Origin of the sequence: Bifidobacterium sp. MSTE12 (assembly GCF_000513015.1) — a bacterium.
Lineage (GTDB): Bacteria > Actinomycetota > Actinomycetes > Actinomycetales > Bifidobacteriaceae > Bifidobacterium > Bifidobacterium dentium.
Genome location: NZ_AZYA01000011.1, coordinates 1 through 115,343 on the forward strand (window position 1 = coordinate 1; position 115,343 = coordinate 115,343).

Genomic DNA, 115,343 nt, shown 5'->3' on the forward strand with positions numbered 1-115,343 from the left:
CAATCGGGGCGCAGTTCATTTCCGCGTAACCCCCTTTTTTGAGTTCTACAGGGTTCTCAGGCGAGACCGGAGAGCCTGTTGATCAGCTCCGGGTCTCGGGTCGCACCCTTGTCGGCGGAGCGGGCGAAGGCCGCATAGGCCTTGAGCGCCTGGGACACCTTGCGATCGCGGTGCGCCACGTAGCCGTCTCCGGCTTCGATCTCGGCGCGACGCTGGGCCAGCTCATCATCGGTCAGCTCGACGTTCACAGTACGGTTCGGAATGTCGATGGTGATGATGTCACCGTTCTTGATCAGCGCGATCGGTCCCTTGTTCGCCGCTTCAGGCGCGATGTGGCCGATGGACAGGCCCGAGGAGCCGCCGGAATAACGACCGTCGGTCAGGAGGGCCACTTCCTTGCCGATGCCTTTGCCCTTGACGAAGGAAGTCGGATACAGCATCTCCTGCATGCCCGGTCCGCCCTTCGGACCCTCATAGCGAATCACCAGGGCCATGCCTGGCTTCAGCGTATCGTTGAGGATGACCTCGATGGCCTCCTCCTGGGATTCCACGACCAGAGCCGGTCCACGGAACGTCCAGATCTCCTTCGGCACGCCTGCGGTCTTGACCACACAGCCGTCGGGAGCGAGGTTGCCGCGCAACACGGCCAGGCCGCCTTCGGTGACCGCCGGATGGTCGATGTCATGGATGGCGCCGTTGACACGGTCGCGGTCGAGCGAATCGAACAGCGTGGTGTGCGTCCACGGATCGGGGGAGACGATGTGGCCCGGAGCGGCCTTGTACATCTGCTGCGCCTCCTCGGTGCAGGAGTCGCGCATGATGTCCCAATCGTTGAGCTTGTCTTCCAGAGTCTTGTAATCGACGGAATGCACGTCGCGGTGCAGCTTGCCCGCACGGTCGAGTTCGCCGAGGATGCCGGTGATGCCGCCTGCGCGGTGCACGTCGGAAATCTCCCATTCACCGGACGGCGAGGCCTTGCAGATGCACGGCACGGTATGCGAGATGCGTTCGATGTCGTCAAGGGTGAAGTCCACATCGGCGGACTGGGCCATGGCGAGGATGTGCAGCACGGTGTTGGTGGAACCGCCCATGGCCACGTCCATGGTCATGGCGTTCTCGAAGGCCTTCTTGGTGGCGATGGAACGCGGCAGCACGGTCTCATCGTCCTCGTCGTAGTACTGCTTGGCGATCTTGACGATCTGTTCGGCGGCGCGCTTGAACAGATCCTTGCGGTAGGAGTGGGAGGCGAGGATGGTGCCGTTGCCGGGAAGCGCCAGGCCGATGGCTTCGGTCAGGCAGTTCATCGAATTGGCGGTGAACATGCCGGCGCAGGAGCCGCAGGTCGGGCAGACGGTCTTCTCGTAGGCGAGCAGGGCCTCCTCGTCCAGATTGTCGTCGGCGGAGGCGTACATCACGTCGATCAGATCGGTGTTCTTCTTCACGGTGCCGTCGGGCAGTACGGTGGTACCGGCCTCCATCGGGCCGCCGGAGACGAATACGGTAGGGATGTTCAGGCGCAATGCGGCCATGAGCATGCCCGGCACGACCTTGTCGCAGTTCGGGATGCAGATCAGGGCGTCGGCGCAGTGCGCATTCACCTGGTATTCCACGGTGTCGGCGATGATATCGCGGCTCGGCAGGGAGTAAAGCATGCCGGTGTGACCCATGGCGATGCCGTCGTCGACGGCCATCGTGTTGAACTCACGGGGGATGCCGCCGGCCTCCTTGATGGCTTCGGAAATCAGTCGGCCGACCTTGTTCAGGTGCACATGGCCCGGCAGGAACTCGTCGAAGGAGTTGGCAATGGCGATGATCGGCTTGCCAAAGTCCTTGCCGTCCACGCCGGCGGCACGGTAGAGGGCGCGTGCGCCCGCGAATACTCGTCCATTCATCAGTTTTGCAGATCGCATTTCCATGCCTTCTATTGTGCTGGCCGAACGGGACACGCGTTTTGTCAAGAGTCACTATGTGGAATTTTCATAAGCGTTACATTCCCCGGACGGCAAGGCGGCTCCGAATGCCCTGTGTGGGGATTGCGTCCGTCCAGCTGCGCCTCTATACTTACGAGATTGGAAAAGAAGCTTCGCGCTTATCTGATGATTGGGAGATAATCAACTATGGCATTCGGCACTCAGCCAACCCCGACCGGACTTGCGGATCCGCCGATCGACGATCTGATGGAGCATGCGGACTCCAAGTACGCCTTGGCTATTTTCGCCGCCAAGCGTGCTCGCCAGATCAATTCCTACTTTACCCAGCTCAATGAGGGTCTGCTGCAGAACGTCGGCCCGCTGGTGGAGTACCAGAACCAGGAAAAGCCGTTGTCCATCGCGTTCCGCGAGATCAACGATGGTCTGCTGGAGGAGACCCTCGGCGAGGACGACCTGACCGAAGGCAACTGATTTCCAAGGAATCGCGCCTGATTTATTTTCTTTCGCCCCGATACCTGAACGGAGCGCATGAGATGATGGTTGCAAAACCATTGATTGCGTCCTGAGGGTTGGGGCGTTTTCTATATTCGCCATTCACGACAACAGACATCCGGGCGGAGTTGGGATGACCGCCCTAGGAAAGGAGCAGCCGGCATGGCTGAATTGAAGTTGATTTCCGCCGAATCGGTGACGGAAGGACATCCGGACAAGGTCTGCGATCAGATTTCCGATGCGATTCTCGACGATATGCTGCGTCAGGATCCGCAGTCGCATGTGGCCGTGGAAACCTGCGCTACCACCGGACAGTTCTTCGTGTTCGGCGAGGTGACCAGCGAGGGATATAGCGACATCCAGAACATCGTGCGTACCGTGGTCAGGAACATCGGTTACACCAGTTCCAGGGTCGGCCTCGATGCCGACTCCTGCGGCGTGATGGTCTCCCTGACCGAGCAGAGCTCCGAAATCAACCAAGGTGTGGCACGTCTCGACCGTGAGAAGGAGTCCGCGGCCTCCCGCGAAGAGCGCTATGAGGCGCAGGGAGCCGGCGACCAAGGCGTGATGTTCGGCTACGCCTGCGATGAGACCGACGTGCTCATGCCTTTGCCGATCTATCTGGCCCACCGCCTGGCCCATCGTCTGACCGAAGTGCGCAAGAGCGGTGAAGTGGCGCACCTGCGACCGGACGGCAAAACTCAGGTGACCATCGAATATGACGACGACGATCGTCCGGTCCGTCTCGATACCGTGCTGGTCTCCACGCAGCATGATCCCGAAGTGGATCAGGCTTGGCTCAAGGAACAGCTGACTGAACATGTGATTCGCCCGGTGCTTGACGACGTGCTTGCCGATCGCGTGACGCACGATGAATACCGTGTGCTGGTGAACCCGACCGGCTCGTTCGTACTTGGCGGTCCGGCCGCGGATGCGGGACTGACCGGACGCAAGATCATCGTCGACACCTATGGTGGCGCGGCGCACCACGGCGGCGGTGCCTTCTCCGGCAAGGATCCGAGCAAGGTGGATCGTTCCGCGGCCTATGCGGCCCGTTGGGTGGCCAAGAACATCGTGGCCGCAGGCCTTGCCCGCAAGGTCGAGGTGCAGGTGGCCTACGCCATCGGCGTGGCCGATCCGGTATCCATCAACGTGGAGACCTATGGTACCGAAATGGGAGTGACCCGCGAGCGGATTCAGCAGGCGGTACGCAAGGTATTCGATCTGCGTCCGGCCGCCATCATCGACGAACTTGACCTGAAACGCCCGATTTACGCCAAAACCGCCGCATATGGTCACTTCGGGCGCGCTGACGCCGACTTCACGTGGGAGATCGTCAACAAGGTCGATGACCTCAAGGCGGCGATCGCCGAGTAGGGCGAACGCCGAGAGTACGTATGTCAAACGGGTGGCTGCGTTACTCTTGGAATCATGACCTTTGAGGATGCCGAGCAGCTGGCGCTTGACGGGCTTGCCCCGCGCAAGCGGCGCAAACGCATGCCCGTAGCCAAAACGCCGGCTGCCGAGCATCCCGTGGCCCAAGTGGTGTTGGACGTGCAGGCCACGCATCTGGGACAGACCTTCGACTATTACGTCGAGGAGAAATATTCCGAGGTGGCCCGGCCCGGCGTGATGGTGCGCGTGCGATTCGGAGGCCAACGCGTCAATGGCATTATCTGGAATCGGACGGATGTCAGCGATACTCCGGCGTCCGCATTGCGTTTCATCGACCGTGTGGTCACCGACGGCGTGCTGGTTCCAAAGGCCATGCGCGAGGACATTACGTTGATCGCCGACGCTTTCGGGGGTACCCGCGCCAATATTCTGCGTCTTGCCGTGCCGCCGCGTGTGGCACGAGTGGAGCAGGAACAGCGACGAAGCGGATCCACGGCACGCGAGGGCAGGGCAAGGGCGGAATGTCTGCTCGCCGTGGAGCAGGAGCACTTCGACCAGCTGAAGGCCCGGTACGGTGGCGTCAACCTGCTGCGGGAGGCTCTGGAAGGCTCGCGTTTTCAATCCTTCGTATTCGACACCCTTCCGGGATTCGACCATTGGCGACGATGTGCGGCATGGATGGTGGCCGCCGCGCTTTCGCACAACAGACCGGCCGTGATCGTGCTGCCTACCATGCGCGAAATCAACGATATGATCGAAACCCTGCAATCCATCGGACTGCGTGTGTTCGCCCAAACCAACGCCTCCAGCGGCGGCTACGACGGTGACATGGCCGTGCTGAATGCGCAGATGCCGCCTGCGGAACGATATCGTGCCTATCTGGCTGCGAGCAGTGGACGGGTGTCATGCATCATCGGAACGCGGGCCGCCATGTATGCGCCGGTGGAAGGTCGTGCCCTGTTTCTGATCGTGGATGATGTGTGCTATCAGGATGCCGACGGCATGATGCCTTACGCCAATGCCAGAGGGGTATTGCGTCTGCGTGCCAAGGCCCATGGCGGAGTATTCGTGGCGATGGCGAATGCCCGAAGCGTGCAGAGCCAATGGGAAACCGATGCCACACATGTGGGGGAGACGCCGGTCAGCGGCTTCAGTACGCCGATTCATGCGCTTCCGGCGGTGACTAAAGAGGCGAGTCCGTGGATTCGCTGGCTCAACCGTGACGAGTTGGCGCGTGTCGCGGATCCGACCATCGGCGCCCGTGTGCCGCACACGGCCGTACGCGTGCTGTCCAAGGCACTGGAAAGCGGTCCGGTGCTGTTGTCCATTCCGCAGGATGGCATCACCGAGGCGCTGAGTTGCTCGCAATGCCACCGCCAGGCGCGATGTGCGCAATGCAGCGGGCCACTGGAACGCTTGCAGGACGGTTCGATTCGATGCCGTTGGTGTGGTGCCGCCACCGTGCAATGGTCGTGCCCGGCCTGCCATAACGAACGTATGCGCGTGGTGCGGGTCGGTGCGGCCGGTACTGCGCAGGAACTGGGCAAACTGTTCCGTGGCGTGCCGATCGTGATATCCACGCCAAGCCAGCCACGAGGCATTGTGCCGGACATTGCCTTTGCGCCGCAGCTGGTCATCGCCACCCCCGGCGCCGAACCTCGTGTGCGGGGGACCAGCCCGTACGAGTGCGAATATCGGGCGGTGGCGATTCTGGATGCCTGGACCAGCCTGTATGCATTCGGCATCGATGCGGGCGTGGATACGCTCACCGCCTGGATGCGTGCGGTGTCGCTGTGCGCGCCACGGGTCAGGGACGGACAGGCGTTGCTGCTTGGCGAGACCGATCCGGTGCTCGCCCAATCATTGATGTTGTGGAATTCACCGCGGTTGGCGCAGACCGAGCTTGAAGAGCGTGCGCAGACGGCCCTGCCCCCGGTGTTCGCGGCGGCATGCGTATGGGGTCGCCGAAGTGCGGTGAAAACGGCGCTGGAACGAATCGGCGCTCTGTCGGGCGGTGACTGGGCCACCATCGAAACCGTGGAAGGTGTCATGCCTTCGGTGCTGGGCCCCGTGCCGATTCCGCAGCCACGCACCATCGATACCCGTGAGCTGGAGGTGACCGCCGACCGGGTCAAGGCGATCGTGCGTGTGCCGCAAGGCAAACGTGCCGAACTGGCCCTGCGACTGCGCAACGCCAGCGCAAGGCATGTAGCCGCACGGGAGGCGGGCGAGCTTCGGTTCCAACTCGATCCGAAGGAACGCATCTAAGCATTCCAAAAGCGCCTTGTCGAAACCATTTGTGAAGGTCACGTCCTCTCGCCGTGAAACACTATGGAAGACCTGAAGGACTCCATCGAATATGAACGGAGGAACGCATGAAAGGCTGGCCTGGAGAGCCCGACATGGAATACGACGTGCTGATGGCCGACGGCGAGGCGGCCGCCAACGCGGGCAAGCCGATCACCGATGTGATCTTCGATTTCGGCAATGTGCTGATATATTGGGATCCGGCCGCGGTGATGACGCCGCGATACGACGATGAGCTCGTCGAGCGGTTCCTCGACAACGACATCTCGGGCTTCTACGACATCAACAACCTGCTGGACGGTGGCATGTCCAACGACGAAGGCGTGGCGCTGATGCGTAAGACCAGTGGCGACCAGTGGGCCGACATGCTGCAGTACTATCTTGACAACTTCGTCGATTCACTCACAGGCGTCGTGCCCGGCGCCCGTGTGCTGATCAACGATTTGAAGGCCGCTGGCATCGGCGTCTGGGGATTGAGCAATTGGCAGAAGGACCTGTTCCCGATTGCGCTGGAACACTACGATATCCTGCAGACGCTGAACGATCGCGTGGTTTCCGGCTACGTCGAGCTGCGCAAGCCGCACAAAGACATCTATGAGCATGCGCTGGACCGGTTCGGCATCAATGCCGCAGGTGCGATGTTCGTGGACGACAAGGCGATGAACATCGTCGGGGCGAACGAGGCCGGCATTCGTGGTGTGCGATTCAAGGATTCGCGTGCCCTGCGCAGGTTGCTAATCGCCAACGGCGTCGATATTCCCGCCGTACTGCAGGCGTGACGTTCGCGATCGTCGCGGCATCGATCCCGCGACGTCGATGATGGTTTGTGATTGAGATGTGGACAAGGAGTCTGATTCATGCTGAAAGTGCTTTTCGCCGGTTCTCCGGAAGTCGCCGTACCGTCGCTGAGGATGCTTGCCGAAGATACCGAGCATTTTGAGGTAGTGGCCGTACTCACCCGTCCGGACGCACCGACCGGCCGCGGACGCAAGCTCGTACCGAATCCGGTCAAGCAGGCCGCGCTGGAATTGGGATTGCCAGTCATCGAATCCGATCCGAGCGAAGAGACCTTCGTCAACGAACTCACGGCCACCGGCGCACAGGCCGCCGCCGTGGTGGCCTACGGCAAGATCCTCAAGCAGGAGGTCTTGGACGCCTTGCCCATGGGCTGGTACAACCTGCATTTCTCGCTGTTGCCGCAATGGCGTGGCGCCGCTCCGGTGCAGCGTTCCATCTGGGCAGGGGACACTTTGACCGGCGCCACGGTGTTCCGCATCGTCAGGAAGATGGATGCAGGCCCGATTCTGGCGCAATCCACCGTGGAAATCGGTGCGCACGAAACCTCCGGCGAACTGCTGAACCGTTTGGCTGAAGATGGCTCCCGATTGCTGGCCGCTTCGCTGCAGGCCTTGGCCGATGATCAGATCGCGCCGGTCGAACAGCCCGCAGGCGCCTATGAAATCGCCCAGAAGATCACCGTTGAGGATGCGCGCATTCGCTTCGACGTTCCTGCGTTCGCCGTCGACCGGCAGATTCGTGCCTGCACTCCGAATCCTGGCGCCTGGTGCGAACTGCATGCCAGCGCTGACGCCGAGCCGACCACCCTGCATGTGTTGCGTGCTCAGACGTCCGACATGGACAATCCGAATGTGCCCGCCACGCTCGAACCGGGACGAATCGTGGCAGGCAAGAAGCATGTGTGGATCGGCACCGCCACCCAGCCGTTGGAGCTGCTCGAAGTCAAGGCTCAGGGCAAAAAGGCCATGCGTGCCGCTGACTGGGCCCGTGGAGCCCGCCTCGACGGGACGGCTTTCTGTAGGTAACAGTCGGCTATGGCGTCCGCAGTGACGGACGGCATGCATTGACGACACGCTCCGGGCCGTTCGGGACAAGTCTTTACGGCTCTTTACGGCCTTACAGCGCATGCCAATCCGCCACCTGCCGTACGTGCGGATGCTACGTCATTCCGCAAGCCGCGCGGTTGCGACGGGTACGCGCAGCGGAGGGGCTATCTGAGAAAATCGAGGATCTTGATGAGATCACGTTCGTTCAGACGGTGCGGAGCCTCCTGCTGGACCTTCGGTTTGGCGCAGAATGCCACGCCCAATCCCGCCGCATGAATCATCGGCAGATCGTTGGCTCCGTCGCCCACGGCCACGGTTTGCGCCATGCTGACTCCCATTCGGCCGGCCCATGTGCGCAATGATTCCAGCTTGACGTCCTTGGTGACGATATCGCCAAGGACGCGGCCCGTCAGCCTGCCATCGGCGGTTTCGAGACGGTTCGCAATCCAGTAATCGATGTTTGCGTCGGATGCGAGACGATCCACGACTTCATGGAATCCTCCGGAGACGACGCCGACCTTCCAGCCATAGTCGTGCAACGCATCGATGAGGGCAAGCGCGCCGTTCGTGAAATGGACGGCATGGTAGACATCGTCGAACATCGAAATCGGCAAGTCCTTCAGCAATGCGACGCGGGCACGCAACGCATCGCGGAAATCCAATTCGCCGTTCATCGCACGGGCGGTGACGGATGCGATTCGATCACCGACGCCGGCGGCGACGCCGAGCTCGTCGATGACCTCTTCGTCAATCAACGTGGAATCCACATCCATTACCAGCAGTCCGGGGTGGGACAACGTGGGCACGGTGGCGGCATTCAGCGTTTCTTCTTCAAGCATGGTTTCGATTGTCGGAAAGCATTAGGACAATGGGTATTCTGGACGGTGAATCGAAGAAAGCGAGGGTCGGCATGGAACGGCAGGATGAGAGGTTGCGGTCCCTCAGTGAGGCCAATGACCGGCTGATGGCCAAGAACCATGCGTTGGCGAAGGCATTGACCCGTGCCACGCAAGAACTCACCAAGGCCAAGGTGCAACTGAATCAGTTGGCCGGGCCTCCCATGACTTTCGCCACCATGATACGCGTGCATGCGGCGAACACCGACGAACAGGGGGTGCAGCACGCCAGCGCCGAGGTGATTTCGGGCACGCGGCGCATGATCGTGCCGGTGGCGGCGAACGTACAGGCGTCGCGGCTGGAGGCGGGACGTACGGTGCTGCTCAACGAGAACATGGTGATAGTGGATCAGCATGACACCGACACCTTGGGTTCGGTACGCACCGTCAGACAGGTTCTTGACGACGGTCGTCTGCTGGTGGCTGACAGTGGAGGCAACGTCACGTTGGTACGCCGTGCCGGCACACTCGCCAAGGAGAACGTCAATACCGGCGATCGGGTGAGCGTGGATTCCTCCGTCCGCTTCGCGCTGACCCTGATTCCCGTCGAGGATGACGCCGATCTGGTGCTTGAGGAGACTCCGGACGTCACCTTCGACGACATCGGCGGTCTGGACGAACAGATCGAGCGCATCCGTGACGCCGTGCAGATGCCGTTCCTGCACCGTGAGCTGTTCGAACGCTATGATCTGAAACCGCCGAAAGGGGTGTTGCTGTACGGCCCGCCCGGCAACGGCAAGACGCTGATCGCCAAGGCCGTGGCAAACGCGCTTGCCGAAGGTTCCGGCGCGGGGTCGGGCGTGTTCCTTTCCGTGAAGGGGCCGGAGCTGCTCAACAAGTTCGTCGGTGAGTCGGAACGTCTGATTCGCATGATTTTCAGACGTGCGCGCGAACGCGCCGCCGACGGCAGGCCGGTCATCGTGTTCATCGACGAGATGGATTCGTTGCTGCGCACTCGCGGTTCCGGCGTGTCCTCCGACGTGGAAACCACCATCGTGCCGCAGTTCCTCTCCGAACTCGACGGTGTGGAAAGCCTTGACAATGTGATGGTGATCGGAGCCTCCAACCGCATCGATATGATCGATCCGGCCGTGTTGCGTCCGGGTCGACTGGATGTGAAAATCCGTGTGGAACGTCCGAAAGCGAAGCAGGCCGAGCAGATCATCCGCCACTATCTGACCGACGACCTGCCGCTCACGCCGGGCATCGAGGCGAAGGCCCTGACCAGCGTGCTCGTCGCCGACATCTATGCGGTCAGCGAGCATCGCCACTTATGCGACGTCTGCGACGAACACGGGCAGTGGTCGCCGGTCTATCTGGCCGACGTGGTTTCCGGAGCGGTATTGAAGAACGTTGTGGATCGCGCCAAGACAAAGGCCGTCAAAATCTCCATCGAATCGGCGGAGCCCGCGGCGATCGGCGTGAATCTGCTGGCGAAGGCCGTGCAGGAGGAATTCGAAGAGACCCGTGACGCCGTGCTGGACGCCGATCCGGTGCAGTGGAGTCGAATCAACGGATTCGAGGCCGGGCATGTGACACGCATCAGGCCGACGGCGCAATAACCGGATCGGATCGGCCGGTATAGGGCAGAGGAAAGGAATCGGGAGATGAGCGTTCGTCGAGTAATGGGAACCGAAACCGAGTATGCGGTTTCCAGTCGTGGGCAAGGCCGGTACAATCCGGTGCAGCTATCATTCGATGTGGTCGGCGCCGCCGCGGATGAACGCACGAAGCATATCCGCTGGGACTATCGGCAGGAAGATCCCGTCAACGACGCCCGCGGCACCCGTCTGGAACGCGCCTGCGCACATCCCGACCTGCTCACCGACGCGCCACAGCTCAACATCACCAACGTGATCGCAGCCAATGGCGGACGCATATATGTCGACCACGCGCATCCGGAATACTCCGCGCCGGAAACCACGGACCCCTTCGAGGCGGTGCTCTACGACCATGCCGGTGATCTGATCATGCAGCAGGCCGCGCAGAAGGCGAGCGGCATCACGGGCCGCGCCATCATGCTGCATCGCAACAACGTGGACGGCAAAGGCGCCAGTTGGGGCACGCATGAAAACTATATGATGCTGCGTGCGGTGCCGTTCGAGCATGTGACACGGCTGATGACCGCGCATTTCGTTTCGCGGCAGATCTATACAGGCTCCGGTCGCGTCGGCCTGGGGGAGCGCAGCGAGCGCGCCGGCTACCAGCTCAGCCAGCGCGCCGACTACTTCCACATGAAAGTGGGACTGCAGACCACCTTCGACCGGCCCATCATCAACACCCGTGACGAATCGCACAGTACCGATGCATACCGTCGATTGCACGTGATCGTGGGCGACGCCAACCGTATGGACGTGCCGCAGGCGCTGAAACTCGGCACCACCAGCATGCTGCTGTGGGTGCTCGAGCATGGCAGGAAGGCGGGACTCGATCTGGAGGCGATGATGGACGCGCTGGCGCTCGCCGATCCGGTGGAGGCCATGCATACCGTCTCGCACGACCTGACGTTGAATGCCGAACTGCCGTTGCGCAACGGCGGCATGACCACGGCATGGCAGATGCAGGTCACCTTGCGGAGCATGGTGTATGCGGCGGCCGCGATGGTCTACGGCAGCGACACGGCGGGAGAACCCGTCTGGCCGGACCGTTCCACGCGCAACATCATGGCGATGTGGGGTCAGGCGCTCGCCGACGTGGCTGCCATCCGCCATGCCGACGACGATCGGCGTCTGGCCATGCGCGAAGAGGCAGGCCGCATCGAATGGCTGCTCAAATGGCGGCTGCTGGAGAAACTGCGCCGTAAAACCGGTTCCGATTGGGCCGACCCACGTTTGGCCGCCGTCGATCTGAGATGGGCCGCGTTGGATTCCTCGGATTCGATATTCATGAAACTGACGCCCCAGATGGAGCGGCTGGTCGATGATGCGCAATTGAGGCGGGCAATCTCGGAACCGCCAAGCGATACGCGTGCCTGGCTGCGCGCGCAGATGATCCGGCGTTTTCCCGAACAGACGGTGGCCGCATCCTGGTCTCATCTGACCGTTCGCGGTGAGATGAGTGGTGATGAATCCGTGGAGAATGTCATGACGTCATTGGATATGTCGAACCCTTTGGACTTTGGCGAATCCCAATGTCTGCGAGCCTTCGAGGGGGCATCGGACGCGCAGACGGTCATGAACCGCTTACGCTGAACATCACGTCGGTCGCGTACTATTCGTGATGATGGTATAACCATGCCAGGCAACAGGAACACAGAAACAGGCCCTGATATCAGGAGAGAACATATCGGGCGCGCAGTATGACGAATGAAAAGGCATAATCTATGGAGTTGAGGCAAGCGGCCCTCGAAGTGGCCCGTATCCTGCAGGATGCAGGCAAACACGCATTGAACGATCAGACCAATCCGCGCGATATGAAAAGTCTTGAGCTGTCGGACGACCACCTGCATTTCACGTCGGATCTCGACAAGCGTCTCGCACAGTTCATCAGCAACCGCATCACCTATGTCGACGTATTCGATGGATTTTGGCAGTTCCGCCCCGAAGAATGCCATCCGGGGGAACGGTACTGGTGCGTCGGCGGCATCGACGGCGTGATCAATTTCGCCCACGACATGCCGGAGTGGGCCATCACCGTGACCTTGTTCGAATTTAACGAGCAGTGCTCCGCACAGCCGATTCTCGCGGTGGTGCATGCCCCGGCGTTGGGTTTGACGTATCTTGCCGTCCGTGGCTCCGGTGCCATTCGTATCCGTCGCACCCCGTTGGGCGACAAGCGCGAGAAGATCATCCCCTCCACCACACCGTCATTGGACGGGGCCGTGGTGAGTTTCGGCATGTCGTACGTGCCGGCGGAATCCAAGCGATCACTTGACGTGGTGGCGCGCATCGCCGGACGTCCGGCCGACATCAAGCGCGTGGGGCCGGTGTCGCTGGATCTGTGCAAGGTGGCTGACGGCACGTATGACGCCTATTTCGAGCCGCATCTGCATAAATGGGATGTTCCCGCCGTGTCGGCCGGTGCCATGATGGTCTGGGAGGCGCAAGGTCACCTGAGCCAATGGAATGGCGACGGCGTTCACTGGCGTCAGGAAAACGACGTGGTCGCCACCAACGGACTCATCAACGACGATTTACGTCAGTATTTGGTATAGCGCCATAGGGCCTGTCTCTCATGGCCTCATGTGTGGCGCAGTCGGCGCCGTTGCGATTGGTGCAATCGCTGGCGGATGCCGAACGTATCGAAAGGGAAAGCCATGCCTCAGGAATTCGAACAGATCCGATCCGCGGACCAGCCGTTGGACGGCGAGGAGAGCGCTCCGGTCGCCGGTGCGCGAACGGATGATACCTTGGATGCCTTGGATGCCGTGCTGGATGATATCGAATCCGTATTGGAAACCAACGCCGAAGAATATGTCGGCAGTTTTGTGCAAAAAGGCGGCGAGTGATGCCCCAGCTGCGCGACAGCGGCAATCATTCGACGGCCCCGCTTGACGGCAGGACCCGCGGTGAGGTCGACGCGTTCATCCGCATCTTCGGCATCGAAACCGAGTATGGAGTCAGCGTGACCGGAGCCGATGCGCCCTGTGATGCGGGGCAGACGGCCATGATGATGTTCCAGCCGATCGTGGCCCAGGCCAGATCGACGAACACTTACATCGAAAACGGTTCGAGACTCTATCTTGATGTTGGTTCGCATCCGGAATACGCCACGGCGGAAGCCCGGGATCCCATGGATGCGTTGGCGCTTGACGCGGCCGGCGAGCTGGTGATGCGCGATCTTGCCATGGACGCCCAGCACAGGTTGCGGGAAGGGCATGGCAGGCGTGCCATCGTGCATGTGTTCAAGAACAACGCCGATTCGGCCGGTCATTCCTTCGGTTGCCATGAAAATTACCTGGTGCGGCGTTTCGTGCCGTTGGAGGCCATCGAACATGAGTTGTTGCCATTCCTGATCACCCGGCAGATATTCACCGGTGCCGGTCGTGTGGGCGGACAAGGCTTCCAGATCACGCAACGTGCCGATTTTCTGGATGAGGCCGTGTCTTCGGCCACCACGCGCTCGCGCCCGATGGTGAACACGCGCGACGAACCACATGCCGATCCGGACGCGTTCCGTCGTCTGCATGTGATCATCGGCGATTCCAACCGGTCCCAGTGGGCTACGATGATGAAACTCGCCACCACGCATCTGGTGTTGTGCGTCATCGAACAGGCGGGGCGTGAGGGGCGTGAATCCGGATTCGCACGGTTCGCCTTCGCCGACCCCGGCGCGGCGAATCATGCCGTCAGTCGCGATGCGAGCGGCGTCGGTGCGGTCTTTGACATGGCCGATGGCGATGTGATTCGCGGTGGTGCGGTCGCCGTGCAGGAACGATATCTGGCGGCGGTGGAACGTTTCGTCGAAGATCATCCCGAAGTCGGGGCCTCGTTGCCTCGTACCGATGTACATGATGTGATCGCTCAATGGCATGAGGCGTTGGAAGCGTTTCGTTCCGGTGACGTCGACGCTTTGGCCGATAGGGTGGATTGGGTGTGCAAGAAGCGCTTGTTCGATGCCTTGCAGGCTCGTACCGGCCATCTTCCGGCAAGCAGACTCGAGCAGTTGGACATGGACTATCACGATGTGGCCAACGGTACCGTATATGCTTCGCTGTGCCGCCGTGGCGGCATGCGCACGTTGTTGGGGCGGGATGCGGCGGATCGTGCCGTCCACATGCCTCCTGACGATACCCGTGCGGCTTTACGGGGCAGATTCGTGCGGGAGGCGAAGGCGAAGGGTGCCCGGTATTCCTGTGATTGGACCAGACTCACGTTGATGTCGCCCCACCATTCGGAAATGGTGTTGCTTGATCCCTTCGATTTCGAGGAATCGGAGCGGTTCCGGCAGATGATGGATATGCTGGCCTGAGTTCAAGCCGGAGGGGGGTATGCGCCTGATCCGGCATCCTGACTGATGCGAGGAGGGAAGGTTCAGGCTTCGCCGCGGTATTTGGCCATCATCTGCGACTGCATCTGTTGGGCGCTTGGCGGCGTCCAGGTGATGGCATCGGCTCCGGCGTCGATGGTGGCGAGAATACGTTCCTCGGAGCCGCCTCCGGAAGCCAGGATCGGAATTTCCGGATGGTGCTCTCGAATGCTGGAGACCACCTGTGCGGTTCGTGCGCCCGCCGCGACGTTGATGATGGCGGCGCCTGCGATGATTTTGCATTCAGTGACTTCGTCATCTTCGGTAACGGTGGCGATGACCGGAATGTCGATCATGGACATGGTGGTTTCGATGGTTTCCGCCGGAGCGGGGGCGTTGATGACCACACCTGCTGCGCCCTGCATCTCCGCCACCATGGCCAATTCGGCCACACGCGGGCCGGTGGTGGTTCCACCGCCCACGCCTACGAACAACGGCATCTGGGCCACCGTCAGCAATGCCTGCGTGATCACCGGCTCCCCGGTGAACGGATACACCGCCAGAATGGCGTTGGCGTTGGTATTGCGAATGATCACTGCATCGGTGGTATAGGCGAAGGATTTGAGCGTATGCCCCTTCACCGTGATGCCGCCGCACCGTTGCGTGATGATTTCCGGCACGCGTGCGCTTGGAGAGGTCAACCGTCCTTCGACGATGGCGGTGCCATACGCGGTGCGGGACACATATGGCGTGGCGGAATGCTGTTCCACGGCGACATCCGCGCTTGGCGTGAACAACGAACGTTTGCTGATGGGGATAAGAGCCGGATCATTCGGCTCCGGAGTGCCTGTTTGATCGATGCTCATTCCTGTGCCTCCGTACCTGAACGATCGAGCATGAGAAACTCATGAATGGCCTTGCGTCGTTCGGTGATCTCCTCGTCCAGAAGTCTGGTATCGGTGTTGTCGATGATACGCTGCAGGTATTCGCTGAGAGTGGAAAGTTCATCGGGATTCAGGCAGTCGAACATGCGCAGGGCCGATTCGGTCTGCTCCTTGATGGGGCGCATGAGGGGTCTTCCGCGACGTGCCGCATCGACGTTTCTGACCGTTGCCGCCGCGCGACGTGCCGTTCTGGCCCTGGTCGCCTTGAGTTTGGAATGCAGCAGCAGGATGTTGAGCTCATGGAGCTGATTGATTATGATCTTCCTCTGGTCGGCCATGGCGGTTCCTGTCTATATGGACACGATGTCTAATATGTAAAGTCTATCTGGAAAATCAGGAAACGCAACCCGTCGCTGCAATGTCGTGAAACGACTGGGGCCCCGACCATCATGGTCGGGGCCCCAGTCGCCAATGAATCAGAGACTCACTTGGTGACGGCCTTCTTCAGCAGGGAACCGGCGGAGATACGAACACCGTAGGTTGCCGGGATCTCGATGGTCTCGCCGGTGCGCGGGTTGCGGCCGGTACGAGCGGCACGCTTGACGCGCTCGGCGGAGAACAGACCGGTCAGCTTCAGGCCTTCGCCGGACTGCATTGCCTCGACGAACACGTCCTGGAAAGCGTTCACAGCTGCCTCAGCCTGTGCCTTGGTCAGGTTGGACTTCTGAGCGATCTTCGAGACGAGATCAGACTTGTTGTATGCCATAAAGCATCCTTCTTGGGTCAGGGGACATCCTGATTACTCTGATGTCCACGTTCATTACGATATTAGCGCACCTTACCGCCGAAAACCGCATTCTATAAGGGTTTTGGCGAGATTTTTTAGAAAAACGGGCCAAAATGACCGGTCACGAACCGATTCTAAATCAGATTATGCCTGTCAAGCCACTTCATGGCCAACGCACCGACCGGGATCCGTAGCCAGTAGAAGGCAATTCGGTAGACGAGAGTAGCGGAGACGGCGATCGTGGAAGGAACCCCTACGGCGGTGAACGCCACGGACAAAGCCGCTTCGACCGCACCCAAGCCGCCCGGTGTCGGCACTGCGGAACCGAGCGTGTTCGCCAAGAGAAAAATAAAGGTCGTTTCCACGGGGTTCGTATGGTATCTGAATGCCAGCAACGCGGCCCAGAATCCCAAACCGGTACCGATATTGAGAATGAGTGCGCCCACGATGCCGAAAAGCAGTTCCTTCGGCCTGGTAAGCACATCCACCAGATTGCGCGCATACGACATGACGATCGGCAGATACTTGTCCGTGACCAGATGACGCACCGGCGGAATCGCCATGCCCGCAGACACGATCAGTGCAACGATGGCGATTACCATGATCAACGTATTGGTGGGAATCATGCCGGAAAGCGTGTTACGGCCGGTGAATACGCCGATGACCAACAGCAACACTATCGTAGTGGCGCCCTGCACCGCCCAGACGGCACTCATGATGGCGGTCGCCTTGGTATTGCGATAGCCGCTTTTGCGCAGGAACTGCAGATTGACGAATGCCGGACCTACGCCCGCGGGCATGGAAACCGCGGTGAATCCTGCGGCCATCTGCGAACACATCAGACCGATGGGATTGCGCTTGTCGGCATCCATGAATCCGCCCAGCGTCATGGCGGAACCGAACCAAGCCACGAACCCGAGAGCCACGCAGACCAACGCCATGGCGAGATTCGCCTCTTTGACGGCCTTGATCATCTCACCCGGCTGAACCTGCGTGAACACGACGTACACGGCCACTACCAGCAGTGCGATGGCGATGAACGAACGGAAACTGAATCTCGAAAGCGTGACCTTTTCCATGGAATCGGCCATTTCCTGCGGAGCGAGGGCGGAGATGCGGTCGCGAAGCCGCACCAGTAATTGCTTGTCCCATCCAGGCAGGGCGCGAGTGGCGGCAGGGGCGGCGGCCTTCTGCACGAACGGGGCCAGATCGATGAGCCGATCGTCGCCCCATGTCCGACGGGCGCAGGCCATGGCACGATCCACGCCATTCAGCGCGCTCAGCACAATCAGCAGCTGCACCTTGTCGAGCGCGAAATTTGGCGCACTGCTGCCATAGTCGCCATTCTGCCAGCCGGCGATCACCGGAGTGCCGTCCTCCATGCGCGAAAGCGTGTTCGGCGTGATGCGACGGTGGGTAAAGCCATGGCGGTGGGCCTTGTCCAGATACGCCATGAACTGTTCCATGTCACTGTCGCTCATGGTATTGAGATTGCATTCCAAAGGCATGCGGCCGGAACGGAACACCAGAATCGAGGATTCGCCGTTGTCGGCCACGCCATAGACCCCCGGCGCGACGAGACCGGCGTTATGCAGTCCCAGCAACATGGCGTAATGATGATGGATGGCGTCGATGGAGGAACGGTCCCGGCGCATGGACACGCCGGTCAGCCGAATCCATTGCCACAGCTGATTGAGATATCCGGCGACATGCACCTGATTGTCGAGCACGGATACGATGAAACGGTCGCCGTTGGCGTCAACGGCATCGTAGATGCGGGAGTTTTCGATGAGATCGTCATCGAGAATGGCCTGCAGCATGCCCGAATCGGCACCGGAATCGAGACGGCGTGACAGGGAAGCGACATCGATGCCGATGGAACGCAACGACTGCACCACCTGCGAACCCCATGCTCCGTTGGTCTGCGTACCGATGGCGAAACGAATCAGCATGCCGATGATACGGCCGACCGCGAACGAGACCAGCACTCCGGCTACGGAATTCCACGACAGCACCACCAACAGCACCGCCACGGTATAGAGGACGTTCCATCCCCATTTCACGGCGGATCGTGTGCGTCTTGGGCCCGCGGCGGTAAGGAACGCGGCCATGGCCGCATAGAAATCAGGAAGCAGACCGGTGCCGGTAACCGTGCCGTTGGAAAACAGGGAGGCGATCAGCAGCGTATTGCGAGTGCCGGTAATCAGTGCAGACACGCCCCAGACAGCGGAGAATCCAAGAATCAACGCGATGGCCGAGGTCACGCTCTGCAGCCACTCCTTGGCAATCAGCAGCTGCAGCAGTACGCTGACGGCAATGAACACGATGGCCAGTTGCTGCAGCAGGGAAGCCGGCACGTCCATAAGCCAGCTTACCGCGTGACTGGCCGAGCGCACGTCCGACTCGACGCCGGAGGCCGTGCCATGCAGGTAGATCGAGAACAGGATGACCACTACTGCGATGATCAATGCGAATCCGGCGTGCAACAGATCTGCGAAATCCCGGCTACGACGCGGCGGAATATCATCGATGCGCACTTCATGCTTGCTGGCGGCGGGGGCGTGAGACACTATGACATGCTCCATACATACGGTTAGACAAAGACGGTGACTGCTGCCGTCATCGCTTTCGATGATACAACTTGGGGCGGCTGCGGGGGAAACGCAACCGCCCCAAGAGGCTTATGACCGTACGTGAACCGGATCAGCGGGCGAAATCGACCAGTCGAGAGGCCACACCGGTATACGTGGCCGGAGTCAGTGCCTTCAGACGTGCCGCAGTGGCCTCGTCGAAGGACTGCTCGTCGATGAACCTCTCGACGGCATCCTGGGAGATTTCATGGCCGCGCATCAGTTCCTTGACTTTCTCATAGGGCTTGTCCATGCCCGGCAGGCCGGCCAGCTCGCAGGCGCGCATGGCGGTCTGGATCGGCTCGCCCAGCACTTCCCAGTTGGCGTCAAGCTCGGCCTGGATGGCGATGTCGTTCGGATGGATGGAATTCAGTCCGCCCATCAGATTGTTCAGTGCCAGTACGGAGTAACCCAGGGCCGAACCGATGTTGCGCTGCGTGGTGGAGTCGGTCAGATCGCGCTGCCAGCGGGATTCGACCAGTGTGGCGGACAGGGTGTCGAGCAGCGAGCAGGAGATCTCCAGATTGGCCTCGGCGTTCTCGAAGCGGATCGGATTGACCTTATGGGGCATGGTGGAGGAGCCTGTGGCACCCTTGACCGGGACCTGGGCAAACACGCCACGGGAGATGTACATCCACACGTCCACGCACAGATTGTGCAGGATACGGTTGGTGTGGCTGATGGTACTGTACAGCTCAGCCTGCCAGTCGTGGGATTCGATCTGCGTAGTCAGCGGATTCCAGGTCAGGCCCATGCGGTTGGTCACGAACTCGCGGGACACGGCAACCCAATCCACATCCGGGCAGGCCGCCAGATGGGCTCCGAACGTACCGGTCGCACCATTGATCTTGCCGAGGTATTCCTGATTCCTGACCTTGTTGAGCTGACGGCTCAGGCGGTACACGTACACCGCAAGTTCCTTGCCCAACGTGGTCGGTGTGGCCGGCTGGCCGTGGGTCAGCGACAGCATGGCCTTGTCACGGTATTCCTCGGCCTTTTCCGCCAGATGGTCGACGATGGCCTGCGCGCCCGGCAGCCATACGTTCTCGATACCGTTTTTCACGCAACGGGCAATGGACAGGTTGTTGATGTCCTCGGACGTGCAGGCGAAATGCACCAAGGTCTTGAGTTCGGTGAGCTGCGTCTCGTGACCGAGTGTTTCTGCCGCCTTGTCGAGCTGATCGTCGATGTAATACTCGACGGCCTTCACGTCATGGTGGGTCACGGCCTCATGGGCGGCATGCTGGGCGATGCCTTCGGCGCCGAAATCCTCCGGAATGGCGCGCAAAAACGCCTGCTCCTCATCGGTAAGCGGCTTGATACCGGGAACGATGGTCTTGAAACCGTTGCCTTCGAAACCATTGGCAAGCAGAATCATCCATTCGACTTCCACGCGCATGCGCTCGCGGTTGAGCGCAGGTTCGCTCAGATACTCGACGAGGGGGGCGGTCTGCTGATGATAGCGGCCATCGAGGGGGGTCAGGGCAATTGCAGGGGAGATGTCAGTAAGATTCATGTTGTACAGCATACTTTTAGCCGTAAACGAGATTCCGTCGGTGTCCGCTCGCCGGTTGCCGATGACACGCCCGCGAGGAGCTCACTTGCTCATGCGGCCTTGCCAGTAGGTGACTTCCTCCAGATCGCCGTCGATGACGTTGCGGAAATGCCGTTCGTGGTTTTCCAGGGCGGCCGATCCCATATCGGAGGCATTCCGATAGGCTGCCTGATGGTATTTGAGCCAATGGGTGATTTCCTTGGAGTCGGGCGCATCCTGCACTTCGGTACCGGTGAAGAGAGAGCCGTCGTCAGAGGTCTGGCTGACCGTGCCCCGTACGGTGAGCCAGTGTTCGGTATTCGGATTGACCGCGCCGTCCAAGGCTGCGACCAGTTCGTCATCCATTTCCACGCTGGTGACCCATGTGCTTTCGGGAATCGGATGGTTGGCCACGGGGGAACCGGCGGTCACCACATGTTCGATGCCGTATGCATCCTTGAGGTCCGAAGCAAGCGTGGCCGCAACGATGCCGCCTTGGGAATGACCGATCATCGCCACCGGTTCGTCCGGACCGATGCCTGCCCGTTCCATGGCTTCGGCCACCATGCGGGCACTATCGGCCTGCATGCGTTGCTGGGAATCCGAACTCATGAGTTCCACGTTCTGCGGCCATCCGAACGGCGAATCCGGTTTGCCGTCGGTTCCGGGAATCGTGACCAGCCAGGCGTTGGATCCATCTTTTCTGCGGTATTTGGAAATGGCTATGGTGCCGTAGTCCAAGCCGCTGCCAAGATCGATTGTGCCGAGGCGTTCTTCGGCAAGCCGCCGCAGATCCTCCATGGAATCGGCCACACTGTGCGATTCGCGCACCACGGTGGCATTGGCATGCACTTGGGTGACGCTGAGCTCATTGCCTTGAATGAGGTCATATCCGGGTGCCGTGACCTTGGCGATGCGCTTGGCCGCGATATTGACCTCATCGGTATGGAAGAGCCCGCGCAATCCGCCGAGACCTGCAATGACGGAACCGGCGCCGCTCATCATTCCTTCCTGCGCCCAATCCAGCGAATCCAATGCATGGATTCCATTGGGGTCGCCTTCTTTCGCCGAGCCAAAGACAAAGCCTCCGAGCGAAAGGAGGCCGGCCGCTGCAAGCGACTCCTTCGGGAATGTGGTAACCGTGGCCTGGAGCAATTCATTGAGTATGCGCCGGTTGCGGTCATCCGCCTGGGCATACAGGGAGTGCGCCCTGATGACCAAATCGGCGAGCCATGTGAGTTTTTCCGCCATGACGTTACAGGCGCTTGCATGTTCGGCGCAACGTTTGATGATTCGATCGTAGGGGAACGATATATGGTCGTCCCCGTTGCAGATGATGCCGTTTCCGCCGAGCGCTGCGGCGAAGGGCGTGCCGTAACGCTGGGCTTGAAGCTGCAGTACCGTTGCATTCCATGTGTTCGACATGACCGCATATGTTCGGGAAGCGTCCGACAGGGCGGTGGCGACGCCAAGATATTGGTTGTAGTCGGCAGTCGAATACCTGCGACCTCCGCTGATGGTGGATGTGACCTGCCAACTCATGCCGCACCTACCGACCACAGCGTACGTGAAGTGGTTCGCAACGCTTCCTTCAGGGTGGTGGATAGGCGATGCAGTTCCGTAAGCTGACTACGGAAGGATTCTGCTGCGGTACCGTTCCAATCCGTCAACTCGCTGCGTGCAAGCGTGGACTCAAGCTGGTCGAGGCCTGCGCTGCATGATCTGATTCGCATATCGACAAGATTCTGACTGATCCGTATGCCGGCGCGGCACCGGCATGTTGTACCGGGCAGAGCGACGGACCCCATCGGCAACAGAGGATTCGCGACCGTGCCGGATGCGCTGTATGCAAGTGATGTGTTCATGGTGTCATTGAACACGTATGCACGATGAGGAGTGCAGGAAAAATGGGGTCGGTGGTCGAAGGACGCGCAAAAAACACGATGCCGGCGTGTCATCGTTGAAAAGACAACGGAAACGCGCCGGCAATGCGGTGGATAAGTCAATTCCGACCGGATTCCGTCACCATGGTTTGGTCTGGGTCGAAGATGAATCCGAATCCTGGTTGGCGGCCGAACCCTTGGATGATTCATCACTCGAATCAGGCGATGTGGATTGCGTGTTCTGCTGAAGGAGTTCCTCCACCTTCTTGCGTTGTTCCTCGGTCAGGTTGCCGCCGCTTTGCTGTTTGTCCGTATCGTTCTGCGAGGACTCGTTCTGGACGTTTGTGTCGGAATTCTGAGAATTGCTCGTTGCCTTGATTGTTTTGAGCGTGCGTTTGGTCAATTGCTCGGATACCGCACTGTTATGCTTGATCGCCTCACGCAGCTGCGGCAGCAGCAGCGCCCCGGCGGAAGCGGCATCCCGGAATTGCGCGTCCGTTTGCTGTTGTTGCGCGTTCAGTTTGTCGAGGTCGGGAGTCTGCGACTGACTGGTCTTGATGTTTTCAATCAGACTTTGCGTGGCCTGATTGTACTGGTTTGCGGCCACGAGATTCACGACGGCCAGCGCCGCGACGGCGACCAACGCCACGGCGATGATGATCAGTGCGACGCGTACCGGCAATGAGGCGCGCGCCTTACGCGGGGATGATGCATTCATAGCAACCTCCTTGATGACGCCAGCCATGCGCCGAGCTCACAGGATAACAAGAATGCCACCGCAATCGCGAATGGCCAGACCAAGGGAGTGACACGTGTTCGCTGCTTGGCGGTCTGCGAGATGCGCCATTGGCTCGAGGCTTCTTTCGACATGCCGGAACTCATGGTGTTCGAGGCGTTCAGTTGCAGGGCGGTACCGCTGAGCTCATCGGCGATGGTCTTCATGGTATCCGCATTCATGCGGGATATGCCCGGCTGGCCGGTTTCCGGATCGGTGACCCATTGCTGATCGGTTTCGCCCACGCCATCGACCGTGACGGGAATCTGGCCTCCTTGTTCGCTACCGACCGCCACGGTGAACGCATCGTTGAGATATCGTCGCAGTGAGGAGAAGGTGCGTCGGGTTTTCGAGGAGGTCTGTTCGCCATCGGAGATTAGATACATCACGATGGCATCATCGGGATGTTGCTCATGAATTGACTTGCAGGTCAACAACAGCTGATCGATCGGAACGTCAAGCGTGGAGCCGGATGAAACGGAGGTCGCCTCCGGGGCGAGGGTGTCGGCCCAATTGTCAATCGCCTTGGAATCAGGGGTCAATGGAACATCCAACGTACCGCTGGCGCCGAAACGCACCGCGGCGAAACTGGAATTCGGGTACAGGCCGGTGATGTCCTTCACCGCCTGCTTGGCCACATCCAATCGGGTTTGCAGCTCGTCGGAACCATATTGCGCATCCTTGACCGCCATGGAGCCGGTCACGTCGACGGCGATCACCACATCGGTGGCGTTGATCGCACGGTTATGCGTGGACGATACGATGCTGGGCGTCAGGATCATGACCGCAACCAGCAGGCAGATCAGGGTACGTCGCGTGCAGGCCCATACGGTTTCGTCGTTGTCGGCGCGCCGCCTTATGTGCAGCACGACCTCGATTATGGCGGCCGCCAGCATGACGGCGGCCAATACGCCGCCCGCCGGCCATCCCAGCGCCGGTGAGAAAGTCAGATCGTTCATCGTCTCAACCTCCATGCGAGCGCCAGCCAGATGATCGTCAATACGGCCAGGGCCAACGTCCACCAGCCGGGAGCGTCGACGAGTGAGGCCTTGCTGTTCGCCGCATTCTCATGGCTTCGGCGTGAATCGATCTGTTTGACCAGTTCGGCCACGGATGAGCCGCCGGATTGCGTCAGGAACACACCTCCGTGCGCTTCGATTTCGGATTTGAATGCGGAGGTCGTCTCGTCGCCTTCGCTTTGCTTCGGCCCGGAGAACAGGCCGTCCACGGTGATTTTCGCCTCGGAGGTCAGTTGCAGGGCCTCATTCAGGGTGTAGATGGGCGTTCCGGACACGACGTTGTCGGTGGCCAGCACGATGGAGGCCGCACGCTGACGGGCCGCATTGTCCGCATTGGCCTGACCATAAGCGAAACCGGGCAGCATCGCGGCGCAGCTGACCACACCGTCGCCTATCAGCGACGTGGCTTCCTTGCGGTTCTGCGTTCCCTCCAGCCAATCGGAGATCTTCTGGTAGTCGCTGTCCTTCATCTTATCGATATCGTCCTGTGATTCGACGCCCTTGAGGATCGTGCTGGCCTCGGCAAGCTGCTTGGAAACCAGCTCATAGTCGTCGGTCAACGGGAACACGGTCCGCGATGTCGAATTGAAGATGCTCAGACCAATGCGTTCGCCTTTGAAATTGCTTACCAGCTTGCGGTAGGTATCGATGACCTCGCGATCGTAGGGAAGCGTGGAACCGGATACGTCAAGGCACAGCACGATGTCACGGCTGCCGGCGCGTTCCTCACCCTCGTCGACCTGGCTCGGTCTGGCGACCAGGGCTACGGAAACGACCAAGGACAGCGTCAGCAGCACTGCTGCCAGGCGAGACAACGTGCGCCACAGGCGGAAAAGGCGGGAGGCCGTTTCCGTGTTGAGATCGTCATCCAAGCTGAACGAACGAGCGGCGTCGGTGTCATGCCTCTGCGCATGCGAGGCCACCAACATCAAGACGGCGATGACGGCGATGGCGCCGATGACGCCTGCGACGGCGGCCCAAGGCCAATGCCATGACAGTTCCATCTACCGCCACCTTTCCACAAGATTGGCCACCCATTCCCCGGCCTGTTCCACCGTTGCCTCACGTGCGATGCCGTTGTTCGCGGCATCGGCGAATTCGGGCGGATACAACGCCTCGATGGTTTGACGAAGCAACGTGATGCCCTCCTGATTACCGGTGGTGCGCGGAGCGGCGTCGATGTCGGCGAGCGTGCGGTTGCGGATGTCGACGCCGGTGACGGTCGAAACGTAGTCCCGGGACAAGGCCGCCAGCTCGGCAAACGCGTCCTCACGGCTGATTTCGTCCCTATCATGACGGGTCACGATGTCATCGATCCGTTGTCTCCACAGCGCCCTGTCCGTCAATTCGTCATGCCGACCGCGAGGTTGCCGACGTGCGGCTTTTCGGCCCGGACGGGACAGCCATATGGCCGCGGCCACCGTCATCGCGGCCAGAACCAAGCAGATGACCAGCGTCACGATCAGCGGCATCTGCAGGTCGATCAGGCCCAACGGCTTCAAGTCGGTTTCGGACAAATGGAGCGTCATGACTTCCCTCCCGACGATAGGCGTGCGGGGGAGCGTAGCGGGTTATGCGAAGACCCGGCCAAGGCCATGGAAACCATGTGCACGAATTCGCCGAACATGCGCTCGCTGGATCCGGCATGAATCACCGTGGACCCGCAACGATTCAACTCCCGGCGCACGGCCGCGGCGAGATACCCGCGATGCGTACGCACCTCCTGCGCCGTTGTGCGGTTGCGCAGGAATGCGGGGACACGGCGAGGGCCGTTGCCGTCGAAGACATGCGTGAAACGTCCATATTCGAACGGGTTGATGGTGGCTACGTCGATAAGCACCATGGGATGCGTACGCGCAATGCGTCTTATGGCTTCGATATGGCGCTCCTGTAGGGCGTGCTCATCGGTGGCAAGCACCACCAGCGCTTCGCGGTCACGAATGCGACGCGCGTATTCCAGCAGCGCGTCGATATTGCGCGGATTGGACCAATCACGTTCCAATGCCTGATCCAACGTCTGTTCGAATTGTGCGAAGCCCCCGTTGAAAGGTATCCGCGTGATCGAAGCGGAGTCGCCGAAGACCACGGATACTTCGTCGCCACGACGCAGACTCAACGCGGCGAACATGCACAGCGCATTGGCTGCGACCTGATACGCCTGTTCGCCCGAAGGGCAAGTGCCGGTCATCTCCTGGCCGACATCCAGCAACAGCCATGCACGGGAAGTCGACGGACGTTCCCTGAGCACCACCATTGGGCGGCCGACGCGGGCGCTGGTCTTCCAATCGATCTGTCGAGCCTCGTCGCCGGCCTCGTAGACGCGGATGTCCATCACATCATCCGATCCGAAGCGTTTGTTCGAGGCGTGGGCACCCTCCAGCACGCCCAGCGCCTTGCGAACGGTAGGCAGGCTCAACGTGGTTCCGAGGGCTTCGATCTTTCTTCGGATCGGATTGTCGGAACGGTTCTGATCGATCATGGAACGGGAACCGCCTGCACGATCGAATCGACGACCTGATCGCTGTTCACACCGTCGGCCAGAGCCTCGAACGTAAGAATGATGCGATGGCGAAGTACCTCGTGGGCGAAGGCCTTGACATCTTCCGGCACCACATAGTCGCGACCTTGCAACAGCGCATTGGCCTGGCCGATGCGGGTCAGGGCAATGGAAGCGCGCGGCGAGGCGCCGAGGCGTACCAACGAGGACAGTCCCTGCACCGGATGCGATCCTGCGCCGCGGGAGGTCGCCGCGATATCGACGGCATACTGCATGATCGCGTCGGACACATGTACGCGACGGGCGCATGAACGCAGGAACTCCGCGTCGCTGATGGAAATGACCTCGGAGGTGATGGCCCTCGGATCGAAGGTGTCGGAACCGCGACGAGTGAGCATGGCGAGCATGCGCTGCTCCTCCTGAGCGCTCGGATAGGTCATGACGGCCTTCATCATGAAACGATCCATCTGGGCTTCGGGAAGATTGAACGTGCCTTCCTCCTCGATGGGGTTCTGCGTGGCGATGACCATGAACGGCTTCGGCAGCGCGATACGCTGGCCGCCGATGGTAGTGGCGCCTTCGGCCATGGCTTCCAGCATGGCCGACTGGGTTTTCGCGTTGGAACGGTTGATTTCGTCCAGCAGTACGAAATTCGCGTGAATCGGACCGATCTGCGTGGCGAATCGTTGTGTGGAGAAATCAAACACCTGCGTGCCGATCAGATCGGATGGCATCAGATCCGGCGTGCACTGTACGCGCTTGAACGTACCCGACACGGAGGTGGCCAAGGTCTGAGCAGCCGTGGTCTTGGCAAGACCCGGCACCGATTCGATGAGAATATGGCCGCCGGCCACCAGCGTGGTGATCAGGGATTCGCGCAGATTCTCCTGGCCGACCAGGGTCTGGGCGAATCGGGCGCGAATCTGCGAACCCAACTTTTTCGCGCGGTTGATGTCTTCTGCGGATAGTGCGACTGTGGTCGGTGCAGTCGGGGCCGGAACCGGCGCCGACTGGGGAACCTGCGGTTTTGGAGGGAATAAAGCCATGCCATCTACTGTAACTGGTTAAGCTGACGGCAAAGACCAATCGACAGGCGAGGATCCCATCGAAGTCAGCGCCGCGTTGGCGCGAGAGAACGGCTTCGAGCCGAAGAATCCATAACGTGCCGACATCGGACTTGGATGGGGAGATTTGATGATGAAGGCATTCGTGAGCAACGGCTCCAACGTCTGCGCATTGCGACCCCAGAGTATGGCGACGAGGGGCTTGGGGGTGCCGTCCGCGTTCGTCCTCGCGTTCAACGCGCGGATCGCCGCTTCGGTGACGGGCTCCCAACCTTTGCCCTGGTGGCTGTTCGGATGGCCGACCCCCACGGTCAGGCACCTGTTGAGCAGCATGACGCCCTGCCCGGTCCACGGTGTCAGGTCGCCGTTGGCCGGCATGGGCAGGCCAAGGTCGTCGGTCAGCTCCTTATAGATGTTGGTGAGGCTTCGGGGAATCGGCCTGACATCGGGGGCCACGCAGAAACTCAGGCCGACCGGATGGCCCGGGGTGGGGTAGGGATCCTGACCGACGATCAGCACCTTGATGTCGTCGAACGGAATGGTGAATGCACGCAGAATGTTCTTGCTGGCGGGCAGGTAGGGGCGGCCTGCGGCGATCTCTCCCCTGAGGAAATCGCCCATGCGATGCACCTGCGGCTCCACATCGGACAGCGCCGTGGCCCAACCGGGCTCGATAAGTTCGGATAACGGCTTGATATGAGCTTGAGTCATGGGTATTACTGTACGACCCATGGTACGACCTTGTACGCCTATGTCGTGCGTGCATGGCTGGGGCACGCGACGCGAATTGGCCGCTGACTGCAGTGGTCAGTACACTTTCAGTGTAAGTGTGCGAGAAATGAGGTCGTAAGATGGCTCAACAGGACAAGGAAACCTATGATTCCTATGCCAAGGATGCATTCGACAATCCCCCGGCGGGGCCGATGGGCGTCCACCGGGGTGCGCGATCGGTCGCATCCCGTGCCATGCCGTACGTCATAGTGGTCGTGGTGGCATTGCTCGCCGGTCTGCTGTTCTGGGGAATCTATTCCGGTGAAATCGGCAAGTTGAAGATGCCGTGGTCATCGTCGCAGGCAAGCTCGTCACAGACCGCATCCACCAAGAAGACGGCTACGGCCGAAGCGCAGTCCAGTGATACGGCCACCGCCACGCAGACTCCGGACGCCACGGGGGAGGCGAGCGATACGGCGTCACCGACCGAGTCCGCGACGCCGGAGCAGATCGTGAACAAGGACACCCAGATCCGTGTGATCAATGCCACGAACGTCACCGGTTACGCACAAAGCAAGGCGAACGAGCTGACCAACGCCGGATATACGAGTGTGACCCCCAGCAACCCGACCGGTACGGTTCCCACGCAGACCGTGGTCTGGTACCAGAACGAAACCGACAAGGCAACCGCCGAAGATGTCGCCCAGACGCTGGGAATCACCAATGTCGAGCAGAGTGACGGATTAGTCACCCCGATTGTGGTGGTGCTGCTGAACTGAGAGCGCGTCACGAAAAACGCCGGGACCCCTGTCCGTATCGGGCAGGGGTCCCGGCGTTGGAAGAATACCGGAATCGCAGGGCTATGCCGTGGCGTCGAAGGGGCCGGTGTTCTTGCCGATAGCGCAAAGCACGCACCTCGGTTTGGCACTCGAGGCCCGAGAGTGCTAATCTGCACAATTAGCACTCGAGGAGTGAGAGTGATAACTGGCAGCTGACGGCCGGCATCACGGACTCGTCTCCGACAGTGGGAACAATACCGTGTAGCCATATGTGGAGGAACAATGGCAAAGATCATTGCATACGACGACGAAGCGCGTCAGGGAATGCTCGCGGGCCTCGACAAGCTCGCCGACACCGTCAAGGTCACCCTTGGCCCGAAGGGCCGCAACGTGGTTCTGGACAAGACCTACGGCGCCCCGACCATCACCAACGACGGCGTTTCCATCGCCAAGGAAATCGACCTTGATGACCCGTACGAGCGCATCGGCGCCGAGCTGGTCAAGGAAGTCGCCAAGAAGACCGACGATGTCGCTGGCGACGGCACCACCACCGCCACCGTGCTGGCCCAGTCTTTGGTGCATGAAGGCCTGAAGAACGTCACCGCCGGCTCCAACCCGATCGCCCTGCGTCGTGGTATCGAGAAGGCTTCCGAGGCCATCGTCAAGGAGCTCGTCGCAGCTGCCAAGGACGTCGAGACCAAGGATCAGATCGCTGCCACCGCAACGATCTCCGCCGCGGATCCGGAAGTCGGCGAGAAGATCGCCGAAGCGCTGGACAAGGTCGGCCAGGATGGCGTCGTGACCGTCGAGGACAACAACCGCTTCGGCCTGGATCTTGACTTCACCGAAGGCATGCGTTTCGACAAGGGCTACATCGCCCCGTACTTCGTGACCAACGCCGAGGACCAGACCGCGGTGCTCGAAGACCCGTACATCCTCCTGACCTCCGGCAAGCTGAGCTCCCAGCAGGATGTCGTGCATGTGGCCGAGCTGGTCATGAAGACCGGCAAGCCGCTGATGATCATCGCCGAGGACGTTGACGGCGAGGCTCTGCCGACCCTGATCCTGAACACCATCCGTGGCACGTTCAAGTCCTGCGCCGTCAAGGCTCCGGGCTTCGGCGACCGCCGTAAGGCCATGCTGCAGGACATGGCCATCCTGACCGGCGCACAGGTCGTGTCCGACGAGCTGGGCCTGAAGCTCGACTCCATCGACATGTCCGTGCTCGGCACCGCCAAGAAGATCATCGTCTCCAAGGACGAGACCACCATCGTGTCCGGTGGCGGCTCCAAGGAGGACGTGGCAGCCCGCGTGGCTCAGATCCGCGCCGAAATCGCCAACACCGACTCCGACTACGATCGTGAAAAGCTGCAGGAGCGCTTGGCCAAGCTGGCCGGTGGCGTCGCGGTCATCAAGGTGGGTGCTGCCACCGAGGTCGAGGCCAAGGAACGCAAGCACCGCATCGAGGATGCCGTGCGCAACGCCAAGGCCGCCATCGAGGAAGGCCTGTTGCCGGGCGGCGGTGTCGCTCTGGTCCAGGCTGCCGCCAAGGCCCAGAAGGACGTTCAGCTCGAAGGCGACGAAGCCACTGGCGCCGCAATCGTGTTCCGCGCCATCGAGGCCCCGATCAAGCAGATCGCCGAGAACGCCGGCCTGTCCGGTGACGTGGTGATCGACAAGGTTCGCTCCCTGCCCGACGGTCAGGGTCTGAACGCCGCCACCAACGAATACGAGGATCTACTGGCCGCCGGCGTCACCGACCCGGTCAAGGTCACCCGTTCCGCCCTGCAGAACGCAGCCTCCATCGCAGGCCTGTTCCTGACCACCGAAGCTGTGGTGGCCAACAAGCCGGAACCGCCGGCAGCCGCTCCGGCCGCTGGCGCCGACATGGGCTACTGATCGGCCTGATATAACCGATCGGTCCGATCGCTGACTGAGCGAACAGACATTACGGGAACCCGTCTTTCCTTTGGGAGGAGACGGGTTCCTTGCGTTTGCCGGCCATGCGGGGTGATGCCACCACTTACTGATGCCACCACTACTGTGCGAATAGGCGGGACGCCTGCATTTCCGTGTCCGCGTACAGCGAGGAGGCCTGCATGAGCGCATGTTGAATGGATTCCAAGGACCGTTCCATCTGCTGCTGCGCCGCACGCCATTGTTCGGCCACGGCATTGAACTGTGTGGCCGCGCCGCCCCTCCAGACGCTCTGCAGGTTGTTGAGATTGCCGTACATGCCCTGTACCGCTTGTCGAATCGATTGGATCGAGGCGCTCACTGCGGCGCTGGATGACTGTATCTGTTCCGAATCGACCTGAAACTGTGGCATGGTGTGTTCCTTTCATCGTTGAATGTGTGCATATCAGCCGTTCGCTTACTGATTGGCGTATCCGAACGGTAAGGTGGAGCGTATGGCAAAAGTGAGTGGAACCAATGCACAATCGAAGGCTGTGGTCGGAGGATGGTCCCAAACCGGATGCATCGGCGTGTCGCGTCAGTATGCCCAAGGCGAACATCGCTGGATTCACGCGCTTTTCATACTGTTGGCAGCCATGTTGTGCTGCTGTATGACGTTGTGCATAACTCCCGTCGGATGGGCCGATGATACGCAGACGAACGATACGCAGACCGGCATCACCGCGACGGATAACATCACCGATACTGAAAACCTGCTTGGATCGAATGTGTCCGAAATCACCGACGCCATCAAGAACACCGAAAAGGAGACCGGGGTCACCGTTCGGCTGCTGTACCTGTCGACGTTCAATACGGGCAAGAAGAAGCCATCCCAGTGGGCGAGCGATTTGCTGGAATCCCTGAAGCCCCAACCGAATACCGTGCTGCTCGCCGTGGCCGCGAACGACGGTAACCTAGTGGTGGCGGTATCGTCGAACTCCGACGAATGGCTGAAGAAGAAGTCCACGGTGGACGCGCTGTCGGATGCCGCGCAGAAGCCGCTGATGGAGTCCACGCCCGATTGGTCGAAATCGGCCACGGCGATGATGGATCAGATCGTACTGGCCAAAAAGACGTCCACGTCATCGAACATCACCATGATCGGCGTAGGCATCATGGGAGCCGTTCTGGTGCTGTTGGTCGTCATCATCGTAGTGTTCCACATCTATCGTAAGAAACATCCGAAGCGGCGCAGGAAGAGGCGCGGCAGCCATCGCAAGACCAAAGGCGGCGAATTCGAGACGTATCGTGAGGTCGAGGAGAAGACGGAGCCGGCAAAGGCGTGGAATCCGCAATCTTCAACGGAAGACCCAGATATCGTTCAGGAAACGTCCAGCGAATCGAGTGAAGCTTGAAGGCATGAGTAAGCCTATTGAAGCATCAATTGTCGTTGTCGATGACGAACCATCCATTCGCGAGTTGCTGGTGGCCTCGCTGCATTTCGCGGGATTCGAGGTGAATACCGCGGCCTCCGGTTCCGAGGCCATCGAGGTCATCGAAAAAACGCAACCCGATTTGATCGTGCTGGATGTGATGCTTCCGGATATCGATGGTTTCACGGTGACCCGACGCATTCGTCAGGAAGGCATCGCCACACCGGTGCTGTATTTGACGGCACGCGATGACACCCAAGACAAGGTCATGGGCCTGACCGTCGGCGGCGACGATTACGTGACCAAACCTTTCAGCCTGGAGGAAGTGGTGGCGCGCATCCGCGCCATTCTGCGCCGTACCCAGGAACAGGTGGAGGACGATCCGATCATCCGGGTCGGCGATCTGGAGATCAACGAGGATTCGCATGACGTATCCCGTGCCGGCCAGCCGATCGATCTGAGCCCCACCGAATACAAACTGCTCCGTTACCTGATGGACAACGAAGGCAGGGTGCTTTCCAAGGCGCAGATTCTTGACCATGTGTGGCAGTACGACTGGGGCGGCGACGCAGCAATCGTGGAATCCTACATCTCCTATCTACGTAAGAAGGTCGACGGCATCGTGGTCGAGGACGCCGACGGCGAAGAGCATAAGGTGACCCCGCTCATCGAAACCAAACGTGGCATCGGCTACATGATTCGCGCACCCAAGAACTGAGACGATCCGATCGATGAGCCGGGACACCAAGCGAACACAACCTGACGATGCAGGCGTTCAGGGCGGGCCTGCGGCGCAGGCCGCATCTCAAACGTCGCCAGCCCGTCGCCCATCGTTGTTTCGACGTATCGGCAGACGGGTCGATGCGATTCCTCTGAGCACGAAACTGGTCACCTGCATCATCGTGCTGCTGACCATCGGTACCATCGGCATCTCGTTCTCCATCCGAACGCTGGTCGGCAACTACCTGCTGCAGAAAACCGATACGCAGCTGATCAACCAGGCGCAGCTGGTGTTCAACAATATGGATTCGCTGGGCGATACCACCGACAGCGAGAACAGCAGGAACAGCCTGATGAACACCTACTACGTGGAGGTGCGCACCAGTGACAGCAAAATCACCGGAACCGGGTTGGTGCCGGTGCTCAAAGACGGAGTGGTTTCCGAACCGAGCCTGCCGGCGGACGGCAGCAGCGACGGCGTGACGCTGGGGCAGCCTTTCACCACTCAGGCCGTGGTCCATGTCACCGGTAACCATGCGCCGGATCATTCCACCATGCAGGCGGCCCAATCGCCGTGGCGTGTCGTAGCCCTGCCATGGAGCGAGCGAGGCAAGGACGGCCAGGTTAAAAACAGCGGCATCGTGTATATCGGCCTGTCGTTGAGTGACCAGATCGATACCACGAATACGCTGACCAGGTACTGCGCGATGGTAGGTATCGCCGTTGTGCTGCTCGGCGCGATTCTAGGCACCATCGTGGTGCAGAGCACACTCACTCCGCTCAAGCGCATCGAGAAGACGGCGGCGAAAATCGCGGCCGGCGACCTGAGTCAGCGTGTTCCGGATATGCCGGAAAACACCGAGGTCGGCTCGCTGTCGGTGTCGCTCAACACCATGCTGACCCGTATCGAGGAGAGCTTCCATGCACAGGCGGAGACAACGGAGAAGATGAAGCAGTTCGTCTCCGACGCCAGTCATGAGCTGCGTACGCCGTTGGCCGCCATTCATGGCTATGCGGAACTCTATAAGATGCAACGCGATATGCCGGGGGCGCTTGAACGCGCCGACGAATCCATCGAACATATCGAAGCCTCCAGTGCGCGTATGACGGTGCTGGTGGAGGATCTGCTGTCCTTGGCACGACTCGACGAAGGCCGCGGTATCGACATCACGCAGCAGGTTCCGCTCACTTCGGTGGTGCGCGATGCGGCCGATGATCTGCACGCGCTTGATCCGGACCGTGGCATCCGCTGCGGCCTGATAGCGATCAAGCCTGGAACCGATCTGGAGCACCCGTCCGACTTCACCTTCCAGGATGGTGACATGCCGGCGATCACGTTGACCGGTGACGCCTCAAGACTGCGCCAGGTGGTCACCAACATCGTGGGCAACATCCACCGGTACACGCCGGCCGATTCGCCGGTGGAGATCTCCATGGGCGTGCTGCCGGCATCGATCAGCCCGGAATCGTTGTCGCGCATGCCCGCCAACGAACGGTCCATGCATCATCTGGTCGAGGCCATCGAAGTGGGCCAATCCATGCAGGTGGGCATGAACTATGCCATCGTACGATTCTCCGATCACGGTCCGGGCGTACCGCCTGAGGCCCGATCGAAGATCTTCGAACGTTTCTATACCGCCGATCCCTCCCGCGCACGGCAGAAGGGCGGTACCGGACTCGGCATGGCCATCGCGCAATCGGTGGTCAAAGCGCATCATGGTTTCATTTGCGCATCCGGTAGTGAAGGGGGAGGCCTGACGTTGACGGTGGTACTGCCGGTCGCGCCGGTCGAGCCACGACCCGTGCCGGAAGCGGAAACACGCAAGGCGGACAAGAAGGGCCGGAAAACGAAGAAATAGAGGCCGACTGGCGCGAACAATGGCGGGTGCGATCATATTCCCGTCTTCTGCGAAGGGCCGGCATTGGTCATCATCCCACCTCTTGCGCTAGACTATATCCTTGGTTTGCAATAGGCGGATGACGAGCATCCGCAAGCAGGTATGTGAAAAGTAGTGAGGTGACAATGCCTAGCGGACGCGTTCGTTGGTTTGATACGAACAAAGGCTATGGATTCATTCAGAACGAGCAGGGCGCCGATGTGTTTCTGCCCGCCGTTGCGTTGCCCGAAGGCGTGAAGACGCTGCGTAAGGGCGCGAAGGTCGAATACTCCGTAATCGAAGGGCGTAGGGGACCTCAGGCGATGAACGTGACATTGGTCGCATCGGCCCCGTCACTGGTCAAGGCCACCCGACCGAAGCCGGATGACATGGCCGCCATCGTCGAGGATTTGATCAAGTTGCTGGATTCCGCAGGGAACCAGTTGCGTCGACATCGCTACCCTTCGCCGGCCGAAAGCAAGAAGCTGGCCACGCTGATGCGTGCCGTTGCCGATAATTTCGACGTACAGGACTGATTTATGCCCGATACCACTTTGGATCCCCAGGCGATCGCCAAGGCGGTGGCCATCGAAGTCGCCGACGAGGACAATCAGGTCGGTGACTTCGTCGAAGCCATCGACCTAGGTGATGACGTCACCGATTTTCGTTTCGAGACGCGTGTGCGCGGCTATGAAGGCTGGCAGTGGTCGGTGACGCTGTACCACGACGTGGAACTCGATCATTGGACGGTCAACGAATCATCGTTGGTGCCGACGGATAGGGCATTGCGCCCGCCGGCATGGATTCCCTGGAAGGACCGCCTCGAACCCACCGATCTGGCGGTGACCGATTCCATCGGCACCGAGCCGGATGATCCTCGCCTGGAAGAGGGCTTTCGTGCGACGGACGCCGGTGAAGGCGCTCCGGCCGAGACGCCCGAGATGTCTGAAACGTCTGAGACATCCAAGGAGGATGTCGAAGATGCGGTTGAGGAATTCGAACTGTCCCGCAGGCATGTGTTGACGCCCTTGGGGCGTGCACAGACCGCCAAGCGCTGGTATGAGGGGCCGCGTGGCCCGAAGTCGCTGTCCACCAAGACGGCTGACGGCAATCCTTGTTCCACCTGCGGTTTCTTCATTCCCCTGAAAGGTGAGCTGAATCTACTGTTCGGCGTGTGCGCCAACAAGTGGAGTCCCGATGACGGTCGCGTGGTGTCAGTCGACCATGGATGCGGCGAGCATTCCGAAATCGAGCCGCCGGAGCCGTCGCATCTGTGGGTGCAATCCAAGCCGGCCTTCGACGACCTGCATATCGACATCATCGCCCAAGCTCCGCGTGAGGAACGCGGTTCCGTCGAACTGATCGAACAACTGGAAGGCGAGGAGCCCAATCCGAACGATGAGGAGGAGGCTTCGGAAGAAGACATCGAAGCCAACACCATCGATGACAACGAGGCATCGCAGGAGGACGTGCAGGAACATGCCGAACCTGCGGACAGCCCTGAGGTGGAGACCACGCTCGATCTGAGTGAAGACGAAGAGACCGAGAAGTCCTCCGATGATGAGGAGCCCGCTGAAACCGGGGAACAGCCCGTGAAACAAGAGGCTGGGGGAACCGGGGATTCCGCCGGACCGGAGGAATCCCCCGAGTCGACGGAATCGGAGAAGCCATCCGAGACGGAGTCCGCGGAACCGACTGAACAGTAACGCCTTCCTCACGTTACTGTAGACAATCGAAGCGAGTCAAGGAATCCTGATGCCCGTGTGATGCCGGTGTCGGTTGGATTCCCTGATTCGCTTCGATCATTTACGCTTCAATCGTTCACCATGACGAATGTGCATCGTTCAGTGCACGACGGTGACGGTGCAATCTGCGAAATTCACGATCTGCTTGGATACCGAGCCGAGGAAATGCGCATCCATGCCGGACAGTCCACGTGACCCAACCACCAGATGGCGGGCGAAGCGCGAGGCCGCGATAAGGCCTTTCGCGGCGGAAATGTGGAAGGCATGCGATTCGATGTCGAAATCATCGGGAATGTCTCGCGCGGGAATCTCAATGGAATCGATCATCTCGTCCAACAGATGCTCGGCTCGCTCCTGACCGACCGAAATCGGTGCGACGGCGTTTTCATATCCTTCGATCACGCCGAGATCCTTCAACTGCCAACAGAACATAACCTGCAACGGCGCGTGATGAATGGACGCCAGCTCAATGGCGAACTGCAACGCGTGCTTCGACGTTTCCGAGCCGTCCACCCCGACCACGATCGGACGTTGGTTCTTCGGCAGCGGCGATCCGGGCATGTCGAAACGCACCTCCCGATCGCCGGGGGTCAGCGCATTGGCGATGGCATCTTGCACGCTGGCCTCCTCATCATCGAGAATGCGCACCACGGTGACCGGAACCTTCGCCTCCTCGGCCAGCGATGCCGACAATGAGCCCAAAAACCATCGGGCCACGCGACCGAGCGACCGGCGGCCCACTACGATTTGTTGCGCGTCCTTGCCGATTTCCAACAGGGCCGCGGTGCCGGAAGCCCTTACGGAAGTGAGTTTGACACGGTCCTCATTGATGGCCATGCCGGAACTGGCCTGCGCCACCCAGTCCCGCAGACGTTTCGCGATGCCATGACGCATGGCCGCCCACTGCTCTTCGGAATCCGGTTCCGAACCCATATCCCACGAATGCGTCCAGCCATATACCGCATTGACCCGCTGGCCGGTGAGGGATGCCTCCTGCAGTGCCCAGCGCAACGCGGCGAAGGATTCGTCGGAACCGTCGACACCGACTACGATGTCACGTTGACGAATGTCCGTGTCAACGCCGGCTTCGGTGGTTTGTAGGGTGGTGTCGCTACTCATGATGACCTCCTTGGTCGTTGCCCTATACCAAGCATATCGGTTTGGTTGCGTCGAGAGCGCAAATTCACATGCGCGTGGGAATAAACGTCATCGTGAATCGGTAGAGTGTTGAAGGACTAATAAGAGTGGAAGGACAAGCATGTTCGAACGGTTTACAGACCGTGCCCGGCGCGTGATCGTGCTGGCTCAGGAAGAAGCTCGTACCCTCCAGCACAACTACATCGGTACCGAGCATCTGCTGCTCGGCCTGATTCGTGAGGGTGAGGGCGTCGCCGCGAAGGCGCTGGCCTCGAAGGGTGTGTCGTTGGACGATACCCGCAAGCAGGTCGAAGAGATGATCGGTAAGGGGAATGCGTCGCCGAACGGCCACATTCCTTTTACTCCGCATGCCAGGCAGGTGTTGGAGCTGTCGTTGCGTGAAGCGTTGCAGCTGGGGCACAGCTATATCGGTACCGAGCACATCCTGCTCGGCCTGATTCATGAGGGCGAAGGCGTCGGTACCCAGGTGCTGATCAAGATGGATGTCAATCTCGGCGAGCTGCGCAGTGCGACCATCGATCTGATCCGTGGCAATTCAGGCGGTAGCCAGGGTGAAGGCAAGGGCGATCTCGCCAATGCCGGCGGCGTGCAGGATAGGCGGAACCAGAGCGGTTCGGCCATTCTCGACCAGTTCGGTCGCAATCTGACCGCCGAAGCCGCTTCGGGTAAGCTCGACCCGGTGATCGGTCGTTCGAGCGAGATCGAACGCGTAATGGTGGTGCTGAGCCGGCGTACCAAGAACAATCCGGTGCTGATCGGTGAGCCGGGCGTCGGCAAGACCGCCGTGGTCGAGGGTTTGGCCCAGAAGATCAACGCCGGCGATGTGCCGGAGACGTTGAAAGGCAAGCAGGTCTATTCCCTGGACTTGGGTTCCATGGTGGCAGGTTCCCGCTATCGTGGCGATTTCGAGGAACGCCTGAAGAAGGTCTTGAAAGAGATCAAGACCCGTGGTGACATCGTGCTGTTCATCGACGAGATTCATACCATCGTTGGCGCAGGTTCCGCGGATGGTGCCTTGGGCGCTTCCGACATGCTTAAGCCCATGCTGGCTCGCGGCGAACTGCAGACCATCGGCGCCACCACCACCGACGAGTACCGCAAGTACATCGAAAAGGATGCGGCGCTGGAACGCCGTTTCCAGCCGATTCAGGTGCATGAGCCGACCATCGCCGAAACCATCGAGATCCTGAAGGGTCTGCGTGAACGCTACGAGAATCACCATCATGTGACGATCACCGATGGCGCGCTGCAATCCGCAGCGGAGTTGTCTTCGCGTTACATTCAGGACCGTCATCTGCCCGATAAGGCCATCGATCTGATCGATGAGGCCGGTGCGCGCCTGCGTATCCGCCGTCTGACCGCCCCGCCGGAGCTCAAGGAGCTTGATGCGAAGGTGGCCAAGCTGGCCGAAGAGAAGGATCAGGCCATCAAGGACCAGGACTTCGAGAAGGCGGCCGAGCTGCGCGACAGGCAGGAGAAGCTGGAAGCTGAGCGCAAGGAGAAGGAATCGTCCTGGCGTGAAGGCGAATCCGACGTGAAGATGGTCGTGGACGAGGATGTGATTGCCGAAGTGATCTCGCAGACCACTGGCATTCCGGTGTTCAAGCTCACTCAGGCTGAGTCCAAGAAGCTCATGAGCATGGAATCCGAGTTGCACAAGCGCATCATCGGTCAGGACGAGGCCGTGTCGGCGCTGTCCCGCTCCATCCGACGTGCGCGTGTGGGCCTGAAGGACCCGAAGCGCCCGTCCGGTTCATTCATCTTCGCCGGCCCGACCGGTGTGGGCAAGACCGAGCTGGCCAAGACGCTGGCGGAGTTCCTGTTCGATGATGAGGACGCGCTGATCCGCGTGGATATGTCGGAGTTCTCCGAAAAGTACGCCGCATCGCGTCTGTTCGGCGCCCCTCCGGGATATGTCGGCTATGAGGAGGGCGGCGAGCTCACCGAAAAGGTGCGTCGCAAGCCGTTCTCCGTGGTGCTGTTCGACGAGATCGAGAAGGCGCATCCGGACATCTTCAACACATTGTTGCAGGTGCTCGATGATGGTCATCTGACCGATGGCCAGGGCCGCAAGGTGGATTTCAAGAACACCATCATCATCCTGACCACCAATCTCGGCACCCGCGACATCGCGAAGGCCGCCAACACGGGCTTCAATCTTGGTACGAACACCGAGTCGAGCTACCAGCGCATGAAGGATCAGGTCTCTTCGGAATTGAAGCAGCAGTTCCGTCCGGAGTTCCTGAACCGTCTGGACGACATCATCGTGTTCAAGCAGCTTACCGAGCCGCAGGTGCGCCAGATCGTCGACCTTGACGTCAAGCAGCTCAACGACCGTCTGTTCGACCGCCACATGTCGCTCGAGCTCACCGATGCCGCCAAGGACCTGCTCGCGCAGAAGGGCTTTGACCCGCTGCTCGGTGCCCGTCCATTGCGCCGCGTGATCCAGCGCGACATCGAGGATGCCATATCGGAGAAGATTCTGATGGGCGACCTCGAAGACGGCCAGCGCGTGAAGGTCGATGCCGAAGGCGAGGGCATTCTGGGTGAATTCACCTTCTCCGGGGAGGCGTTTGAGGAGCCGGTGACGGCGGACGAGTCGTCTGAGTCAGATTCCGCCGAGCCCGTCGAGGTTTCGGCCGGGACCGCCGATTCGGCATCGGAATCTTCCGAAACCGAATAAGTGACTCGAATACCGCACTAAGTGGCTGAAATCCACGAAAAGCGGCTTATCCATGACAGATCGTTGTCATGGATAAGCCGCTTTTCGTGGATTTCATATATGTGTTGTTGGATATGGATCAGTATTTTGGCGCCGTGTTTGTCCTGCACGGTGTACACACGCTTGTATCGCAGATTACCGATGGTGGGGCAGCGAAGGCTTGGCTGTGAACGGTATTCCGGCCGCACGTAATTTGTTGATGAGCGGCGTGCGCCTGACCGCATCAAGAAAGGTGAACCTTACGACGGCATCGACGCCGCATGCTCGTAATGTATCGGATCGCAGTCGTTCCTCTTCCACAATGTCGCTGATCGTATGTCCTCCGGTCATCGTCGGATTCACGTATTTGTCCTGTCCGTCAAGTTCTCCGACAATCGTTCGGCCATCCTCCGTATGCCATACATAATCGGCGCGGCGGCGCTCGCCGGAAACAGGATGCACGAATTCCACCTGTTGCGTAGGCAACGCAACGCCTTCCTCGATCATGGTTGCCAGGCAAAATGATTCCCCGCCGTTCTCGCTAATGCCGATGGCATGTTGTGCGACGGAAATCGCCAGCTCACGTTTTCTGCCGACATACGGCTCATCGCAATAGTCGATGATCTGCTGTCGCGAAGCATGCCCGTCTCGAATCGCGGATTCGAAAATCGCAAATGCGTTACGAAAAGAGAGCATGCGTCCGCAATCAAAAAGAGTGCGGAATATGTCGGTTGACTTGGCGCCATCCAGATTTACGGCTTGGTCCAGAAATCTTGATGCCGTATGTACGCGTTTGATTTGATTGCAGTAGCTTCCACCCCTTCCTGACGTAGAGGCGATGTAGATGGTGCCGTTGCTGTGCAAAGCGGTTGAATGGTCGAGTCTCCATAATGCCGCCGCGGAGAGCGAGCTGAAAATCATGTTGGGATGATGTTGGGCCAGCGTTCTGCATATATGTCGGGATCGTTCGATTGCGTCCAGACCATTCCAGTATGTTTTTTCCGCGTACATTCCCGGATAGGGACGGCATGTGATGCCTTGCACGGTGAGTCTGTGAAGCAAGGCGCTTTCATTGTTGTTCCGTGCGAGAACGCACATGCACCGGGACTGTGCCTGCCGCAGGCGCTGTCTGATAACTGCCCTGATGTTCATTGTTCGAGCATAGGGAAACCCATGTTCTGTGGTCTAGTCGATTTGGCGATTGTGGATAACTTAAGGGTCGCTACGGGGTGGCGTCGGCGTGTTACGGTCAAAAGAGGTGTGGATAAGTCTTTTGGCGCTTGATTTGGTCGTTTGATGATTGATATGGTCCGATGCTCGGCGGTGCGCATCGCACAGTGATGTAGACGTCTTGAATGTGTCTTGAATCCTGCAGATACCAGCTTTGTTCCAGCGAAAAACAGTCTGATTCCACACATAGGAGCTTATTCATGACATCTGGTGCTGGATATAGGGCGGTTTTTGTGGATATAGATTGGTTTCGATGGGTGAATTCTCTGGATATGACGAAAGGGCGGGTACGCAACCTTAAAAAAGTTACGTACCCGCCCTTTTGCGTTACGGACCGTGCGTGTGACGTCAAGTCGCGTGCAGCCGAACCAAGGCTATTTGATGGCGTTCAGCCACTGTTCCTTGGTAGCCTTTTCGGCCTCGAGCTTGGCCTTCTTCTTCGGATCGGACTCAGCGGCGATCTTGGCGTCGAGCTCGGTCAGCTGGGCGTTCAGCTGTTCCTCGAAGGAGGATTTGCGGGCGTCGGCTTCCGGATCGGACTGCTTCCAGGCGGCATCCTCGACGGCCTTGATTTGCTTATCCACGGCGTCAAGACGGCCTTCGATGCGGCGGACTTCGTCGCGCGGCACATAGCCGATCTGATCCCACTCCTCCTGAATGGCGGCAAGTGCCTGACGCGCCTGCTTGGCGGCCTCCTCATCCTTGACCGGAACAAGGGCTTCGGCCTTGACCAGCAGTTCCTCCTTCTTGGCCAGGTTCTCCTTTTCGGAGGAGCTGATCTGGTCACGGTCCGCCTGACGTGCGTTGAAGAAGGTGTCGGCGGCGGCACGGAACTGGGCCCACATGGCATCATCCTCGCGGCGTCCCGCACGGCCGGCCTTCTTCCAACGATCCATCAGCTCGCTGAACTTGCGTGAGGTTTCCACCCAAGCGGTGGAGTCCTTCAGGGCTTCGGCCTCGGCAATGATGGCTTCCTTGGCCTCCTTGGCTTCGTTGCGTTCGGCGTCGCGGGTCTGGGCCCACTTGCGGCGTGCCACGTTGAAGGCGGTGCGTGCCGTGGAGAAGCGGGACCACAGCGCATCGGCATCGGCCTTGTCGATGCGCACATTGTTGCGCTGATGCTCCTGCCACTGCTGGAAGAGCGAGCGGAACTTGTCGGAAGTGGAACGCCAGTTGGTGTTGCTGTCAAGACCGGCGGCAAGGGCTTCGGCCTTTTCCACGATGACGGTGCGTTCGGCCACTGCCTTGGCCACGGCTGCCTTACGGGCTTCGGAAAGCTGGGCCTTCTTGGCCGCACCCTCTTCCTTCAAGGCTTCGAACTGCGCCTTGAGGGCCGCCAGATCACCGACGACGGCCGGCTGTTCGGTCTCTTCGGACAGGGTCTTCAGCGAGTCGTCGATTTCGCGGGACTTGACGCTGCTGGACTTGAGCCTGTTCGCAAACAGGTCGAGCTTGGCCTTGAGATCGAGGTAACGGCGTGCATACAATGCCAGGGCCTCTTCTTTGGAGGCATCCGGGAACTGGCCGACCTCACGTTCTCCCTCTGCCTCCTTGACGAATACGGTGCCGTCATCGGAGACGCGTCCGAAAGCCTCGGCGGCTTTGACATCAGCCTCGGAGAAGCCGGTGCCGGTGGCTGCCGGAGCCGGGCGGGACGGAGTCTTCTTGGCGAATGCGGCGGGGGATGGGGCGTGCGGCTTCATCGCTGCCGGGCTTGGAACGGCCGGTTTGCTGGCCTGGGCTGCGGGCGTCGTCGCCTGCTCGGTGATTTCATTGGTGTTCTCGGACGCGGTGACATTCTCGTCGGCCATGGCCAGCTCCTTTAAGTAAGCTTCATGTAGTGCAGGGAAGCGGATGACGCAGATCGACCCAGGAAAGCCTGAACAATCGTGCGGCATTTTCCGCAACCTCATTTATTATAGGGAACCGTGGCAAAAGGCGCATCTATTTCAGGATTTCCAGAGTGGCTCCCCTCTGAACGTGTTGTGGAGCAGCGTGTTATCGACACGCTCCGTAATGTATTCGAACTCAATGGCTTCATCGGCATTGAAACTCGTGCGGTTGAGCAGGGTTCGAGCCTGTTGAAGAAGGGTGAGACCAGCAAGGAGATTTACCTGCTGAGTCGTCTGCAGGAGGTCGGTCACGAGTCCGACACTCCGATTGAGGATCGTTTGGGCCTGCATTTTGATCTGACGGTTCCGCTGAGTCGGTATGTGGTCGAGCATTCAGGTGACCTCGCCTTTCCCTTCAAGCGTTGGCAGATTCAGAAGGTGTGGCGTGGCGAGCGTCCGCAGGAGGGCCGTTTCCGCGAGTTCGTGCAGGCCGATATCGATGTGATCGGCAATGGCGATCTGCCTGACCATTACGAGGTCGAATTGCCGCTGGTCATGGTGTCGGCGCTCGAACGTCTGCGCGAGTTCGGCTTGCCGAAGGCCACCGTGCATGCGAACAACCGCAAGCTGTCCGAAGGCTTTTATCGCGGTTTGGGACTGACCGACGTCGAAGGCGTGCTGCGTGAGATCGACAAGCTCGACAAGATCGGCGCCGACGAAGTGGCCAAGCTGCTCGTCGAAGGCTGCGGTGCAAACGAAAATCAGGCACGAGCCTGCCTTGAACTGGCCGAACTGACCGCCGCAAATGGAGCCGATCTGGCCGAAAAATTCGATGCGTTGTGCGCGAAGCACGACATCGCGGCCGATTCCGACGCCTACGTGCTGGCCCGTCAGGGCCTCGACACCTTGGCGATGATCGTTGATGAGGCAGCGCGCATTCGTCCGGGTTCCGTGATCGCCGACCTGAAGATCGCCCGCGGTCTGGACTACTACACCGGTTCCGTATATGAGACCTTCCTTGATGGCGCCGCATCACTCGGCTCCATCTGCTCCGGTGGCCGCTACGACAACCTCGCCTCGCAGGGCAACAAAAAGTATCCCGGCGTCGGCCTGTCAATCGGCCTGTCCCGTCTGGTCTCCTACATGCTGCATGCCGCCGGTGCGCACGCCAACCGGGTTTCCCCGGCAAGCGTGCTCGTGGCCGTGTGGAACGAAGCCGACCGTTCCGCTTCCAACGTAATCGCCAACCAGCTTCGCGCACGCGGCATCGCGGCCGATGTGGCCCCGACTGCGGCCAAGCTCGGCAAGCAGATCAAATACGCGGACAAGCTGGGCGTCCCGTACGTGTGGTTCCCCTCCGATGCCGCCGAGGATGGTGTCGGCGACGAAGTCAAGAACATCATCACCGGTGACCAGCAGCCGGCTGATGCGAGGTCGTGGGAGCCGGATACTGTGTATGCCCGGCAAACCGTTACCGTCGAAGCCTGAACATCAAGGCATACGGTATTGTTTCGTTCATTGAACATAAGGAAACAAAGAATAGAGGAAGCATGAGCCAGACGGCTTATAGAACACATCATGCCACCGAGGTGACCGAGGAGCTCGTTGGCCAGAAGGTGACGCTCGCCGGTTGGGTGGATCGTCGTCGTGACCACGGCGGTGTGGCCTTCATCGATCTTCGCGACAACACCGGTCTGGTGCAGGTCGTGATCTACGACGAGGAAATGGCGCGTCCGTTGCGCTCCGAGTTCGTGATCCGGGTCATCGGCGAGGTGCGTCTGCGTCCGGATGGCAACGAGAACGATCATCTGGCCACCGGCAAGATCGAGGTCGTTGCCGAAACCATCGAGGTGCTCGCCAAGTCCGACGCTTTGCCGTTCCAGGTCTCCACGGCTCTTGAAAACGAGTCTGAAAACAAGCTGCCGGGCGAGGATGTGCGTCTGAAGTACCGTTACCTCGATCTGCGTCGTCCATCCATGCAGCACAATCTGAAACTGCGCTCCCAGATGTCGAAGGCCGCACGTCACGCCCTCGAGGAGATGGGCTTCGAAGAGGTCGAGACTCCGACCATGATCAAGTCCACGCCGGAAGGCGCTCGCGACTTCGTGGTGCCGGCCCGTCTCGTGCCGGGTTCCTGGTATGCTCTGCCGCAGTCTCCGCAGTTGCTGAAGCAGCTGCTCATGGTCTCCGGTGTGGAGCGCTACTATCAGTTGGCCCGTTGCTACCGCGATGAGGATTTCCGTGCCGACCGCCAGCCGGAATTCACCCAGCTCGACATGGAGATGGCCTTCGTGGATCAGGAGGATGTGATGGCCATGGCCGAGAAGGTCATCGCCGCCATCTGGAAGTCCGCGGGTTACGAGATTCAGCTGCCGATTCAGCGCATCACCTGGCAGGAAGCCATGGATAAATATGGCTCCGACAAGCCGGATCTGCGCTTTGGCAACCCGCTGGTCGAGCTGACCGACTATTTCAAGAACACCCCGTTCCGCGTGTTCCAGGCACCGTACGTCGGTGCCGTGCTCTTCAAGGGTGGCGCTGCCACGCCTCGCCGTCAGTTCGACGCATGGCAGGATTGGGCCAAGCAGCGTGGCGCCAAGGGTCTCGCCTATGTGGTCTTTGCCGAGAACGGTGAGCTTAAGGGCCCCGTTGCCAAGAATCTGTCCGAAGAGGAGCGCAATGGTCTGAAGGAAGCCATTGGCGCCGAAGACGGAGACGCAGTGTTCTTCGCCGCCGGCCGTCGCACTTCCGCGCAGGAACTGCTGGGCGCCGTGCGTGTGGAGCTGGCCGATCGCGCCGGCTTGCTCAAGCCCGACGATTTCGCCTTCACCTGGGTCGTGGACTTCCCGTTGTTCAAGACGACCGATGATCCGGATGACGATGATGTGGCAGTCGGTCACTCCAAGTGGACCTCCATGCATCATCCGTTCACCATGCCGTCGAAGGATTGGATCGACACCTTCGACAAGGATCCGGAACATGCCATGTCCGACTCCTACGACATCGTCTGCAACGGCAACGAAATGGGCGGCGGCTCCGTGCGTATCCACCGCGACGACATTCAGGACCGTGTGTTGGACGTGCTGGGCATTACTCCGGAAGAGGCCGCCGACAAGTTCGGCTTCCTGCTTGAGGCTTTCAAGTACGGTGCTCCGCCGCATGCCGGCATCGCCCTCGGCTGGGACCGTACCGCCGCCATTCTGGCAGGTGCCGATTCCATCCGTGACGTCATCGCCTTCCCGAAGGCCGGCGGCGGTCGTGATCCGCTGACCGGTGCTCCGGCTCCGATCTCCGATGAACAGCGCGCCGAAACCGGTGTCGACTATGATCCGGATGAGGACGAGGACTGACACCTCTTCTTGCGGTAGGACGAGGGCTGTTCGTGCATGACACCATGCGCGAACAGCCCTCGTTCATGGTTGGAGCACCTGTTTTCGTATGCGTTCGCTACAGTGAGAAAGAAGGGGAACGCTAACTATTACCAAGAAAGAGTTATTTTCACAGGATGATTTCCGATATAGAAACGCTATTTCGTAGTGCATGGGTTCGCCTGTGCACGTTGTTGATGGTCGTTGCGGTTGCGGTTCTGGGCCTTGCGGCCGCTGCTCCCGTCGCCCATGCCGCTGAAGTCGGCGACCCGGCGGCAACCAAGGGCAAGACCTACAAGATCGGTACCGACACCACGTTCGCTCCTTTCGAATATCAGGAGAAGGGCAAGATGGTCGGCATCGACATGGAGCTGATCCAATCCATCGCCAAGAAGGAAGGCTTCAAAATTGAGATTCAGGCCTCCGGTTTCAATGCCGCATTGCAGGCGTTGAGTTCGAATCAGGTGGACTTGGTCATCGCGGGCATGTCGATCACCGACGAGCGCAAGGCGACCTATGATTTCTCCGACCCGTACTTCCAGTCGGGCATTCAGATGGCCGTCGCCGCCGACAATGACGACATCAAAAGCTATAAGGACCTCGACGACAAGACCGTGGTGGCGAAAACCGGTTCCGAAGGCGAGGCCTATGCCAAGGAACATGCCAAGGAATACGGCTACACCGTCACATCCGTCGACCAATCCTCGACCATGTACGAGATGGTCAAGTCCAGCAACGCCGTCGCCGTATTCGACGATTACCCGGTGCTGGCCTATGGCGTATCCCAGCACAACGGTCTGAAGATCGTCACCCCGAAAGTGCCGCACGGCGAATACGGCATGGCCGTGAACAAAGGCAAGAACGCCGATCTGCTGGCAGCCATCGACGATGGTCTCGCCCAACTGATCTCCTCGGGCGAATACGAGACGATCATCGCGAAGTATCTCGGTGCCGAGGGCGCCAAGGCGCAGGTCAAGGCCATTTCCGGCATGGTCACCGACAACGATGCCACCGCAACCGCCAAAGCCAAGGTCGGGTTCCTGGGACTGGCCAAGCAGTCGCTGCCCGCGTTGATGATTGGCCTCAAGAACACGCTGTTCATCACTGTCATCTCATTCGCCATCGCCCTGCTTCTAGGTGTGGCCTTCGGCCTGATGCGAGTAGGGGAGAACAGGGTCGCCTCCGGCGTCTCCAAAGTGTATGTCGCCATCTTCCGTGGTACTCCGATTCTGGTGTGGGCGTTCTTCTTCTACTTCGGCGTGCCGCAGCTGATTGGGCACAGCGTGAACATCTGGATTGCCGGTGCGCTGACGCTGTCGCTCAACTCAGGCGCCTACCTGGCGGAAATCGTACGTGGTGCCATCCAAGCCGTCGATCCCGGCCAGATGGAAGGCGCTCGCTCACTCGGTCTCAATCGTCGTCAGTCCATGGCGCGCGTGATCCTGCCGCAAGCCAGCAAAATCGCCATGCCATCGGTCATCAACCAGCTGGTCATCATGATCAAGGATTCCTCACTGCTGCTGGCCATCGGCTTCGGCGAACTGCTCTACCAGGCCCAGCAGCTGTATGCGGCGAACTTCCGCGTCACCGAAACCCTGCTGTTGGTCGGCGTGATCTACTTCGTGGCCATCACCATGCTGACATGGCTGGCCAATATCGTCGATAGGAAGGTGAATCGATGAGCGAAAGCAACGTCAGGCATATGATGCTCGATGACGGCATGACCGGCGGAACCGGCACCGACGATGTGATGATCGATGTCACGGATCTCCGCAAGAGCTACGGCAATGTCGAAGTCATCAAAGGAGTGGATCTGACCGTGCACCGTGGTGAGGTGATCTGCATCATCGGTCCCTCCGGCGCAGGCAAGTCCACGTTGCTGCGCTGCCTTAACGGATTGGAACACGCCACTAGCGGCCGGATCGTGGTCAACGGGCATGACCTGAACGACCCGAAGGTGAACATCGACAAGGTGCGCGAACAGGTCGGCATGGTCTTCCAGCACTTCAATCTGTTCAACAACATGAGCGTGATCGACAACATCACGCTTGCGCCCAAGTTGGTGCACAAGGAGTCCGAGATCCAGGCACGTGAGCACGCCATGCGGCTGCTCGGAACCGTCGGACTGGCCGAAAAGGCCGACGCCATGCCACGTTCGCTTTCCGGCGGCCAGAAGCAACGCGTGGCCATCGCGCGTTCGCTGGCCATGCGCCCGAAGGTGATGCTGTTCGACGAGGCGACCTCCGCGCTCGATCCGGAAATGGTCGGCGATGTGCTCGAGGTCATGCGAGAGCTCGCCAAGGAGGGCATGACCATGGTGTTGGTCACCCATGAGATGGGCTTCGCCCGCGAGGTGGCCACGCGAGTCATCTTCACCGATGCCGGTGTGATCGAAGAGGAGGGGACTCCCGATCAGATCTTCAATCACCCGAAGAGCGAAAGGCTCAAGACCTTCCTTTCCAAGGTGCTGTAGCGGGTGGCGATCTGCACGTGGAAGTCAGGCGAACGCCCATGAGAATTCACCCTGCGTTCGCCTGTCTCACCCTTGGTCGTTGCTTTACGGCCATAGCCTTGCCGGTATGAACATCAGTGAGATCTGCCGGCGCTGCATCAAGGCGTTCACCAATAGGGTGCCGGCGAGGGTGACCTACGGGGTGGCGGCCGCTTTGGTCGTCGTGGCGGTACTCGTCATTGAATTGCCGCGGCTGTGGTGAGGTGACACCGTCTCACAATGCGAACTTCGTCTCATGAGGAAACAGGCAGGGAAACAAAGGCTCCCTATACTTGCCGGTTATGTCTGATATGAACGAAACCACAGCAAAGCGCCCGTTGGTGCCGGGCGCCGAAGTCAGCGATCGTCCACTCGTCGAACTGACCCATGTCGAGAAGCACTATGGTGACCTGCACGTCCTGAAGGACATCAATCTCACCGTCAAGAAGGGTGAGGTACTCGTCATCGTCGGTCCGTCCGGTTCCGGCAAGTCCACGATGTGCCGCACCATCAACCGTCTGGAGACCATCGATTCGGGCGATATCCGCATCGACGGCAAGCCGTTGCCGCAGGAAGGCAAGGAGCTTGCCAGCCTGCGTGCCGAGGTCGGCATGGTGTTCCAGTCGTTCAACCTGTTCGCCAACAAGACCATTCTCGAAAACGTGACGCTCGCGCCGATCAAGGTGCGCCACATGGACAAGAAGGCCGCCGAGGACCTCGCCATGGATCTGCTCGGTCGAGTCGGCGTGGCCTCACAGGCCTCCAAGATGCCGTCACAGCTGTCCGGCGGCCAGCAGCAGCGCGTGGCCATCGCCCGAGCGCTCGCCATGCAGCCGAAGGTGATGCTGTTCGACGAGCCGACCTCCGCGCTCGATCCGGAAATGGTCAATGAGGTGCTCGATGTCATGGTCGAACTCGCCCATGAAGGCATGACCATGCTGTGCGTGACCCATGAGATGGGCTTCGCGCGCAAGGTGGCCGACAAGGTCGTGTTCATGGCCGACGGCCAGATTCTCGAACAGAGCACGCCGGATGATTTCTTCGAAAATCCGAAGACCGATCGTGCCAAGGACTTCCTGTCGAAGATCCTCACCCACTGAGCGATTCGAACACGCAGAAGAGGGATTTTCCAATGACATCACTTTCAACCAGGGCGAAGCGTATGCTGCGCAGGGCCGTTGCGGCCCTCTGCGCATGCGCATGCGTGTTCGCCGTCTCCGCGTGCGGCGCGGATGATGCGGATGGCAAGATCCGCATCGGCATTAAATTCGACCAGCCCGGTCTGGGCTTCAAGAAGAACGGCACCTACGTCGGCTTCGACGTGGATGTGGCCAAGTACGTGGCCAAGAAGCTCGGTTATTCCGAGGATCAGATCGTATGGAAGGAGGCGCCCTCCAAGCAGCGTGAAGCCATGCTGCAGAACGGTGACGTCGATTATATCGTCGCATCCTATTCCATCACAGACGAACGCAAGAAGGTCGTCGATTTCGCTGGACCGTATTTCGTGGCAGGCCAGGATTTGCTGGTACGCAAAGACGAGAAGGGCATCGACGGGCCCACGGACCTGAACGGCAAGCGGTTGTGCTCCATGACCGGCACCACGTCCGCGGTCAATGTCAAGGAGAAGTTCGCCAAGCAGACCCAGCTGATGGAACAGCCGGGCATGGCGGAATGCGCCACCGCGTTGCTTTCAGGCATCGTGGATGCTGCCACCACAGATGACATCATCCTCGCAGGCCTCGCCTCAGCCTCCCGCGGACGACTGCGCTTGGTGGGCAAGCCGTTCACCCAAGAGTATTACGGCATCGGCGTCAAGAAAGGCAACACCGAGCTGAAGAACAAGATCAACAGCGCCATCACCGATATGATTCAGGATGGCTCCTGGAAGCGTGCCATCGCCGACAATACGAAGGGCGTGGATTACACCCCGAACGACAAGTACAATCCGCCTGTGCCGAATGGGAAGGGGAATTAAGTGATGGACGGTTTCCTCGCGCTATTCAGCCAATACAACATTCCCGGCGCTTTTCTGGTGAATATCGAGTTGACTTTGTGGTCGGCGCTGTTCTCTACGATTCTGGGCGTCATCCTTGTGATGATGCGCATCTCGCCGATCGCTTCGCTCCGTACCGTCGCCGGCGCCTATGTCGAACTGTTCAAGAATCTGCCGTTGACCATCATCATGGTGTTCATGGTGCTAGGCGCGTACGCCCAGCTGAAATTCAGCTTCTCCGATACCTTCGCCACGAACTTCTTCTGGCTGGCGGTCACGGGTCTGAGCCTGTATACCGCGGCCTTCGTATGCGAATCGTTGCGCTCGGGCATCAACACCGTGCCGCTCGGCCAGGCCGAAGCGTCGCGTGCGCTGGGCCTGAGCTTCATGCAGTCAGCCACGCAGATCATCCTCCCGCAGGCCTTCCGTGGCTCCGTGGCGCCTCTGGGCAACACGCTGATCGCATTGCTGAAGAACTCCACCGTCGCGGCGGCCGCGTCAGTGGCTACCGAAACCTCGACGATGATGAGTGAGATGATTGAATATCATGCCGACCAAATCGTGCCGATCTTCCTGATCTTCGCCTTCGGCTACGTGATTCTGATCATTCCGATTGGCATGCTGACGACGTATCTATCCAACAAGCTCGCGGTGAGGAGGTGACGCACCATGGCAAGCAATGAAAGCGCCGTACTGTTCGACCAGCCGGGCCCGAAGGGCCGCAAGACCATCCGTATCGTCAATTGGATCGCAGGCATCGTCTTCGCAATCGTGCTCGTGCTGATGCTGATGCGTCTGCACAACCCGCCGGACGGCGAGAACCAGCTGAGCTGGGAATTGTGGAAGCCAGCCCTCGACAGTGAGGCATGGACCGATTTCTACCTGCCGGGTCTGTGGGCCACGGTTCGCGCCACCATACTCGCGGTGATCGGGGCCGTGGCGTTCGGTCTGGTCTTCGGCATCGGCCGACTGCTGCCAAGCCTGATCATTCGCACCGTTTCCGGCGCCATCGTGGAATTCGCCCGAGCCGTGCCGGTGCTGTTGCTCATGATCTTCTTCTGGCGTTGGTTTGCCTTCGCGGGCCTGCCAAGCCCGGCTTACTGGGCCGTGGTACTCGCATTGGTGATCTATAACGGCTCCGTGGTCGCCGAGCTGGTTCGCTCCGGTGTGGGTAACCTGCCGAACGGCCAGAGGGAGGCATCCCTCGCCCTCGGTCTGACCCGTACGCAGTCACTCATGCAGATCGAAGTGCCGCAGGCCATCTACGCCATGCTGCCGGCCGCCGTGATCCAGCTGGTCGTGGTGCTGAAGGACACCGCCCTCGGCTCGATTATCATGTACACCGACCTGTTGCAGGAGTCCCGCCGACTCGGCTCGATGTACTTCAACATCCTGCAGACCCTCGTGGTGGCCGCAGTCGTGTACTTCATCGCATGTTGGCTGCTGAGCCGGTTGGCCGAATGGCTGCCGGAACGCATGCAGAGGCACACTGCCGCCCCCGCCGAACCCGAGCCGGTCGCCCCGATCGCCATCATGGATCCGTCTAACGTGAACCAGATCGCCGTGGCCAAGGAAGGCGTGCCGCTGGGCGGTGCGCAACGCCAGTACCATGTGCACCATCGTGGTACGAACGCGTCGATTCGCCACTGGCGTCAGACGCGGTACGACCAAGGCTACGATGAGACGCATCCGGAAAGCCAGATCAAGTTCGGCAAGAACGGCAAACCGCTTCGCGAGAACCCGTTCGGTGATCTTCTGAAGGAAGCCAAGCCGAAGGAAGACAAGCCGAAGGGCAGCAAGTAACACACCATGACCGATTCTTTGGGGGTATCCCCGAGAATCGGTCATTTGCGTCTACCATGGGAACCGTCAATCGTCAGGCAGGGAGGCTTGGGATGGCGGATAAGGATTCGAAGAAGGGTGAGGCAAAGAACCCCGCAATCGCGAAAACGCTCAACAAAGTGGAGGAACGACTCGACATGGGAGAACGTTCCGATTCGGTGGCGGAAGGCTTGGCGAACGTAGCCAAGGCGAGCGAATTGCTGAGTTCGGTGTGGACGTTGCCTCCCGGGCAGCTGTTGCGATTCCACCACGATACGAAGGTGGCCGAACTTGACGGCGATTCCACGCCGGGATTCGACGGCAACAAGGAGGATGCGGAACGGTTCATCGGCATCAGCTCCGCGGAAATCGCACGATACCAGCGATTGATGTATGCCAACGGCGTGAAGGGGTCACGTAGGCGCCTGCTCATCGTGTTGCAGGGCATGGATGCCTCGGGCAAGGGTGGCATCGTACGGCATGTGTTCAGCCAAGGCGATCCGATGGGCATGCACTATCACGGTTTCGGAGCTCCCAAAGGCGAGGAGCTCGATCACGACTATCTGTGGCGTATCAAACGTGAGTTGCCCAAGAACGGCTGGATCGCCATCTTCGACCGATCCCAGTATGAGGATGTCGTCATGCCGCATGTCCACCGCACCTATCCGGAAGAGGTATGGCGGCCCCGATACGACGAAATCAACCGTTTCGAATCGCAGTTGGTATCCGACGGCTGCGCCATTATCAAAATCTTCCTCGTGGTCAGCAAAGAGGAGCAGAAAAGGCATTTCCTGAGCCGACTGGACGATCCGACCAAATATTGGAAATTCGATCCCAGTGATCTTGAGGCGCGTGAACGCTGGGACGACTATATGGATGCCTGGCAGGAGGTATTCGTGAAAACCAGTACCGAGCAGGCGCCATGGTATCTGGTACCTGCCGATAACCGCTGGTATTCCAGGGCGGTGGTCTCCGAACTGTTGCGCAATACGCTCAAGAACATGAATATGATCTGGCCGCCGCTCGAAGTCGACGCCGACGAAATGCGACGTCGACTCAACGACATGTGACGGCGTGACGGTCAGTTGGTGACGGAATAGTCGAAGAATACGACCTCGCCGCTGGATTGCGTGGCATCCAAGTCGACCACGCCGGTGATGGCCCAATCATGGTCGCCGTCGGAATCGTCGATGATCTGGCGTACTTTCCAGCTGTGTTCGTCTTTCTCCTTGCTTTCGTCAAGGATGAACAGTTCGCCGCTGCGCGCCTTCGCATCGGTGTTCACATACTCGTGTTCGTCGTAGAAGTCGTCAAGCACGTCCTCCCACTCGTGCACGCCATAACCCCAGTCCTTGTCGAGAGCTCCCAACTCTTCGGGTCTGTCGAGATCCATGAGTTGCACTCGGCGGAACATGGCGTTGCGTATGAGCACGGTAAGGCCACGACGATCCTCAACCACGGCGTTCCTCGTGCCGGGAGCCGCCAGATTCGCGGCGGCTTCGGCGGCTTCGGCATCGGCCCCGGCATTCTCCCACTCGTCAACCAGACTCGAATCGATGGAACGTACCACCACACGCAACCATGAGATGATGTCATGCAATTGCTCATCACGTTTCTCGGCCGGTACGGTACGGGCCAATGCACGGTAGGCGTCGGACAGGTAACGCAGCAGCGTGCCCTCGGAACGGGCGATGGCATAGCGGGCGATGTAGCCGGTGAAATCGGAAGCCGTCTCGACCATGTCTCGCACCACTGACTTCGGGCTCAGCCAATAATCGTTCGCCCAAGGCACATCATGGCGATATTCGTCGAATGCGGCCTGCAGCATGTCCTCCAACGGCTTGGGATAGGTGATTTCCTGCAAGCGGTCCATGCGTTCGTCATAGTCGAGGCCGTCCTCCTTCATGCGGATCATCGCCTCATCGCGCGCCTGGCGTTCCTGCGCGCGCAACACCTGCTTGGGATCCTCCAACGTGGCTTCCACCATGGAGATCACATCCAGCGCATACGTTTCCGACTCCGGATCGAGCAGCTCCAAGGCTGCCAGCAGGAACGGGCTCAGCGGTTGATCGAGTGCGAAATCGTCAGGCACGTCGACGGTCATGAAATAGTTCTTACCACCGTCGTCACGGTCTTCGGTCTCGATCACGTTCGTGTCGAACAGTGTCTGGAAGATCTCGTCGGCACGCGCATGCAGACGTTCCTTCTGCTCCGGGCTCTGCGCGGAATCGTCGATAAGACAATCCACGCGGTAGCGTGCGTCGCCGCCCTGCTCCACTTCGTTCAGCACCATCGAATGCGTGATCTTCATATGCGGCACCAATGTTTCCGGTGCGGCGTCGATGAGTCTGTCGAATGTGCTCTCGTTCCATGTCACGAAACCTTCCGGTGCCTTTTTGCGCTTGACCTTCTTGAGTTTCTTCGGATCGTTGCCGGCCTTGGCGAGTGCCTTGGCGTTCTCGATTTCGAATTCGGGGCCTTCGGCGATGACCAGGCCTTCCGTGTCGAAACCCATACGGCCCGCACGACCTGCGATCTGGTGAAACTCGCGGGCGCGCAGCCTGCGCATCTTCGTGCCATCGAACTTGGTCAAAGCCGTCAACACCACGGAATGAATCGGCACATTGATGCCGACCCCCAACGTATCCGTGCCGCAGATCACCGGCAACAGCCCCTGCTGGGCGAGCTGTTCGACCAGACGGCGGTAGCGGGGGAGCATGCCGGCATGATGGATGCCGACGCCCGTACGCAGCAGGCGTTGCAGGATCTTGCCGAATGCGGTGGTGAACTTCGTGCCTTTGATGGCCTCGGCGATGGCGTTGCGTTGCTCCTTGCTGGACACGCCCGTGCTTGCCAGCGCATTGGCGGTCTCCAACGCCGCATCCTGAGAGAAATGCACGACGTAGATCGGCGTCTCGCCTTTGCCGAATGCCAGTTCCACCGTCTTTTCCAACGGGTCGAGCGTGTATTCGTAGGTCAATGGCACCGGGCGGGGCGCATCGGCGATGATATCGACATCCGTGTCGGTCATGCCTTCCAGCCTGTCGGCGATGGCATCGACGTTGCCGAGTGTCGCGCTCATCAGCAGAAACTGCGTATCCGGCAGGGTCAACAGCGGTACCTGCCAGGCCCAACCACGTTCGGGATCGCCATAGTAATGGAACTCGTCCATCGCCACGCATCCGACATCGGCATGCCGTCCCTCGCGCAATGCCTGATTGGCGAGAATCTCGGCGGTGCAGCAGATAATCGGCGCATCCGCATTGATGTGGGTGTCGCCGGTGATCATGCCGACATGCTCACGGCCGAACACCTCGACCAGATCGAAGAACTTCTCGGAGACCAGCGCCTTGATCGGAGCCGTGTAGTAGGAACGCCGTCCCGTGCACAGAGCCGCGAAATGCATGCCGAGAGCCACCAACGACTTGCCGGAACCGGTCGGGGTGTTGAGAATCACATGGTCGCCCGCCAGAAGATCCATGATCGCCTCTTCCTGATGCGGCCACGGTTCGACGCCCTTGACGTTCGCCACCCAATCGAAGAAACGTTCGTAGATCTCATCCGTATCGATGTTGCGTTCGCCCTCGTCCCAACGCGGCGCCAACGCGCCCAACGAGCCATAGTTCGTATCGTCTGCCATAGCTGCAAGTCTACCGACGGGTTACGAACGCGCGTGTCGAACGTGTGTTCGAATTTTGTGCCTCGTTGGAGTAGAGTTGGCTTCATGACTGAGGATTTGTTCGGTGCGATGGAGGCGCCGGAGGAGATGACGAGACCACTGGCCGTGCGCATGCGCCCGTCAACGGTTGATGAGGTCGTCGGGCAGGGGCGTGTGCTGGGAGAGGGTTCGCCGCTGCGCAGACTCGCGAATCCAGCTTCCAGGAAATCGCTTACCGCGCCGAGCTCCATCATCCTGTTCGGGCCTCCCGGGGTGGGCAAGACCACACTCGCCTACATCGTCGCCAAGCAGTCCGGTCGTGTATTCGAGGAGCTGTCAGCCGTGACTTCCGGTGTCAAAGACGTGCGGGACGTGCTCAAGCGTGCGCACGACCGACTGGTCGCCGAAGGCAGGGAGACGGTGCTGTTCATCGACGAAGTGCATCGTTTTTCTAAATCACAGCAGGATGCGCTGTTGCCCAGCGTGGAGAACCGCGACGTGACCTTCATCGCGGCGACCACCGAGAATCCGAGCTTCTCCGTCATCAAACCGCTGCTGAGCCGGTCGGTCGTCGTCAAACTCGAATCGCTGGAACCGGATGATCTGAGAACCCTCATCAACCGTGCCGTCGAAGACGAGCGAGGGCTGAACAACGAGGTGCGAATCCGCGATGACGCCGTGGATGAAATCATCCGCATGGCCAGTGGCGACGCACGCAAGACACTGACCATCCTCGAGGCGGCCGCGGGTGCGCTCACCGGGGACAAGGAGCGTAAGAAGGGCGCGAAACGACCTGTCATCACGCCTGACGTGGTATCGAAGGTCATGGATGTGGCCACCGTGCGTTATGACAAGGACGGCGACGACCATTACGATGTGATCTCAGCATTCATTAAATCCATGCGCGGCTCCGATCCGGACGCCACCATGCACTATCTGGCTCGTATGCTGCGTGCCGGAGAGGACCCGCGCTTCATCGCCCGCCGCATCATGATCGCAGCCTCGGAAGAGGTGGGCATGGCCGCCCCGCAGATTCTGCAGGTCACCGTGGCGGCCGCACAGGCCGTAGCCATGATCGGCATGCCGGAAGCGCGCATCATTCTGGCGGAGGCGGCGCTCGCCGTGGCGACCGCGCCGAAATCCAACGCCAGCTACAACGCCATCAATTCAGCGCTCGCCGACGTGGATGCGGGGCTGATCGGGCAGGTGCCACTGCACTTGCGCAATGCGCCGACGGCCCTGATGAAAAGCTGGGGCAACCACGAAGGGTACAGATACGCGCATGACTGGCCGGGTGCGGTGGCTCCGCAGCAGTACATGCCCGACGAATTGAAAGGCCGCGAATACTACCATCCGAACGACCGTGGCTACGAACATGAGGTTAAGCCGCGGCTGGAGAAAATCCGCCGGATTCTGCATGACGAGGATGAGACGCAGCAATAGGCGACCCAAGTGGGCCGGCGGTGAAAGCGTGTCGAAAACGGTCAGGGCCTCCGCTACACTGCTAGATGGCTTTCCGGCAACGGCCATCGCACTTGGTCGTAGGAAAAAGTGCGCAGACAGGGAAATATGGAAGCAGAGAACATCGTAAAGAGCAACGAATCATCAGGCAACGAAATAACACATAACACGACGGTCGCCAATCCCACCCCAGATGAACGTATCCCAAGCAAACTCATCGGAGCCATCGTGGCAGTAGGGTCGTTGGCGTTCATCGGCATTCTCACCGAGACGGTAATGACCGTGCTCTTCCCGCAACTCATGAGGGAATTCGACGTCGATACCGCCACCGTGCAATGGATCACCACCATCTACCTGCTGGTGGTGGCCTCCACCATGCCATTGTCTTCCTACCTCAACCGCAAGTTCAGGCACCGCACGCTATTTCTGGCCGCGGTGGCGCTCGCGGTGTTGGGATCGCTGATCATGATCTTCGGCCATGCGTTCCCGGTGATTCTCGTCGCACGTGTGGTCCAGGGCGTCGGATCGGGCGTGGCGACTCCGTTGATGATCAACATCATCCTCGAGCAGGCTCCGCGCACCAAGGTCGGACGTCTGATGGGCGTAGGATCGCTCGTCATCACCGTGGCCCCAGCCATCGGTCCCACCGTCGGCGGCGCCATTTCCAGCATCCTGCCATGGCGTGCGATTTTCGTCATCGTGATTCCGGTGATTCTGCTGATCTCGTTGCCGGTAGGCTTGCGGTGCATCGAACAGCATCGTCCGATCGAAGAGGCGCACCTGAATCCGCTGCAGTTCATGGCGATCGTATTGTCGCTATGCGGTCTGGTGATGTTCCTCAACCAGGCCGGTGTGGCCATCGGTGCCGCGGTCGGTGGCGGCAGTGCGCTGCCTTCGACCGCCATCGCGGTCATCAGCCTGATCGTCGGCCTGGGTTCGCTGGCGTTCTTCGGCTGGTCCTCGAGGCGTTCCTTCTCACCGCTCATACGTCTCGGTTGGTTACGCGATCCGATGGTGCTGTTGCATCTGATCGCCTACATGATCCTGCCGATCGTCGGCATCGGATTCGGCTATGTCATCACCAATCTGGCTCAGCTTTCGCTTGGTACGAACGCTTTCGTCGCCGGTGCGCTGGTGTTGCCGGGCGCACTGATCGGCGCCTTCTTCGCACCGGTAGGCGGCATGCTCTACGACCGATTCGGCGCGTTCCGTCCGATTCTCGGGGCCTTCTGCGCGGCCATCTGCGGTCCGGTTCTGCTGTTGGCATTCTCGATGCATCTGACTCCGGCGATGCTGGCGGGCTTCTATTTCATTTTCGGACTCGGCTATTCGCTGGGATTGTCGAACATCATGACCAACGCGTTGAACCATATCAACCCCGTATTCATGCCGGACGGCAACGCCGTGTTCAATACCGGACTGCAGTTCGGCGGTGCAGCCGGAACGGCGCTGTTTTCCACGATTCTCGCAGTGGCCCAGGCCGGAGCCGGCAAGGAGGGGAGCGACGCTTTCCGCCATGCCACGGCCGTAGGCGGAGGGTGGACCTTCGCCACGATGATCGCCATCGTCGCCATCGCCATCTGTTGCCTGATCGTGGCGTTCCGTATCGGTTCGAAGCGTCGATAACGTGCCATGGAAAACGCCTGTAGCGTAATGTGAAGTGGGCGCTTCGTAAGGGAATCGGGGCTTGCTAATCTGTCTCTACCGTCTAATCGAGAGGACAGGATATGAAACCCGGATACCCGCATAACGGCATCACCACGGCATTGTTCAAGCCAGTCGCGGCAGCGCTTTCCATCGTCGCGCTGCTGGCAGGTTGCGGTTCCGTGGAGGCGAAGGATTCCAAGACCGAGATCGCCAGCATCGATAAGGTGGTCAGCGTCAACATCACCGAGCCGTCCAACGGCCTACTCCCCAGCGATACCAGCGATATGTCCGGATGGAAGATCGTCAGTCAGCTATATGACGGGTTGGTCACTTTCGACGCATCGGGCAACGAAACGCTTGTCGAGGCCGAATCGATCACTCCGAACGATGACGCATCCGAATACACGATCGTCATCAAACCGGATCTGGCGTTCTCCAATGGCGAGAAGATCACTGCCAAGACCTATGCGCGGAGCTGGTCATTCGCGGCCAATGCGGCCAATGGGCAGGTGGGGGCCTCCATTTTCGAAGACATCCGGGGATATGACGAGTTGCAGGATGAGAAAGGCTCCAAGACCGCCCAACTATCCGGCCTCGACGTGGTGGATGACACCACATTGAAGGTTACGCTCAAAGCGCCCAACTCGGCGTTCCTGTACAAGATCGGAGACATCGCCTTCCTGCCGATGCCATCTGAAGTGATCGAGAATCCCAAGGAATATGGGCAAAAACCGATAGGCAACGGTCCATACAAGCTGAAGGCGTACAAGGGCGGCGAGGAAATCATCCTCGAACGTGACGCCTCCTATACCGGTCCACGCAAGACCAGCAATGCCGGTATCGACTTCAAGGTCTACCAGAGCCTCGACGCGGCCTACTCGGATCTGCTGGCCGGCAATCTCGATGTGCTTGACGCCATTCCGACTTCCGCGCTGAAAACCTATCGGAGCGAGACATCCATCACCGCGGTCAGCAAGCCAGGCCCGGCGTTCTCGGCCTTCACCATTGCCCAGAACCTCAAGCATTTTCAAGGCGAGGAAGGCAAATACCGCCGCCAGGCCATCGCACATGCCATCAACCGTGAGAATATCGCCAAGGCGATTTTCGGTGGCACCGTGACCCCGGCCACGGACTTCCTTGCGCCGGTGATCAAGGGGTATGACGCCAATCTCGACACCGATGGCGTGCTGGCATACGATGAGACGAAAGCCAAGGAGCTGTGGGCCAAGGCGGACGCCATCTCGCCATGGGACGGCACCTTCCGCATCGCCTACAGCGCCGACGGCACCGACAGGGAATGGGTGGAGGCCGCGGCCAACTCCATCCGCAACACGCTCGGCATCAACTCCGAAAGCTACCCATTCGCCACGTCCAAGGAATTGAAGAGCGCGATTCAGGAACGCACCGTCAACGCGGCGTTCAAGTCGGGCATGCAGTCCGACTACCCGCATCCGGAAGGCTACCTGGTGCAGGCGTACGATTCGTCGGCGGCTGACGGCAAAGGCCTGAACAACGGCGATTACAAAAGCGACCAGTTCGACGCACTGATCGACCAGGCCTCGGCCGAAACCGATCTGGACAAGGCGGTGAGCCTGTACCGACAAAGCGAACGCGTGCTTTTGGAAGACCTGCCGGTGATTCCACTGTGGTATACCAACGTCACCGCGGCGGCGGTCAAAGGCGTGCAGGTGGACTACAACTACATGGGAGTCCCGGAGTACAACACCATCGTCAAATAACACCTTCAGCAGCGTGACGGAGACTCCACCATAGGCGCAAATCACACACCCGTCGCTTCGAAGCGGTAGGCTGAAGAACTATAGAAAACACTGAAAAGGAGACAAGGTGAGCAACCTAAGTGCACCCCTGCCCGTTATGGCCGGCGAAGACATGCCGGCAGGGCCCACCGATCCGATTTTCAATCGTCTGCTGAAGGACCGCATCATCTGGATGGGTGAGGAAGTCAAGGACGATATGGCCAATCGCATCTGCGCACAGATGCTGATGCTGGCCGCAGAGGACCCGAAGAAGGACATCTGGCTGTATATCAACTCCCCGGGTGGTTCCATCACCGCAGGCATGGCCATCTACGACACCATGCAGCTCATTGAGCCCGATGTGGCGACCGTGGGCTTGGGCATGTGCGCGTCCATGGGGCAGTTCCTGCTGAGCTCCGGCACCAAGGGCAAGCGATTCCTGACGTCGCACGCCCGCGTGCTGATGCATCAGCCGTCCGGTGGCATCGGTGGCACCGCCACTGACGTGCGCATCAACGCCGAACTCATCATGGACATGAAGAAGACCATGAGCGAGCTGATCGCCGAGCAGACCGGCCACACCGTCGAGGAGATTTACCGCGACAACGAATACGACCACTGGTTCACCGCGCAGGAGGCGTTGGAGTACGGCTTCGTAGATAAGCTCGTTTCCACGCACGACACGATGAGCGCCACCAAGGGAGAGTGATTATGGCAAGCGAAGAAGCACAGTTCGTAGCCCGCGCCGAGCATCTTGCCGGCCCGACCGGCGTGGTTGGCTTTCAGACGCGCGTCGCACGCGAGGCCGCATTCGCCCCGCAAGACCGTTATGTGCTGCCACAGTTCGAAGAGAAGACTCCATACGGCTTCAAGAGGCAGGACCCGTACACCCGCCTGTTCGAAGATCGCATCATCTTCATGGGCGTGCAGGTGGATGACACCTCCGCCGACGACATCATGGCCCAGTTGCTGGTGTTGGAAAGCCAGGATCCGAATCGTGACGTGATGATGTACATCAACTCTCCGGGTGGTTCGATGACGGCCATGACCGCCATCTACGACACCATGCAGTACATCAAACCGGACGTGCAGACCGTGTGCCTGGGCCAGGCGGCCTCCGCGGCGGCCATCCTGCTGGCCGCCGGTACCAAGGGCAAGCGGCTGATGCTGCCGAACGCCCGCGTGCTCATCCATCAGCCGGCCATCGACCAAGGTTTCGGCAAGGCTACGGAAATCGAAATCCAAGCCAAGGAAATGCTACGCATGCGCGAATGGCTGGAAGACACGTTGGCCAAGCATACCGGGCAGGACGTGGAGAAGATCCGTAAGGATATCGAGGTTGACACCTTCCTGACCGCGGCCGAAGCCAAAGCATACGGCATCGTGGACGAAGTGCTCGAGCATCGTTCCTGACGGTTCGTATCGGTCCGAGCATATCTTCACAAATCAATGCCCCTGCACCCAACCGGCAGGGGTATTGTGTTTTCTCAACACAAGGATTTCGAAAAGGGGTGCGAATGGGACGTGTGGTCGACTACAACGACGCAGCGCCAAGATGCACGTTCTGCGGCAAGTCCGAGAATCAGGTACGCAAGCTGGTCACCGGTTCGGGTGCGGCCATCTGCGACGAATGCATCGAACTGTGCGTGGACATCATCTCCGAGGAACGTGTCAAAGACGCTCAGATCAATACGTTGCAGTTGCCCAAGCCGGCGCAGATCAGTGCCTACCTCGACGGTTATGTGGTAGGGCAGGAGGCGGCCAAACGCACGCTGTCGGTGGCCGTATACAACCATTACAAGCGTGTCAACATGGAGATGCGCGAATCTGCCGAGTTGGCTGATTCCGCCACGCGGCGCAATCAGTCCGATCCTTTGGCTGACGTGCAGGTAGCCAAGTCGAACATCCTGCTGCTGGGACCGACCGGCGTGGGTAAAACCTATCTGGCGCAAACGCTGGCGAAAGTGATGAACGTACCGTTCGTCATCGCCGACGCCACCACGCTCACTGAAGCCGGCTATGTGGGAGACGACGTGGAGACGGTGTTGCAGCGCCTCATCCAGGCTGCGGACGGTGACGTGGCGCGTGCACAGCAAGGCATCGTCTATATCGACGAAATCGACAAGATCGCGCGCAAAAGCGGCGAGAACACCTCGATCACCCGCGACGTATCGGGTGAAGGCGTGCAGCAGGCGTTGCTCAAGATTCTGGAAGGCACCATGGCGTCGGTGCCGATGGAAGGCACACGCAAGCACCGCGAACAGGAAACCGTGCAGATCGACACCCGCGACATCCTGTTCATCTGCGGTGGCGCCTTCGTAGGGCTGGACGATATCGTGGCGCAGCGTCTTGGTGCCAGGGAAAGCGGTTTCGGTGCGGCTTGGCATGACCATGAGGTACCCAAACGTGAGTTGCTGGCGCAGGCCAGCGCCGACGATCTGGCCGATTTCGGTCTGCTTCCCGAATTCATCGGGCGTCTACCGGTGGTGAGCGTGCTGGAGGAGCTTACCGAAGACGACCTGGCCCGCATCCTCACCCAGCCCGAAAATGCGCTGGTCAAGCAATATCAGAAGCTGTTCGCCGTGGATGGTGTGAAGCTCACGTTCACCGAGGAAGCGGTGCGGCAGATCGCGGCCACGTCGATTCGTCGCGGCACCGGCGCCCGAGGACTGCGTTCCATCATCGAAAAGACCTTGGAAGGTACGATGTTCCAATTGCCTAGTCTGGACGATGTGTCGGAAGTGATCGTGGACGCCGCCTCGGTGCATGGCACCGGCACTCCGAAATTTCTGCGCACCCCGACTCAAGAGATTCCTCGGCGTAAAGCGGCCTGAACCCTGTGAATCGCAGCGACACGCCGAAATTTTGACTCAAGGGTGTTTGGGTGTATCTTATTCGAGTTGCCAAAAACAAGCAACGTTGCGCGAGTAGCCCAGCGGATTAGAGCAGCTGACTACGGATCAGCAGGTCGCAGGTTCGAATCCTGTCTCGCGCACCAGCCGCCGATCATCAGGCGGCGCAAACAAATGAGATGATGTTGCGCGAGTAGCCCAGCGGATTAGAGCAGCTGACTACGGATCAGCAGGTCGCAGGTTCGAATCCTGTCTCGCGCACAAGGACCTCCTTCGCGAATGCGTTGGAGGCTTTCTTTTTTCTCAGAGGTATGCTCACAGTCAACGCCAAGGGTGTTCGGTACACTGGTGTACGGCATTTTTACGTACGATTTGGCCATATTGAGAACGCAGACAAGGAGCATAATGACCGCAGAAAAGCAAGGACTTTGGGTGACCATACGGCGCATCGCCGCCTCCGACCGCATATCCGGCCTGATCATGCTCGGTTTCGCCCTTGCCGGTCTGCTGCTCGCCAACCTGCCATTCACGGCGCACGCCTTCGAACAACTTGAGGAATTCCGTATAGCGATTCCGCGCACCAACATCGACATGGGACTCGGACATTGGGTGCAGGATGGTTTGCTGACCGTATTCTTTCTGACGGTCGGTCTTGAGCTCAAACAAGAACTTACCACGGGATCGCTGTCCAATCCGAAGGCCGCGGCCGTGCCGATGCTGTGTGCGGTGGGAGGCATGCTCGTTCCGCCGGTACTGTTCATCGCGGTCATCGCGTTGTTCGCGCATTTCGGCCCTGGCGGAGCGGGGGAGCTGGTCATCGCTTCCGGCACCGATTTTTCCTTCGGTGAGATGTCTCATGGGTGGGCGGTGCCCACCGCCACCGACATCGCATTCTCGCTGGCCGTGCTTGCCCTGTTCGCCAAGGCGCTGCCAGGTTCCATCCGTGCATTCCTGATGACTCTCGCCACGGTGGACGATCTGTTGGCCATCATTCTGATCGCCGTGTTCTTCTCGTCGGTAAACGCTTGGTACTGGTTCATCGGCATCGCCGCATGCGCGGTCGCCTGGTATTTTCTGGTGCGTATGCAGAAGGTGCCGTGGCTTGCCGTGGCCATCGTAGGCATCCTTGCATGGGTCATGATGTTTGAAGCGGGCATTCACCCCACACTTGCCGGTGTGTTGGTGGGACTGCTCACCCCGGCCCGTGAACGATTTGGCGAGAAAAGCCCACGTGCGGAACGGTATGCGGATAAGCTGCAGCCGTTCTCCGCACTGTTGGCCTTGCCGATCTTCGCCCTATTCGCCACCGGCGTGCATTTCGAATCGTTGACTTGGGCGCTGTTCGTCTCACCGGTGGTAATCGCCGTGATAGTGGCTCTTGTGGTGGGCAAGCCCTTGGGCATTATGATCACCGCATGGCTGTCCACGCATCTGGCCGGCCTTAGGATGGCCAAAGGGCTTCGTGTGCGTGACATGTTTCCGGCGGCATGCGCGTGCGGCATCGGATTCACCGTATCGTTCCTCATCGCCTCATTGGCATATCAGGATGCCGAACTGTCGGCGGAAAGCCGTTTTGGCGTACTGATCGCCTCATTGATCGCGGCGGTGATCTCAGGCATTCTGTTGAGTCGTCAGTCCAAGCGCTTTGAGGCCGCACAACGGCAGTCTTCCGAAACGGACGACCGGTATGCCGATGACGGCACCGATGATGAGGTTGAAACCGTGCTCGAAGACGGCACCATTGCCGTCAGCCAGATGATTGGCACGCGGAACGAGACGAAGTGATACGCGGCGCCCGTTGCCGGGCGCCGACACGGTGTCATCGTTTGACGGCTACAAGAAGACCGGTGCCGGTAGGGGTGAGCGTGGTGACGAAACGTTCGTCGGATTCCACGGTTTCCAGCAGTGTACGCATGGCCACGGATTTGGCGTCCCTGTTGGCGGGATTCAGTACGCCACCCGCGGATTCGGCCGATTCGAAAGCCAGCATGTCGGTGAAGACGATGACACCATGGGATTTGAGCAGGCGGGGCGCCTGTTCAAAGGAAGCGTCATAGTTACCTGGATCGCCGGCAACGACAATCAGATCGTAGGTTTCGGCATTCAACCGCGGCAGAAACACTCCCGCCGGCGCGTTCACCGCACGAAGCGTGGTCTGAATCTCATCGGATAGGTGATTGAACAAAGTACGGATGAGCGCAATGCCTTGGGAGGAGGAATCGACGGCGGTCAGTTGGCCACCGTTTTCCAAACCGTTGACCAGCTGTAATGTCTCCACTACGGAACCGGTGCCGACGGCGATTACCGATGAGGCGCCAATCATATGCACCAGTACGCGCAACAGCTCGGCCTGAGCGGCGGACCCCTGCGCGATACCAGTCTCCTCGGCACGTGTGCGCACCGCATTCAGCTCGACGGACTGGCGTGAGAACGCATGATCCTCAACAAACTCCCAGGCTTTGGCGAGATTGGTGTACGACGTTCTATCCATGACTTTCAGCGTTCCTTGATTTGGGCGATCAGCTGCCAGATTTCCTCACCGACGTCAATGCCACGTGGGCATTCACGGCTACAGGCGCGCACCGACTGGCATGCTGCGATGCCGTCGGCCGAATCGATGGCATCCATACGCGCAGAGGCCTGTGTATCTCGTGAATCGTTGATGAAACGGGAGGCGGTGATGAGTGCGGCCGGACCGATGAAGGCTTCGCCGCCGGCATATACCGGGCAGCTACCCTCACAGGTACCACACGCAATGCAGTTGCTCAGCTGTTCGTATTTGGCGAGTTGTTCGGGGCGTTGCAGATATTCGAACGCATCGATCTTACCTTCGGCGGTGGTGGCCAGCTCACCGTTCGCCTGCAGATATGGCTTGAGCCTTCTGATCTGGTCAAGCATCTGATCGATGTCGGCGATCAGGTCGCGCTGTACCGGAAAGCCCGGCAATGGTGCCAACTCGATGACGCCGAGACTGCCGGAATCATCGGCGGCACCGTCTTCGACCGCCACGGCATCTCCCGTATGGCGGAAACCTTCGTCATCAACCATGGAGCTATTCGGCTGCTTGGCCCAGTCCTTGATGGTCGCAGTGCACAACAGGGTGGGGGTGCCGTTGATGGCCACGGCGTCGGATCCGCACATGCCATGGCCGCAGGAGTAGCGGAAGGCGAGCGTCGGGTCGATGGTGCGTTTGATGCTCAGCAGGCAATCAAGCACCGTATCTTCCGGGCGTGCATTCAACGTATAGTCCTGCACCCACTGTTTGCCGCGAGGACGGCGCCGCGACGATGCGCCCGAGTCGCCGAAGGGTGAGCTTTTCTTCGCGAACGGGCTGCCGCCACGACCGCGGTCGCGATCCGGGCGCGGAGCGAACCGATTCACGCGCAATGTCACCGTGCTCACGCCGTTTCCCATATCGCTCATGTACCCGCCTTTCCGATGAAAACCGTCAACCAGTTTGCCATATGCTGTGCCCAGAAACACTAATATTCACGGGTTTTTGGCGGCATGTCCACAATATGCACGGGCTGCCAGGAGACCTGACCGTCCGCATCGACCATGGAATGGGCGAGGAAATGCTCGTCGTCGCGTTCAGGGAAGTCGAGGCGCTTCAGGGAGCCTCGGGATTCATGGCGTGCATCGGAGGCCTTCAGTACGGCTTCGCCCAGCTCGATGAGATGACGCACCTCCCAGATGGCGGTAATCTCCTGATTGAAGGTCGGTGCATCGGAATGCGCGTGCAACCGTTCGGCCCGTGGCTCAAGCTCGTCATGCAGTACGGTGAGCGCCCGCTCAATGCCGTCCTCGTCGCAACGTACGGCGACGGCGCGCTCCATCACCGATCCCAGATCGGCCATCAGCTGATATGGATTGTCCCGGCCTGCTTCGTCATCTTCCGGTGCCGTCACCAGCAGATCCTTAATCTCGGCGGTACGTGCGGAGGCCGTTCGCTCCACGACGTCGACTCCGGCATCTTCCATCGGTTCCTCAGCCATCGGATCATTCACCGGATCATTGACGATGCGTGCCGCCATCGCCTGACCGGAACGGGTGCCGAACAGGCAGGCGTCCAGCAGGGAGTTACCTCCCAGTCGGTTCGCGCCATGCACGGATACGCAGGAACATTCGCCGGCGGCGAACAGTCCCGCGACCGTATGACGTTCGTCATCGTGCCAGCGGTAGACCTCGCCATCGGTACTTACGGGCATGCCGCCCATCGTGTAATGCGCGGTCGGCTTGACCGGTACGTAGTGCACGGTCGGATCGAGGTCGGCGTACTTCTCAATGGTCTCGACCACCTGAGGCAGTACCTCGTGCATGTGCCGGGCTTCGATGCCGGTCATATCGAGCCATACGCAATCCTTCGGGCCTTCCGGATCCTTCGGATCAGCGACTCCTCGCCCCGCGTCGATTTCGGCCATGATGGAGCGGCTTACCACATCGCGGGCGGCCAGATCGGCATGCCCTGGCGCGTAACGTTCCATGAAAGCCTCGCCATCGGCATTGCGCAGCACGCCGCCTTCGGCACGAGCCGCTTCGGACAGCAGAATGCCCGTATGCGCGAGCCCGGTCGGATGGAACTGCACGAATTCGGCGTCCTCAAGCTGCAGCCCGGCAGTCAACGCCAATGCCATGCCATCGCCTGTCAGATCCCAGGAATTCGAGGTGGTGTGGAACAACCGTCCCGCACCACCGGTGGCGATAAGCACATTGCGTGCATGAATGGCATGCGCCACACCCTTATGCGTGTCGAACGCCACCACGCCTTCGACCTTCGAACCGTCCTGTGAGACGACCAGGTCGGTCACATACCATTCCTCGGCGAATTCGATGCCTTCGGCCACGCACTGCTGCCACAGCGAGAACAGGATCTGGTGGCCGATGCGGTCGGCCGCATAGGCGGCACGACGGACGGGTGCCTTACCGAAATCCTTGGTATGGCCTCCGAAACGACGCTGGGCGATATGGCCGTCCTCGGTACGGGAGAATGCCACGCCGGCATGTTCGAGCGCGATGACGGTGGCGGGGGCCTCTTGGGCGAGCAGACTGGCGGCATCCTGATCCACCAGCCAATCGCCGCCCTTGACGGTGTCGAAATAATGCCAGTGCCAGTCATCTTTCTCGACATTGCCCAGGCTGGCGGCGATGCCGCCCTCGGCTGAACCGGTGTGCGAACGCAACGGCTGGAGTTTGGAAACCACTAGGATGTTCGGGTCGATGCCTCTGGCCTTCAGGTCGCGCATCTGTTCGCTGCGCAGCATTCCCAACGCCGCCGACAGGCCCGCCGCGCCGGCTCCTACGATTACCGCATCATACAGATCTTCAACATGCTTCGGACTCATACCAACGATTCTCGCACAAGGTACGACGAAACGGCAGAGCCCTCGTGTGGATCGCGACCTTACGCACCGCCGGATGCGATGGCGATCCGCCCCGCCTCCATGGTGATGATGCCGGAAAGCTCCAATGCGCCAAGCTCCTGCATGATCGCCGCGATGGAGTATTCGTCCGGATGCGATTCGTTCAGCATGTCGAGGATGCCGTCGGCCGACACGGTGCCGTAACGGCTGCGGCATACGCGAATGGCATGCAGGATGTCGTTGCCGGCCGTGTTCGTGCCATCGTCTTCCTTGCAGTGGTCCGGGTCGTCGGATGGCGGGAGGTCTTCGGTTTTCGACGATGCGGTGATATGCGGCCGATGTGCCTCATGGCACAGTTCGCCGATGTCGCTCAGCGAGCAGACGATTGACGCCTTGCCGTCCTGAATGAGCCGGTTGCATCCGGTGTTGTGGGGCATGGTGACGTCTCCGGGAACGGCGTAGAGTTCGCGATTGAGCTCGCCGGCCCATCCGGCGGTGTTCAGGGCTCCTGACCTGGCTCGTGCCTGCGCCACGATCACCGTTGACGACAATGCGGCGATGAGTCGGTTACGTAGGAGAAAACGTCGTGCCTCCGGAATGGTCGCAGGGCATAGTTCGGAAACCAAGGCGCCTTTGCCGTCGACGATGCGTTCGAACAGCCGCGCGTTGCTCTTCGGGCCGATGTGGTTGAGCCCTCCGGCGAAAACCGCCACGGTTCTGCCGCTGATGCCGGCACCGACCTCATCCATGGCGGCCAACGCTCCCCAGTGGGCGGCGGCATCCGTGCCCAATGCGCCACCGGACACGACCGTATGTCCGGCTCGGGCCGCTTGACGGGCGAGTTCGAACGCGCACTGGCGACCATAATCGCTGACACCCCGCGAGCCGACTATGCCCACCGGTTTGGGGCAGGAGACCAGTGCTTCAGGGTCGCCACGCCCCCATAGGCATAGTGGGGCGGCCCAGTCGGTACGCAACGACAGATCGGCGAGTTGGGATGGCCAATAGGGATGGTGAGGGGCGATGATCCACTGCGTGCCCGCGGCCGTGAACCAGCATTCCAGCTGCTGAGGGTCGTGTGAGGGCAGCGTGGCCAGACGCTGTTGCCATAACGCGAGCGAACCATGGAATGAGGACATGCCGCGAGCGTTGATGGTGCGTCCCCACCGGGTGATGCCGTTGATGAAGGCCGCGTCCAATGCTTTGCAGGCTGCGGTGACTACCCCTTCGTGTTTGCCGGGACCGCAGTCGGCGATCAGTTGCAGAGCGCTGGTGGCGCTGCCCGTACCCTTCAGCAGCGCATACATCATGGCGTCCGCACTGTCCAGGCAGTACGTCAGTACGGCCCTTGCCAAAGTCTCCTCGTCGACTGGATGGAGCGTCTCATTCATGACAACCTCGTTCGCATGGAGATTCCCTGCATCATTTCCGTGGGCCCGGGGGAGGATTTGCCGGCCAGATCGGCGAGTGTCCAGGCGAGGCGCATGGCCCGGTCCGCCCCGCGTAGGCTGAGCCGCTCGCTTGCCAGAGCTCGATTGACCAATGCGATGGCCTTATGTGAGGTATTGGCGCGCAACCACGTGCCGGTGGCTTGCGCGTTGCAGGACCATCCGTATTCGCGGAAGCGTTCCTGGGCCATCTGTCGGGCCACCATGACCCGCAGTCGGATTGTGTGGCTGGATTCGCCGGTCTGTCGGCTTCCCGAATCGATGCGGTCGACCGGCAGCACTTCGACTTGAATGTCGATACGGTCGAGAATCGGACCGGAAAGACGGCTAAAGTATTTGATGCGGTCCTTCTCTTTGCAGGCGCAACGTTCGCCATTGCCATAGGAAAAACCGCAGGGGCATGGGTTGGCGGCCATGATGAGCTGGAATCGGGCCGGGTAGTAGGTGGTGCCTTTCGAACGCGAGATCGCCACGTAGCCCGACTCCAACGGTTCGCGCAGCGTCTGCAATGCGCGTGCGGAAAATTCCGGGGCCTCATCCATGAACAGGATGCCACGATGCGCCCTGGTGATGGCACCTGGTTGGGCCAATCCCGTTCCTCCACCTACCAAGGATGCCATGGAAGCGGTATGGTGCGGCGCTTCGAATGGCGGAACATCAGTGATGCCATAGCTGGGCAGCGTGCCGCAGAGCGAACGGATCGAGGCGATCTCCAGTTGCTCCGTCTCATTCAACGGGCTCATGATGCCGGGCATGCGAGAGGCAAGCATGGTCTTGCCGGTGCCGGGAGGGCCGGTCATGAGCAGATGGTGGCCTCCGGCCGCCGCGACTTCCAAAGCCCATTTGGTCGATTCCTGGCCGACAACTTCGCACATGTCTCCGGGCGCAGAGCATTGGGTGACGTCCATACCGGTTCCGATATCGCGCTGGGTGTCCGGTATATGGTATGTGGCATGGCCTCCCATCAGTTCGATGAGTTCGCCCACATGGCGTACGCCGATCACGTCGATGTCGTCGATGAGCCGGGCCTCGTCGATGTTGGCGTGGGGTACGATGACCTGCCGTATGCCCTGTTCCCGCGCATGCAGCATGATCGGTAGCAGGCCGTTGACGGGAAGTACGGTGCCGTCGAGATTGACTTCGCCCAATACGATGGTGTCAGCCAAGCAATCATGCCCGATGGTGCCGGATGCACTGAGTACGCTTGCCGCGATGGCCAGATCATGCGAGGATCCTTTTTTCGGCATGGAGGCGGGGGAGAGATTTACCGTGACACGGGTTTCGGGCCATTTGAAGCCGCTGGCCTGACATGCTGACTTGACCCGTTCCCTCGCCTCGGAAAGTGAGGTGTCGGGCAGTCCGATGATGGAAAAATACGGTAGGCCGGGGGATATGAAGGCCTGAATCTGGATGATGAAGGCCTTCAGTCCGATCAGACCGACTGACAATGCGCTGCCGATGGCCATCAGAACGCTCCTTCGATATGATGCACCAGCGGTCTGCCTGCGCGTACGATGACGGTGATGACGTCGAAGCGCACCCCATTATGGGGAACGCGGTGACTGGGTTCCATCAGCCATTGCACCGCCGCATGTCGCAGGTTGATCTGCTTGGAAGCGGTGACCGCCTCCTGCGGGGTGCCATAGCGAAGGGTGCGTCTGGTCTTGACTTCGACGAACGTGATGCAACCCGCTTCGCTGCGGGCCACGATGTCGAGTTCGCCATAACGGCAATGCCAGTTACGGTCGAGAATGCGCCAGCCGCGGCACTGAAGCCATGCGGCAGCGTATTGTTCGCCGAGCGCGCCGATCTGGCGGGTGGATAGCGTGCCGTCGTGCAGCCGCTGTGCAAGAGAATCAAGGGGTTGCTCCGATGGCGGCGTCGCGACCGGAAGCTCGGGTGTGATGTTGCCGTTCATGATTCAAGTGGAACAGAGACGGATGTCCCGAGGCAAGGCCGAATGGCGAATGTGGATAAGTCGAACGTCTTCGGGCGTGTTGTGGATTGCCGGTGGATGGCGATCATCAATCCACAACAATCCACAACACGCCCGAACCATGAGGGAGCATCGCGGAAGGACTAACGGCGCACGAGTCCCGTCAGCTCTCCCAGATTCAATTCGAAGCTGACGCCACGTTCGTCGTGGTGCGGCTGATATTGTGTGCTTTCCATGGCGTGACGTACGAATTCGCCGGCGATATACGCGGATTCACCCAGAGACCTGCCGGCCATCACAGCCCCGCACAGGGCCGAGGCGAACGCATCACCGGTGCCATGCGTCATGAACGGAAGCTTGTCGTGTGCCAGTTCCTGCTTGCCCGAGGCTCCCGATATCGCGGACGCGACATAGTTGCGAATCTTGCCGTCGTTTCGATCGATTCCCTTGAGCACTACGTTTTTCGCGCCACGTAACAGCAGTGCGTCGATGATGTCGTTCACCTGGGCATCCGAAATGTTCTGTCCGGGATATGCGCGGTCCGTCAGCAGGGAGGCCTCGGTCAGATTCGGCATCAGCACATCCGCGCCGTCGACCAGCGAACCCATCGCCTCGCACAGTTCGGGCGTGTAGGTGGCATAGATCTGCCCGCCGTCGCCCATCACCGGGTCCACCAATCGCAAGGCGTGCGGATATTCGTCATACAGACGCCTGATGATCGCGACCTGATCCGCGGAACCGAGGAAGCCGGAGTAGACGCCGTCCAACTCGACGTTCTCCTTGCGCCATGCATCCAGATAGCCGTCCAGGATCTCGGTCGTATCGTGGAACGTGAAGACCGTATAGCGCGTATGCGCGGAAAACAACGCCGTCGGCACCGGGCACACGTCGCAACCGGCCGCCGACAGAATCGGAATGGCCGCCGTCAGCGAACATTTGCCATAGCCACACATGTCATGCACTGCGGCCACACGCGGAATGTACTGTGGGTCACGGTCGTACAGAATCTCGTCGCTCATATCGAAACCTCTTCCGTCGGTCATATCTGTTGAACGACTTTAGCCGGTGCGTTGACCTTGGGAGGAAACCGTTTTCGACGCCACGGATTCGATTCGCCCCGACATCGGCGTGTCGTCGGCCTGTGCAGAAGGTTTTCGAGGTGAACGGCAAGGTGGGAAGCCAATGATTCCAACGCTTTATAAAGGGGTATAGGTAAGCGCGATAACGTTCGGCTTGCGCCGGGCTTCACCCCCGGTTTATTGTCGCTAGCAACACCCGACCAACCGCCAAGCGCACGGCAGGGCGGAAGGTCGAATATCAGGCACGAATCCATCCGAAGGAGACCACCATGGCAAACGAGAACTACCGTTTTGAGACGTTGCAGCTGCATGTCGGACAGGAGCAGGCCGACCCGGCCACCGACTCCCGCGCGGTGCCGATCTACCAGACCACCAGCTACGTCTTCCATAACTTCGATCACGCCGAGGCCCGCTTCGGTCTGGCTGACCCGGGCAACATCTACGGCCGTCTGACCAACTCCACCCAGGGTGTGTTCGAGGATCGCATCGCCGCCCTCGAAGGCGGTACCGCCGGCCTGGCGGTCGCTTCCGGCGCCGCCGCCGTGGAGTATGCCGTGCGTAACATCACCCAGAGCGGCGACCACATCGTGGCGGCCAAGAACATCTATGGCGGCACCTTCAACCTGCTGCGTCACACCCTGCCGCGCGACGGCATCACCACCACCTTCGTCTCCGCCGAGAACCCGCAGGAGTTCGAGGATGCCATCCAGGAGAACACCAAGCTCGTCTATTTCGAGACCTTCGGCAACCCGAACGCCGACCTGCCGGACTTCGAAGCCATCACCGCCATCGCCCATAAGCACCATCTGCCGGTGATCGTCGACAACACCTTCGCCACGCCTTATCTGTTCCGTCCGCTGGAGCACGGCGCGGACGTCGTGGTGGAGTCGGCCACCAAGTTCATCGGCGGCCATGGCACCACCCTCGGCGGCGTCATCGTGGAAGGCGGCAACTTCAACTGGGCCGAGGTGCCGGGCAAGTTCCCGACTCTGACCGAGCCGGATCCGTCCTACCACGGCCTGAACTTCTACGAGGCTCTCGGCGGTGCGGCGTTCGTGACCCGTGTGCGTGCCATTCTGCTGCGTGACACCGGTGCCACCCTGTCCCCGTTCGCGGCCTTCCTGCTGCTGCAGGGCACTGAGACCCTGTCCCTGCGCGTCGAGCGCCATGTCGAGAACGCCCTGAAGGTCATCGACTACCTGAAGACCGTTCCGGAGGTCGAATCCATCTCCCATCCGTCCATCGAAGGCCGCAAGGATAACGATCTGTACAAGCGGTACTTCCCGAACGGCGGCGGCTCCATCTTCACCTTCGACATCAAGGGCGGCAAGGATGCGGCACGCGTGTTCATCGACAACCTGCACCTGTTCAGCCTGCTGGCCAACGTGGCCGACGCCAAGAGCCTGGTGATCCATCCGGCCTCCACCACGCACTCCCAGGAGACCCTTGAGGAGCTCGAGGACCAGGGCATTCACCAGGGCACCATCCGCCTGTCCATCGGCATCGAGAACATCGACGACATTCTCGATGATCTGAAGGGCGGCTTCGAGGCCCTGCGTGCCTCCGGCCTGGCCGAGTGACCGACCTGCGGGACCTAGCGAAGGGGTGGTTCCGCATGCGACCGTAAGGTCGTAGGATGGGGGTCCCGTGCTTCCTGCGAAGCGCGGGACCCTTCATGTTGCCCGTATGTCGTCGGTAAAACGGATGTGATGGTTTGTAGCATGGATGGTATATCATCTCGATTGTCACGAAAAACAATATCGATTTTTTATCTTTTGAATAAAAAAACTAGAATTCATTTCAAAATATATGATATTGATTGAGATATTGACGATTTGTTAAAGTGAGAAAGAAGGTATCCATGGCCACTGGAATCAAGAAGACGCTGCGGGCCAACATCATTCCGCTCATCGCCATCATGACGGCCGTTACCACCGTGCTGACCATGTTCGTGAAGATCCCGACCCCGACCCGTGGCTATCTGAACCTGTCCGACACCATGATCTTCTTCAGCGCCTATGCGTTCGGTCCATGGGTCGGCGGCATCGTCGGCGGTCTCGGTCCGGCGTTGTCCGATCTGATTTCCGGATATCCGCAATGGGCCATCTTCACGTTCGTCATCGATGGTCTGCAGGCGGTCATCGCAGGGTTGATCATCAGGGAGTTCAAGCCATTCAACATCATCGCCGGTTCCTTGGTGGCCGGAGTGTGGAAGGTGTTCGGCTACTTCATCGCAGGGGGCATCCTGTCCGGCTTCGGTCCGGCGCTTGGGGAGATTTTGGGAAACTCCTTCCAGATGGTGGTTGGCCTGATTGTGGGACTGGCGCTGTTTTCCGCCGTTCGCAAAGCGTATCCGCCGTTGGCGCGAATGGGCAATCTCGGCATCAAGACCAGTGAGTGAGTGATACATTATTCTGAGAAAGATGTCAGACCCGTGGGATTCACCGTTGAATGGGGGAGCCCACGGGTTTTGCTTGTCGGAATCTGAACGAAGCGTGTCAATAGGAGCATGGGGTGAGTGGCATGATCACGGTTCGCGACCTAGGGTGGAAGTATGCGCCGTTAACGGACGGGGGTAAGGCCGTCGAGAGTCTGAGGCATATCGACTTCGATGTTCCATCCGGCTCGTTCGTAGGCGTCATCGGCCCGACGGGAGCCGGAAAATCCACGTTGTGCATGGCGTTGGCCGGCATCATCCCCAATCTTGCCGATGGCACGATGAGCGGCACCGTCGTGGTCAACGGCATGAACACCGCCCGATACTCGGTCTCGCAGCTTTCCCAACACGTCGGATACGTGCAGCAGGATCCGGAATCCCAACTGTTCTGCGCCTCCGTAGAGGATGAGATCGCCTTCCCCTTGGAAAACCGAGGCATTGACCCCGAAACCATGGACCGTCGCATCGATGACATGCTTGAACTGGTCGGCATGACCGGTTACCGCAAGCGCGTGCCTATCAGCCTGTCGGGCGGGCAGATGCAGCGTGTGGCCATCGCCGCGGCTCTGGCGGCCGAACCCGACGTGCTGATTCTCGATGAACCGACCGCCGCGCTCGATCCGGAGGGCAAGCAGGAGGTGTTCGACGCGCTCGAGCGCATTCGCCGAACCCGTCAGCTGACCGTGGTCATGGCCGAACAGGATACCGAACATATCGCACGCTGGGCCGATCAGGTGCTGTTTCTGGTCAATGGCGAACTCGTGCGCAACGGCGACGCGCGCATGTTCACCCGTGAACGCGCCATGCTTGAATCCGCAGGCGTCGAAGTGGCGGCCGACCCATTGCCGAGAATCGTTGCGATGCCGGAAGCGGCCGCCGGCGAACCCGTCATCGCCATGGAGCATGTGACGCATCGTTATACGGAAGGAGGCAACGCTTCCGCAGCGCTTGACGACGTGAGCGTCCGCATCATGCCCGGCTCCTTCGTCGGACTCATCGGCCGAAACGGTTCCGGCAAGACCACGTTGGCCAAGCATCTCAACGGTCTGCTCAAACCTGACCGCGGCACCATCACGGTGGATGGGCTTGACGTGGCGAAGCACAGCGTAGGCGAAATGGCGGCACATGTCGGCTTCGTGTTCCAGAATCCCGACCACCAGATCTTCTGCTCCAGCACGCGCGAAGAGATCTCGTTCGGTCCTACGGCACTCGGATTGGACGGTGGAACCGTATTCAGGCGGGTGGATGAGATGATGACGCTGTTCGACCTGCACCGCTATGAGGAGGTGTCGCCGGCCACGCTTGGCTACGGTGAACGACGCGCGGTGGCATTGGCTTCCGTACTGGCCATGCGCACGCCGATTCTGGTGTTGGACGAGCCAACGGCAGGCCTCGATCACAGGCTTTCGCAGCGTTTCCTTGGCGCAATCAAACGGTTGAACGAGCAGGGCACCACCATAGTGATGATTAGCCACGATATGCGTGCCGTCTACCGATACTGCTCCCATGTGCTGCAGTTGCAGGATGGCCATGTCGTGCAGTTCGGTCCGATAGACAAAACCGGATCGGCGCAGCATCCGCAAGCCGACCAGCACGAACGGCATGAACCGATCACAAATACGCATGGACTCAGAAAGATCTCCAAACATCACAACAAGACAGGGAGGAAGCGCTGATGGACGCCGATCTGTATGTTCCCGGCGACGGTTGGCTGCATCGTGCCGACCCGCGCGTGAAATTCCTCATATCCGTAGCCATGCTGTTACTGTGCCTGGTCTGGCGCAACTGGATGTTCATCGCCGCGATTCTCGTCATCGAGCACATCATGCTCATCACCGACCATGTGCCTGCGGAACGTATCGCCTGGGTGTGGAAGATCCTTGCCCTAATCATCGTGCTCATCGTTGTGCTATGGCCGATTTTCGACACTTCCGGCACACATGTGCTGTGGCGCTGGGGGTGGTTGAGGCTCACCCAGGAGAACCTGCTCATGGCCGCGGTGATGGGCCTGCGCATCCCGGCACTCGGCTTCGCCTGCTTCATCACGCTGTTCACCACCGACCAGCCCAAATTCATCCGTGGGCTTGTCTCATTGGGAGTGCCATACAAGGCGGGCCTCACCCTTGCCACCGCGCTACGGTACATTCCGGTGTTTTTCTCCATCTTCCAGTCGGTCTCGGCCGCACAGCGCGCCCGAGGGCTCGACCTTAGCGGCAAGGTCACCGCGACCGGCAGGAAACGCAATGCGGTCGTACGCATCGTCGACCGCTTCACATCATATCTGCCGATCATCATCGCCGTACTCATCCGTGCCTACAAGATGAGCCAAAGCGTGGGCTGGGCCATGGAATCGCGCGGTCTCAACCTTACGGGAGTCAGGCGCACCTATCGTGTAAAACTGCATATGTGTGTGCAGGATTGGGTAATGTTGCTCATCACCGTGGCTGCGATCGTATGCAGTGTATGGTTAATGATATGGCTCTAATGGGGGTATGCGATGATGCAGGAAATCAACCGTATGGCAATCAGCGCCCGTGATCTCAAAGTGGTTTCGGCCCTGCAATGCAACGGACGCATGACCATGCAGGCGCTCGCCGACAAGGTGGGCATTTCCGTGTACGCGGCCACGGAAAGCTACCGGCGTTTGACCGAATCGAATATCATGACCATCGTTCCGGTGGCTAACCCGTTAAGTTTGGCCAACTACTGCCAGATATTGGTGGGGTTGCGCGTCAACGGTCATCGCGATGAGGCATTGGCCGCACTGAAATCGTTGCCGCAGGTCACCTACGTGGTCTGTGCGCTGGGCGATGCCGACATCATCGCCGAGGCGGTGGTGTATTCGGCCGAAGGCATGGACCGCTTCCTGAAGCATGAGCTGCGTTCCCTGCCGGGGTTGACGCGCATCCAGGTATTCTCCTGCGGACGACTGGTGCTTGACGACCATAATGTCAGTGTGGTCAACCGTCTTCTGGCGGCGCAGGGGGAGCGCGGTTTCATGACGAAACGCGAGGCGAGCGTCGGCACCGATATACCGGTGCATCGTCTGGATGCACGCTTCGTGCACACCTTCAATCAGTTGCAGAAGGATGGCAGGGCCAGCTATGCGGCGTTGGGGGAGAGCCTCGGCGTGACGCATACCGCCATTCGCGGGCGTATCAAGAAACTGGAGGATTCCGGGGTGATGCGCATCATGGCCACCGTCAGTCCCATGCGACTCGGCGGATTCCGCCAGGCGTTCCTCGGCATCGGCATCAAGCCCCCGTATCGTCTCGATGCCGAACAGCTGCTCGACATCGACGAGGTCACCTACGCGATGAGCGGAGTCGGACTGAACGGAGCCGACTATCTTATCGAGATCATCGCCGATGACGATGAGGATCTGTGGCGTGTGGTCGACGAATCCATCCGTTCCCTGCCGGGCGTCGAGCAGACCTGGTGGGCATCCACGGTCAGTGTGGAGAAGGAATCCTACTGGTTGGAGCCGCCGCGGGAGGGCGTGTTGCTGGATGACTGACCGTACCCCTAGAGGTCATCATACTCAAGGATGAGATGAAAAGTCAGACCGGCGCATGATGTCGGGAAACGTCATCGTTCCCTACCTTTGGAGATATGTCCGAGGAAAGGAACAATGACATGGATATCAGGGACGTACTGCAAACCAACGATACGGCCATCGAGGCCGTGGACCTCGTCAAGGATTACGGCCGTGGCGAAAACGTCGTGCATGCGCTGCGCGACGTGAACGTACGCTTCGAGCGTGGCAGGTTCACCGCGATCATGGGGCCGTCCGGCTCCGGCAAATCCACGTTGATGCATACGCTGGCGGGGTTGGATTCGGCCACCGGCGGCCACATCGTGTTCGATGGCGACGATCTGACGCGATTGAACGACAATCAGCTCACCCTGTTGCGTCGTCATAAGATCGGATTCATCTTCCAAAGCTTCAACCTGCTGCCGATGTTCACCGCGGAACAGAACATCCTCATGCCGCTTACCTTGGCCGGTGAGAAGCCGGACCGGCAATGGCTGGCCCTGCTGGTCGAGACACTCGGATTGAAGGAACGTCTGCATCACCGGCCGAACGAATTGTCGGGTGGTCAGCAGCAGCGCGTTGCCATCGCGCGCGCCCTGATCACCAAGCCGCAGCTGGTGTTCGCCGATGAGCCGACCGGCAATCTCGACTCCATATCCAGTGCTGAGGTATTGAGCTTCCTGAAACGTTCCGTCAACGAGCTCGGACAGACCATCATCATGGTTACGCATGACCCCGTCGCGGCCTCCTATGCCGACCGCGCCATCGTGTTCGCGGATGGTCGCATCGTGGCCGATGTCGACGATCCGACCGCCGACCAGATGAGTGATCTGCTGATGAAGGAACGAGAGCTTTCCACGCGGAACGCGTCCAATGCACGTCACGCCGGCTGACCGGCGCATTACAACGGTTCAAGAATCTGAAGAAGGAACGACGGCAACCATGTGGTCCATCACAATAAAACTCATGCGCAAGACCAGACGCATGCTCATCCCGGCCGGCATCGCCATCATGATCGGCACGGCGTTCATCGCCAGCACTTTCCTGTTCGGCAACGCCATGAACGATTCGCTTTCCCGCCAGGCGACCTCCATGTTCGGCAAGGCGAACTATGCGATCAGCCCCTCCACCGATGGGTTGAGTGAGCAAGCACTGAATGACGTGTATTCTACGACCGTCGGTGACTTCCACCTCGACCGGATGAACGGCATCGAAGGCGTCGACGGCGTGCGGGTCGCCTTGGAAAGCGGCGTAACCGTCTCCAAAGCAGGCAACAATGTCAGCGGCGAGGCCATCTCCACCGCACGGAACGGCAAACTGCTGCCGGTCGACATCACCGAAGGCAGCCGGCCCATCGACAGCAACGAAGTCGCGTTGCCGAGCAACATCATCAAACAGCTGGGCGTGAACATCGGCGATACCGTGACACTGACCTCGCGTTACGCCACCGACGACGAGGGCGGCAAGGCCCAGGCCGAGAACGTGCGGGTGGTCGGCATCACCTCCGATCCCAATGGCGTCTACTCATATTATGGAGGCGCGATCGTGGCTTCCGACAACCTCATCGCACGGATGCAGGGAGTGAGCGACTTCAATTCCGCAGTGGCCACCATGGTCTACCTCGACCTCGCCAAGGACGGCAATACGGTATCCGCGAAAACCATCCACGAGGTGAACGGGCTTCTGCCGAAACATTTCAGTCTCATGTCGCGTCAGGAAGTCAGCAATGCCTACATAAAGAGCATCGGTGTGGGCGAAACCAGCATCGTCACCATCTTCCTGCTGTGCTTCGGCGTGCTGGCCATGCTCGTGGCGGCACTCGTCATCGCCAACACCTTCCAGGTACTCGTGGCCCAACGTCGCCGTACGCTTGCCCTGCTACGCACCATCGGCGCGAAGAAAGGGCAGCTGTATGCCTCCGTGCTGCTTGAATCCTGCCTGCTCGGCTTGATCGCATCCATGTTGGGCGTGGCGTTCGGGTGCGCGCTTATGGGAATCGTGTGCGCCAGCGGCGTCATGAAGCAGACCATGCATCTGATCTTCTCCTGGCAGGTGTTCGTGGTGCCGATCGCATTCGGCGCCATCATGACCGTGCTCGCCTCCTTGGGTTCCGCACGTTCCGCGACGTCGGTGACCCCTCTGGAGGCGTTACGTCCGCTCGAACTGACCGATGATCGTCGCTCCGGTCGTGCGCGCGCCATCTTCGGCATGTTGTTCGTCGTGGTTGGTATCGCGCTTGTGGCGTTCTCGATATGGCAGATGCAGACCACCGGCGATATCGATATGCTCAGCGGCAATCGGTTCGTCGTGATCCTGCTTGCCGCCATCGCCGGTGCCGGACTTGTGTTTCTGGGACTCGTGCTTACCGCCGTCTTCTGGCTGCCGATATTCATGAAAGGCGTCGGCGCGCTGGTAGCGCTGTCCGGTCCCTCCGCCAAGGTGGCCCATGCCAATATCCAGAAGAATCCGCGTCGCATCGCCGCTACCGGAGCCGCATTGCTCATCGGCGTGACGCTCGTCTCCACCATCGCCACCGGTGCCGCCAGCGCCAAGGAGACCATGAACGATGCGCTCGCCACCCGCTACAGCGTCGATGTCGTGGCTACGGGAAGTGACATCAGCCAGCAGATGGCCAGCGCCGTCAAGGCAGTCAAGGGCGTGACGGACGTCGTATATGCTCCATCCGCCAACGTACAGCTGAAAGGCTCCGATGGCAGTGTCTCCGCCAGTACGCTGCTTATCGGCGTGAAGAACATCGGCGAGTTGCAAAACGTGATTCGAGCGGATCTGGGCGACTCCACCATCGATGCCGGTACCGTGCTCATGCCGCAATACAATGCGCAAAGCGGCAAACGGATGACGTTCCGTCAGGGAACCGCCACCTTTGGCACTGCATGGGATGAGAACGGCGACACGAAACGCACGCTCGAACTCAAGGTCAAACAGGCCGACTACCGGCGCATCTCCAGCGGGTACGGTGCCGTGGGATTCGTGGATGGGAGCCATTTCACGAATGGCGATCTCGATACGAACTCGCACACATTGCTGGTAAAGATCAACGAAACCGGCACTACGCTCAGCGGTGTATTCGACAGCCTCCAATCCGCACTCTCGAAGAGCACCGACGCAACCGTATCCGGTCCGATCGCCGAACGTGCGCAGTGGGGGAAGACGATTGATTCCATGATGATGCTCATGGTGGGTCTGATCGCCGTGGCCGTGCTCATCGCACTGGTCGGCGTGGCCAACACGCTGTCGCTGTCCGTGATCGAACGCACCCGTGAATCCGCCACCCTGCGCGCCATCGGCATGACCCGAGGCCAGCTCAGGCGTTCACTGGGCGTGGAGGCGTTGCTCATCTCACTGGTGTCCGGCGTGGTCGGCGTGATACTCGGCACCCTGTTCGGCTGGCTCGGCTCGTATGTGGTGTTCAGCATGTACGGCACGGTGGCGTTCCCGTTCGAATGGACCGTCAACGGCATCGTGTTGGGTGTGGCCGCCGCTGCCTCGCTGCTTGCCAGCGTGTTTCCGGCGCGACGTGCGGTGAACGCCCCGCCGGTCGAAGCGCTTGCAGAGGCCTAGGATCCTCAATGAGCGGTTCTGGCCGTGAAACCGGTCCATAACCACGGAAACCGGCCTGTTTATGACGCAGATATGTCATAAACAGGCCGGTTTCCGTGGTTATGAATCGTTTTTTGCAGTGCCGATGAAACTGTCACACCAGATGGTTTTCGTAGGCGAAGACGACCGCCTGCACACGATCGCGGGCGTTGATCTTCGACAGGATATGCGCCACGTGCGTTTTCACCGTCGGCAGGCTGATGAACAACCGGTCGGCGATTTCCTGATTGGACAGACCGTGTGCGATTTCGATGAGGACCTCACGCTCACGATCGGTCAGTTCATCCAGTTCCGGGTCAGTATATGCCGGCCGTGATGGTGCAGTGTCCGCCGACGCGGGGATGGTGAGGGAGTCTTGATCGGTCAGCCCACCTTCCATCATTCTTTCAATCAGTCGTTTCGTTGCGGACGGTGCGATGATCGCATTGCCTTGGAATACGGTGCGAATCGAATTGAGCAACGTTTCCGGTTCAGTGTCCTTGAGCAGGAAACCGGATGCTCCGGCATTGATGGCGGCCATCACGTATTCGTCCAGATCGAACGTCGTCAAAATGATCACACGGGTCCGCCGCGGGCCGGTTTGCGCTCCGGTTGCGGCGAAACGATGTTGCAATGAACTGATCTGGCGTGTCGCTTCGATGCCGTCCATGCCGGGCATGCGCACATCCATCAGCACCACATCGGGATGCAGTGTTTCGGCCAAGGCCACCGCTTCCGCTCCGTCGCGAGCCTGACCGGCGACCATCATGTCGGGCTGCGAGCCGATTACCATGGCGAAACCGGCGCGTACCAGTTCCTGATCGTCGGCGATGATCACGCGAATTCTCTGCTCTTCACTCATGCCTTCCACCTTATCGGCAGCATTGCGCCGTCAGCGTTGGAACATACCCCGAAAAAACCCTGATTTCATCTGTTCGTCCAATGAGGCAGCGGGTTTGAGCCGCATCTCTTCGGACTTGCCGGCATGAGCCTCATCGCTGAATCCGGTCTCGCGCAGTACCCGCAGCAGTTGGCGCATATGGGCCAATGCTTCACGCCCCTGACTTCCGATGGCCGCGAACGCAGACGCGATCGATTCCGCCGAGGGCTCTTCACCGTGTGCCTTGGCTTCATCGAGCATGCGTAATCCGGAGATGGTCTGGTCGATGACGCTGTTAAGCGTGGCGGTGACCTCCGACTGAATGTTCGTGCTGATACGATCCCGTTCCAGATTCGCCGCAAGAATCTTCTGCTTGTCCTGTTCGGCGATCAATGCCTCCTCCCTTGCCTGCAGGACGAGTGCGTTCGAGCAGCTGGAACGGGTCCATCGAGCCATGGCGATGACGCCTCCGCATGTAGCCAGGACAGCCATGGTGTAGACCAGGCCGGTGAATATCGCCCCGGATGCGAGCCATGTGGTCCGTCTCGGCTCGTATGTGATGATGCCTTGTATCAGGAAAACCGATATGCTCGGGTAGTCAAGCAGCGACAGCATGACCTTCACGCCGACCAAGAGAGCATTGATGATGGAGACGAGTCCGGTCCAACGCCACGCTCTTTCCCTTCCGTACAGTACCGCCGCATGCAATGCGCTCATCGAGGCCACGATATTGGCAAGATCGATGGGTTCGAAAACGATCAGTTGCAACGTGGAGAGTATGGCTATGATCAGCGCGCAGCTTTCCGGGAATCTCCTTCGCATGCATAACGGCAGCAGTTCCATGACGATCAGCATGCGAAATGATAGCTGCTCCGGGCCCATGCCGTAGGAGAACAGGCTGATCGACGCCGAGCCGAACGTCATGATGAGCAGCGCCGTGACGATGGTGTCCACCAAGACGTAATGCCGTTGCGTCCATTGCGAAAGCCGCTCCACCCAATTGAACCGACGTCCGGAGATATCGATGGCCTGGGCGATCGGCTTGGACCGCAGACTGGCTCGTATCGTCTGCATCGTCGGCAAGGTCGGCAACTTCGGCGAGAGGATCGTTCTCGTCTCGCCGGATGTCCCGTATTCAGACAACCGCATGGCCGGAGCGTCGGCCGGCAGCCCGTCAATCGCCATCGACGCCGCATGGGCGTCTTTGCATGAGGAGTGCGAGGACATCGCACTGGCATTCGTGGCGAACGGCACCGTCGCGCATACGGCGAACCCGCCTCCTATCCTCGGGCCGAACGTCACCGATCCTCCCACGGCTTCGATGCGTTCGCGCATGCCCGTCAATCCGTAGCCGGGCGCATGCCCGTCCAATCCGGCCGAAGCGCCACGCCCGCTATCCGTGACGGTCACGGTCAATGTGCCGTCATCCCATGATTCCGTGACATGTACGGTCACCTTCGGTCCCGCATATTTGCGGATGTTCGTCAACGATTCCTGCATCACGTGGTAGATGGCCACGCTTGTCCGATCTCCCAGCATGTCGGGACGTGCATCTCCGATGATCTCCCGTGTGATGACGGTGTCGGGTGCCACGGTACGTGCCTGTGCGATCAATGCGTCGATATCGGCGTAGTCGGCATGGGGAGATCCGCCGAATACGCCAAGAAGTCTGGTCATGTCATGCAGCGCATGCTCGGATTCATGTCTGATCGTCTCCATGGTGGAACGTGCCACGACGGGATCGTTCGCGCCGGCGTACCGGCCACCGTCGGACTGCACGATGATGATCGACAACGTATGCGCCACCACGTCATGCATGTCCCGCGCGATGCGTGCACGCTCCGCCAGCGCCGCGATATTGCGCTCCTCGACCTCGCGCGCGGCAATCGCGTCATTGCGTTCCTGCATCATCCGTACCGTCATCAGACGGGCACGCTGCCAGTAGGCGAGGATGATCGTCGACGCCAAGCACAGCGCGATGGCGACGAACATCATGACCATGTACTGCAGTATCGTATCGGTGCAGTCGTTCGACAATCCCCGACCGGAATAGACGGTGTTGCAGGAGGAGAGACCATTCAGTACCGTTGCGTCGACGGCGGAGAACTGTCCGGTGCCCACGGCCAGGATCGGACCGACCGTCATCGCCCAGCCCATGATGATTGAGGCCAGGCCATCGACGGCGAATGCCAGCACGATGAACACCTTCGAATTATGCGGGTTGCCGTACAGAATCACCGAATACAGCATGAACGTCGCAAAAAAATCGGTGATCAGCATGCATGGGCCGAACAATAGATGCAGCAGCACCAGTACCACGAATGCCAAGGCGCTGATCTGAGGCCATCGCCGGCGCGTGATGAGCGGAACGAGCAACGCGATCGACCAGACCATCTGCACCTGCGCCGGATAGTTATACAGCAGTCCGGGATTGAACTCGATGTTGTTGCCAAGGCCAAACATGAATAGGGCGAGCAATGCGGTGATGATGCTGTCTGCGACGATCACATGGCCGCGAATCCACGAAAACAGGCGCTGCAGTCTAGTCATAGTGGTTCAAGCGTAACGCGCGGCTGGCCATTACGGTATCATGCGCAGGTATGAGACGGGCCTGCCGTGTATGGTGGAAGATCCAGCGACCCTTTCCGGCGAAAGGCAAGGGTGACGGCGACGTCGACGGGAGGAAATGAATGCAATCGAACCCACATGCCGTCCTTGTCGACGATGCGCCCGCCGTTCTGTTCGCTGCAGAAGGGATATCAGGAAAGGTGGATGCACGATGACGCTGCTGACCGAGTATTACGTGCCCGGATTGCATGTTGAGGACCATTCGATCAAAGTGCCGTTGGACTGGTCGGGTCATGAACCCGGCCACGGTTTCGATGGCCCGTCAATCAGTCTGTTCTACCGCGTCGTCACCGCTCCCGAACATGTACATGATGAGCTTCCGTTACTGATTTTCCTGCAAGGCGGCCCCGGCGGGTGCGGGCCACGTCCGCTCAACCCGCAGTCCGACGGCTGGATCGAGGAAGCCATCAGGCATTTCCGGGTGGTGCTGCCCGACCAACGCGGCACCGGGCGCTCATCCCGCATCGATACGCACATCATGAAGACCATGGATGGCGAAGCGGGAGCCGCATTCCTGAAGCATTTCCTCGCCGATTCGATCATTCGTGATTTCGAACACCTGCGCCGTACCGAATTCGGCGGCGCACGTTGGGCCACGCTGGGGCAGAGCTATGGCGGATTCCTGACGTTGACCTACCTGTCGCTGTTCCCGAAGGGTGTGATCGCCAGCTTTACCACCGGTGGCATTCCGCACGTACCCGCCGATGCCACCGACGTGTACCGCCACACCTTCCCACGTATGGCATCGAAGACGAAGCGGTTCTACGAGCGTTACCCAGTGGATGTGGAACGCGTTGCCGCGCTCGCCGACATTCTGGATTCACGGGAGGTCGTTTTGCCTAATGGCGATCCGCTGACCGTAGAACGTCTGCAATGCCTTGGCGCCGACTTCGGCATGAAGCCCAGTTTCGAGCGTGTGCATTGGATGCTTGATGAGGCATTCCTGGACGGTGACGGTTCCGTATCCGCCGGATCCGAAGTGTCGAATGAATTTCTGCATGGCGTCATGAACGCCACGTCATCCCGCCCTCTGTATTGGCCGTTGCAGGAGTTCATCTATGCCAACGGCGAGCTCGATGAGCCGATTCGATGGGCGGCGCAGCGCGTGCGTGACGAGCATCCGGAATTCAACACGGATGTGCGCCCGTTGAACTTCACCGGCGAATGCATGTTTCCGTGGATGTTCGAACGGGAGAATGCGCTTCGACCGTTCAAGCCGGCCATGGACGTGCTCATGGGGGACACGCATTTCGGGATGATCTATGATGCCGACCAGCTGGCCCGTAACGAGGTGCCGCTGCAGGCCGCCGTCTACTATGACGATATGTACGTCGATTCCGGACTGCAGCTGGACACGTTGTCTCGCGTGGCCCGTTCACATTACTGGACTACTAATGAATTCGAACATGACGGTGTGCATGGCTCCGTGGTGTTCGCGCACATCTTCAACGAGGCCCTGAACCGCGGTGACCTGCAGGAACTGTTCTAGACGAAGGAAAGAAGCAATGACCAATCCAACCATCGGATTCATCGGATACGGCAATATGGCCCAAGCCATCGCTTCGGGCATGGTCGACGCCGGCGTGGTGAACGGCGGTGACATCGTGGCCTGCGCCGCACATTATGACAAGCTCGAAAGGACTACTGCCAAGCTGGGTGCGCGGCCGTTGCACACCGCAGCGGAAGTGGCCGAAGCCGCCGACGTGATCGTCATCGCAATCAAACCGTACCAAATCGAAAGCGTCATCGGGCCGATAGCGAAGGAGCTGGCCGAACCGGGCAAGATCGTCGTGTCCATTGCGGCCGGCTGGGATCTGAACAAATTCCGTGAACTGTTCGGAACCGACTTCGTCGATGCACACGTCCAATGCACCATTCCGAATACGCCGATGGCCGTCGGCAAGGGCGTGCTCGTCACCGAAATCGCCAATACGCTCACCGAAGCGCAGACCGAGACCTTCGAACGGCTATTCGCGCCGATCAGTCTGATCGAGCACGTCGACAGCGCGCATATGGGCATCGCCATGTGCATTGCCGGCTGCGCTCCGGCTTTCACCGACATGTACATCGAAGCGCTCGGTGACGCCGGTGTGAAATATGGCCTGCAGCGCGCCACCGCATACCGGTTGGCCGCCAAGATGGTCGAAGGCGTCGGTGCGCTTTACCTGGCCAGTGAAACCCATCCGGGGGCCATGAAGGATGCCGTTTGCTCGCCGGGCGGCACCACCATCAAGGGTGTGGCGTCCCTCGAGGAAAGCGCCTTCAGAGGGGCGGTCATCAAGGCCGTCGACGCCATCGAAGCCTAGAGCTAAGCTAGGGAACCATGTCTCTTACTATCGGAATCGTCGGACTGCCGAATGTCGGCAAGTCCACCATGTTCAATGCACTGACCCGCAACAACGTGCTGGCCGAGAACTATCCGTTCGCCACCATCGAGCCGAACACCGGCATCGTGCCGTTGCCGGACGATCGTCTGCCGATCCTGGCCAAGCTCGTGCACACCGAGAAGATCGTGCCGGCCACCGTCACCTTCGTCGATATCGCAGGCATCGTCAAGGGTGCCTCCGAAGGCGAAGGGTTGGGTAACAAGTTCCTTGCCAACATTCGTGAGGCCGATGCGATCTGTGAGGTCGTGCGTGCTTTCGAGGATGATGACATCGTGCACGTCAACGGCAAGGTCGACCCAGCCGATGACATCGACACCATCAACACCGAATTGATCCTCGCCGATTTGCAGACCATCGAAAACGCATTGCCGAAACTCGAGAAGGATCTGCGAGGCAAGAAGATCGACCCGGCCTATATGGCGGCCGTCAAGGAGGCCAAGGCCATTCTCGAATCCGGTGAGACCATCGACAAGGCCGCTCGCGAGGGTCGCTTCGACAAGGACTCCGTCTACGATCTGCACCTGATGAGTGCCAAGCCGTTCATCTATGTGTTCAACGTGGACGATTCCGAACTGCAGAACAAGGAATTGCAGGACAAGCTCGCCGCCTCCGTGGCCCCGGCTCCGGCCATCTTCCTCAATGCGCAGTTCGAAGCCGATTTGACCGAGCTGGACGAGGAAGACGCCCGTGAGATGCTCGCCGATGCGGGGTTGGAGGAGTCCGGTCTCGACCAGCTGGCACGCGTGGGCTATGACACTCTCGGCCTGTCTACTTTCCTGACCGCAGGAGAAAAGGAAGTGCGCGCCTGGCAGATTCACAAAGGCTACACTGCACCGCAGGCCGCCGGCGTGATTCACACCGATTTCGAAACAGGCTTCATTAAGGCCGATATCGTTTCCTATGACGATTTCGTGGCTGCCGAAGGCTCCATGACGAAGATCAAGGAGGAAGGCAAGCTGCGACAGGAAGGCCGCGACTACGTGATGCAGGACGGCGATATCGTGGAATTCAAGTTCAACGTTAGCAAGCACTGATTCCAATCGCTCGAAAACGGCGTGATTGCAATGGTCTCAGACCTCGGGACCGTTGGAACCGCGCCGTTTTTGAATGCGCGTGGAATGGCGGTTTCCGCCACGTTTCGGGCGGCTGTTGCCAACGCAAGAGTACCTTTAGAGTACCCTTGCGGGGGGCATGCGACGATTGCCGTGACGATTTTCTTCTTGCTCATGCGCCGCCTGATTGTCGGAAGTGTTCGTAGGGGCATGAATGCGTGGCGTGAGGATGGCTGCGTTGTTGACGATCGGTCATCACAATGTTATATTGTTCTATATCAACTAGAATAATATGGGAAAGAGGGACGGATGTGATTATCACCGTAGATAAGGCCGATGCCCTTCCTCTATATGAGCAACTGCGTCGGCAGATCATTGCCGGCCTGGCACGTGGCGAGCTTGAACCGGGCGATATGCTGCCTTCGGTGCGTCGGCTGGCGAAAGATCTTGGCATCAATCTCCATACGGTGAACAAGGCTTATGCCATGCTGAGAGACGAAGGCCATATCGTGATGCGTCGAGGGTCCGGCGCCATGGTTGCGCCCCGCGACGTCGGTTCCCTGTCGCAGCAGCATGATCGTGAAATGCGCCGCATGCGCGACGATATCTACCGCATCGCCGTCGAATACAAGGCCCATGGCGGTTCGCTGGACGAATTCATGGCCGATGTGAAGCATAATGCTTCCGCCGTTTTTCAGGACGAAACCATCGACCGGTCCGGGGATCATGCCGACAATCAAGAAGCGGAGGAAGGGCTCCAATGACAAATTGGATGATGGTCGTAATAGTTGCGTTGGAAGGCGTCAGTGTGGCTCTCGCTCCTTGGGTGGTGCGTCGCACGGTGTGCTTCGGGGTGAGCGTACCGGTTTCGGCGCAACACGACCCTGGGATCAGACGTGCGAAAATCGGATATACCGTTTATGCCGGATCGGTAAGCGCGATGGCGGTAGCCGCAAGCGTCGCCTGCCTGGTGTTGTGGGGAGCCCTCGGTGGAACCATTGCGGTGACGACAATGTCGTTGCTGTTGATCGTGGCCTCATTCGCGCTGATTGTGAAGTATCGCAAGCGCACCATGCGAATCAAACATGAACGTGGCTGGAAGGCATCCACGTTCGAACGCGCCGCGTTCCTTGCCGAAAATGCCGGTCCGGAGCCGCTGGGGCTGCAATGGGAATTGCTGCACCTCGTGCCGGTCAGCATCATGACCGCCTCCGCGTTCATGCTGTATGACAGCATGCCCGACCGTCTGCCCATACACATGAACGCTGCAGGTCAGATCGATGATTGGCTGGATAAATCGTTGTGGGTGGTGCTTGGCATGCCCCTACTGATACAGCTCATCATGGCTGCGACGATGACCGCCGTTCATGCAATGATCATCCATTCGCCGCGGCAAATCGACCCGGAGCGTCCTTCCATTTCCGGCTATGCATATGGACGCTTCTCCCGCGCATGGAGCGTCTACGTGTTGATTGTCGGCTTGACGGCGAATCTCGGATTCGTCGGACTGATTCCCATGTATGCGAACTGGTGGGATATTCGCGCATGGGGCTCGGTGATGATGCTGATCGCATTGGCGATCATTGTTGCGGAGTTGGTTCTTGCCGTAGTCTTCGGTCAGTGCGGTTCTCGGACATGGCGATTGGATGGCGAGAACGACGACGGAAACAACATGGCCGATGACGATGACGACGAATGGGTGCTGGGCATGTTCTACTATTCGCCTGAAAATCCGGCCATCGTGGTGCCCAAGCGCATGGGGGTCGGATACACTTTCAACATGGCGCATCCCTTGGTCTGGCTGATATGCGCGGTGTTGGCGCTGTTGCTCATCGTCGGCCTCGCATTGCCCATTATCTCAGGTTGAATCAACGATGGATGTCCTACTGGAATGGCCTGATATGTCATAAGCCGACATGAACGAATTCAAATTCGCCGTGTCCGAAAGGTGATGTGACGCGATGGTGCTTTGCACCGTACTCATACTGTGCTGAGAGCAATAGGGCCCGATTCGAACGGTTGGTTTCGAATCGGGCCTTACAATAAGGGTGGCAAACGGCTATGAAACGAACGTGGGACTTCGGGGTGAATGCATGATGAATGAAGCGAAAGAGAGGCATTCGGGTTCGCGTTGGCTTGCTGTCGTGGCCATCATCGCGGTGCTGGGCGCGGCGGGTACGGTCGGAGCGTACGCCTATCACGCCAAACAGCGGGAGGTGTTGGCGGAATGCCGTCAGTCCGTGGCCGAATTCAGTTCCGCACGCAAGGCGATTCTCGACACTTCCGACAACGGCGGCGAACTGCAGAAGCTCGTCCGTAGCGTGCTCGGAGTCAACGACATCCTTGATGCGTTTGCTGATGCGGCCACCAGTGCGGAAGGTACCGTCGATACCGAGGGATGTTCCGCCAGTGCAACCATCACGCAGCTCAACCTGGTGTCAAAAACGCTGAACAGCGCCACGGAGTCGTTGAAGGACAGTCTTGCGAAGATCCAATCCAAGAACCGATCCTCCATGTCGAACGGTTCAGGTGACGCCTCCGACGATACGAGTTCAGGCGGCGATTCCTCAGCGAACTCCGGCGACAGCGGCAATGCAACCGATGATAAGACCCTGGGTAAAGCCAAGACGCAGCTGCAGGAATCCATCGACAAGGCCCAGAGGTTGCTCAAACGGTTGTCTGACGATTCCAATACGACATTGACGGGCAGGAAACTTCTCAACGCCCTATCGAAGGCCGTGGATGCCGGACAGAAACTCGTCGATGACGGCGGCGTCAAGGATTCCAAGTACTACAAGGCGGCCAAGGTCACCCTGGACGAGGCCATCACCATGGCCGACAACTGGGTTGACGGCCAAGCTTCCAAGGCCGAGTAACGGTCCGCGTGTCGCTTTTCAGCAGGGGCATACAGTGGCACGTGGAATATACGACGGAGAGGGAGAAAGCGTAGGTCGCCATGAGCGAAGTGAGCCACGGCGTAGAAAACGTGCAGGTTGCGCAACCACAGCAGGAAGGCATTGTCGTATCCAAGCCGGTCGCCCGTGTGATGATGTTGGTCAATGCCATTGTGTGGGGTACCGGCTACACCATGCTTAAGCATGCGCAGGATAATATGCCGACGCAATGGCTGATGTTCTTCCGCATGGGTGCCGCCACATTGCTCATGGCCATGGTGTTCTTTCCACGGTTGCGCAGAATCCGTCTGCGCCGTTACGTCATGCCCGGACTGGTGCTTGCCCTGACCTACTGGATGGGTTTTCTGTTCCAGCTCAAAGGCTTGGAAACCACGTCGCCTGGGCGCAACAGCTTCTTCACCGACACGTATTGCGTAATGGTGCCGTTCATCGTCTGGGCATTTACTCGGAGACGTCCCAACTGGCAGCATCTGGTCGCCGCGTTCGTATGCGCGTTCGGCATCGGTCTCGTGTCGCTCAGCGGCGGTGGCGGGGACGAGCTCATGCACATGAGTTTCGGTGACACCATGACCATCATCGGCGCGTTCTTCTTCGCCCTGAACTTGGTGCTGGTCGGATTCATGGGCAGGGGTTTCGATGCGATCGCATTGATGCTGATGGAATTCGTCTGGTGCACCGTGCTGTTCGGCGGCGGTGCCGTGCTGTTCGAAGGTGCTCCGTCCGTGGCGTGGGCGCGTTGGGATATCATACTGTGCATCGGGTATCTGGTGGTCGGCTCCACGGTGATCGCCCAGGTGTTCCAGACGATCGCCATACAGAATCTGCCCACTTCCGAAGCTTCCGTGATTCTGAGCACCGAGTGCATTTTCGCCATGCTCGTTTCCGTGCTCTTTGCCGGCGAGCGTCTCACCGTTCCGTCGGTATGCGGTTTCGCGCTGATTTTCGGTGCCATTCTGCTCTCGGAAGTTCAGTTGCCGGCTCGACGACGATAGTTTGTCCGTGGACACCGGAAGACTTGGAATCTCGTGAAAGAGTTTTGCGAGAAGTGGTGGAAGCGTATCGCCACCAAAGAAATGGTCTTCATCGGTATTGTGACGCTGCTTGCGTCGCTCATCGCCTCATGGTTGAAGCAGTTCCCGGGATTCAGCCTGTTCGGTGCGCTGATCATCGCGCTGCTGATCGGCATGATCGTGCAGTTTCCGATTCGTCAATGGTATGTAGGCCGATCCGCCGAACATAAGGCCGGTGTGAAGGATGCCGCCGGAGTGATCTCCAACAAGCTGCTACGGTTGGGCATCATTCTGCTTGGCTTCAAGCTCAACCTGACCGTGCTGTTCACGCAAGGTATCAAATGTCTGCCGATCGCCGCTGCAGTGGTGGCGCTTACCATCGTCGTATGCTATGGCATCGCCCGCAGGCTGGGCGTCGATCCGCAGCTGGCGATTCTTGTGGCGGGCGGCACCGGCATCTGCGGCGCTGCGGCCGTCATGGGTCTGTCCGGCTCCATCAAGGTGCCGCCGGAGCAGGAGGACGACAAGGCGAACAATGAGGTGATGGCCGTGGCCATCATCGCCATCATGGGCACCATTTTCGCATTGCTGGAAATCGCACTCGGCCCGTTGACCGGTCTTACCAAGACGCAGCTGGGCATCACCGCCGGCGCATCCCTGCACGAAATCGCGCACGCCGTCGCCGCGGGTGACGCATTCGGTGCGGTTGACATCGCCACCATCATGAAGCTTTCTCGCGTGCTCATGCTGGTGTTCGTGGCCATCATCATCGCCGTCTGGTGGGACAGGAACCATTCCGAAATGCCGGCCGACGGCAAACGTAAGGTTTCGTTCCCGTGGTTCATGCTTGGCTTCATCGGTGCCTCCGTCATCGGCACTTTCGTGCCGTTCATCGCCACGATCACTCCGCAGCTGGTGGATTTCGCCTATATCGTGCTCGGCATGGCCATGGCCGCGCTCGGCATCAACGTGAACTTCAAGGCCATCGCCAAAAAGGGACGGAAAGCGTTCCTCGCCAGTTTCCTCACTTCGATTCTGCTGATGTGCTTTGCGGCCGGTGTGGCGTTCGTTTTCTTCTAATGCAACGATAGAGCGGCAGCAGATATAGGAAGCATGCGAATGACAGGCTGGCGGTCGGGGCTCCGACCGAGGCAAGTGGCACGGCGCCGGCAATCGACCAGGGGATGAGCGGCGCCACCACTACGGCGGTGTCTTCCAGATTGATTGCATGCCGCTGCTCGTCCGGTTCGACTTCACGGCATAGCTGGTCGGTGAGCATGATCGACAACGTTTGATTGCATGCCACACAACTCGTCACGATGGATGTGATGAGCGTGGCGCAGAATCCTCCGACGCGGTTCGCAATGCGTCGGATCATGCGATGTGCGCCGCCCAGCAGGCCTGTTTCTTGAAAAATGCCGGAATATGATGACGAAATGCAGACGATCAACATCACCTTGATCATGGAGATGACGCCGCCGCCGTCGATCAGCGGCGCCACCTGTGCATTCGGACAATGGTAGCCGAGCATCAACGCCCGGCCTACGGAAAGCCAGTCCATATGCTGTACGAATAGGCATATCGGCAAGGCCGTGCAGATGCTGGCACCCATCGTGAGACGCACGTCCACGCGTGCGACCGCCAGAACGATCAGTACCACGGCCGGCAGCACGGTCACCCAATGCAGGTTGAACGCCTCGGCGAACAGGCCGGCCACGTCCATCGAGCCGACGGAAGGATGCGTACACAACGCCAGCGCCGCGTAGACGACGCAGGTCAGCGCGAACGGCACCGCGGCTGTACGCAGCATGAGCCGAATATTGTCGAAAATGTTCGTATGCGTCAGTGTCTTGACCAGTTGCGCACTGGTGGAGACAGGAGAGCAACGATCGCCGAAATACACGCCGGAAAGAATTGCACCGCCTAAGAACAGCGGCGAGACCTGCATGGATGTTCCGAGCGTCATGGTGATCACGCCCATGGTCGCGGCCGAAGCGAATGATGAGCCGGTCAAAAGCGACATCAGGCAATTGAGCAGGAATGCCAGCAGGATCACCACATGCGGGCGTATCAGGGTCGTCGTGTTCGCCACGATGAACGGCACGGTACCGGCCGCGCGCCATAACGTGGTCAACAGTCCTATTAGCACGAACGTGACCACCACGATGCTCGCCGCCTTCATGGTGGTGAAGCCCTTGCGAAGCATGGGCTTCCAAGCGTGCCCGGTCAGGCGTCCATGAATGAGAAAGACGAGTACGCCGACAGCCAATGCCGGGACTATGGAAATACCGGCTGCGATACATGCGACAAGCGCCGTGCAAAACAGCGCCATGGTGACGATCTCGGCCATGAATCTCCTTTTCCCGGCCTATGGCTGGCGTTGCGCCGGAATCGGGTGTCTGAAGCCCATCCGGTGCATTGGTTTGAACGAAACCTTTGCAAGGGTAACAGGCTTATTACGAAATAATATGATTCGGGTCACAGGTAAAATACTGTGTATGAACTTCCTGAGTATGGACTACTTCATCATGGTCGCCAAGGAACGCAGCTTTACCAAGGCCGCGAAACGACTTGGCATCACGCAACAGACGCTGAGCGCGCATATCGCGAGCCTCGAACGGGAGGTCGGTTGCGAACTCTTCGTCCGCCACGTTCCGCTGGAACTGACCTATGCGGGGGAGACGTTTCTGAGATATGCCACTGATTTCCAGCATGATCACACGATGATGATGCAGGAGTTCGACGATATCGTACACGATGAAACCGGTATCCTGCGTGTTGCCGTCGCACATACCAGGGAGCGCACCATCATGCCGCGCATCATCGCCGCCTACCAGCGCAAAAGGCCCGGCATCATGGTCGACATGATTGAGGGAGCCAATGAGCAACATGCAAGACGTTTGGTCGACGGTGAGGTCGACATCGCCATAGCACATTTCGATCGTGCGCCGGTCGGTGTGGAATTGGTCGACTTCTACGACGAAGAAATGGTATTGATCGTTTCCAACCGGCTGTGGATGAGTGCCGTCGCCGGCGGTTCCGCCTGCGGCATCGGCTCCGACGAGGCGGAACGACGCATTGCGCAAGGGGATTGCCTGCCACTGAAGGATTGTCCGTTCATACTCGGTCAACCTGACGATATCGATGGCCATATCGCAGCCGAGTTATTCCGGCGTGCAGGGTTCAGACCTCAGGTCAAGGCCCGTTCCGGCAATCTGCAGACCGCGCTCGCATTGACGCAGCTCGGTGTGGGCGCAAGCCTGACGATCCGCCAGTTCCTTGATGAGATGCTTGATGACGAAGCGCGCAGGTCTTTGCGTGTGCTGCCGATCGGCGAGGATGCGCGCTATGCCATCAGCTTCGGTGTGCGCAGGCAAAGCTATCAATGGAGCGCCATCACTGACTTCATACAAGTGGCCCGTGAGATATTGGCATCTTGAGATTGTTCGCCCGCCGAGCTTGCCCGAGACGACACAGGACGTGATTTGCTTCAAGTTGACTTGAGGTTGCTAGGCTGAGAGCGACAATATGAAGAATCGAGGACGATTATGACCGAAATCGACATCACCCGACTGGAACGACTGGAACACCGCACCGACGACCCTCAGGCCCCTGAGGTCTTCTTCACGCCAATCATTGCGCCGGACAGCCTGATCGCCGTCTACCATGCGTTGGGCGCAACGCCGGAAGGCAAGGTGGCCATCAAGATCCATTCGGGTGAATCCGAGAAATCCAACAATCTCAATCCGTCGCTCGTCAAGGATCTCGTACAGGAGATCGGTGGCACGCTGGTGGAATGCGCCACCGCATACGACGGCAACCGCGAAACCCCGGAGAAAAGCCTCAATGTGTTCAAGGAGCGTGGCTACGGCGACATCGCCCCGATCCAGATCATGGATATGGGCGGTGAAATCGAGATTCCGGTCGCGAAATACAAGCATATCCCGTACGACATCGTCGGTATGCACGTTGACGATTACGATTCCTTCTTCGTGCTTTCGCATTTCAAAGGGCACCCGATGGGCGGTTTCGGCGGCGCGCTGAAGAATGTGTCCATCGGCATTGCCTCTTCGAATGGCAAACGCTGGATACACTCCGCCGGCAAGGTCAAGGACCGCTGGATCGACACGCCGCAGGATGATTTTCTCGAGTCCATGGCCGAAGCCGACGAGGCCGTGATCAGCCATATGCACGGCAATATGATGTACCTGAACGTAATGAACCGTCTGTCCGTGGATTGCGATTGTTTCGCAACGCCGTCCGAGCCGGATATGCATGATATCGGCGTGCTGTCTTCACTCGACCCGGTGGCGCTTGATCAGGCGTGCGTCGATCTGATTCACGTGGCTCCGGATGGCGCTTCGGTGACCGAACGCATCGCCACGCGGCATGGCGAGCACACGCTTGAGTATGCCGAGGAGCTGGGCATCGGCTCGCGCGCCTACCGTCTGACCGTACTCGAGTAGCCCGTTCGAATGATGCGATCGCGGTGCCTGTAGTGCCGCGAACCGTATGAGGGGAGGCTCATCGATGGAATCCGTCGAAAGCATGAAATCCGCGATTGATCGTGTGGAACGGTTGCTGGCCGAAGGCCGGTGCGCGTTCGTCGCCATTGACGGTCCATGCGCATCCGGCAAAACCGTGTTCGCCGCTAGCCTGCATGAGCGTTTCGGCGGCAATGTGCTGCACATGGACGACTTCTTCCTGCGACCCGAGCAACGTACGCCTGAACGTTTCGCAGAGCCTGGCGGCAATGTCGACCGTGAGCGGTTCGAAGCCGAAGTGCTGAAGCCATTGGCGGCGGGAAAGGCGGTACGGTACCGGCCGTGGGATTGCCATACCGGCGATTTTGCGACGTCACGCAGTGTCGAACCGGCCGCACTGACCGTCGTTGAGGGAAGCTACAGCATGCATCCTGCATTGCGCGGCTACTACGATCTGACGATGTGTCTCATCGTCGACCCGAGTGAACGGCTTCGCCGTCTCGAGGCGCGTAATCCTCGCATGCTGCAACGATTCATCGATGAGTGGATCCCACTCGAAAATCGTTATTTCGAATCCACCAATACCCAAGGAAGTGCCGATCTTCTCGTCGACACCGCCCTCTAGAACCATCCTTCCAATCCTCCCTCCGGCGAGGGAGAGCGCCCTATGGGGCAAAAGGAGAGCAAAGGAGAACCAATGTCCACTTCATCCACATCCATCGCATTGCGTCGCGCCGATTTGCCGCGTCTGAGCCTGACCGTCAAGGCCGCTGCCACCGTGCTCGCCATCGTGGCTGCGGTCGCCCTGCCGCAGCTGTTCCACGTCATCGGTGCCGTTTCCGGTCAGGGGACCATGCTTGGCGTCACGTTCCTGCCGATGCATCTGCCCATCATCTTCGTCGGTCTGATCGCCGGCCCGGCCGTCGGAGCCATCGCCGGTGCGGCGGCTCCGCTGGTCAGCTTCCTGCTGTCCGGCATGCCGATGCTGGCCATGCTGCCGCTGATGATGATCGAATTGTGTGCATACGGTCTGATTGCGGGCCTGCTGCGTTCCGTGAAGTTGCCGAGTCTGGTGAAGGTCGTACTTGCCCAGTTGGCCGGACGAGTGGTACTGACGGTCGCCACCGCAATCGCCGTGTTCGTCTTCGGATCGAGCGATTCCATCGCCGCCACGTGGACCAGCGACCTTGCCGCGGGTCTGCCGGGTCTGGCCCTGCAGTGGGCGCTTATTCCGCTTGCGGCCTACTGGAGCGAGTCTCTTATCAGGCGTTAGCCGCAATCCTTTCTCCGCATTCATCTTGCTCCCTTTGGCAAAGGGCGCTTCCGGGTGAGGTGGAGGGAGGATTGCGCCACGTTCTGAACAACGTATGACCTTTACGAGCCAAGTCACTAGACTTGGCTCTCGTCATCCATGAGGCCGCACATCTAGCGAAATATAGGGAGTGCCATGATTGCCGGAGTGTCCGTCATCACGTTGTTGCTTGTTCTGGTCGCCGGCATCGGAGCCGGATTCGTCGGCTACGCGGTCGGCGCGTCCTCGCTAATCTCCTACCCGGCACTGCTTGCGTTCGGCATTCCGCCCGTGCTATCGAACACGACCAACACCGTCGGCGTGGTCGGCACCGGCATCGGCGGTCTGCTGGCGGCGCGCAAGGAGCTCAACGGACAGCGCACCCGTGTGATCGTCTATGCGCTGATCGGTCTGGTCGGCGGCATTATTGGCGGCCTGTTGCTGCTGGAGCTGCCCGCCGAGGTCTTTGAATTCGCGGTACCTCCACTGATTCTGTTCAGCTCGATGATCATCGCATTGAACCCACGCAAGAAGGCGGCCGCGCGAGACGCCGTAGCGCAAGCGTTGCCCGAATCACAGCAAGGCGAACGTGCCGCGCTGATCGCAGGCAAGGCGAGTGGCGGCAAGCTGCATGATCCGTGGTGGCTATGGCTGGGCGTGAGTTTCGTCGGCGTCTATTCCGGCTATTTCGGCGCGGCCGCCGGCACGCTGGCCCTAGCCGTACTTGATTTGGGCAAGATCGGCCCGTTCCATCAGATCAATGCGTTGAAGACCGTGGTGGGTTTCGGTGCGAACATCTCCGCCGCCATCATGTTCATCGTGCGTGGCTCGGTCTATTGGCCGTTTGCCATCATGATGTGCCTCGGCTGCATCATCGGCAGCGCCATCGCGCCACCGGTCACCCGCCATATTCCGGAGAACATCATGCGCGCCGCCGCCGTCCTGACCGGCGTCATCCTGGCTGTCAAGCTCGGCTGGAGCACCTACATTTAGACTCGATGCCTCATCGGGACAAAAAGGCCTTGTCCATGGATTGCCGCCGATTTACATGAACGCAAACTTCGCCAAAAGGCTCAGGTATTGAATGACAATGCCGCCGAATTGGGAATGGCTGCGAACATGCTTGCCGCGAACATGCTGAAAACCTTTATGCTTGAAGGTGGATTCGATTTGGATGATTGGAAGCGGCATGGCGGTTGTTGACGAGGCGAAACTGCGGTATCTGGACTTCCTCTCGCGCGAGGACAGGGTACGTCATCACCGGTATGTGGAAGAGATGAAACAGTACGACCTGATGCGTTCGGGTGACATCAGCGCCATCTCCGAAAGCACCAGACTGTGGGACTCGGGACTGTACGGCTACCTGTCGGATGATCCGCTCAAGAATGCGAAATACCGGTTCGTCACCACCATCACGCTCGCCACACGGTTCGCCATCGAAGGCGGTATGGATGAGGAGGATGCCTACAACGCCTCCGACCTGTACATCCAAGATCTTGACAACTGCAAGACCCCCGACGATGTGCGCCGGTTGCACACCGACATGATGACGTTCTTCACATGGGCGATGGCGGATATGCAGAAAGCCGAGACGCATTCCAAGGCGGTGAACGAATGCATGGACTACATCCACTACCACCTGCATGAGAAGATCACCGTGTCCATCCTCGCCGAACATGTGCATCTGAACCCTACATACCTATCGGAACTGTTCGTGCGGGAGACGGGAACGTCGCTGTCGCAGTACATCACCGACAAGCGCATGGAAGCGGCCGAGAACATGCTCAAGTATTCGGAATACAGCTTCAATGAGATCGCGCAGATTCTCGCATATCGGTCGCAAAGCCACTTCACGAAGGTATTCAAGAAGCACAGCGGGATGACACCGGGAGAATACCGCAACAAGTATGCGCAGAACGGCATTTGGCCGGAATAGTGAACGTCCGGTGGCCGCAGGGCGAAATTTCTTCGCGAATGGCCAACAATGCGGAGGATTCTTCCCGTAATCCGCTACGGTAGAGATGGTTCAATGACGACGGATGAAGGTAAGCAAAGGAATAATCGAATATGGGAATGCCTCTTGATCTGTACGTGATTCGCCACGGTGAATCCGAGGCAAACGTCATCATCAGCGCCGGTGAGCAGGGCGACGATTCGCTGTTCACTCAGGATAACGTGACCGTGCCGGACCGCTCGTGGAGACTCACCGCGATCGGCCGCAAACAGGCCGACTGCATCGGCCGATGGTTGGTGGCGCAGCAGCAGCTGTTCGACCGTTATCTGGTCTCTCCGTATGTGCGCACCCGTGAGACCGCGGCGACCATGGCGCTGCCGAAGGCGAAATGGGAAGAGACGCGCGTGCTGCGCGAACGTTCATGGGGTGAGATCAACACCATCACCAAAGACGATTTCAAGAGCAACTACGCACGCAATTGGATGTTCAAGAACACCGATCCGCTGTACTGGAGGCCGCCGGCGGGCGAATCCATCGCCGATGTGGCCGAGAACCGTGTGCATAATCTGCTCACGTCCCTGAATCGCAAGTCGGATGCCGAATCCGTGGTGATGGTCAGCCATGGCGATCTGATGCTGGCGTTGATGCTTACGTTGGAAGACCTGTCCGACGAGGAGTTCATGCATCGTGCGGCATCCGACGAATGGAGGATCACGAACTGCACCTGCTTCCATTATTCCCGTCGTGATCCGGCGACCGGACGCACCTACAAGCGCTTCCGTTGGGAGCAGACCGCGCGGCCGGTGTTCGATGAGGTCGGAGGCCGTTGGGTGGTGAAGGTCGACGAATGGCGTGAGTTCAGGCGTCCGGTATTGTCCAACGGCGATTTGGTGGATGTGGTGCATGCCGTTGACCGCCACCTGTGACACCGTTTGATGCCGAAGCGTTCATTTGCTGAAACGTGCCGTGCGTTCGGAGCCATTACAATGGCGTGTGACGTGCGGCACGTTTTCCGTTATTCCGCCGCGCGAGAGAGTTAAGGAGACAATAGTATGTCCAACTTGTTCACGTGGAAGATCCACGGTGACGGCAAGACGCTGCGCCCAGGCGAAGTGGTCGAGCCCGATGAGCGCCTGACCTGGCCTCGTACCGCGGAAATCGGTGCACAGCACGTGATCGCCATGTTCGGAGCCACCTTCCTGGTGCCGATTCTGACCGGTTTCGATCCGTCGACCACGCTGTTCTTCACGGCGATGTCAACCGCGCTGTTCCTGCTGATCAACAAGAACGTACTGCCAAGCTATCTGGGCTCGTCCTTCGGCTTCATCGCTCCGATCACCGCGGTGACCACCGCGAACAAGGGCATCGCCGTCGCATCCTTCGGCATCATGATCACCGGTCTGTTGCTGGCCCTGGTCGGTGTGCTCGTGCACTTCGCCGGCGCCAGGTGGATCGATATCATCATGCCGCCGGTCGTCAACGGTGCCATCGTGGCCATCATCGGTTTCAATCTGGCTCCGAGCGTGTGGAGCAACTTCCAGAAGGCTCCCGACACCGCGGTGGTGACCCTGCTCGCCGTGTTGCTGGTCGCCGTGCTGTTCAAGGGCTTGCTTGGGCGACTCAACATTCTGATCGGCGTGATCATCGGCTACATATACGCCTGCATCCGCGGTCAGGTCGACTTCTCCGCCATCGGCGAGGCCTCGTGGGTCGGCCTGCCGAACTTCCACCTGCCGCAGGTCGACTTCTCCATCCTGCCGATGTTCGTGCCTGTGGTGCTCGTGCTCGTCGCCGAGAACGTCGGCCATGTGAAGTCCGTCTCGCAGATGACCGGCCGTGACTATGACGACCAGATAGGCACCGCCCTGTTCGCCGACGGTCTGGGCACCACCATCGCCGGCTTCGGCGGAGGCTCCGGCACCACCACCTATGGCGAGAACATCGGTGTGATGGCCGCCACCAAGGTGTACTCCACCGCGGCCTACTGGTGCGCCGCCGCTTTCGCGCTCATTCTGAGCCTGTGCCCGAAGTTCGGAGCCGTCATCAACACCATTCCCGCAGGCGTACTCGGCGGCGTGACCACCCTGCTGTACGGCATGATCGGCATGATCGGCATCCGCATCTGGGTCGAGAACAAGGTCAACTTCGACAAGCCGATCAACATCATGGTCGCCGCCATCACGATGATCATCGCCATCGGCCAGTTCGCGTTCGCGGTCAACGGCATTTCGTTCAACGGCATCGCCATCGGCACGATCGTGATTCTCGTCGCCTACCACGGCCTCAAGGCCATAGGCAAGGCCACCGGCACCATCGCCAAGGATGATCCGGATATCCTCTAGAAGATGAATGGTCGACGCTCCCCTCAGGCGAGGGGAGCGTCGACGCATATATACGTATGTATGTCAATCGTTTTGACCTCAAGTGCGGTTGAAGACCTATGATGATGAGCGTCGGGCAACGCAGACAACACCAGTAGGGGAGTCATCATGAGTACCACAGCAGGTAAGAAAATCGCCATCGTCACCGGTTCCGCACTGGGCCTCGGCTATGAGCTGGCCCGTCAGCTGATTGACAGGGGCTGGTTCGTGGCCGGTATCGACTTCAACGCGCAACGTCAGGCGGAGTTGTCTCAATCCTTCGGCAAAGACGAATACCGTGCCTTCGTGGGTGACGTTTCCGACGAATCCTTCGTGAAGAATTCCATCGCGGCCATCAGGCAAATCGGCCATATCGACCTGCTGATCAACAATGCCGGGCAGCCATCGTTCAAAGTACCGACCGCATATGAGGGCGCCGACGTCGACAAGTGTCTCAAAGGGCTTAAGGGCATGATCCTGTGGAGCGTCGAAACATTGAAGGCCGACGATGAGCACGATCTCAAAATCGCCAACGTCATGAGCACCGCCGCGACCCGTGGCAACGCCAACGAATCCGTGTATTGCGCTACCAAGTGGGGCGAGAAAGGTTACACGAACAGTCTCAAGGCGGCCTATAAGGGTTCCAGCGTGAAAATAGTCGGCGTGTATCCGGGCGGCATCGACACCGACTTCTACCGTGACAGCCATGACTATGTGTCCGAGGACAAGCAGCACACCTTTATGAGCCCGGCCGAATTGGCGGAGATCATCCTGTTCAATCTGGTCAATGACGCCAATCTGACCGTTTCCGACATTCTCATCGAACGTAACTACCGCTGAAAGTATCGGGCATGGGCTATTGTTAACAGGTTTGCGCAACGTGCGCAAAAGTTTGACATGAAAGGCCACTGTGCCCGATACCGTTTTTGAAGAAGATGCCCTCGCGGACAATGTGTCCGAATATAGCGAGGAAGAGGAGCGTCCGCTGACCTTCGCCGAGTTGGGCGTTCCTGGCCCGCTCGTACGCGTGCTTGCGGCGGATGACAAGAAGACCGCGTTCCCGATCCAGGCGGATACTCTGCCGGATTCCCTGGCCGGTCGCGATGTGCTTGGCCGTGGCCGTACCGGCTCCGGCAAGACCCTGGCGTTCTCCATTCCGATGGTCGCCCGCCTTGGGGAGGTGGATGCCGACGAATACGAGAACATGAGCCAGTTCCGTCATGAGGTCAAACGCGTGCAGCAAGGCCATGCCGAGGAACGTCGTTCCGAGGATTTCGTGCCGAGACCACGCGGCTTGGTACTCGCCCCCACCCGCGAGCTCGCCAATCAGATCAATGACGTGCTGACGCCGTTGGCGCAGATCTATGGCATGAGCACCACCACGATTTACGGTGGCGTGCGGTATGCCCGCCAGATTCGCGACCTGCAGGCCGGCGCCGATATCGTGGTAGCCTGTCCGGGTCGACTCGAAGACCTGATCCAGCAGCATGCCCTGACCTTGGAGAACGTGCAGGTCGCCGTAATCGATGAGGCGGATGAGATGGCCGACATGGGCTTCCTGCCCCCGGTCAAACGACTGCTCGCCCAAGTGTCGTTCGATGCGCAGATCATGCTGTTCTCCGCCACGCTCGACCATGGTGTGGATGAGGTCGTGAACACGTTCCTGTCCGATCCGAAGGTGCATAGCGTCGATTCCGCCACCGCGGCCGTCGATGAGATGACCCACCATGTGTTCGAGACCACGCAGGCCGAACGTGCCGAGCTGGTACGTACGCTCGCTTCCGGCTCGGGCCGTCGCATCCTGTTCACCCGTACCAAATTCCAGACGCAGAAACTGGCCAAGGACCTGACGAAGCGGGGCATTCCCGCAGCCGAACTGCATGGCAACCTGAGCCAGAACCAGCGTGACCGCAATCTTGCCGCCTTCGAATCCGGCGATGTGAACGTGATGGTCGCCACCGACGTGGCCGCACGAGGCATTGACGTGAGTGGCGTGGAACTCGTGGTACAGGTCGAACCGCCGGAGGATTCGAAGTCCTTCCTGCACCGTTCCGGTCGTACCGCACGAGCCGGCAAATCCGGCGACGTGGTCACCATCGTATTGCCGAACCAGCGCCGTAGGACCCGTCGCCTGCTACATGAGGCGGGGCTTAAGATCAAGCCGATCGAAGTGACGCATGATTCCCCGGAAGTGCTTGAGCTCGTAGGGGAAGTGGCCGAACCGGTATTCGGCTGGACGCTCGAACAGTCCCAGCCGACGGGCAATCCTCGTCGCAAGAGGAGCGGCAGGGATAATGCCGAGCGCGGTGATCGTTTCGGGCGTTCGAACCGTTCCGGCGGGCGCAACAAGGATCGCGGTAAAGACAAGGGCGGCAAACCCTTCAAATCCGAGCGCGGCGATCGCAATGAACGTTCCGAGAGGCACTCCGATACCTACGAGGAGCGTTTCAAGCCGGCGCGGAATCGCGCCGAACGTCGTGCCGAAAAGTTCAGAGGGCGCGACAACCGAGAGGCCATCGCCCGTGAGGAACGTTGGGAAAATCCTGAAGTTCAGGAAACCCGTCGCGACGAACATGAAAGGAAGCGTAACGACAAGCGTCGCGAAAAGTACGCCCGTCTCCATGAGCAGCAGCGCACCGAGGCGGACGAACCGCAGGAATTCGGCCGTCGCGGGTCTTTCGGCAAAAAGGCCAAGCAGTCCCGTAAGCAGTTTGATAAGAGGCAGGGCGCTCCTTCCAAGAAGCAGCGCAAAGCCGACGCGCGAGAGCAGCGCCGTTTCGCAGACGACCGTCAAGGCGGCCGCTACGGGCGTGCCGATCGCGATGGATACCATGACGGGCAACAAGGTGGCGGAAAGCGCATCCACCGCAAGGAGATTCGCGTGATTCAGGACGAGCGTTCCGGAGACGCGAAACGCCATGATCGTCGTATGGAGGCCAAACGCGGTGAACGTCACGACAAGCATGCCGGCAAGCCGTTCCGCAAGCATGCGAAGATTCGCAAGGCGCCGTTCCGTGCGCGCTGAGCATCAGTGATCAGGTGACTGTCGAGTGGTCGTTCATCGTCCCCTTACGGGGGATGATGAACGACCACTTCGTATATCGGGCGACTCCTTTCCGAATGATCGCCGGATCGCAATGGCCCTTCAGCCGGCAATCGGCTGATACTGGTCCTCGGCGGTGAAGCAGCGCCTATACACCATAAGCATGATGATGCTGTCGGCCAGCAGGGTGAGCGCGGCGATGGCGGCGAGAATCATGAATTGATATTTCGCCGCATCGATCGGATTGCCTCCGGCGATGATCTGTCCGGCCATCATGCCAGGCACCGTTACGATGCCGCTGGACGCCAGCGAAGCAGTGGTCGGCAGCAGTCCCAAGCGAATCGAAGAGACGATTGACGGACGTGCCGCCTCCCAAGCCGTGGCCCCAAGCGCAAGCAATGTGTCCACCTCGTCTCGGCGCTCCCTCATGCTTTCGAAAAAGCGGCTCAGCCCTACGGCCAGGGCGGAAACGGTATTGCCCAACAACATGCCGGTCAGCGGTACTACGAGTTGCGGCGCATACCATGGCCGAGGGCGAATGATCAGTTCGGTGACCAACGAAATCATGATGAGCATGGTGATCACCAAACTCAGGAATACCGGGCATGCCAAGCCTTTCGGCACGCCTTTGGCACGTGACAGCGTGATCTGCACGGCGGCGATCAGCATGAACGATACGAGCAGCAAGACCAGCCATGGATTGTTCGAGGCGATGACGAACTCCATGATGAAGCCCATCGCGCATAGTTGCAACAGTGCACGGCAGGCCGACCACAGCAACGTTCTGCCGACGCCCATGCGCATGATTTCGGAGATGCCTGCGGCGATGGCCACCATGATCAAAGCCGTGACCAAGCCCCAGATATCGATGGAATAGTAACCGCCGTTCATGCGATTCCACCTCCATTGGAAATTTCGACTCGCGATTCGTTCTCGATCTGCGTCAGTATGCCGTCGGCAAGCCGCATGATGCGCGTCGCACGACCATCGGGCGGACGATGCCGGATACGGATGACGGCCATGCCGTTCAATGCGGCTCGTTCCAGAATCGCCGCCACTTTGTCGGCATTCTCATCATCAAGACCGGCGTCCACCTCGTCGGCAAGCAGTACTTTGGGGTCGGTCAGCAACGTACGCGCAAGACTCACGCGGGCCGCCTGACCTCCTGACAGATCATGCGGTGCGCGGCCAAGATCAATGTCGGCGCAGCCGATGGCATCCAACGTTTCACGGATGCTCACATCCGACAGCAGCTCAACCGGCTTGGCCTTACGACCATTGGCCTGCGTAGCGGACTGCCGGATCGCCAGCGTATACGGCAGACGAATCGCATCGGCCACGCAATCTCCCAACAACACCGGCTTCTGCGGCAGATATGCGATCCGTGCACGCCATTGCTGCGGCGTAAAAGCCGAAGCGGGATGTCCTTGCAACACAAAGTCGCCGTGCGCCCGCGGATTGAGTCTGGCAAACGCCGTCAGCAGACTGCTTTTGCCCGAACCGGACGGGCCGACCAGATCCACTATCTCACCTGGTGCGATCGCCAACGAGACATCCTTGAAAATCGTGCGTCGCTTGCCTTCTACCACAATCTCACGACACATTCGATGCCGAAAACATATGTTGCATAAGGGAACCATACCGCGATTGCCAAGTCGGTGAGCCACGCACAGCGTTTCCTGCCATCCGTCAGGGTATGGAGACATACATGGCATGAAATCCGCAGGTCCATCCGTCATCCGAGGGTTCGCTGAGCGTGGAATCGATTTCGGACGAAACCCCCATGGATCGGCCGCCGTCCCGTGGACCGACGATGATGCGTCCGATTGGCGTATGCGTTGCAATCATTGGTTTTCCAAAGAAAGATCTTCATGATGGTGGGGGTAATGAATGATCAGGATTTTCCCCCGGTCATCGGTGAAAATCAATCTTACGGATGACTCGCGCCCCACGAATATGTACTACAACTACACCATGGAAGCAATATGACGGAAAGCCGTGAGACGACGGTTTGGGCGATGGTGTAGTGAGAGGAATTGCGAATGCGGCAGTGGCTGATGAACGTGAGTTTGTTGCAGGGATGGCTGCCGGCGACGTTGTTTGCGATTACGGCAGCGCTGATGGTGATTCTGCTGATCGGCGCCATTGCGACCATACGTAAGGCGGGCCTCAAGCCGGTACTGATGCCGCTGGTGATTGCAGCGGTTGCCGGTGCCGTGGGGTTCGTGATCACCTGGCTGCTTTCGGATGTGTTCATGGTATTCGGCGTGGAACTTGGCCCGCACGTGTTCGTGTGGACGAGCGCCGGTTGCGCGACCGTGGGATTCGCCGTCACGCATATGGCTATGCGGAGGCGTGCAAGTCGTGCATTGGCCGTGATCCTCGTGATATTCGCGTTGCTTGCCTCCGCTCTCGGCATCGATCAGGCATATGGCGAATATGCCACGTTAGGTTCGTTGTTCGGTGTGGACTCCTATCATGAAGCCGATCTGACCGGCATGGCCGACCGCAGGGACCTCATCACCATCGCGCAGTGGAGGCAAGGCGTCGCTGACCATACCATCCGCAACGTACCATCCCATGGTGCGGTCGACAAAGTGGATATTCCGGCGACCACATCCGGTTTCAAGGCACGCAAGGCGCTTGTTTACCTGCCTCCTGCGGCATTGGTCCCAACCAAAGCCAAGCCGGCCCTGCCGGTCATCCTGATGCTGAGCGGGCAGCCCGGATGCCCGAATCGCGTATTCAACGCAGGTGGCATTCAGACCATGATGGATGACTATGCCCAGCATCATCAGGGTCTTGCGCCCATCGTCATCGCCGCCGACCAGCTTGGTGCGGATTCGCATAACACCCTGTGCGTGGATTCGCAGGTATACGGCAACGCGTTGACCTATCTGACGCAGGACGTGGTCGATTGGGTGAAAGACAATCTGCCCGCTGCGCAGGATGCCAAGGATTGGGCCATCGCAGGATTCTCCCAAGGAGCCACCTGCTCCATGCAGATCGGACCCAACTATCCGAATCTGTTCGGCACCATCATCCCCACCGGCAGCGAAATCGGACCGAGCAACGGCAGCGAGCAGGAGATGATCGACCGTTTCTTCGATGGCGACCGCGAAGCGTATGAGCGCCAGATCCCGATCAACGCCATTCGCAATCATGCTCCCTCCGATCAGACGCTCATCATGGGCACGGGGGAGAAGGACGTCGAATCGTTGCACAACATCGAAGAGATAGCGCCCGTGGCCCGTAAGGCGGGCATGCACGTCACCGCCGTGGAATCGCTTGGCAACGCGCATGACTGGCATGCGGTGCAGGACACGTTGCGGTACGGGCTTGCCGTATTCGGGTATGACACCGGCATGAGCAGCGTGAAACCGAAGCTTTCCGACTATACGAATCTTCGCCGTATCAAGATTTCCTGAAGAACCGACTCGAAAACGAATGGACACCATGACTGAAACGCAAGCAAAGCAACAGAAGATGAAGCCGCTGTTCGGCTTCCGGGCCCTGCTGGCCGACATCGCGGATTGGATACGCCACCATCTGCTGACCGTCTGCTTCGCATTGTTCATTCTGCTGGTCAATGTGATCAGCCGGATCGTCTGCGCCGTTGCGCACTGGCAGTTTCCTCCGCACCTGGCCAAGGTGAGTTTCGAAGCGTTGGCGCACGGCAGATGGTATACGGCACCCATCTCCATGCTGTACATGTCGCATCTGGGGCGTCTGGTCATCGATATTCCGCTGATTCTCATCGCATTCGGCCTGTCCGAATCGGTGATCGGCAAGATCAAGACCATGTGGGTGTCCGTCATCACTACGCTGGGTGGCATCGCACTCGGCATGGGGCTGTGCTCCCTACTCTCCAGCCATAGTCCGCAGTGGCATGCGATTTCCCGTGACGGTGCGATTCTCGGGCCGCTGATCGTGGTGACCGGTACGCTCATGTGCGCCAGTGCGTTCACTTCCGTGCTGTGGCGCCGCCGCATTCGTGTAATCGGCTACGCCATCGTGCTCATCATGTTCCTCTACCGCGGTGAAGCCAGTGACTACTGTCTGCTTTCCGCGACGTTGCTCGGTCATGTGCTTGGCTATCTCATGGCCTCCGACGGGCGAGGCGACTCCTATCGCAACGGTGCGATCTACGAGATGCGCCGATTGGTCGGCGTCGTCGCCGGCGTGCAGGCCATCGGCTCGCTGGTGGCCGTATCGTCACGCCAATCCTTCGGACTGCTGTCGATGTTCGGCCTGCTGACCGGATCGACCGAGTTCGACACCGGCAGGGTGCTCTACTGCCTGGATGGCACCTCGCGTGTGAACTGCTTCGCACAGTACCGTATGTTGCGCTTCTCCATGCCGGGCAATTGGCTGGTTTCCATCATGCCGACGCTGATGCTGTTGCTCATCGCCTGGGGGCTATATTGTGGCCGTCGCTTGGCGGCGGTACTGAGCGTCGTCTTCAATGCGTGCACGATCGTGTTGGCGTTCCTGTTCTATCTGGTCATTCCGATGTCGTATGCGACCGATGACCATACCATGACCGCGCTGGTCCGACATGGCGCGTTGCATGCGATGTTTTCCACAATGGCGTTGCCGCTGATTTTCGCGATCGTCGTGATTGCATTCCGCCAATGCTTTACGATCCGTACCAAGAGCGAAACGATTCTGCGCGATGTCGCGATCGTGCTTTCCGCTTTCATCCTGCTGGGACTGCTTTACGTCGGCTACGGGCTGAGCGTTCCCACCGACTTCAACGAAACGCCGCAGTTGCTCGAATTGATTGCCGATTATGTGCAGCGTCTGCTGCCGATCGGTCTGCTCAGCGGGGTGGAACCGGCCTTCATTCCGGTCGGTTGGCTGTCACAGGCCATCTATCAATGCGTCGGCCCGGTATTCTGGATCGTGGCACTGTATTGTGCGTGGGATTGTCTGCGTGACCGTTCCATGGTCAACGATGCATCCCGGCACCGTGTGGACGAAATCATTCCGCTTGGAGGCGAATCCATGTCGTTCATGGCTACTTGGAGCGGCAATGACTACTGGTTCTCCGCGACCGGGCGCTCGGCCATCGCCTATCGCGTCTCCTACGGCATCGCGTTGACCGTGACCGGTCCATTCGGCGATCCAAGCGAATACCGCGACGACTTGCACGCTTTCGCACGATTCTGCGCCCAGCATTCCTGGACGCCCGTGTTCTACAGCATCCATGCGGCCCAGCGTGACGAGCTGTTGTCGGCCGGATGGGACTCGCTTGATGTCGGTACCGAAATGATCGTCGATCCGAACGCATGGCAGACACGTGGCAAGAAATGGCAGGATGTACGCACCGCCATCAACAAGGCCAAAAGGGACGGCATCACCGATGTGCTCACCACCTTCCGCGAGGCACCGTTCTCCGTGCAGACGCAGATCCGTGAGATATCCGCGCAGTGGGCAGGCGAAAAGGCGTTGCCGGAGATGGGATTCACCTTGGGTGGCCTTGACGAACTGGTCGACTCCCGTGTGCAGCTGCTCTATGCGGTCGACGAAAGCGGCAAGGTACTCGGTGTGACCAGCTGGTTGCCGACCTACCGCGACGGCAAGGTGATCGGCTGGACGCTTGACTTCATGCGGCACCGCACCGACAGCGTCAACGGCATCATGGAATTCCTCATCGCACGCATGGCCGAACGTCTGCGCGACGAAGGCGACGTGGAATTCATGAGCCTATCCGCGGCCCCACTGGCCGGTATGGGCGACGATCCGGACAGGGCCGAGGAAAGCGCCGTGCTACGTCATGCCCTGCAGATGGTCGCCGACATCATGGAACCCGCGTACGGCTTCCACTCGCTGTTCCGATTCAAGCTCAAGTTCCACCCCGAAGAAGCCAAGGTGTACATCTGCTATCCGGACGCAGCCAAGCTGCCGCAGATCTCGCTGGCCGTGGCGCAGGCCTACGTTCCTTCGCTCACACCGGCCGAGGCGATGCGCTTCGTCAAGACCATCATGCCCCACGACTGATTCGTTGTGCCGGGTTGTTCCGAACGCGAATCCCAAGGTTCCCGCGATTCGAATGCGTTATAGTGAGTGCGCAAACACCAAGTAACGCAATTGCCAGAAATGGAACCGAGGTCATCGTGAAGAAGCTGATGCTGGTTTCGGCATTCAATCCGGTCAGTCGACTGCTGCCTCGCGTGGAGCCGGAACTCAAGGCGAAAACGGTGGCGTTCATCCCTACCGCCAGCAAGGGGAGCCTGTACTCGCCGATCATGGGTCTTGCCAAACATGCCCTACGGCGTATGGATGTGAGCATATACAGCCTTGACATAGCCAGTGCCTCATACGGGCTCATCCATGATGTGATCGAAGCCAGCGACATCATCTACGTGGGTGGAGGCAATTCCTTTCTCCTGCTACAGGAAATGCGCCGTTCTGGGGCCGATACGATCATCACCGAGGCCGTGACGAACGGCAAACCGTATATCGGCGAATCCGCGGGAGCGGTGGTGGCCGGTCCCGATATCGGGTACATCCGCGATATGGACGATGCGAAGGCAGCGCCTTTGCTGCATGATTCACGGGGTCTTGGACTGGTGGATTTCCGAGTGGTTCCGCATTGCCACGGACCGTTCCTCGGCCGCAAGGCCGCCAAAATCGCCCGTCGATACGCCGATGCGTCCGACCTGCGCACCATCACCAACCGTCAGGCCGTCGTGGTGCATGGCAGCAAGGACATCACCGTCAGCAGGTGATCAGGCGCGATAACCTCCATGAGATGACGGACGGTCGCTGGGGTTGCTTGGGTCTAGACTGAAAGACGGCTCATAAAGTACTACTTATTTTTTGACGGAGGACCAGCATGTCAGCTGAAGCAAACGTCGGTGTGGTCGGCCTTGCCGCAATGGGCGGCAGTCTCGCACGCAATCTCGCACACCACGGCAACAAGGTCGCCGTGTTCAACCGCTCCTACGGCCGTACCGAAAAGCT

At 59.6% G+C, this 115,343-nt stretch carries 97 protein-coding genes, 2 tRNA genes and 1 pseudogene (1 of these 100 running past the window's edge); 66 read left to right on the forward strand and 34 right to left on the reverse strand.

The annotated features are described in order from the left end of the window. Positions 1–56: 56 nt before the first annotated feature. Entirely contained in the window at positions 57–1,916 is a 1,860-nt protein-coding gene (gene ilvD / locus HMPREF1494_RS02940) for a dihydroxy-acid dehydratase (protein WP_003840836.1), read from the reverse strand. Positions 1,917–2,117: 201 nt separating this feature from the next. Between ilvD and rpoZ the strand changes: the two genes are divergently transcribed. From rpoZ to fmt, 5 genes are all read left to right on the forward strand, one after another. After that, on the forward strand, positions 2,118–2,402 hold the full coding sequence (gene rpoZ / locus HMPREF1494_RS02945; RefSeq protein ID WP_003840835.1) for a DNA-directed RNA polymerase subunit omega: 285 nt from the start codon (positions 2,118–2,120) through the stop codon (positions 2,400–2,402). Positions 2,403–2,585: 183 nt separating this feature from the next. Continuing rightward, positions 2,586–3,800, forward strand: a complete 1,215-nt coding sequence (metK, locus tag HMPREF1494_RS02950) for a methionine adenosyltransferase (RefSeq protein ID WP_003842439.1) — start codon at positions 2,586–2,588, stop codon at positions 3,798–3,800. Positions 3,801–3,854: 54 nt separating this feature from the next. After that, positions 3,855–6,086, forward strand: a complete 2,232-nt coding sequence (locus HMPREF1494_RS02955; protein WP_034519384.1) for a primosomal protein N' — start codon at positions 3,855–3,857, stop codon at positions 6,084–6,086. 107 nt (positions 6,087–6,193) lie between these two features. Continuing rightward, on the forward strand, positions 6,194–6,904 hold the full coding sequence (locus HMPREF1494_RS02960; RefSeq protein ID WP_003840830.1) for an HAD family hydrolase: 711 nt from the start codon (positions 6,194–6,196) through the stop codon (positions 6,902–6,904). 78 nt (positions 6,905–6,982) lie between these two features. After that, entirely contained in the window at positions 6,983–7,948 is a 966-nt protein-coding gene (gene fmt, locus HMPREF1494_RS02965; RefSeq protein WP_034519389.1) for a methionyl-tRNA formyltransferase, read from the forward strand. 185 nt (positions 7,949–8,133) lie between these two features. Here fmt and serB read toward each other — a convergent pair whose 3' ends face one another. Then, entirely contained in the window at positions 8,134–8,808 is a 675-nt protein-coding gene (gene serB, locus HMPREF1494_RS02970) for a phosphoserine phosphatase SerB (protein WP_003842435.1), read from the reverse strand. Between the two features lie 29 nt (positions 8,809–8,837). On the opposite strand from serB, the gene arc reads away from it, so the two are divergent. The 5 genes from arc to pafA all read left to right on the forward strand — a co-directional run bounded on the left by arc (position 8,838) and on the right by pafA (position 14,775). Further along, on the forward strand, positions 8,838–10,427 hold the full coding sequence (gene arc, locus HMPREF1494_RS02975) for a proteasome ATPase (RefSeq protein ID WP_034519392.1): 1,590 nt from the start codon (positions 8,838–8,840) through the stop codon (positions 10,425–10,427). A 45-nt stretch (positions 10,428–10,472) separates the two neighbouring features. Further along, entirely contained in the window at positions 10,473–12,056 is a 1,584-nt protein-coding gene (gene dop, locus HMPREF1494_RS02980) for a depupylase/deamidase Dop (RefSeq protein ID WP_034519395.1), read from the forward strand. Positions 12,057–12,187: 131 nt separating this feature from the next. Beyond that, positions 12,188–13,018: an inositol monophosphatase family protein gene (locus HMPREF1494_RS02985; protein WP_003840822.1), complete on the forward strand. Its 831-nt coding sequence runs from the start codon at positions 12,188–12,190 to the stop codon at positions 13,016–13,018. A 102-nt stretch (positions 13,019–13,120) separates the two neighbouring features. Continuing rightward, positions 13,121–13,312, forward strand: a complete 192-nt coding sequence (locus HMPREF1494_RS02990) for a ubiquitin-like protein Pup (RefSeq protein WP_034519399.1) — start codon at positions 13,121–13,123, stop codon at positions 13,310–13,312. Continuing rightward, a complete protein-coding gene (gene pafA / locus HMPREF1494_RS02995) occupies positions 13,312–14,775 on the forward strand; it encodes a Pup--protein ligase (protein ID WP_034519403.1) in 1,464 nt (487 codons plus the stop codon). The genes HMPREF1494_RS02990 and pafA overlap by 1 nt, the downstream gene beginning before the upstream one ends. A gap of 62 nt (positions 14,776–14,837) precedes the next feature. On the opposite strand, the gene HMPREF1494_RS03000 is transcribed toward pafA, so the two are convergent. From HMPREF1494_RS03000 to HMPREF1494_RS03060, 14 genes are all read right to left on the reverse strand, one after another. Next, positions 14,838–15,638: a dioxygenase gene (locus HMPREF1494_RS03000; protein WP_034519415.1), complete on the reverse strand. Its 801-nt coding sequence runs from the start codon at positions 15,636–15,638 to the stop codon at positions 14,838–14,840. Continuing rightward, positions 15,635–15,994, reverse strand: coding sequence for a hypothetical protein (locus HMPREF1494_RS03005; protein WP_034519418.1), 360 nt, complete (start codon positions 15,992–15,994; stop codon positions 15,635–15,637). The genes HMPREF1494_RS03000 and HMPREF1494_RS03005 overlap by 4 nt, the downstream gene beginning before the upstream one ends. 146 nt (positions 15,995–16,140) lie before the next feature. After that, positions 16,141–16,422, reverse strand: a complete 282-nt coding sequence (locus tag HMPREF1494_RS03010; protein ID WP_003808664.1) for an HU family DNA-binding protein — start codon at positions 16,420–16,422, stop codon at positions 16,141–16,143. A gap of 155 nt (positions 16,423–16,577) precedes the next feature. Continuing rightward, positions 16,578–19,028, reverse strand: a complete 2,451-nt coding sequence (locus HMPREF1494_RS03015) for a lysylphosphatidylglycerol synthase transmembrane domain-containing protein (protein WP_034519422.1) — start codon at positions 19,026–19,028, stop codon at positions 16,578–16,580. 118 nt (positions 19,029–19,146) lie between these two features. Beyond that, positions 19,147–20,589 carry an adenylosuccinate lyase gene (purB, locus tag HMPREF1494_RS03020; RefSeq protein WP_034519728.1) on the reverse strand — a complete coding sequence of 481 codons (1,443 nt, stop codon included), beginning with the start codon at positions 20,587–20,589 and terminating at the stop codon, positions 19,147–19,149. A gap of 81 nt (positions 20,590–20,670) precedes the next feature. After that, entirely contained in the window at positions 20,671–22,149 is a 1,479-nt protein-coding gene (locus HMPREF1494_RS03025; RefSeq protein WP_034519739.1) for an esterase/lipase family protein, read from the reverse strand. Further along, positions 22,146–22,472, reverse strand: coding sequence for a WXG100 family type VII secretion target (locus HMPREF1494_RS11115; RefSeq protein WP_204311380.1), 327 nt, complete (start codon positions 22,470–22,472; stop codon positions 22,146–22,148). Before HMPREF1494_RS11115 ends, HMPREF1494_RS03025 begins: the two co-directional genes overlap by 4 nt. 157 nt (positions 22,473–22,629) lie before the next feature. Continuing rightward, positions 22,630–23,208 carry a DUF6466 family protein gene (locus HMPREF1494_RS03030; protein WP_034519425.1) on the reverse strand — a complete coding sequence of 193 codons (579 nt, stop codon included), beginning with the start codon at positions 23,206–23,208 and terminating at the stop codon, positions 22,630–22,632. Next, positions 23,205–24,224, reverse strand: a complete 1,020-nt coding sequence (locus HMPREF1494_RS03035) for a vWA domain-containing protein (RefSeq protein ID WP_034519428.1) — start codon at positions 24,222–24,224, stop codon at positions 23,205–23,207. The genes HMPREF1494_RS03030 and HMPREF1494_RS03035 overlap by 4 nt, the downstream gene beginning before the upstream one ends. Continuing rightward, complete coding sequence (locus tag HMPREF1494_RS03040; RefSeq protein ID WP_034519431.1) at positions 24,221–25,288, reverse strand: VWA domain-containing protein; 1,068 nt, start codon at positions 25,286–25,288, stop codon at positions 24,221–24,223. Before HMPREF1494_RS03040 ends, HMPREF1494_RS03035 begins: the two co-directional genes overlap by 4 nt. Continuing rightward, positions 25,289–25,813 (reverse strand): hypothetical protein, encoded by a 525-nt coding sequence (locus HMPREF1494_RS03045; RefSeq protein ID WP_034519434.1) that lies wholly within the window; start codon positions 25,811–25,813, stop codon positions 25,289–25,291. Next, a complete protein-coding gene (locus HMPREF1494_RS03050; RefSeq protein WP_034519437.1) occupies positions 25,810–26,763 on the reverse strand; it encodes a DUF58 domain-containing protein in 954 nt (317 codons plus the stop codon). Before HMPREF1494_RS03050 ends, HMPREF1494_RS03045 begins: the two co-directional genes overlap by 4 nt. After that, positions 26,760–27,827 carry an AAA family ATPase gene (locus tag HMPREF1494_RS03055; protein WP_003842420.1) on the reverse strand — a complete coding sequence of 356 codons (1,068 nt, stop codon included), beginning with the start codon at positions 27,825–27,827 and terminating at the stop codon, positions 26,760–26,762. The genes HMPREF1494_RS03050 and HMPREF1494_RS03055 overlap by 4 nt, the downstream gene beginning before the upstream one ends. 18 nt (positions 27,828–27,845) lie before the next feature. Further along, positions 27,846–28,556 carry a uracil-DNA glycosylase gene (locus tag HMPREF1494_RS03060; protein WP_033489192.1) on the reverse strand — a complete coding sequence of 237 codons (711 nt, stop codon included), beginning with the start codon at positions 28,554–28,556 and terminating at the stop codon, positions 27,846–27,848. 140 nt (positions 28,557–28,696) lie between these two features. Between HMPREF1494_RS03060 and HMPREF1494_RS03065 the strand changes: the two genes are divergently transcribed. Both HMPREF1494_RS03065 and groL read left to right on the forward strand, forming a co-directional pair. Continuing rightward, the gene (locus HMPREF1494_RS03065; protein ID WP_034519440.1) at positions 28,697–29,335 is read left to right on the forward strand and encodes a LytR C-terminal domain-containing protein; all 639 of its coding nucleotides are present in this window, start codon (positions 28,697–28,699) and stop codon (positions 29,333–29,335) included. 282 nt (positions 29,336–29,617) lie between these two features. Next, positions 29,618–31,234, forward strand: a complete 1,617-nt coding sequence (gene groL / locus HMPREF1494_RS03070) for a chaperonin GroEL (RefSeq protein ID WP_003840790.1) — start codon at positions 29,618–29,620, stop codon at positions 31,232–31,234. Between the two features lie 139 nt (positions 31,235–31,373). Here groL and HMPREF1494_RS03075 read toward each other — a convergent pair whose 3' ends face one another. Further along, a complete protein-coding gene (locus HMPREF1494_RS03075; RefSeq protein WP_003840787.1) occupies positions 31,374–31,664 on the reverse strand; it encodes a WXG100 family type VII secretion target in 291 nt (96 codons plus the stop codon). A gap of 82 nt (positions 31,665–31,746) precedes the next feature. Between HMPREF1494_RS03075 and HMPREF1494_RS03080 the strand changes: the two genes are divergently transcribed. From HMPREF1494_RS03080 to HMPREF1494_RS03100, 5 genes are all read left to right on the forward strand, one after another. Next, positions 31,747–32,646, forward strand: a complete 900-nt coding sequence (locus HMPREF1494_RS03080) for a TPM domain-containing protein (RefSeq protein ID WP_034519443.1) — start codon at positions 31,747–31,749, stop codon at positions 32,644–32,646. Between the two features lie 4 nt (positions 32,647–32,650). Then, positions 32,651–33,382 carry a response regulator transcription factor gene (locus tag HMPREF1494_RS03085; protein ID WP_003840783.1) on the forward strand — a complete coding sequence of 244 codons (732 nt, stop codon included), beginning with the start codon at positions 32,651–32,653 and terminating at the stop codon, positions 33,380–33,382. 13 nt (positions 33,383–33,395) lie between these two features. Next, the gene (locus HMPREF1494_RS03090; RefSeq protein WP_034519446.1) at positions 33,396–35,243 is read left to right on the forward strand and encodes a sensor histidine kinase; all 1,848 of its coding nucleotides are present in this window, start codon (positions 33,396–33,398) and stop codon (positions 35,241–35,243) included. Between the two features lie 164 nt (positions 35,244–35,407). Then, a complete protein-coding gene (locus HMPREF1494_RS03095) occupies positions 35,408–35,797 on the forward strand; it encodes a cold-shock protein (RefSeq protein WP_003840781.1) in 390 nt (129 codons plus the stop codon). 3 nt (positions 35,798–35,800) lie between these two features. After that, positions 35,801–36,967 carry a DUF3027 domain-containing protein gene (locus HMPREF1494_RS03100; protein ID WP_034519450.1) on the forward strand — a complete coding sequence of 389 codons (1,167 nt, stop codon included), beginning with the start codon at positions 35,801–35,803 and terminating at the stop codon, positions 36,965–36,967. Positions 36,968–37,105: 138 nt separating this feature from the next. Here HMPREF1494_RS03100 and HMPREF1494_RS03105 read toward each other — a convergent pair whose 3' ends face one another. Continuing rightward, positions 37,106–38,125 (reverse strand): universal stress protein, encoded by a 1,020-nt coding sequence (locus HMPREF1494_RS03105; RefSeq protein WP_003840777.1) that lies wholly within the window; start codon positions 38,123–38,125, stop codon positions 37,106–37,108. A gap of 139 nt (positions 38,126–38,264) precedes the next feature. Between HMPREF1494_RS03105 and HMPREF1494_RS03110 the strand changes: the two genes are divergently transcribed. Then, positions 38,265–40,847 (forward strand): ATP-dependent Clp protease ATP-binding subunit, encoded by a 2,583-nt coding sequence (locus HMPREF1494_RS03110; RefSeq protein WP_034519453.1) that lies wholly within the window; start codon positions 38,265–38,267, stop codon positions 40,845–40,847. A 174-nt stretch (positions 40,848–41,021) separates the two neighbouring features. Here HMPREF1494_RS03110 and HMPREF1494_RS11645 read toward each other — a convergent pair whose 3' ends face one another. Both HMPREF1494_RS11645 and HMPREF1494_RS03120 read right to left on the reverse strand, forming a co-directional pair. Beyond that, positions 41,022–41,561, reverse strand: a complete 540-nt coding sequence (locus HMPREF1494_RS11645; protein WP_229059198.1) for a hypothetical protein — start codon at positions 41,559–41,561, stop codon at positions 41,022–41,024. A gap of 908 nt (positions 41,562–42,469) precedes the next feature. Next, on the reverse strand, positions 42,470–43,906 hold the full coding sequence (locus HMPREF1494_RS03120; protein WP_034519457.1) for a DUF349 domain-containing protein: 1,437 nt from the start codon (positions 43,904–43,906) through the stop codon (positions 42,470–42,472). A 117-nt stretch (positions 43,907–44,023) separates the two neighbouring features. Here HMPREF1494_RS03120 and hisS point away from each other — a divergent pair, with 117 nt between their 5' ends. The 9 genes from hisS to HMPREF1494_RS03165 all read left to right on the forward strand — a co-directional run bounded on the left by hisS (position 44,024) and on the right by HMPREF1494_RS03165 (position 54,670). Then, the gene (gene hisS / locus HMPREF1494_RS03125; protein ID WP_033489198.1) at positions 44,024–45,415 is read left to right on the forward strand and encodes a histidine--tRNA ligase; all 1,392 of its coding nucleotides are present in this window, start codon (positions 44,024–44,026) and stop codon (positions 45,413–45,415) included. A gap of 62 nt (positions 45,416–45,477) precedes the next feature. After that, the gene (aspS, locus tag HMPREF1494_RS03130) at positions 45,478–47,277 is read left to right on the forward strand and encodes an aspartate--tRNA ligase (protein WP_034519461.1); all 1,800 of its coding nucleotides are present in this window, start codon (positions 45,478–45,480) and stop codon (positions 47,275–47,277) included. Positions 47,278–47,432: 155 nt separating this feature from the next. Beyond that, a complete protein-coding gene (locus HMPREF1494_RS03135) occupies positions 47,433–48,977 on the forward strand; it encodes an ABC transporter substrate-binding protein/permease (RefSeq protein ID WP_034519466.1) in 1,545 nt (514 codons plus the stop codon). Beyond that, positions 48,974–49,768, forward strand: a complete 795-nt coding sequence (locus HMPREF1494_RS03140) for an amino acid ABC transporter ATP-binding protein (protein WP_428853409.1) — start codon at positions 48,974–48,976, stop codon at positions 49,766–49,768. Before HMPREF1494_RS03135 ends, HMPREF1494_RS03140 begins: the two co-directional genes overlap by 4 nt. 320 nt (positions 49,769–50,088) lie before the next feature. After that, positions 50,089–50,886 (forward strand): amino acid ABC transporter ATP-binding protein, encoded by a 798-nt coding sequence (locus tag HMPREF1494_RS03145; RefSeq protein WP_003840758.1) that lies wholly within the window; start codon positions 50,089–50,091, stop codon positions 50,884–50,886. A 32-nt stretch (positions 50,887–50,918) separates the two neighbouring features. Then, on the forward strand, positions 50,919–51,761 hold the full coding sequence (locus tag HMPREF1494_RS03150; RefSeq protein WP_129879413.1) for a glutamate ABC transporter substrate-binding protein: 843 nt from the start codon (positions 50,919–50,921) through the stop codon (positions 51,759–51,761). Between the two features lie 3 nt (positions 51,762–51,764). Continuing rightward, positions 51,765–52,442, forward strand: a complete 678-nt coding sequence (locus HMPREF1494_RS03155; protein ID WP_034519481.1) for an amino acid ABC transporter permease — start codon at positions 51,765–51,767, stop codon at positions 52,440–52,442. Positions 52,443–52,448: 6 nt separating this feature from the next. Next, positions 52,449–53,582: an amino acid ABC transporter permease gene (locus HMPREF1494_RS03160; protein ID WP_034519484.1), complete on the forward strand. Its 1,134-nt coding sequence runs from the start codon at positions 52,449–52,451 to the stop codon at positions 53,580–53,582. Positions 53,583–53,758: 176 nt separating this feature from the next. Beyond that, positions 53,759–54,670: a PPK2 family polyphosphate kinase gene (locus HMPREF1494_RS03165; protein ID WP_396334916.1), complete on the forward strand. Its 912-nt coding sequence runs from the start codon at positions 53,759–53,761 to the stop codon at positions 54,668–54,670. 11 nt (positions 54,671–54,681) lie between these two features. Here the strand turns inward: HMPREF1494_RS03165 and HMPREF1494_RS03170 are convergent, their stop codons facing one another. Continuing rightward, positions 54,682–57,240, reverse strand: a complete 2,559-nt coding sequence (locus HMPREF1494_RS03170) for a DEAD/DEAH box helicase (protein ID WP_003842396.1) — start codon at positions 57,238–57,240, stop codon at positions 54,682–54,684. Between the two features lie 84 nt (positions 57,241–57,324). Between HMPREF1494_RS03170 and HMPREF1494_RS03175 the strand changes: the two genes are divergently transcribed. The 9 genes from HMPREF1494_RS03175 to nhaA all read left to right on the forward strand — a co-directional run bounded on the left by HMPREF1494_RS03175 (position 57,325) and on the right by nhaA (position 66,760). Then, positions 57,325–58,701 (forward strand): replication-associated recombination protein A, encoded by a 1,377-nt coding sequence (locus HMPREF1494_RS03175; RefSeq protein ID WP_003842395.1) that lies wholly within the window; start codon positions 57,325–57,327, stop codon positions 58,699–58,701. Between the two features lie 126 nt (positions 58,702–58,827). Next, positions 58,828–60,345 (forward strand): MFS transporter, encoded by a 1,518-nt coding sequence (locus tag HMPREF1494_RS03180; RefSeq protein WP_034519489.1) that lies wholly within the window; start codon positions 58,828–58,830, stop codon positions 60,343–60,345. A gap of 101 nt (positions 60,346–60,446) precedes the next feature. After that, a complete protein-coding gene (locus tag HMPREF1494_RS03185) occupies positions 60,447–62,105 on the forward strand; it encodes a peptide ABC transporter substrate-binding protein (RefSeq protein ID WP_003842393.1) in 1,659 nt (552 codons plus the stop codon). Positions 62,106–62,211: 106 nt separating this feature from the next. Next, the gene (locus HMPREF1494_RS03190) at positions 62,212–62,832 is read left to right on the forward strand and encodes an ATP-dependent Clp protease proteolytic subunit (protein WP_129879411.1); all 621 of its coding nucleotides are present in this window, start codon (positions 62,212–62,214) and stop codon (positions 62,830–62,832) included. A gap of 2 nt (positions 62,833–62,834) precedes the next feature. After that, the gene (locus HMPREF1494_RS03195) at positions 62,835–63,536 is read left to right on the forward strand and encodes an ATP-dependent Clp protease proteolytic subunit (protein ID WP_034519493.1); all 702 of its coding nucleotides are present in this window, start codon (positions 62,835–62,837) and stop codon (positions 63,534–63,536) included. 104 nt (positions 63,537–63,640) lie between these two features. Continuing rightward, positions 63,641–64,957 carry an ATP-dependent Clp protease ATP-binding subunit ClpX gene (gene clpX / locus HMPREF1494_RS03200; RefSeq protein WP_034519495.1) on the forward strand — a complete coding sequence of 439 codons (1,317 nt, stop codon included), beginning with the start codon at positions 63,641–63,643 and terminating at the stop codon, positions 64,955–64,957. An 87-nt stretch (positions 64,958–65,044) separates the two neighbouring features. Beyond that, a tRNA-Arg gene (locus HMPREF1494_RS03205) sits at positions 65,045–65,121 on the forward strand. A gap of 41 nt (positions 65,122–65,162) precedes the next feature. Beyond that, positions 65,163–65,236: transfer RNA gene (locus tag HMPREF1494_RS03210), tRNA-Arg, on the forward strand. Positions 65,237–65,380: 144 nt separating this feature from the next. Next, positions 65,381–66,760: a Na+/H+ antiporter NhaA gene (gene nhaA, locus HMPREF1494_RS03215; protein ID WP_034519498.1), complete on the forward strand. Its 1,380-nt coding sequence runs from the start codon at positions 65,381–65,383 to the stop codon at positions 66,758–66,760. Positions 66,761–66,794: 34 nt separating this feature from the next. Here the strand turns inward: nhaA and HMPREF1494_RS03220 are convergent, their stop codons facing one another. The 7 genes from HMPREF1494_RS03220 to HMPREF1494_RS03250 form a co-directional block, all read right to left on the reverse strand. Continuing rightward, complete coding sequence (locus HMPREF1494_RS03220; RefSeq protein WP_034519502.1) at positions 66,795–67,466, reverse strand: O-methyltransferase; 672 nt, start codon at positions 67,464–67,466, stop codon at positions 66,795–66,797. A 5-nt stretch (positions 67,467–67,471) separates the two neighbouring features. Further along, the gene (locus tag HMPREF1494_RS03225; RefSeq protein ID WP_034519506.1) at positions 67,472–68,398 is read right to left on the reverse strand and encodes a succinate dehydrogenase/fumarate reductase iron-sulfur subunit; all 927 of its coding nucleotides are present in this window, start codon (positions 68,396–68,398) and stop codon (positions 67,472–67,474) included. Positions 68,399–68,457: 59 nt separating this feature from the next. Continuing rightward, on the reverse strand, positions 68,458–70,317 hold the full coding sequence (locus HMPREF1494_RS03230) for an FAD-binding protein (RefSeq protein ID WP_003840734.1): 1,860 nt from the start codon (positions 70,315–70,317) through the stop codon (positions 68,458–68,460). A 59-nt stretch (positions 70,318–70,376) separates the two neighbouring features. Next, positions 70,377–71,726, reverse strand: coding sequence for a DNA-processing protein DprA (locus tag HMPREF1494_RS03235; RefSeq protein ID WP_034519509.1), 1,350 nt, complete (start codon positions 71,724–71,726; stop codon positions 70,377–70,379). After that, positions 71,723–73,249: a YifB family Mg chelatase-like AAA ATPase gene (locus HMPREF1494_RS03240; RefSeq protein WP_003842387.1), complete on the reverse strand. Its 1,527-nt coding sequence runs from the start codon at positions 73,247–73,249 to the stop codon at positions 71,723–71,725. The genes HMPREF1494_RS03235 and HMPREF1494_RS03240 overlap by 4 nt, the downstream gene beginning before the upstream one ends. Then, positions 73,249–73,701, reverse strand: a complete 453-nt coding sequence (locus tag HMPREF1494_RS03245; RefSeq protein ID WP_003840731.1) for a YraN family protein — start codon at positions 73,699–73,701, stop codon at positions 73,249–73,251. The genes HMPREF1494_RS03240 and HMPREF1494_RS03245 overlap by 1 nt, the downstream gene beginning before the upstream one ends. A 161-nt stretch (positions 73,702–73,862) precedes the next feature. Then, complete coding sequence (locus HMPREF1494_RS03250; RefSeq protein ID WP_012902044.1) at positions 73,863–74,738, reverse strand: bifunctional hydroxymethylpyrimidine kinase/phosphomethylpyrimidine kinase; 876 nt, start codon at positions 74,736–74,738, stop codon at positions 73,863–73,865. Between the two features lie 329 nt (positions 74,739–75,067). Here HMPREF1494_RS03250 and HMPREF1494_RS03255 point away from each other — a divergent pair, with 329 nt between their 5' ends. From HMPREF1494_RS03255 to HMPREF1494_RS03285, 7 genes are all read left to right on the forward strand, one after another. Then, positions 75,068–76,378: an O-acetylhomoserine aminocarboxypropyltransferase/cysteine synthase family protein gene (locus HMPREF1494_RS03255; protein WP_003840723.1), complete on the forward strand. Its 1,311-nt coding sequence runs from the start codon at positions 75,068–75,070 to the stop codon at positions 76,376–76,378. 281 nt (positions 76,379–76,659) lie between these two features. Beyond that, positions 76,660–77,199, forward strand: a complete 540-nt coding sequence (locus HMPREF1494_RS03260; RefSeq protein WP_003840721.1) for an ECF transporter S component — start codon at positions 76,660–76,662, stop codon at positions 77,197–77,199. A 122-nt stretch (positions 77,200–77,321) separates the two neighbouring features. After that, entirely contained in the window at positions 77,322–78,911 is a 1,590-nt protein-coding gene (locus HMPREF1494_RS03265) for an ABC transporter ATP-binding protein (RefSeq protein WP_034519513.1), read from the forward strand. Continuing rightward, positions 78,911–79,720 (forward strand): energy-coupling factor transporter transmembrane component T family protein, encoded by an 810-nt coding sequence (locus HMPREF1494_RS03270; protein WP_034519517.1) that lies wholly within the window; start codon positions 78,911–78,913, stop codon positions 79,718–79,720. The genes HMPREF1494_RS03265 and HMPREF1494_RS03270 overlap by 1 nt, the downstream gene beginning before the upstream one ends. Before the next feature lie 12 nt (positions 79,721–79,732). Continuing rightward, the gene (locus HMPREF1494_RS03275) at positions 79,733–80,752 is read left to right on the forward strand and encodes an Lrp/AsnC family transcriptional regulator (RefSeq protein ID WP_034519520.1); all 1,020 of its coding nucleotides are present in this window, start codon (positions 79,733–79,735) and stop codon (positions 80,750–80,752) included. A 119-nt stretch (positions 80,753–80,871) separates the two neighbouring features. Continuing rightward, entirely contained in the window at positions 80,872–81,663 is a 792-nt protein-coding gene (locus HMPREF1494_RS03280; RefSeq protein ID WP_012902048.1) for an ABC transporter ATP-binding protein, read from the forward strand. Positions 81,664–81,712: 49 nt separating this feature from the next. After that, positions 81,713–84,352: an ABC transporter permease gene (locus HMPREF1494_RS03285; RefSeq protein WP_034519527.1), complete on the forward strand. Its 2,640-nt coding sequence runs from the start codon at positions 81,713–81,715 to the stop codon at positions 84,350–84,352. Positions 84,353–84,485: 133 nt separating this feature from the next. Here the strand turns inward: HMPREF1494_RS03285 and HMPREF1494_RS03290 are convergent, their stop codons facing one another. Continuing rightward, positions 84,486–85,232 (reverse strand): response regulator, encoded by a 747-nt coding sequence (locus tag HMPREF1494_RS03290; protein ID WP_003840710.1) that lies wholly within the window; start codon positions 85,230–85,232, stop codon positions 84,486–84,488. A gap of 30 nt (positions 85,233–85,262) precedes the next feature. Beyond that, positions 85,263–87,800, reverse strand: a complete 2,538-nt coding sequence (locus tag HMPREF1494_RS03295) for a sensor histidine kinase (RefSeq protein WP_034519531.1) — start codon at positions 87,798–87,800, stop codon at positions 85,263–85,265. 229 nt (positions 87,801–88,029) lie between these two features. Between HMPREF1494_RS03295 and HMPREF1494_RS03300 the strand changes: the two genes are divergently transcribed. The 8 genes from HMPREF1494_RS03300 (at position 88,030) to HMPREF1494_RS03335 (ending at position 96,322) form a co-directional block, all read left to right on the forward strand. Next, complete coding sequence (locus HMPREF1494_RS03300; protein WP_034519535.1) at positions 88,030–89,367, forward strand: alpha/beta fold hydrolase; 1,338 nt, start codon at positions 88,030–88,032, stop codon at positions 89,365–89,367. 16 nt (positions 89,368–89,383) lie between these two features. After that, complete coding sequence (gene proC / locus HMPREF1494_RS03305; RefSeq protein ID WP_034519539.1) at positions 89,384–90,184, forward strand: pyrroline-5-carboxylate reductase; 801 nt, start codon at positions 89,384–89,386, stop codon at positions 90,182–90,184. A 17-nt stretch (positions 90,185–90,201) separates the two neighbouring features. Further along, positions 90,202–91,299: a redox-regulated ATPase YchF gene (gene ychF / locus HMPREF1494_RS03310; RefSeq protein ID WP_034519554.1), complete on the forward strand. Its 1,098-nt coding sequence runs from the start codon at positions 90,202–90,204 to the stop codon at positions 91,297–91,299. A gap of 329 nt (positions 91,300–91,628) precedes the next feature. Beyond that, entirely contained in the window at positions 91,629–92,081 is a 453-nt protein-coding gene (locus HMPREF1494_RS03315) for a GntR family transcriptional regulator (RefSeq protein ID WP_003840701.1), read from the forward strand. Beyond that, the gene (locus HMPREF1494_RS03320; protein WP_034519559.1) at positions 92,078–93,184 is read left to right on the forward strand and encodes a DUF1648 domain-containing protein; all 1,107 of its coding nucleotides are present in this window, start codon (positions 92,078–92,080) and stop codon (positions 93,182–93,184) included. Before HMPREF1494_RS03315 ends, HMPREF1494_RS03320 begins: the two co-directional genes overlap by 4 nt. A 226-nt stretch (positions 93,185–93,410) precedes the next feature. Then, positions 93,411–94,193 carry a hypothetical protein gene (locus HMPREF1494_RS03325; RefSeq protein ID WP_003840698.1) on the forward strand — a complete coding sequence of 261 codons (783 nt, stop codon included), beginning with the start codon at positions 93,411–93,413 and terminating at the stop codon, positions 94,191–94,193. Between the two features lie 80 nt (positions 94,194–94,273). Continuing rightward, entirely contained in the window at positions 94,274–95,224 is a 951-nt protein-coding gene (locus tag HMPREF1494_RS03330; RefSeq protein ID WP_034519564.1) for a DMT family transporter, read from the forward strand. Between the two features lie 33 nt (positions 95,225–95,257). Next, positions 95,258–96,322 carry a YeiH family protein gene (locus HMPREF1494_RS03335; RefSeq protein ID WP_034519567.1) on the forward strand — a complete coding sequence of 355 codons (1,065 nt, stop codon included), beginning with the start codon at positions 95,258–95,260 and terminating at the stop codon, positions 96,320–96,322. On the opposite strand, the gene HMPREF1494_RS03340 is transcribed toward HMPREF1494_RS03335, so the two are convergent. Beyond that, entirely contained in the window at positions 96,267–97,592 is a 1,326-nt protein-coding gene (locus HMPREF1494_RS03340; protein ID WP_003840690.1) for a Na+/H+ antiporter NhaC family protein, read from the reverse strand. The two genes, HMPREF1494_RS03335 and HMPREF1494_RS03340, sit on opposite strands and share 56 nt — an antisense overlap. 148 nt (positions 97,593–97,740) lie before the next feature. Here HMPREF1494_RS03340 and HMPREF1494_RS03345 point away from each other — a divergent pair, with 148 nt between their 5' ends. The 11 genes from HMPREF1494_RS03345 (at position 97,741) to HMPREF1494_RS03390 (ending at position 108,356) form a co-directional block, all read left to right on the forward strand. Then, entirely contained in the window at positions 97,741–98,682 is a 942-nt protein-coding gene (locus HMPREF1494_RS03345) for a LysR family transcriptional regulator (RefSeq protein ID WP_196336318.1), read from the forward strand. A 108-nt stretch (positions 98,683–98,790) separates the two neighbouring features. Further along, on the forward strand, positions 98,791–99,708 hold the full coding sequence (locus tag HMPREF1494_RS03350; RefSeq protein WP_003840686.1) for a DUF362 domain-containing protein: 918 nt from the start codon (positions 98,791–98,793) through the stop codon (positions 99,706–99,708). Positions 99,709–99,754: 46 nt separating this feature from the next. Next, on the forward strand, positions 99,755–100,351 hold the full coding sequence (locus HMPREF1494_RS03355; RefSeq protein WP_051404704.1) for a uridine kinase family protein: 597 nt from the start codon (positions 99,755–99,757) through the stop codon (positions 100,349–100,351). Between the two features lie 72 nt (positions 100,352–100,423). Then, positions 100,424–100,999: an ECF transporter S component gene (locus tag HMPREF1494_RS03360; protein WP_034519578.1), complete on the forward strand. Its 576-nt coding sequence runs from the start codon at positions 100,424–100,426 to the stop codon at positions 100,997–100,999. 174 nt (positions 101,000–101,173) lie between these two features. After that, positions 101,174–102,010, forward strand: a complete 837-nt coding sequence (locus HMPREF1494_RS03365; protein WP_003840680.1) for a sulfite exporter TauE/SafE family protein — start codon at positions 101,174–101,176, stop codon at positions 102,008–102,010. 87 nt (positions 102,011–102,097) lie between these two features. Continuing rightward, positions 102,098–102,220: a hypothetical protein gene (locus HMPREF1494_RS11860; RefSeq protein WP_266105255.1), complete on the forward strand. Its 123-nt coding sequence runs from the start codon at positions 102,098–102,100 to the stop codon at positions 102,218–102,220. Further along, a complete protein-coding gene (locus tag HMPREF1494_RS03370; protein ID WP_003840679.1) occupies positions 102,207–102,953 on the forward strand; it encodes a helix-turn-helix domain-containing protein in 747 nt (248 codons plus the stop codon). Before HMPREF1494_RS11860 ends, HMPREF1494_RS03370 begins: the two co-directional genes overlap by 14 nt. Positions 102,954–103,084: 131 nt before the next feature. Next, the gene (locus tag HMPREF1494_RS03375; protein ID WP_003840675.1) at positions 103,085–103,897 is read left to right on the forward strand and encodes a histidine phosphatase family protein; all 813 of its coding nucleotides are present in this window, start codon (positions 103,085–103,087) and stop codon (positions 103,895–103,897) included. A gap of 126 nt (positions 103,898–104,023) precedes the next feature. After that, complete coding sequence (locus HMPREF1494_RS03380) at positions 104,024–105,313, forward strand: uracil-xanthine permease family protein (protein ID WP_003840672.1); 1,290 nt, start codon at positions 104,024–104,026, stop codon at positions 105,311–105,313. A gap of 147 nt (positions 105,314–105,460) precedes the next feature. Beyond that, positions 105,461–106,171: an SDR family oxidoreductase gene (locus HMPREF1494_RS03385; protein WP_003840670.1), complete on the forward strand. Its 711-nt coding sequence runs from the start codon at positions 105,461–105,463 to the stop codon at positions 106,169–106,171. 70 nt (positions 106,172–106,241) lie between these two features. After that, the gene (locus HMPREF1494_RS03390) at positions 106,242–108,356 is read left to right on the forward strand and encodes a DEAD/DEAH box helicase (protein WP_034519587.1); all 2,115 of its coding nucleotides are present in this window, start codon (positions 106,242–106,244) and stop codon (positions 108,354–108,356) included. A 120-nt stretch (positions 108,357–108,476) separates the two neighbouring features. Here HMPREF1494_RS03390 and HMPREF1494_RS03395 read toward each other — a convergent pair whose 3' ends face one another. From HMPREF1494_RS03395 to HMPREF1494_RS11425, 3 genes and pseudogenes are all read right to left on the reverse strand, one after another. Beyond that, positions 108,477–109,265, reverse strand: a complete 789-nt coding sequence (locus HMPREF1494_RS03395) for an ABC transporter permease (protein ID WP_034519589.1) — start codon at positions 109,263–109,265, stop codon at positions 108,477–108,479. Beyond that, positions 109,262–110,003, reverse strand: a pseudogene (locus HMPREF1494_RS03400) (ABC transporter ATP-binding protein). Before HMPREF1494_RS03400 ends, HMPREF1494_RS03395 begins: the two are co-directional and overlap by 4 nt. Before the next feature lie 60 nt (positions 110,004–110,063). Then, positions 110,064–110,222 (reverse strand): hypothetical protein, encoded by a 159-nt coding sequence (locus HMPREF1494_RS11425; protein WP_153881419.1) that lies wholly within the window; start codon positions 110,220–110,222, stop codon positions 110,064–110,066. 194 nt (positions 110,223–110,416) lie between these two features. Here HMPREF1494_RS11425 and HMPREF1494_RS03405 point away from each other — a divergent pair, with 194 nt between their 5' ends. The 4 genes from HMPREF1494_RS03405 to gndA form a co-directional block, all read left to right on the forward strand. Next, complete coding sequence (locus HMPREF1494_RS03405) at positions 110,417–111,802, forward strand: alpha/beta hydrolase (protein WP_034519592.1); 1,386 nt, start codon at positions 110,417–110,419, stop codon at positions 111,800–111,802. 19 nt (positions 111,803–111,821) lie between these two features. After that, entirely contained in the window at positions 111,822–114,377 is a 2,556-nt protein-coding gene (locus HMPREF1494_RS03410; protein WP_033489211.1) for a bifunctional lysylphosphatidylglycerol flippase/synthetase MprF, read from the forward strand. A gap of 116 nt (positions 114,378–114,493) precedes the next feature. After that, positions 114,494–115,108 (forward strand): Type 1 glutamine amidotransferase-like domain-containing protein, encoded by a 615-nt coding sequence (locus HMPREF1494_RS03415; protein WP_003842336.1) that lies wholly within the window; start codon positions 114,494–114,496, stop codon positions 115,106–115,108. A 107-nt stretch (positions 115,109–115,215) separates the two neighbouring features. Then, on the forward strand, positions 115,216–115,343 hold the start of the coding sequence (gene gndA, locus HMPREF1494_RS03420) for an NADP-dependent phosphogluconate dehydrogenase (protein WP_003840654.1). Its footprint extends 1,321 nt past the window's final position; 128 of the gene's 1,449 nt are visible here — the first part of the coding sequence; the start codon lies at positions 115,216–115,218; the stop codon falls past the right edge of the window.

Coding starts and splice junctions, on each gene's coding strand:
- HMPREF1494_RS03015 (WP_034519422.1), bottom strand. CDS start 19,028: ATGGAGCATGTCATAGTGTCTCACGCCCCCGCCGCCAGCAAGCATGAA.
- metK (WP_003842439.1), top strand. CDS start 2,586: ATGGCTGAATTGAAGTTGATTTCCGCCGAATCGGTGACGGAAGGACAT.
- HMPREF1494_RS03085 (WP_003840783.1), top strand. CDS start 32,651: ATGAGTAAGCCTATTGAAGCATCAATTGTCGTTGTCGATGACGAACCA.
- HMPREF1494_RS03095 (WP_003840781.1), top strand. CDS start 35,408: ATGCCTAGCGGACGCGTTCGTTGGTTTGATACGAACAAAGGCTATGGA.
- nhaA (WP_034519498.1), top strand. CDS start 65,381: ATGACCGCAGAAAAGCAAGGACTTTGGGTGACCATACGGCGCATCGCC.
- HMPREF1494_RS03285 (WP_034519527.1), top strand. CDS start 81,713: ATGTGGTCCATCACAATAAAACTCATGCGCAAGACCAGACGCATGCTC.
- HMPREF1494_RS03370 (WP_003840679.1), top strand. CDS start 102,207: ATGGCGGTTGTTGACGAGGCGAAACTGCGGTATCTGGACTTCCTCTCG.
- HMPREF1494_RS03380 (WP_003840672.1), top strand. CDS start 104,024: ATGTCCAACTTGTTCACGTGGAAGATCCACGGTGACGGCAAGACGCTG.
- HMPREF1494_RS03150 (WP_129879413.1), top strand. CDS start 50,919: ATGACATCACTTTCAACCAGGGCGAAGCGTATGCTGCGCAGGGCCGTT.
- HMPREF1494_RS03235 (WP_034519509.1), bottom strand. CDS start 71,726: ATGAATGAGACGCTCCATCCAGTCGACGAGGAGACTTTGGCAAGGGCC.
- ilvD (WP_003840836.1), bottom strand. CDS start 1,916: ATGGAAATGCGATCTGCAAAACTGATGAATGGACGAGTATTCGCGGGC.
- HMPREF1494_RS03180 (WP_034519489.1), top strand. CDS start 58,828: ATGGAAGCAGAGAACATCGTAAAGAGCAACGAATCATCAGGCAACGAA.
- HMPREF1494_RS03355 (WP_051404704.1), top strand. CDS start 99,755: ATGAGGGGAGGCTCATCGATGGAATCCGTCGAAAGCATGAAATCCGCG.
- HMPREF1494_RS03270 (WP_034519517.1), top strand. CDS start 78,911: ATGGACGCCGATCTGTATGTTCCCGGCGACGGTTGGCTGCATCGTGCC.
- HMPREF1494_RS03100 (WP_034519450.1), top strand. CDS start 35,801: ATGCCCGATACCACTTTGGATCCCCAGGCGATCGCCAAGGCGGTGGCC.
- HMPREF1494_RS03030 (WP_034519425.1), bottom strand. CDS start 23,208: ATGAATGCATCATCCCCGCGTAAGGCGCGCGCCTCATTGCCGGTACGC.
- HMPREF1494_RS03375 (WP_003840675.1), top strand. CDS start 103,085: ATGGGAATGCCTCTTGATCTGTACGTGATTCGCCACGGTGAATCCGAG.
- HMPREF1494_RS03055 (WP_003842420.1), bottom strand. CDS start 27,827: ATGGCTTTATTCCCTCCAAAACCGCAGGTTCCCCAGTCGGCGCCGGTT.
- HMPREF1494_RS03035 (WP_034519428.1), bottom strand. CDS start 24,224: ATGAACGATCTGACTTTCTCACCGGCGCTGGGATGGCCGGCGGGCGGC.
- purB (WP_034519728.1), bottom strand. CDS start 20,589: ATGAATCTTACTGACATCTCCCCTGCAATTGCCCTGACCCCCCTCGAT.
- HMPREF1494_RS03160 (WP_034519484.1), top strand. CDS start 52,449: ATGGCAAGCAATGAAAGCGCCGTACTGTTCGACCAGCCGGGCCCGAAG.
- HMPREF1494_RS03080 (WP_034519443.1), top strand. CDS start 31,747: ATGGCAAAAGTGAGTGGAACCAATGCACAATCGAAGGCTGTGGTCGGA.
- HMPREF1494_RS03255 (WP_003840723.1), top strand. CDS start 75,068: ATGGCAAACGAGAACTACCGTTTTGAGACGTTGCAGCTGCATGTCGGA.
- arc (WP_034519392.1), top strand. CDS start 8,838: ATGGGTATTCTGGACGGTGAATCGAAGAAAGCGAGGGTCGGCATGGAA.
- HMPREF1494_RS03175 (WP_003842395.1), top strand. CDS start 57,325: ATGACTGAGGATTTGTTCGGTGCGATGGAGGCGCCGGAGGAGATGACG.
- HMPREF1494_RS03040 (WP_034519431.1), bottom strand. CDS start 25,288: ATGGAACTGTCATGGCATTGGCCTTGGGCCGCCGTCGCAGGCGTCATC.
- HMPREF1494_RS02990 (WP_034519399.1), top strand. CDS start 13,121: ATGCCTCAGGAATTCGAACAGATCCGATCCGCGGACCAGCCGTTGGAC.
- HMPREF1494_RS03230 (WP_003840734.1), bottom strand. CDS start 70,317: ATGAGTCCGAAGCATGTTGAAGATCTGTATGATGCGGTAATCGTAGGA.
- dop (WP_034519395.1), top strand. CDS start 10,473: ATGAGCGTTCGTCGAGTAATGGGAACCGAAACCGAGTATGCGGTTTCC.
- HMPREF1494_RS03155 (WP_034519481.1), top strand. CDS start 51,765: ATGGACGGTTTCCTCGCGCTATTCAGCCAATACAACATTCCCGGCGCT.
- HMPREF1494_RS03220 (WP_034519502.1), bottom strand. CDS start 67,466: ATGGATAGAACGTCGTACACCAATCTCGCCAAAGCCTGGGAGTTTGTT.
- HMPREF1494_RS03265 (WP_034519513.1), top strand. CDS start 77,322: ATGATCACGGTTCGCGACCTAGGGTGGAAGTATGCGCCGTTAACGGAC.
- HMPREF1494_RS03065 (WP_034519440.1), top strand. CDS start 28,697: ATGGCTCAACAGGACAAGGAAACCTATGATTCCTATGCCAAGGATGCA.
- HMPREF1494_RS03225 (WP_034519506.1), bottom strand. CDS start 68,398: ATGAGCGATATGGGAAACGGCGTGAGCACGGTGACATTGCGCGTGAAT.
- HMPREF1494_RS03365 (WP_003840680.1), top strand. CDS start 101,174: ATGATTGCCGGAGTGTCCGTCATCACGTTGTTGCTTGTTCTGGTCGCC.
- HMPREF1494_RS03060 (WP_033489192.1), bottom strand. CDS start 28,556: ATGACTCAAGCTCATATCAAGCCGTTATCCGAACTTATCGAGCCCGGT.
- HMPREF1494_RS03195 (WP_034519493.1), top strand. CDS start 62,835: ATGGCAAGCGAAGAAGCACAGTTCGTAGCCCGCGCCGAGCATCTTGCC.
- HMPREF1494_RS03280 (WP_012902048.1), top strand. CDS start 80,872: ATGGATATCAGGGACGTACTGCAAACCAACGATACGGCCATCGAGGCC.
- HMPREF1494_RS03105 (WP_003840777.1), bottom strand. CDS start 38,125: ATGAGTAGCGACACCACCCTACAAACCACCGAAGCCGGCGTTGACACG.
- HMPREF1494_RS03410 (WP_033489211.1), top strand. CDS start 111,822: ATGGACACCATGACTGAAACGCAAGCAAAGCAACAGAAGATGAAGCCG.
- HMPREF1494_RS03010 (WP_003808664.1), bottom strand. CDS start 16,422: ATGGCATACAACAAGTCTGATCTCGTCTCGAAGATCGCTCAGAAGTCC.
- HMPREF1494_RS03140 (WP_428853409.1), top strand. CDS start 48,974: ATGAGCGAAAGCAACGTCAGGCATATGATGCTCGATGACGGCATGACC.
- HMPREF1494_RS03295 (WP_034519531.1), bottom strand. CDS start 87,800: ATGACTAGACTGCAGCGCCTGTTTTCGTGGATTCGCGGCCATGTGATC.
- pafA (WP_034519403.1), top strand. CDS start 13,312: ATGCCCCAGCTGCGCGACAGCGGCAATCATTCGACGGCCCCGCTTGAC.
- HMPREF1494_RS11115 (WP_204311380.1), bottom strand. CDS start 22,472: ATGAACACATCACTTGCATACAGCGCATCCGGCACGGTCGCGAATCCT.
- HMPREF1494_RS02960 (WP_003840830.1), top strand. CDS start 6,194: ATGAAAGGCTGGCCTGGAGAGCCCGACATGGAATACGACGTGCTGATG.
- HMPREF1494_RS03330 (WP_034519564.1), top strand. CDS start 94,274: ATGAGCGAAGTGAGCCACGGCGTAGAAAACGTGCAGGTTGCGCAACCA.
- HMPREF1494_RS11425 (WP_153881419.1), bottom strand. CDS start 110,222: ATGATTGCAACGCATACGCCAATCGGACGCATCATCGTCGGTCCACGG.
- HMPREF1494_RS02955 (WP_034519384.1), top strand. CDS start 3,855: ATGACCTTTGAGGATGCCGAGCAGCTGGCGCTTGACGGGCTTGCCCCG.
- serB (WP_003842435.1), bottom strand. CDS start 8,808: ATGCTTGAAGAAGAAACGCTGAATGCCGCCACCGTGCCCACGTTGTCC.
- fmt (WP_034519389.1), top strand. CDS start 6,983: ATGCTGAAAGTGCTTTTCGCCGGTTCTCCGGAAGTCGCCGTACCGTCG.
- HMPREF1494_RS03275 (WP_034519520.1), top strand. CDS start 79,733: ATGATGCAGGAAATCAACCGTATGGCAATCAGCGCCCGTGATCTCAAA.
- groL (WP_003840790.1), top strand. CDS start 29,618: ATGGCAAAGATCATTGCATACGACGACGAAGCGCGTCAGGGAATGCTC.
- HMPREF1494_RS03340 (WP_003840690.1), bottom strand. CDS start 97,592: ATGGCCGAGATCGTCACCATGGCGCTGTTTTGCACGGCGCTTGTCGCA.
- HMPREF1494_RS03135 (WP_034519466.1), top strand. CDS start 47,433: ATGATTTCCGATATAGAAACGCTATTTCGTAGTGCATGGGTTCGCCTG.
- clpX (WP_034519495.1), top strand. CDS start 63,641: ATGGGACGTGTGGTCGACTACAACGACGCAGCGCCAAGATGCACGTTC.
- HMPREF1494_RS03290 (WP_003840710.1), bottom strand. CDS start 85,232: ATGAGTGAAGAGCAGAGAATTCGCGTGATCATCGCCGACGATCAGGAA.
- HMPREF1494_RS03395 (WP_034519589.1), bottom strand. CDS start 109,265: ATGAACGGCGGTTACTATTCCATCGATATCTGGGGCTTGGTCACGGCT.
- HMPREF1494_RS03120 (WP_034519457.1), bottom strand. CDS start 43,906: ATGGCCGACGAGAATGTCACCGCGTCCGAGAACACCAATGAAATCACC.
- ychF (WP_034519554.1), top strand. CDS start 90,202: ATGTCTCTTACTATCGGAATCGTCGGACTGCCGAATGTCGGCAAGTCC.
- HMPREF1494_RS03360 (WP_034519578.1), top strand. CDS start 100,424: ATGTCCACTTCATCCACATCCATCGCATTGCGTCGCGCCGATTTGCCG.
- HMPREF1494_RS03165 (WP_396334916.1), top strand. CDS start 53,759: ATGGGAGAACGTTCCGATTCGGTGGCGGAAGGCTTGGCGAACGTAGCC.
- HMPREF1494_RS03260 (WP_003840721.1), top strand. CDS start 76,660: ATGGCCACTGGAATCAAGAAGACGCTGCGGGCCAACATCATTCCGCTC.
- HMPREF1494_RS03245 (WP_003840731.1), bottom strand. CDS start 73,701: ATGAACGGCAACATCACACCCGAGCTTCCGGTCGCGACGCCGCCATCG.
- HMPREF1494_RS03320 (WP_034519559.1), top strand. CDS start 92,078: ATGACAAATTGGATGATGGTCGTAATAGTTGCGTTGGAAGGCGTCAGT.
- HMPREF1494_RS03345 (WP_196336318.1), top strand. CDS start 97,741: ATGAACTTCCTGAGTATGGACTACTTCATCATGGTCGCCAAGGAACGC.
- HMPREF1494_RS03090 (WP_034519446.1), top strand. CDS start 33,396: ATGAGCCGGGACACCAAGCGAACACAACCTGACGATGCAGGCGTTCAG.
- HMPREF1494_RS03145 (WP_003840758.1), top strand. CDS start 50,089: ATGTCTGATATGAACGAAACCACAGCAAAGCGCCCGTTGGTGCCGGGC.
- HMPREF1494_RS03240 (WP_003842387.1), bottom strand. CDS start 73,249: ATGGCCATCGGCAGCGCATTGTCAGTCGGTCTGATCGGACTGAAGGCC.
- HMPREF1494_RS03405 (WP_034519592.1), top strand. CDS start 110,417: ATGCGGCAGTGGCTGATGAACGTGAGTTTGTTGCAGGGATGGCTGCCG.
- aspS (WP_034519461.1), top strand. CDS start 45,478: ATGAGCCAGACGGCTTATAGAACACATCATGCCACCGAGGTGACCGAG.
- HMPREF1494_RS03170 (WP_003842396.1), bottom strand. CDS start 57,240: ATGGCAGACGATACGAACTATGGCTCGTTGGGCGCGTTGGCGCCGCGT.
- HMPREF1494_RS03110 (WP_034519453.1), top strand. CDS start 38,265: ATGTTCGAACGGTTTACAGACCGTGCCCGGCGCGTGATCGTGCTGGCT.
- rpoZ (WP_003840835.1), top strand. CDS start 2,118: ATGGCATTCGGCACTCAGCCAACCCCGACCGGACTTGCGGATCCGCCG.
- HMPREF1494_RS03025 (WP_034519739.1), bottom strand. CDS start 22,149: ATGAGTTGGCAGGTCACATCCACCATCAGCGGAGGTCGCAGGTATTCG.
- HMPREF1494_RS03300 (WP_034519535.1), top strand. CDS start 88,030: ATGACGCTGCTGACCGAGTATTACGTGCCCGGATTGCATGTTGAGGAC.
- HMPREF1494_RS03350 (WP_003840686.1), top strand. CDS start 98,791: ATGACCGAAATCGACATCACCCGACTGGAACGACTGGAACACCGCACC.
- HMPREF1494_RS03185 (WP_003842393.1), top strand. CDS start 60,447: ATGAAACCCGGATACCCGCATAACGGCATCACCACGGCATTGTTCAAG.
- HMPREF1494_RS03250 (WP_012902044.1), bottom strand. CDS start 74,738: ATGAGCGACGAGATTCTGTACGACCGTGACCCACAGTACATTCCGCGT.
- HMPREF1494_RS03000 (WP_034519415.1), bottom strand. CDS start 15,638: ATGAGCATCGATCAAACAGGCACTCCGGAGCCGAATGATCCGGCTCTT.
- proC (WP_034519539.1), top strand. CDS start 89,384: ATGACCAATCCAACCATCGGATTCATCGGATACGGCAATATGGCCCAA.
- HMPREF1494_RS02985 (WP_003840822.1), top strand. CDS start 12,188: ATGGAGTTGAGGCAAGCGGCCCTCGAAGTGGCCCGTATCCTGCAGGAT.
- HMPREF1494_RS03325 (WP_003840698.1), top strand. CDS start 93,411: ATGATGAATGAAGCGAAAGAGAGGCATTCGGGTTCGCGTTGGCTTGCT.
- HMPREF1494_RS03005 (WP_034519418.1), bottom strand. CDS start 15,994: ATGGCCGACCAGAGGAAGATCATAATCAATCAGCTCCATGAGCTCAAC.
- HMPREF1494_RS11645 (WP_229059198.1), bottom strand. CDS start 41,561: ATGCTCTCTTTTCGTAACGCATTTGCGATTTTCGAATCCGCGATTCGA.
- HMPREF1494_RS03050 (WP_034519437.1), bottom strand. CDS start 26,763: ATGATCGATCAGAACCGTTCCGACAATCCGATCCGAAGAAAGATCGAA.
- HMPREF1494_RS03045 (WP_034519434.1), bottom strand. CDS start 25,813: ATGACGCTCCATTTGTCCGAAACCGACTTGAAGCCGTTGGGCCTGATC.
- HMPREF1494_RS03075 (WP_003840787.1), bottom strand. CDS start 31,664: ATGCCACAGTTTCAGGTCGATTCGGAACAGATACAGTCATCCAGCGCC.
- HMPREF1494_RS03385 (WP_003840670.1), top strand. CDS start 105,461: ATGAGTACCACAGCAGGTAAGAAAATCGCCATCGTCACCGGTTCCGCA.